79 protein-coding genes are annotated in these 84,663 nt (G+C 60.7%); 34 read left to right on the forward strand and 45 right to left on the reverse strand.

The window, feature by feature from the left end; translation table 11 throughout:
* From EAY64_RS13755 to EAY64_RS13780, 6 genes are all read left to right on the forward strand, one after another.
* On the forward strand, window positions 1–372 hold a 372-nt coding region (locus EAY64_RS13755; RefSeq protein WP_147456231.1), incomplete at its 5' end, for a protein phosphatase CheZ.
* A 44-nt stretch (window positions 373–416) separates the two neighbouring features.
* Window positions 417–2,348, forward strand: coding sequence for a chemotaxis protein CheA (locus tag EAY64_RS13760; protein WP_103525324.1), 1,932 nt, complete (start codon window positions 417–419; stop codon window positions 2,346–2,348).
* Window positions 2,349–2,373: 25 nt separating this feature from the next.
* A complete protein-coding gene (locus tag EAY64_RS13765) occupies window positions 2,374–3,597 on the forward strand; it encodes an EAL and HDOD domain-containing protein (RefSeq protein WP_103525325.1) in 1,224 nt (407 codons plus the stop codon).
* A gap of 33 nt (window positions 3,598–3,630) precedes the next feature.
* Window positions 3,631–4,299 (forward strand): tRNA (adenosine(37)-N6)-threonylcarbamoyltransferase complex dimerization subunit type 1 TsaB, encoded by a 669-nt coding sequence (gene tsaB / locus EAY64_RS13770; protein WP_103525326.1) that lies wholly within the window; start codon window positions 3,631–3,633, stop codon window positions 4,297–4,299.
* Complete coding sequence (rimI, locus tag EAY64_RS13775) at window positions 4,296–4,733, forward strand: ribosomal protein S18-alanine N-acetyltransferase (protein ID WP_103525327.1); 438 nt, start codon at window positions 4,296–4,298, stop codon at window positions 4,731–4,733. The genes tsaB and rimI overlap by 4 nt, the downstream gene beginning before the upstream one ends.
* A complete protein-coding gene (locus EAY64_RS13780) occupies window positions 4,730–5,599 on the forward strand; it encodes a uracil-DNA glycosylase (RefSeq protein WP_226034251.1) in 870 nt (289 codons plus the stop codon). Before rimI ends, EAY64_RS13780 begins: the two co-directional genes overlap by 4 nt.
* Before the next feature lie 23 nt (window positions 5,600–5,622).
* On the opposite strand, the gene EAY64_RS13785 is transcribed toward EAY64_RS13780, so the two are convergent.
* The 3 genes from EAY64_RS13785 to rpmB all read right to left on the reverse strand — a co-directional run bounded on the left by EAY64_RS13785 (window position 5,623) and on the right by rpmB (window position 6,993).
* Complete coding sequence (locus EAY64_RS13785) at window positions 5,623–6,336, reverse strand: type 1 glutamine amidotransferase (RefSeq protein WP_103525328.1); 714 nt, start codon at window positions 6,334–6,336, stop codon at window positions 5,623–5,625.
* A 233-nt stretch (window positions 6,337–6,569) separates the two neighbouring features.
* Complete coding sequence (gene rpmG / locus EAY64_RS13790; RefSeq protein WP_028453358.1) at window positions 6,570–6,725, reverse strand: 50S ribosomal protein L33; 156 nt, start codon at window positions 6,723–6,725, stop codon at window positions 6,570–6,572.
* Window positions 6,726–6,759: 34 nt separating this feature from the next.
* Complete coding sequence (gene rpmB / locus EAY64_RS13795) at window positions 6,760–6,993, reverse strand: 50S ribosomal protein L28 (protein WP_011137003.1); 234 nt, start codon at window positions 6,991–6,993, stop codon at window positions 6,760–6,762.
* A 268-nt stretch (window positions 6,994–7,261) separates the two neighbouring features.
* Between rpmB and pyrG the strand changes: the two genes are divergently transcribed.
* The 5 genes from pyrG (at window position 7,262) to EAY64_RS13820 (ending at window position 13,308) form a co-directional block, all read left to right on the forward strand.
* On the forward strand, window positions 7,262–8,902 hold the full coding sequence (gene pyrG, locus EAY64_RS13800) for a CTP synthase (protein WP_103525329.1): 1,641 nt from the start codon (window positions 7,262–7,264) through the stop codon (window positions 8,900–8,902).
* 2 nt (window positions 8,903–8,904) lie between these two features.
* Window positions 8,905–9,756 carry a 3-deoxy-8-phosphooctulonate synthase gene (gene kdsA, locus EAY64_RS13805; RefSeq protein ID WP_103525330.1) on the forward strand — a complete coding sequence of 284 codons (852 nt, stop codon included), beginning with the start codon at window positions 8,905–8,907 and terminating at the stop codon, window positions 9,754–9,756.
* A gap of 108 nt (window positions 9,757–9,864) precedes the next feature.
* Complete coding sequence (eno, locus tag EAY64_RS13810; RefSeq protein WP_103525331.1) at window positions 9,865–11,148, forward strand: phosphopyruvate hydratase; 1,284 nt, start codon at window positions 9,865–9,867, stop codon at window positions 11,146–11,148.
* A gap of 8 nt (window positions 11,149–11,156) precedes the next feature.
* A complete protein-coding gene (gene ftsB / locus EAY64_RS13815) occupies window positions 11,157–11,447 on the forward strand; it encodes a cell division protein FtsB (RefSeq protein WP_059284867.1) in 291 nt (96 codons plus the stop codon).
* A gap of 76 nt (window positions 11,448–11,523) precedes the next feature.
* Window positions 11,524–13,308, forward strand: coding sequence for a GGDEF domain-containing protein (locus EAY64_RS13820; protein ID WP_103525332.1), 1,785 nt, complete (start codon window positions 11,524–11,526; stop codon window positions 13,306–13,308).
* 47 nt (window positions 13,309–13,355) lie between these two features.
* On the opposite strand, the gene EAY64_RS13825 is transcribed toward EAY64_RS13820, so the two are convergent.
* Complete coding sequence (locus EAY64_RS13825) at window positions 13,356–13,667, reverse strand: RnfH family protein (protein ID WP_103525333.1); 312 nt, start codon at window positions 13,665–13,667, stop codon at window positions 13,356–13,358.
* Window positions 13,660–14,097: a type II toxin-antitoxin system RatA family toxin gene (locus EAY64_RS13830; protein ID WP_103525393.1), complete on the reverse strand. Its 438-nt coding sequence runs from the start codon at window positions 14,095–14,097 to the stop codon at window positions 13,660–13,662. The genes EAY64_RS13825 and EAY64_RS13830 overlap by 8 nt, the downstream gene beginning before the upstream one ends.
* Before the next feature lie 178 nt (window positions 14,098–14,275).
* On the opposite strand from EAY64_RS13830, the gene smpB reads away from it, so the two are divergent.
* The 3 genes from smpB (at window position 14,276) to guaA (ending at window position 16,727) form a co-directional block, all read left to right on the forward strand.
* Window positions 14,276–14,731: an SsrA-binding protein SmpB gene (gene smpB, locus EAY64_RS13835; protein ID WP_103525334.1), complete on the forward strand. Its 456-nt coding sequence runs from the start codon at window positions 14,276–14,278 to the stop codon at window positions 14,729–14,731.
* Window positions 14,728–15,084, forward strand: a complete 357-nt coding sequence (locus EAY64_RS13840; protein WP_103525335.1) for a hypothetical protein — start codon at window positions 14,728–14,730, stop codon at window positions 15,082–15,084. The genes smpB and EAY64_RS13840 overlap by 4 nt, the downstream gene beginning before the upstream one ends.
* 65 nt (window positions 15,085–15,149) lie before the next feature.
* Entirely contained in the window at window positions 15,150–16,727 is a 1,578-nt protein-coding gene (gene guaA / locus EAY64_RS13845) for a glutamine-hydrolyzing GMP synthase (RefSeq protein WP_103525336.1), read from the forward strand.
* Window positions 16,728–16,842: 115 nt separating this feature from the next.
* Here guaA and EAY64_RS13850 read toward each other — a convergent pair whose 3' ends face one another.
* The 5 genes from EAY64_RS13850 to EAY64_RS13870 form a co-directional block, all read right to left on the reverse strand.
* Window positions 16,843–17,793 (reverse strand): aldo/keto reductase, encoded by a 951-nt coding sequence (locus tag EAY64_RS13850; protein WP_103525337.1) that lies wholly within the window; start codon window positions 17,791–17,793, stop codon window positions 16,843–16,845.
* Window positions 17,794–17,826: 33 nt separating this feature from the next.
* Complete coding sequence (locus tag EAY64_RS13855; RefSeq protein ID WP_103525338.1) at window positions 17,827–18,840, reverse strand: alpha/beta hydrolase; 1,014 nt, start codon at window positions 18,838–18,840, stop codon at window positions 17,827–17,829.
* A gap of 62 nt (window positions 18,841–18,902) precedes the next feature.
* On the reverse strand, window positions 18,903–19,598 hold the full coding sequence (locus EAY64_RS13860; RefSeq protein WP_103525339.1) for a type 1 glutamine amidotransferase domain-containing protein: 696 nt from the start codon (window positions 19,596–19,598) through the stop codon (window positions 18,903–18,905).
* A 70-nt stretch (window positions 19,599–19,668) separates the two neighbouring features.
* Entirely contained in the window at window positions 19,669–19,962 is a 294-nt protein-coding gene (locus EAY64_RS13865) for a superoxide dismutase (RefSeq protein WP_103525340.1), read from the reverse strand.
* 43 nt (window positions 19,963–20,005) lie between these two features.
* Window positions 20,006–20,560, reverse strand: a complete 555-nt coding sequence (locus tag EAY64_RS13870; protein ID WP_103525341.1) for an NAD(P)H-dependent oxidoreductase — start codon at window positions 20,558–20,560, stop codon at window positions 20,006–20,008.
* Window positions 20,561–20,733: 173 nt separating this feature from the next.
* On the opposite strand from EAY64_RS13870, the gene EAY64_RS13875 reads away from it, so the two are divergent.
* Window positions 20,734–21,687: a LysR family transcriptional regulator gene (locus tag EAY64_RS13875; protein ID WP_103525342.1), complete on the forward strand. Its 954-nt coding sequence runs from the start codon at window positions 20,734–20,736 to the stop codon at window positions 21,685–21,687.
* 410 nt (window positions 21,688–22,097) lie between these two features.
* Here EAY64_RS13875 and EAY64_RS13880 read toward each other — a convergent pair whose 3' ends face one another.
* Entirely contained in the window at window positions 22,098–22,874 is a 777-nt protein-coding gene (locus tag EAY64_RS13880; RefSeq protein WP_103525343.1) for a substrate-binding periplasmic protein, read from the reverse strand.
* A 357-nt stretch (window positions 22,875–23,231) separates the two neighbouring features.
* A complete protein-coding gene (locus EAY64_RS13885; RefSeq protein ID WP_103525344.1) occupies window positions 23,232–23,999 on the reverse strand; it encodes a glycosyltransferase family 2 protein in 768 nt (255 codons plus the stop codon).
* A 432-nt stretch (window positions 24,000–24,431) separates the two neighbouring features.
* On the opposite strand from EAY64_RS13885, the gene EAY64_RS13890 reads away from it, so the two are divergent.
* The 3 genes from EAY64_RS13890 to EAY64_RS13900 are packed head-to-tail and all read left to right on the forward strand — an operon-like array spanning window position 24,432 to window position 25,427.
* On the forward strand, window positions 24,432–24,746 hold the full coding sequence (locus EAY64_RS13890) for an ElaB/YgaM/YqjD family protein (protein ID WP_103525345.1): 315 nt from the start codon (window positions 24,432–24,434) through the stop codon (window positions 24,744–24,746).
* A 14-nt stretch (window positions 24,747–24,760) separates the two neighbouring features.
* Window positions 24,761–25,147 (forward strand): phage holin family protein, encoded by a 387-nt coding sequence (locus EAY64_RS13895; protein ID WP_103525346.1) that lies wholly within the window; start codon window positions 24,761–24,763, stop codon window positions 25,145–25,147.
* Between the two features lie 43 nt (window positions 25,148–25,190).
* Window positions 25,191–25,427 (forward strand): hypothetical protein, encoded by a 237-nt coding sequence (locus EAY64_RS13900; protein ID WP_147456232.1) that lies wholly within the window; start codon window positions 25,191–25,193, stop codon window positions 25,425–25,427.
* A 45-nt stretch (window positions 25,428–25,472) separates the two neighbouring features.
* On the opposite strand, the gene EAY64_RS13905 is transcribed toward EAY64_RS13900, so the two are convergent.
* Window positions 25,473–26,423 carry a hypothetical protein gene (locus EAY64_RS13905; protein ID WP_103525348.1) on the reverse strand — a complete coding sequence of 317 codons (951 nt, stop codon included), beginning with the start codon at window positions 26,421–26,423 and terminating at the stop codon, window positions 25,473–25,475.
* A 141-nt stretch (window positions 26,424–26,564) separates the two neighbouring features.
* On the opposite strand from EAY64_RS13905, the gene tadA reads away from it, so the two are divergent.
* Genes tadA through EAY64_RS13920 form a run of 3 tightly spaced genes read left to right on the forward strand, consistent with a single transcriptional unit; the run spans window position 26,565 to window position 28,361 of the window.
* On the forward strand, window positions 26,565–27,290 hold the full coding sequence (tadA, locus tag EAY64_RS13910; RefSeq protein WP_199734452.1) for a tRNA adenosine(34) deaminase TadA: 726 nt from the start codon (window positions 26,565–26,567) through the stop codon (window positions 27,288–27,290).
* Between the two features lies 1 nt (window position 27,291).
* Window positions 27,292–27,939: a L,D-transpeptidase gene (locus EAY64_RS13915; RefSeq protein ID WP_103525350.1), complete on the forward strand. Its 648-nt coding sequence runs from the start codon at window positions 27,292–27,294 to the stop codon at window positions 27,937–27,939.
* Window positions 27,940–27,944: 5 nt separating this feature from the next.
* A complete protein-coding gene (locus EAY64_RS13920; RefSeq protein ID WP_103525351.1) occupies window positions 27,945–28,361 on the forward strand; it encodes a DUF2721 domain-containing protein in 417 nt (138 codons plus the stop codon).
* A gap of 50 nt (window positions 28,362–28,411) precedes the next feature.
* On the opposite strand, the gene EAY64_RS13925 is transcribed toward EAY64_RS13920, so the two are convergent.
* Together EAY64_RS13925 and EAY64_RS13930 are read right to left on the reverse strand one after the other, a co-directional pair.
* A complete protein-coding gene (locus tag EAY64_RS13925; RefSeq protein WP_103525352.1) occupies window positions 28,412–29,164 on the reverse strand; it encodes a class I SAM-dependent methyltransferase in 753 nt (250 codons plus the stop codon).
* Window positions 29,165–29,528: 364 nt separating this feature from the next.
* Window positions 29,529–29,999 (reverse strand): YaiI/YqxD family protein, encoded by a 471-nt coding sequence (locus EAY64_RS13930; RefSeq protein ID WP_103525353.1) that lies wholly within the window; start codon window positions 29,997–29,999, stop codon window positions 29,529–29,531.
* Window positions 30,000–30,173: 174 nt separating this feature from the next.
* Between EAY64_RS13930 and EAY64_RS13935 the strand changes: the two genes are divergently transcribed.
* Window positions 30,174–31,322, forward strand: a complete 1,149-nt coding sequence (locus tag EAY64_RS13935; protein WP_103525354.1) for a PP2C family protein-serine/threonine phosphatase — start codon at window positions 30,174–30,176, stop codon at window positions 31,320–31,322.
* Window positions 31,323–31,391: 69 nt separating this feature from the next.
* On the opposite strand, the gene EAY64_RS13940 is transcribed toward EAY64_RS13935, so the two are convergent.
* From EAY64_RS13940 to EAY64_RS13950, 3 genes are all read right to left on the reverse strand, one after another.
* Entirely contained in the window at window positions 31,392–32,090 is a 699-nt protein-coding gene (locus tag EAY64_RS13940) for a DsbA family protein (RefSeq protein ID WP_103525355.1), read from the reverse strand.
* A complete protein-coding gene (locus EAY64_RS13945; RefSeq protein WP_103525356.1) occupies window positions 32,084–32,962 on the reverse strand; it encodes an MBL fold metallo-hydrolase in 879 nt (292 codons plus the stop codon). The genes EAY64_RS13940 and EAY64_RS13945 overlap by 7 nt, the downstream gene beginning before the upstream one ends.
* Window positions 32,963–33,197: 235 nt before the next feature.
* The gene (locus EAY64_RS13950; protein ID WP_158604704.1) at window positions 33,198–34,421 is read right to left on the reverse strand and encodes a GGDEF domain-containing protein; all 1,224 of its coding nucleotides are present in this window, start codon (window positions 34,419–34,421) and stop codon (window positions 33,198–33,200) included.
* A gap of 342 nt (window positions 34,422–34,763) precedes the next feature.
* On the opposite strand from EAY64_RS13950, the gene EAY64_RS13955 reads away from it, so the two are divergent.
* Window positions 34,764–35,687: a LysR family transcriptional regulator gene (locus tag EAY64_RS13955; protein WP_103525358.1), complete on the forward strand. Its 924-nt coding sequence runs from the start codon at window positions 34,764–34,766 to the stop codon at window positions 35,685–35,687.
* Here the strand turns inward: EAY64_RS13955 and EAY64_RS13960 are convergent.
* Complete coding sequence (locus EAY64_RS13960; RefSeq protein ID WP_103525359.1) at window positions 35,681–36,622, reverse strand: GlxA family transcriptional regulator; 942 nt, start codon at window positions 36,620–36,622, stop codon at window positions 35,681–35,683. The genes EAY64_RS13955 and EAY64_RS13960 overlap by 7 nt on opposite strands.
* A 123-nt stretch (window positions 36,623–36,745) precedes the next feature.
* Here EAY64_RS13960 and EAY64_RS13965 point away from each other — a divergent pair, with 123 nt between their 5' ends.
* The gene (locus EAY64_RS13965) at window positions 36,746–37,273 is read left to right on the forward strand and encodes a cysteine hydrolase family protein (protein ID WP_103525360.1); all 528 of its coding nucleotides are present in this window, start codon (window positions 36,746–36,748) and stop codon (window positions 37,271–37,273) included.
* A gap of 74 nt (window positions 37,274–37,347) precedes the next feature.
* Here EAY64_RS13965 and EAY64_RS13970 read toward each other — a convergent pair whose 3' ends face one another.
* The 5 genes from EAY64_RS13970 to EAY64_RS20420 form a co-directional block, all read right to left on the reverse strand.
* Complete coding sequence (locus EAY64_RS13970; RefSeq protein WP_103525361.1) at window positions 37,348–38,874, reverse strand: fumarate hydratase; 1,527 nt, start codon at window positions 38,872–38,874, stop codon at window positions 37,348–37,350.
* Between the two features lie 149 nt (window positions 38,875–39,023).
* Window positions 39,024–39,944, reverse strand: a complete 921-nt coding sequence (locus EAY64_RS13975; RefSeq protein ID WP_103525362.1) for an Hpt domain-containing protein — start codon at window positions 39,942–39,944, stop codon at window positions 39,024–39,026.
* A gap of 93 nt (window positions 39,945–40,037) precedes the next feature.
* Window positions 40,038–41,762 carry a diguanylate cyclase domain-containing protein gene (locus EAY64_RS13980; RefSeq protein WP_103525363.1) on the reverse strand — a complete coding sequence of 575 codons (1,725 nt, stop codon included), beginning with the start codon at window positions 41,760–41,762 and terminating at the stop codon, window positions 40,038–40,040.
* A 3-nt stretch (window positions 41,763–41,765) separates the two neighbouring features.
* Window positions 41,766–42,803, reverse strand: coding sequence for an extracellular solute-binding protein (locus EAY64_RS13985; RefSeq protein ID WP_226034250.1), 1,038 nt, complete (start codon window positions 42,801–42,803; stop codon window positions 41,766–41,768).
* A 101-nt stretch (window positions 42,804–42,904) separates the two neighbouring features.
* Entirely contained in the window at window positions 42,905–43,063 is a 159-nt protein-coding gene (locus EAY64_RS20420) for a hypothetical protein (protein WP_158604705.1), read from the reverse strand.
* Between the two features lie 152 nt (window positions 43,064–43,215).
* Here EAY64_RS20420 and EAY64_RS13990 point away from each other — a divergent pair, with 152 nt between their 5' ends.
* Both EAY64_RS13990 and EAY64_RS13995 read left to right on the forward strand, forming a co-directional pair.
* On the forward strand, window positions 43,216–44,418 hold the full coding sequence (locus EAY64_RS13990) for an ammonium transporter (RefSeq protein ID WP_103525365.1): 1,203 nt from the start codon (window positions 43,216–43,218) through the stop codon (window positions 44,416–44,418).
* Between the two features lie 162 nt (window positions 44,419–44,580).
* Entirely contained in the window at window positions 44,581–47,823 is a 3,243-nt protein-coding gene (locus EAY64_RS13995) for a bifunctional diguanylate cyclase/phosphodiesterase (RefSeq protein WP_103525366.1), read from the forward strand.
* Here EAY64_RS13995 and EAY64_RS14000 read toward each other — a convergent pair.
* On the reverse strand, window positions 47,818–50,964 hold the full coding sequence (locus tag EAY64_RS14000; protein WP_103525367.1) for a putative bifunctional diguanylate cyclase/phosphodiesterase: 3,147 nt from the start codon (window positions 50,962–50,964) through the stop codon (window positions 47,818–47,820). The two genes, EAY64_RS13995 and EAY64_RS14000, sit on opposite strands and share 6 nt — an antisense overlap.
* A 272-nt stretch (window positions 50,965–51,236) precedes the next feature.
* Between EAY64_RS14000 and EAY64_RS14005 the strand changes: the two genes are divergently transcribed.
* A complete protein-coding gene (locus EAY64_RS14005) occupies window positions 51,237–52,277 on the forward strand; it encodes an NAD(P)H-dependent flavin oxidoreductase (RefSeq protein WP_103525368.1) in 1,041 nt (346 codons plus the stop codon).
* Here the strand turns inward: EAY64_RS14005 and EAY64_RS14010 are convergent.
* Window positions 52,274–53,302 (reverse strand): adenosine deaminase, encoded by a 1,029-nt coding sequence (locus tag EAY64_RS14010; RefSeq protein WP_103525369.1) that lies wholly within the window; start codon window positions 53,300–53,302, stop codon window positions 52,274–52,276. The genes EAY64_RS14005 and EAY64_RS14010 overlap by 4 nt on opposite strands.
* Window positions 53,303–53,559: 257 nt before the next feature.
* Here EAY64_RS14010 and EAY64_RS14015 point away from each other — a divergent pair, with 257 nt between their 5' ends.
* On the forward strand, window positions 53,560–56,889 hold the full coding sequence (locus tag EAY64_RS14015) for an EAL domain-containing protein (protein ID WP_103525370.1): 3,330 nt from the start codon (window positions 53,560–53,562) through the stop codon (window positions 56,887–56,889).
* Between the two features lie 198 nt (window positions 56,890–57,087).
* Complete coding sequence (gene nfsB, locus EAY64_RS14020; protein ID WP_103525394.1) at window positions 57,088–57,741, forward strand: oxygen-insensitive NAD(P)H nitroreductase; 654 nt, start codon at window positions 57,088–57,090, stop codon at window positions 57,739–57,741.
* Here nfsB and EAY64_RS14025 read toward each other — a convergent pair.
* The 3 genes from EAY64_RS14025 to EAY64_RS14035 form a co-directional block, all read right to left on the reverse strand.
* Entirely contained in the window at window positions 57,703–58,629 is a 927-nt protein-coding gene (locus tag EAY64_RS14025; protein WP_103525371.1) for a class I SAM-dependent methyltransferase, read from the reverse strand. The genes nfsB and EAY64_RS14025 overlap by 39 nt on opposite strands.
* Before the next feature lie 122 nt (window positions 58,630–58,751).
* Entirely contained in the window at window positions 58,752–59,516 is a 765-nt protein-coding gene (locus tag EAY64_RS14030; RefSeq protein WP_103525372.1) for a glycosyltransferase family 2 protein, read from the reverse strand.
* Between the two features lie 106 nt (window positions 59,517–59,622).
* Entirely contained in the window at window positions 59,623–60,234 is a 612-nt protein-coding gene (locus tag EAY64_RS14035; protein WP_226034249.1) for a lysophospholipid acyltransferase family protein, read from the reverse strand.
* 393 nt (window positions 60,235–60,627) lie between these two features.
* On the opposite strand from EAY64_RS14035, the gene EAY64_RS14040 reads away from it, so the two are divergent.
* Genes EAY64_RS14040 through EAY64_RS14050 form a run of 3 tightly spaced genes read left to right on the forward strand, consistent with a single transcriptional unit; the run spans window position 60,628 to window position 62,651 of the window.
* Window positions 60,628–60,906 (forward strand): acyl carrier protein, encoded by a 279-nt coding sequence (locus EAY64_RS14040; protein ID WP_103525374.1) that lies wholly within the window; start codon window positions 60,628–60,630, stop codon window positions 60,904–60,906.
* Window positions 60,907–62,160 (forward strand): beta-ketoacyl-[acyl-carrier-protein] synthase family protein, encoded by a 1,254-nt coding sequence (locus tag EAY64_RS14045; RefSeq protein ID WP_103525375.1) that lies wholly within the window; start codon window positions 60,907–60,909, stop codon window positions 62,158–62,160. It begins immediately after the preceding gene.
* Complete coding sequence (locus tag EAY64_RS14050; protein ID WP_103525376.1) at window positions 62,157–62,651, forward strand: 3-hydroxyacyl-ACP dehydratase FabZ family protein; 495 nt, start codon at window positions 62,157–62,159, stop codon at window positions 62,649–62,651. Before EAY64_RS14045 ends, EAY64_RS14050 begins: the two co-directional genes overlap by 4 nt.
* Window positions 62,652–62,688: 37 nt before the next feature.
* On the opposite strand, the gene fabG is transcribed toward EAY64_RS14050, so the two are convergent.
* The 13 genes from fabG to EAY64_RS14115 are packed head-to-tail and all read right to left on the reverse strand — an operon-like array spanning window position 62,689 to window position 73,851.
* Complete coding sequence (gene fabG / locus EAY64_RS14055; protein ID WP_103525377.1) at window positions 62,689–63,408, reverse strand: 3-oxoacyl-ACP reductase FabG; 720 nt, start codon at window positions 63,406–63,408, stop codon at window positions 62,689–62,691.
* Window positions 63,409–63,416: 8 nt separating this feature from the next.
* Window positions 63,417–63,872 carry a hotdog family protein gene (locus EAY64_RS14060; RefSeq protein WP_103525378.1) on the reverse strand — a complete coding sequence of 152 codons (456 nt, stop codon included), beginning with the start codon at window positions 63,870–63,872 and terminating at the stop codon, window positions 63,417–63,419.
* Window positions 63,869–64,663 carry a beta-ketoacyl synthase chain length factor gene (locus tag EAY64_RS14065; protein ID WP_103525379.1) on the reverse strand — a complete coding sequence of 265 codons (795 nt, stop codon included), beginning with the start codon at window positions 64,661–64,663 and terminating at the stop codon, window positions 63,869–63,871. Before EAY64_RS14065 ends, EAY64_RS14060 begins: the two co-directional genes overlap by 4 nt.
* Window positions 64,660–65,853, reverse strand: coding sequence for a beta-ketoacyl-[acyl-carrier-protein] synthase family protein (locus EAY64_RS14070; RefSeq protein ID WP_103525380.1), 1,194 nt, complete (start codon window positions 65,851–65,853; stop codon window positions 64,660–64,662). The genes EAY64_RS14065 and EAY64_RS14070 overlap by 4 nt, the downstream gene beginning before the upstream one ends.
* Before the next feature lie 54 nt (window positions 65,854–65,907).
* A complete protein-coding gene (locus EAY64_RS14075) occupies window positions 65,908–66,708 on the reverse strand; it encodes a polysaccharide deacetylase family protein (RefSeq protein WP_226034248.1) in 801 nt (266 codons plus the stop codon).
* Window positions 66,708–67,388 (reverse strand): alpha/beta hydrolase, encoded by a 681-nt coding sequence (locus EAY64_RS14080; protein WP_103525382.1) that lies wholly within the window; start codon window positions 67,386–67,388, stop codon window positions 66,708–66,710. Before EAY64_RS14080 ends, EAY64_RS14075 begins: the two co-directional genes overlap by 1 nt.
* The gene (locus EAY64_RS14085; RefSeq protein ID WP_103525383.1) at window positions 67,372–69,711 is read right to left on the reverse strand and encodes an MMPL family transporter; all 2,340 of its coding nucleotides are present in this window, start codon (window positions 69,709–69,711) and stop codon (window positions 67,372–67,374) included. Before EAY64_RS14085 ends, EAY64_RS14080 begins: the two co-directional genes overlap by 17 nt.
* Window positions 69,711–70,298 (reverse strand): LolA-related protein, encoded by a 588-nt coding sequence (locus tag EAY64_RS14090; RefSeq protein WP_103525384.1) that lies wholly within the window; start codon window positions 70,296–70,298, stop codon window positions 69,711–69,713. The genes EAY64_RS14085 and EAY64_RS14090 overlap by 1 nt, the downstream gene beginning before the upstream one ends.
* 7 nt (window positions 70,299–70,305) lie before the next feature.
* Window positions 70,306–71,229, reverse strand: a complete 924-nt coding sequence (locus tag EAY64_RS14095; protein WP_103525385.1) for a lysophospholipid acyltransferase family protein — start codon at window positions 71,227–71,229, stop codon at window positions 70,306–70,308.
* On the reverse strand, window positions 71,226–71,525 hold the full coding sequence (locus tag EAY64_RS14100) for an ApeI family dehydratase (RefSeq protein WP_103525386.1): 300 nt from the start codon (window positions 71,523–71,525) through the stop codon (window positions 71,226–71,228). The genes EAY64_RS14095 and EAY64_RS14100 overlap by 4 nt, the downstream gene beginning before the upstream one ends.
* Before the next feature lie 2 nt (window positions 71,526–71,527).
* Window positions 71,528–72,874, reverse strand: coding sequence for an AMP-binding protein (locus EAY64_RS14105; protein WP_103525387.1), 1,347 nt, complete (start codon window positions 72,872–72,874; stop codon window positions 71,528–71,530).
* Window positions 72,875–72,907: 33 nt separating this feature from the next.
* Window positions 72,908–73,564 (reverse strand): COG4648 family protein, encoded by a 657-nt coding sequence (locus EAY64_RS14110; protein WP_103525388.1) that lies wholly within the window; start codon window positions 73,562–73,564, stop codon window positions 72,908–72,910.
* Window positions 73,561–73,851 carry a phosphopantetheine-binding protein gene (locus EAY64_RS14115; RefSeq protein ID WP_103525389.1) on the reverse strand — a complete coding sequence of 97 codons (291 nt, stop codon included), beginning with the start codon at window positions 73,849–73,851 and terminating at the stop codon, window positions 73,561–73,563. Before EAY64_RS14115 ends, EAY64_RS14110 begins: the two co-directional genes overlap by 4 nt.
* Before the next feature lie 240 nt (window positions 73,852–74,091).
* Between EAY64_RS14115 and EAY64_RS14120 the strand changes: the two genes are divergently transcribed.
* A complete protein-coding gene (locus EAY64_RS14120) occupies window positions 74,092–74,775 on the forward strand; it encodes a phosphatase PAP2 family protein (protein ID WP_226034247.1) in 684 nt (227 codons plus the stop codon).
* A 78-nt stretch (window positions 74,776–74,853) separates the two neighbouring features.
* Window positions 74,854–75,858 carry a chorismate transformation FkbO/Hyg5 family protein gene (locus EAY64_RS14125; protein ID WP_226034246.1) on the forward strand — a complete coding sequence of 335 codons (1,005 nt, stop codon included), beginning with the start codon at window positions 74,854–74,856 and terminating at the stop codon, window positions 75,856–75,858.
* 47 nt (window positions 75,859–75,905) lie between these two features.
* Here EAY64_RS14125 and EAY64_RS14130 read toward each other — a convergent pair whose 3' ends face one another.
* The 3 genes from EAY64_RS14130 to EAY64_RS14140 form a co-directional block, all read right to left on the reverse strand.
* On the reverse strand, window positions 75,906–76,556 hold the full coding sequence (locus tag EAY64_RS14130; protein WP_103525390.1) for an LbetaH domain-containing protein: 651 nt from the start codon (window positions 76,554–76,556) through the stop codon (window positions 75,906–75,908).
* Window positions 76,553–78,301: a tetratricopeptide repeat protein gene (locus EAY64_RS14135; protein ID WP_103525391.1), complete on the reverse strand. Its 1,749-nt coding sequence runs from the start codon at window positions 78,299–78,301 to the stop codon at window positions 76,553–76,555. Before EAY64_RS14135 ends, EAY64_RS14130 begins: the two co-directional genes overlap by 4 nt.
* 38 nt (window positions 78,302–78,339) lie before the next feature.
* Window positions 78,340–84,663: hemagglutinin repeat-containing protein (locus EAY64_RS14140; protein ID WP_147456233.1), on the reverse strand; the 6,324-nt coding region annotated here is incomplete at its 5' end.

The raw sequence follows: 84,663 nt of genomic DNA on the forward strand, positions 1-84,663 counted from the left end.
TCGGAACGCTGGAACCTGCTCTATGCCAACCAGCTGTCGACTGCCGAATTCAAGAACCTGGCAGAGGATACCCGTCAGTACCTCGGCCACGTTCCGAAACAGACCCAGGCCACCAATACCCAGTTGCTGGAAATCGTGATGGCACAAGACTTCCAGGACCTTACCGGCCAAGTCATCAAGAAAATGATGGATATGGTGCATATACTGGAAACGGAACTGGTGGCCTTCCTGATCGAATTCTCTCCGGATTCGAAGAAGGCCGAGCTGGACAATAATCTGTTGAATGGACCGGTGGTCAATCCGGAAGGCAGAACGGACGTGGTGTCCAGCCAGCAGCAGGTCGATGACCTGCTGGAAAGCCTGGGCTTCTAAACAAAAAGCGGTGAACGTGTTAGCGGCATAAGCGGGGTGAGAAAATGAGCGATTTTGGCGGCATGGAAGAACTGCTACAAGACTTCCTGATGGAATCCACCGATCTGCTGTCCGATGTGGACAACAAGCTGGTGGAACTGGAAAAGCGTCCTGAAGACAAGGCATTGCTGAATGACATTTTCCGGGGCTTTCACACCATCAAGGGCGGAGCTGGCTTTCTGAACGTGGGTCCGATGGTAAATCTGTGCCATCGCACCGAAAACCTGTTCGACAAGCTGCGCAACGGCGAGCTGCACATCACGCCGGAAGTGATGGACGTGATTCTGGATGCAACCGGCATTGTGCGCGATATGTTCGGCACCCTTGGTCAAGGCCTGATGGTGGCCGATGCCGATGCCGACGTACTCAATGCACTGGATGCCGTACTGGCCGGTGAAATGCCCGGCAAGGCAGAAGCCCCTGCCCCGGCTCCTGCCGCAGTAGCGCCGGCCCCGGTAGCGCAAGCTGTGGCCAGCCCGGCTCCGGTAACTGCAGCAGCCACAGACGGCCCGGACTGGAACGCCCTGCATCAGGCCATCGTGCCGCAAGCTGCCGCCGCGCCGACAGCACCGGCAGCTGCACCTGCACCGGCCGCACCTGTTGCTGCCGTGGCCACGACTCCGGTACAGGAATTGCTGCCCGCCGCAGAACACATTCCCGCAGCCAAGCCTGCCAGCAAAGCTGTTGCCAACAAGCAGCCCAGCAGCGCGGGCAACAGCAGTGGCCCGCAGGAAAACACCATCCGTATCGATACGGTACGCCTGGACATGGTGCTCAACCTGTCCGGCGAAATCGGCCTCACCAAAAACCGCCTGACCACCCTGCGCACGGAAATCCTGCAGGGCAATCGCGACGGCAACACCCTGCGCTCGCTGGACGAAGCCATCAGCCAGCTCGACCTGCTGGTGGGTGACCTGCAGAACGCGGTGATGAAGACCCGCATGCAGCCTATCGGCCGCCTGTTCCAGAAGTACCCGCGTCTGGCACGTGACCTGGCCCGTCAATTGGGCAAGGAAGTGGAACTGGTGCTGTCCGGCGAAGAAACCGAGCTGGACAAGACCATGATCGAAGATCTGAACGATCCTTTGGTCCACTTGGTACGCAACGCCGTCGATCATGGTGTGGAATCGCCGGAAGAACGCATTGCCGCCGGCAAGAAGCCGCAATCGCTGATCCAGCTGACTGCCGAGCAGGTGGGTGATCACATCCAGATCGAAATCACCGACGATGGCAAGGGCATGAATCCGGATGCCCTGCGTCGCAAAGCTATCGAAAAGGGTTTGATCGACCAGGAAACCGCCAACGGCCTGGACGAGAAGCAGTGCCTGCAGCTCATCTTCATGCCGGGCTTCTCCACCAAGGACCAGATTTCCAGCGTTTCCGGTCGTGGCGTGGGCATGGACGTGGTGCGAACCAATATCCAGAAGCTGAACGGCCGCATTGATATCAATTCGCTGCCGGGCGAAGGCACCCGCATCAGCATCTCGCTGCCGCTAACCCTGGCCATTCTGCCGGTATTGGTGGTACGTGCCTGCAACCAGCCCTTTGCCGTACCGCTGGCCATGGTGCGCGAGATCATCACCATCGATCCGAACGCCATCCAGGAAGTCTCTGGCAAGCCCACCATCGTGGTGCGCGACGAAATCCTGCCACTGCGCACCCTGGCGGGTCTGCTGGGCTGGGAACCGACGCAGAAGCCCTACTTTGGCGTGCTGATGCAGTCCGCCGAGAAGTCCTTCATTCTGGCCATCGACTCCTTTGTCGGCCGTGACGATGTTGTCATCAAACCGCTGCAGAATATTCGTCCGAAGGGTGTGGCCGGTGCCACGCTGTCTGGCGACGGCTCGGTGGTACTGGTGCTGGACATGGAAGACCTGCTCAGCTCCAGCGATGGCACCAACGGCCAAGTCCGGACCTCGGAGTTGATCTCCGTATAAGAAAAACCAGAACTGGCAAGTTTTAATGACCTCACAAAGCGCCTTCATTGGCCGACAACCGGTATTGAACCGTAACCAGCAGCTCATCGGGTATGAGCTGCTTTTTCGTGCAAGCGAGGAAGCCAACTCGGCAGGTCCGCACAGCGAGCTGCAGGCGGATACCCAGGTATTGGTCAACACCCTGAACAATATGGGAACCAGCTGGCTGATCGGCAACAAGCTGGCCTTCATCAACGTTGGTGAAGCCATGCTGACCAGCGATTTTCTGGAGCTGCTGCCACCGCGCCGCGTGATTCTGGATATCGCCCCCGACATCAGCGCCTCCAGCGAACTGCTGTCGCGGGCGCGCCATCTGCGTTCGCTGGGTTTTGGCATTGCCCTGGATGACTTCTCCTTCGAGGCCCAGTCAGCCGCTTTTCTGGAGTTCGCCAACTACGTCAAGCTGGATATCCAGAATCGCAATACCAACCACTTCCAGGTGTTGGCTGCCCGCTTGCGCAGCTATCCGGTGATCCGCATTGCCGAGCGGGTGGAAACCCATGAGCAATACCATCTGTGCAAGGAACTGGGCATGGATGGCTTTCAGGGCTACTACTTTGCCAAACCGGAAACCCTGTCAGCACGGGTGATTCACCCCACTTTCAGCAATGCGCTGGAACTGCTCAACCTATTGCGCATGGATGCTGACCTGCGCCAGGTGGAGCAGATCCTCAAGCGCGATGTGGCGCTGTCCTTCAAGCTGCTGCGCTATGTCAACTCTGCCGCAGCCGGGCTGAACACCACCATCAGCTCCTTCTCGCATGCGGTCACCGTGCTGGGCTACAAAAAGCTCTACCGCTGGCTGACCTTGCTGCTGGTCACCGCCTCCGATGATGGCCGTGCGCCGCCAGCCCTGCAAAAAACCGCCGTGACCCGTGGCCGCTTCATGGAGTTACTGGGGGAGCAATTGGGACTGAATCATGACGACTGCGACAATTTGTTCATTGTCGGCATGTTCAGCCTGCTGGATGTGCTGTTCGACATGCCCATGCCCAATATTCTGGAACACTTGCAATTGCCGGTGCCCCTGATCGAAGCCCTGTCGGAACGCAAGGGCCAGATGGGTGCGCTGCTGCAACTGACCTGCAGCTGTGAAGATGGCCAACTGGCCGGAGTGGTCGAGCTGTCGGCACAGCTGAAGCTGAGCGCCGAGCAGCTCAATCAGGCCCACGTCGCCGCACTCGCATGGGTAGAGGATCTGGGCTTATAATTGCCAGCCCTTCAGCCGGTTCCGAACTCCTCGATGAAACTGTTAGCCATTGATACCTCCAGCAGTTATTTGTCCCTGGCCCTCAGCCTGGATGGCGAGATGTACGCCTTTCATGAGGAAATGGGACAAAAACACGCGGAACGGACACTGCCGGAAATCGACAGCCTGCTACAACAGGCAGGCATCAAACTCGCAGCGCTCGACGCCATCGTCTTCGGGCAGGGGCCAGGCTCTTTTACCGGTCTGCGTATTGCCTGTGGCCTGGCACAAGGACTGGCTTTTTCAGCAGGTCTGCCGGTCATCGGCATTCCCACACTGGATGCCGTCGCCCAGCAAAGCGAAGCCGACCAGTTGCTGGTCTGCCTGGATGCGCGCATGCAGCAAGTGTATTGTGCGGTCTACCAGACCGGCGCGCACTGGCAACGCCAGGGACCGATCACCCTGCAAGACCCCCAGGCCGTGGTCTTACCAGAAGGCATCAGCCAAGTAGCAGGCGATGGTTTTGAAAACTACCCTGCCCTGCTCGCTGGGCAACGTGAGCAAATTCGCCATAGCGGCGTGCTGCGTGCCGATGCCCGCGCCCACATCGCGCTGGCACAGAGCGGTCGCTACCCCATGCAACACCCGCGCGAAGCCGAGCTGCTGTATGTCCGCAACAAAGTCGCGCTGACCTCGATCGAACAGCAGGCACTGAAGGGATGAGCAGCGTCCGTCGCTATCATCCGTCCTCTGCCGGCGACCTGGCCACAATGGAGGCCGCCGCAACACAGCATGGCTGGAGCGCAGGCAATTATCAGGACTCCATCAGCGCCGGCCACGCATTTTACTGCCTTGGTCAGCAAGAAACCGGTTTTGCCGTGGTGATGCCGATACTGGATGAGGCCGAATTGCTGAACATTGTCATCGCCGCGCCGCAGCAGGGCCGCGGCCTGGGCCGACGACTTCTGACAGGACTGATGCAAGACCTCAAACAACAGGGCTGTCAGCGCCTGTTTCTGGAAGTACGTGCCAGCAATACCCCGGCGCGGGCACTCTATCAGCGCTGTGGCTTTCGTGAATCCGGCCTGCGCAAAAATTACTACCCCGGCCAGGATGGTCAACGCGAACACGCCATCCTGATGGAGGCAAGCCTGTGAAGCGCAGCAGCTTTATCCAGCAGGCCATCGGCCTTGGCCCGCAATGGCAGGCTCGCAGCGGCTGGTTTGAACAGCATCCAGCCGAACTGGACAGGCAAGCCATGCAATCGGCACAGCAGCAAGCCAGCCTGCCGCCGGTTGCAGATACGCTGCCTTCCCCCCTGACCTTGGCCGAAGATCACCTACCCGCCCCGGCCATGGAGACAGGCGCAGCGGTAGTGGCTAGTACCGCGGCCCCTGCCTCAGCGGTCCCCCAGGTAACTGACTGCCCGGAGCAGCCACTGGCATCGCTCCAGCCACTGGTCGAGCTGGGCTGGGAACAGCTGGAACAAGCTGTGGCAAACTGCCAAAACTGCCAGCTCTGCCACACTCGCACCCAGACTGTATTTGGCCGCGGTAATCCGCAGGCCCGCTGGATGCTGATCGGCGAGGCGCCAGGTGAGCAAGAGGACAGGCAAGGCCAGCCCTTTGTCGGCAAGGCCGGCCAGCTGCTGGACAATATGCTGGCCGCCGCCGGGCTGGACCGTGAAAACGATGTCTATATCGCCAATGTGCTGAAATGCCGGCCACCAGGCAATCGCAACCCCAATCCGGGAGAAATCCTGGCGTGCAGCAGCTATCTGCAACAGCAGATCCGCCATGTACAACCCACCCTGATCCTGGCGCTGGGCCGCTTTGCCGTGCAAACCCTGCTGCAGACCGAGCAAAGCATAGGCAAGCTGCGTGGTCAGCTACACCAGTATCAGGGCATTCCGCTGATTGCCACCTATCACCCGGCCTATCTGCTGCGCAATCTGCCGGACAAGGCCAAAGCCTGGCAAGACATGGTGCTGGCCAAACAGCACTTTAGCCGCCTCAGCAGTTAGTTGCGCCTTCAGGCCATGTAGCATCAGCCATAGACCCCCTTTAACCAGCGCCTATAGATCGCATCGGCCTGGTTGTGGCTCTGTGGCATTCCCTCTTCCAGCGAAGCGGCAATCTGCGCCACCGACATGACACTGGGCAGGTCATGCGCATTGATCTCCTGATAACCCACCTGCAACCACTGCCGGATCATTTCAACCTTCACCTCGCAATGAAACTGCATGCCCAGGTGCCGACCGTCGTACAGATAGGCCTGATTGCGACAATAAGCACTGCTGGCGAGCAAACTTGCCCCCTGCGGCAAGTCGAAACTGTCGCTATGCCACTGAAAAACACGCAAGGACGAGCACTCGCCAAACCACTCCGCCGCCGCGACTCCCGACTCGGCTTGCAGATCGATCCAGCCGATTTCCGGAATCTCCGCCTTGCGGACGAGCGCACCTAGCGCCCGTGCCAGCAACTGGCCACCCAGACAATGCCCAATTACCGGCACATTGGCAGCCACCGCTCGCCGTAAAAAATCGATCTCTGGCAGAATCCAGCCATGCTCTGACTCGTCGTTGACGCTCATTGGGCCACCAAACGTGGCAATACCAGCATAGGCCGTCACATCCTCGGGTAGCGCATCCCCGGCATAGACCTTGAAAATGCACGAAGGTATAGCCTGGCGGTTCAGATAATCGAGAAAATATTCCGGTCCATCCAGCGATACATGCTGAATAATGGCGATGGGCTTCACATCGTCTCCTCATGCTCACCTTGCACACAACCGGCAGAAAGTGATCACAAAAAAATGAAAAAAGCCAATATAGATGAATTTACAGCGACGATGAATTGATAATTGATCAAATCACCAAGAGACCAGCAGAAGTGAGCCGTGGAAACAACATCATGAACCAGTGCACGACAGGCAATAAAAAACCCTTCTCCGTGCACCAGAGAAGGGCTCTTGAACGTTACCGAAAAACAAGCTTACTTCAGCTTGGTTTCCTTGTAGATAACGTGTTTACGGGCAACGGGATCAAATTTTTTGATCTCCATTTTTTCCGGCATCGTGCGCTTGTTCTTCGTAGTGGTATAGAAGTGGCCAGTGCCGGCGGTGGATTCAAGCTTGATTTTATCGCGCATTGTATAACCTATCTGTCGCTATCTAGTTGACCGCTTAGATCTCGCCACGAGCGCGCAGATCTGCCAGCACTACATCGATACCAACTTTATCGATAGTACGCAGTGCAGCGTTGGATACGCGCAGGCGCACCCAGCGGTTTTCGCTTTCTACCCAGAACTTGCGGTACTGCAAGTTCGGCAGGAAACGACGTTTCGTCTTGTTGTTGGCGTGGGAAACATTGTTCCCGGTCATCGGACGTTTGCCGGTGACTTTGCAAACACGCGCCATGTTAACACTCCCAAAACCGGTAAAAGCTGGCTTTATACCATGAAAAAAGCCAGCGATTCAAGCATGATGCGCACTTTCCGCAGAAAGCACGATCTCGTATATGAAACAGTCGGGGCGGATTGTAACGGAATTACCACAAACACGCGAGTGCAACATGCAATTGCCCGAGGCAAGTGTTGCATTCATTGTTGCAACAAGCGCTGCCATGGCGGTTCAAATCCAAGCGATTTCAGGTTAAAATCCCGGATTCCCATAGAGCCGTAATTCCATGACCAAGTATATCTTCGTAACCGGCGGTGTGGTGTCTTCCCTCGGGAAGGGCATTGCCGCTGCGTCCATTGCTGCCATTCTTGAGTCGCGCGGGCTGAAAGTCACCATGCTGAAGCTCGACCCGTACATCAACGTCGATCCGGGTACCATGAGCCCCTTCCAGCACGGTGAAGTATTCGTGACGGAAGACGGCGCAGAGACCGACCTTGACCTTGGCCACTATGAGCGCTTCATCCAGTCCAAGATGAAGAAGAGCAACAACTTTACCACCGGTCAGGTTTACGAGTCGGTCATCACCAAGGAACGCCGTGGCGATTACCTGGGTGGCACCGTTCAGGTCATTCCGCACATTACCGACGAAATCAAGCACAAGGTGCATGAGGGCGCCGGCGATGCCGACGTGGCCATCGTCGAAATCGGCGGCACCGTGGGTGATATCGAATCCCTGCCCTTCCTGGAAGCCATCCGCCAGCTGCGCTCCAACCTGGGCCGCAAGAACACCATGTATGTGCATCTGTCCTACGTGCCGTTCATCGCAACTGCTGGTGAGATCAAGACCAAGCCGACCCAGCACTCGGTGAAGGAACTGCGCGAAATCGGTATCCAGCCGGACATCCTGCTGTGCCGCATGGACCGCGAACTGCCGGCCGATGAAAAGCGCAAGATCGCCCTGTTCTGCAATGTGGAAGAAAACGCCGTCATCGGCTGTTATGACTCCGACTCCATTTACAAGGTACCGGCGATGCTGCACGAGCAAGGCATCGACGACATCATTACCGAACACATGCAGCTGGACATTCCGCCGGCCGATCTGTCGGTATGGGCGCGCATCATCGACGCCATCGAGCATCCGGAACAATCGGTCAATATCGCCATGGTCGGCAAATACGTCGATCTGACCGAATCCTACAAATCGCTGTCCGAAGCGCTGAAACACGCCGGCATCCACACTCGCTCGGCGGTCAACATCATTTATGTCGACTCCGAAGACATCGAACGTGATGGTGCCGAATCGCTGAAAGACATGGATGCCATCCTGGTACCGGGCGGTTTTGGCAAGCGCGGCGTGGAAGGCAAGATCAAGGCGGTAAAGTTTGCCCGCGAGAACAATATCCCCTACATGGGTATCTGTCTGGGCATGCAGATCGCGCTGATCGAATACGCGCGTGACGTGGCTGGTCTGGCCGGTGCCAACTCCACCGAGTTCGACCTCGACACCGATTACCCGGTGGTCGCCCTGATCGACGAATGGGTCAATCACGACGGCAAGATCGAAAAACGTGATGAAAACTCCAATCTGGGCGGCACCATGCGCCTGGGTGGTCAGCACTGTGATCTGGTGGATGGTTCCTTGGCGGCGCGCGTTTACGGTGCCACTGATATTGTCGAGCGTCACCGCCACCGTTACGAAGTCAACAACTACTACGTACAGCGCCTGGAAGCTGCCGGACTGACCATTTCCGGCCGTTCCGCCGGTCATGAAAAACTGGTGGAAACCATCGAGCTGAAAGACCACCGCTGGTTCTTTGCCTGCCAGTTCCACCCGGAATTCACCTCTACCCCGCGCGATGGCCACCCGCTGTTCAAGGCCTATGTGCAGGCAGCCATCGACTACAAGGCTGAAAAGCAAGGGAAATAAGCATGAAACTGTGCGGATTCGAAGTCGGCCTCAACCAGCCCCTGTTCCTGATCGCCGGCCCCTGCGTGATCGAAAGCGAACAGATGGCGCTGGACACTGCCGGTCAGCTGAAGGAAATCACCAGCGAACTGGGCATCAACTTCATCTACAAGTCGAGCTATGACAAGGCCAACCGTTCTTCCGGCACCTCGTTTCGCGGCTTTGGCATCGATGAAGGCCTGCGTATCCTGGACGAAGTAAAACGCCAGATCGGCGTTCCTGTCTTGACCGATGTGCACGCAGAGAGTGAAATCGCCCAGGTTGCCAGCGTGGTGGATGTGCTGCAAACCCCGGCTTTCCTGTGTCGCCAGACCGACTTCATCCGTGCAGTTGCGCAATGCGGCAAACCGGTAAACATCAAGAAGGGCCAGTTTCTGGCACCGGGCGACATGAAGAATGTCATCGATAAAGCCCGCGCCGCTGCCCTGGAAGCCGGCCTGCCGGAAGACAGCTTCATGAGCTGCGAACGTGGCGTGTCTTTTGGTTATAACAACCTGGTATCTGACATGCGTTCGCTGATGATCATGCGCGAAACCGGCTGCCCGGTCGTTTACGACGCCACCCACTCGGTACAACTGCCAGGCGGACAAGGCAGTTCTTCCGGTGGACAGCGTGAATTCGTGCCGGTACTGGCGCGCGCCGCCGTCGCTGCGGGCATTGCCGGCATCTTCATGGAAACCCACCCCAACCCGGCATGTGCCATGTCCGACGGCCCCAATGCCTGGCCGCTGGGCCGCATGAAGGAACTGCTGGCCACGCTGCAGCAACTGGACAGCCTGGTCAAGCAAAGTGCCTGGCCGGAACACTCGCTGTAATACGTTTTCGTTCCATTTGTGGTAACAAGTTTTCTGCGGCCAGCCGTCTCAAGAGGGCTGGCCGGTGGTGATACGGTTAACCTAGCAAAGCAACTGAAGGGGACAAGTATGAGTTCGATCATTGACGTAGTGGCCCGCGAGATTCTCGATTCTCGCGGCAATCCCACCGTTGAAGCCGATGTACTGCTGGAATCTGGTGTCATGGGCCGCGCAGCTGTTCCCAGCGGCGCCTCCACCGGCGAAAAAGAAGCACTGGAACTGCGTGACGGCGACAAGAGCCGCTACCTGGGCAAGGGCGTGCTGAAAGCCGTAGAAAACATCAATACTGAAATCTGTGAAGCCATTATTGGTCTGGATGCTGCCGACCAGGCCTTCATCGACAAGACCCTGATCGAACTGGACGGCACCGAAACCAAATCCCGCCTGGGCGCCAATGCCATGCTGGCCGTTTCCATGGCCGTGGCCCGCGCTGCAGCCGAAGACGCCGGCCTGCCGCTGTACCGCTATCTGGGTGGTGCCGGCCCGATGGCCCTGCCGCTGCCGATGATGAACGTGATCAACGGTGGCGCTCACGCCAACAACACCCTGGACATCCAGGAATTCATGATCATGCCGGTTGGCGCGCAAACCTTCCGTGAAGCACTGCGCTGCGGCGCCGAGATCTTCCACAGCCTGAAAAAACTGTGCGACAACAAGGGCTACGCCACCACCGTGGGTGACGAAGGCGGTTTCGCTCCCAATCTGGCCAGCCATGAAGATGCCATCAAGCTGATTCTGGAAGCCATCGATGCTGCCGGTTACGTAGCAGGCCAGGACGTAATGCTGGCGCTGGACTGCGCCTCCTCCGAGTTCTACAAGGATGGCAAGTACCACCTGACCGCCGAAGGCCTGCAACTGTCCTCCGAGCAGTTTGCCGACTACCTGGAAACCCTGGTCAACAACTACCCGATCATCTCCATCGAAGATGGCATGAGCGAACACGACTGGGACGGCTGGAAGATCCTGACCGACCGTCTGGGCAAGCGCATCCAGCTGGTGGGCGACGATGTCTTCGTCACCAACCCGAAAATTCTGGCCAAGGGCATCGAAGTCGGCATCTGCAACTCGCTGCTGGTGAAGGTGAATCAGATCGGCACCCTGTCCGAAACCCTGAAAGCAGTTGATCTGGCCAAGCGCTCCGGCTATACCAGCGTGATGAGCCACCGCTCCGGCGAAACCGAGGACAGCACCATTGCCGACCTCGCCGTAGCCACCAACTGCATGCAGATCAAGACCGGCTCGCTGTCGCGTTCGGATCGTATGGCCAAGTACAACCAGCTGCTGCGTATCGAAGAAGAGCTGGGTGATGCTGCCTACTATCCGGGCCGTGCCGCCTTTTACCATCTGAAATAAGCTGAACTATGCGCTGGCTGACCCTGACTCTGGTAACCCTGCTGATCGCCTTGCAATGGCCCTTGTGGTTTGGCAAGGGGAGCTGGCTCAGGGTCTGGCAGCTGGACAAGCAACTGCAGGAACAGCGGGCCGTCACGCAAAAGCTGATAGCCCGCAATGCAGCACTGGATGCCGAAGTACGTGATCTGAAACAAGGAACGGATGCGATTGAGGAGAGAGCGCGCAACGAACTTGGTATGATCCGCAATGGTGAGGTATTTTTTCAATTACTGGATCCGGCTGCCTCTGCTAAACATTGACTAAGCCCATCCAAACCTTCACCCTCCTAGACTAAAAATAATTATGGCTGGCTTCAAAACTTCCAGGGTTTGGTCAATGACAACACAGAATCCGATTGAGGTTGCACGCGAAACGCTCAAGCAGCTGAGCATGCGCAAATTGCTGCCAACACCGGAAAATTTCGAGCGCGTCTACCACGAGCTCACACAAACCCCTATCGAGCGCGACAACAAGCTGGGCACCCAGTTGCTGCGGGCATTGGAAACCATTCCAGCCGAAACCCCGCAAAGCAAAACGTCGCTGCTGCGCATCAAACAAGCCACCGACGAGTCGCGCTGGGAACAACTACCGCAGCTGGCCATTGATTTTCTGCGACTGGCGCTGACCGAAAGCAATCTGACCCAGACCTGGGGCAGCCTGATACAAAGCCTGATCCGCAGCTGGGACCTGCGCCTGCCCGACCTGCCGCAGCACCACAAGCAGGCCGCACTGGAGCGGGTGCTGATCAACTACGGCAATCAGCCGGAAGAGCTCAATACCAAACTGTCGGCCCTGGTCAGAAACTGGAGCGCCCCGGCCAGCCAGCGCGAAGCGCTAACCATGCCGGATGATCCTGCCAGCACCAGCAGTGATATTCCCGCCGTTGCCGGCCAGGACAATAACAGCTGGCCGCTATGGCAACGCACGCTGGCCTTTGCCCTCAAGCACGGCCTGGAGCCACGCCTGATCAGCATGCCGGACATGGTGGAGTCGCTGGAAGCGCTGATCCGCGAGCTGGATCAGGTCTGCGACGATGACAGCCTCAACGTCTACATGCCCAAGCTGCGCGGCTTCATGATCAAGCTGGAACTGCAGACCCAGCAGGAAGGCCGCCTGGTTTCCGGGCTGACCAATCTGCTGCGCCTGTTGCTGGACAATGTGGCCGAGATCAACCGCTCGGATGATTATCTGGTCGGCCAGGTTCATTCGCTGCAGGAAGTGCTTTCGCACCAGCCGCTGTCGATGCAGCAGGTGTACCAGCTGGAAACCAGCCTGAAGGAAGTCATCCGCAAGCAGGGCATGCTGAAAAGCACTCTGGACGAAGCCACCAGCTCCTTGCGCACCCTGCTGGACCGCTTCATCTCGCGCCTGGCGCTGATGACCGACACCACCGACGACTTCCACAGCAAGATCAGCAAACATAGCGAAAAGCTCAAGCAAACCAGCAATGTCGAAGAGCTGAGCGGCATCATCGGTTCGCTGATGGAAGACACCTCGCTGATGCAGCTGGACCTGACCCGTTCGCGCGACGAACTCTTGTCCGCCCGCGAACAGGTAGAAGCCGCCGAACAACGTATCAACGAGCTGGAAAACGCGCTGGAAGCCGCCAGCGCCAAGGTAAAGGAAGACCAGCTGACCGGTGCCTACAACCGCCGCGGCCTGGCCGAACATTTCCAGCGCGAGATCAGCCGTGCCGAGCGCACCAGCAGCGACCTGAGCGTCGCCTTGATCGACGTCGACAATTTCAAGCAGCTTAACGACCGCTATGGCCACCTGACTGGCGATGACGCGCTGAAGTATCTGGTGGATGTGATCAAGCACAATCTGCGTCCGGCCGACATCGTCGCCCGCTTTGGCGGTGAAGAATTTGTCCTGCTGATGCCGGACACCCCGGTAGATGAAGCCATCGACACCGTGCAGCGACTGCAACGCGAGCTGACCCGTACCTTCTTCATGGCCAATAACGACCGGCTGGTCATCACCTTCAGTGCCGGCGTGGCCAAATGGCATCTGGGCGAGCAGGACATCGAAGTGATCGAACGTGCGGACCAAGCCATGTATCAGGCCAAGATCAGCGGCAAGAACCGCGTCATTTCAGCCGAGCCAGACCGCATCATCTGAGTCACGCAGTCAACACACAAAAAAACCGGGGGGCTACCCCGGTTTTTTCATTCTGCGCTGCTGCCCTTGCTCATGCCCTTGCCGGCCTCGGCCCGCTGCCGCCGTACCGCCTTGGGGTCAGCCTGCAAGGGGCGGTAGATCTCCACCCGGTCCCCCTCGCGCAGCACCGTATCCGGCTTGATGGCCTTGCTGAAAATACCCAGTTTGAGCGCCGCCGCATCGATGATGGGAAACTGCGCCAGAATGCCAGATTCCCGCACCGCCTGCTCCGCCGTCGTCCCCAACGCCACCTGCATCGCCATGATGCGCTGCCGTTGCGGCAAGGCACAGGCGACCTCTACCCGAATCTGCTCAGTCATCGCCATAGACCTTGTCGGCATGCTTGATAAAGGCATCCACCAGCGTGCCGGAAATATGGCCGAACACCGGTCCGATTACCTTTTCCAGCAGCTTGCTGGAAAACTCGTAGCGCAAGGTGAACTCCACCTTGCAGCCGAAATCACCCAGCGGGGTAAATTGCCACAGGCCCTGCAAGTGCTGAAAGGGCCCCTCTACCAGCTCCATCAGGATGCTCTCGCCATCACGCAAGGTATTGCGGGTGGTGAAATGCTGGCGAATCTTCAGGTAATCAATATGCAGGCTGGCCACCTGCTGATCACCCTCGCGCGCATGCTCTTCCGCCTTGGCGCACCAGGGCAGGAAACGCGGGTAATTTTCCACCTTGTCGACCAGGGCAAACATCTGCGCCGGGGTATGCGCAACCAGGACTTTCTTTTCTACAACCTGCATGGGGAAGCCGCACATTGTGCAAAATGATTCAAGCTGGCAAGTTTACCAAAAGCTGCCCCGGCTGTCCGTGCCTGTCCCGCAGCTGATTTCAAGCTGCTGATTTTCAGGAATTTTGGCCTGGACGCAGCTTCTGGTAGAATGGCGGATTCCCTTTTAAAGCCACGGAAATCTCAGGCTCATGAGCATCATCCAGAACCGCAAAGCCTTCCATGATTATTTCATCGAGGAAGAACTCGAGGCCGGGCTTGTGCTGGAAGGGTGGGAAGTCAAGGCCATACGCGCCGGACGCGTCCAGCTCAAGGAAAGCTATATCGACTGGAAAAACGGCGCTTTCTGGCTGATTGGCTGCCACATCACCGCTCTGCAGTCGGCCTCCACCCATGTCAAGCCAGACCCGGTACGCCCACGCAAGCTCTTGATGTCCCAATCAGAAATGAACCGCTTCATCGGCAAGGTCGAGCGCGCTGGCTACACCATGATGGCGCTGGACCTGCACTACAGCAAAGGCAATATCAAGGCCCAGGTTGGCCTGGCCAAGGGCAAGAAGCTGCACGACAAGCGCGACACGGAAAAAGACCGTGAATGGCAGCGTGAAAAGCAGCGTTTCATGAAGAACCAGCGAGGTGGCGAATGAAAAAGAGCGCCGCCCTGCCCATTGCACTGATCTGCCTGGGTTCGGTGTGGTTTCTCAAGAGCACCGCCCTGCTGCCGAATACCTCCACCCTGCTTTCCCTGCTACTGGCAGCGGCAGGGTGTCTATTATTGATCATCGACGGCTTCAACAAATCCACCCTGGTCAGCAGCCCGCTGCTGGTCTACGCCGGTGCGGCCATCTACCTGCGCGACAATATGGGCCTGCAATTCAGCCACCTGTTGTCGCTGGGCATGGTGGTGATGGGCTTGTTGATGCTGCTGGCACGTAGTGACCGCATTCCGGAGCGCAGCCTGCGCTGGCGCTCCATGCTGGAAGACCAGGACAAATCCTGATCCGGCGCACCATTTACCCATTGAACGACAGGCCCTCGGGCCAACGGAACCTTTCAAGGACAGGCATGGACAAGATCCTCATTCTCGACTTCGGCTCTCAAGTTACCCAGTTGATTGCCCGCCGCGTACGCGAAGCTCACGTCTACTGTGAGCTTCATTCGTTTGACATGCCGATTGAAGAAATCCGTGCATTCGGCCCCAAGGCCATCATTCTGTCAGGCGGCCCCAACTCGGTGTACGAATCCGACTACCAAGCCGATCCGGCCCTGTTCGAACTGGGCGTTCCGGTACTGGGCATCTGCTACGGCATGCAGTTCATGGCGCAAAGCCTGGGCGGCAAGGTGGAAGCCGGTGACAAGCGCGAATTCGGCTACGCCCAGATCCAGGCCCGCCATCACTCCAAGCTGCTGGAGGGCCTGCAAGACCACATCGACGATGCTGGCAACGGCTTTCTGGATGTATGGATGAGCCACGGCGACAAGGTCACCGCCCTGCCCGCAGGCTTCCATGTCATCGCCGAAACCCCGTCCTGCCCCATCGCCGCCATGGCCGATGAAGACCGCGGCTACTACGGCGTACAGTTCCACCCGGAAGTGACCCACACCAAGCGCGGCACCGAAATGATCCATCGTTTCGTACTGCACGTGGCGGGTGCCATTCCCAGCTGGACCATGCCCAACTACATCGACGAAGCGATCAAGAAAATCCGTGACCAGGTAGGCGATGAAGAAGTCATCCTCGGCTTGTCCGGCGGCGTGGACAGCTCGGTTGCTGCCGCCCTGATCCATCGCGCCATCGGCCCGCAACTGACCTGCGTCTTTGTTGACCACGGTCTGCTGCGCCTGAACGAAGGCAAGATGGTGATGGAGATGTTTGCGCAGAACCTGGGCGTGAAAGTCATCCACGTGGATGCCACCGAACAGTTCATGGGCAAGCTGGCCGGCGAAACCGACCCGGAAAAGAAACGCAAGATCATTGGCGGCGAATTCGTCGAAGTGTTCCAGGCTCAATCCAACAAGCTGACCAATGCCAAGTGGCTGGCCCAGGGCACCATCTACCCGGACGTGATCGAATCGGCCGGAGCCAAAACCAAGAAGGCCCACACCATCAAGAGCCACCACAATGTGGGCGGCCTGCCGGAAGACATGAACCTCAAGCTGCTGGAACCGCTGCGCGAGCTGTTCAAGGATGAAGTGCGCCAGTTGGGCGTGGCACTCGGCCTGCCGCACGACATGGTTTACCGCCACCCCTTCCCGGGCCCGGGCCTGGGCGTGCGTATCCTGGGTGAAGTGAAAATGGAATATGCCGACCTGCTGCGCCAGGCCGACGCCATCTTCATCGAAGAACTGCGCAATACCGTGGACGAGAAAACCGGCAAGAACTGGTACGACCTCACCAGTCAGGCTTTTGCCGTATTCCTGCCGGTGAAATCCGTTGGCGTGATGGGCGATGGCCGCACTTACGACTACGTAGTCGCCCTGCGTGCCGTGGTCACCAGCGACTTCATGACCGCCCACTGGGCCGAACTGCCCTACGCACTGCTGGGCCGCGCTTCCAACCGCATCATCAACGAAGTGCGCGGCATCAACCGCGTGGTTTACGATGTGTCGGGTAAACCGCCGGCAACGATTGAGTGGGAATGATCCTGCCAGCCATCTGATTTAGTGGAACAAGCAATGCCCTTGATGATTTGAAAAACAATCATCAAGGGCATTTTTCATGACCGCACGCCTTCGACTGGCTGTACCCGGATCGGGCTCAAGAATGCATGGGCTTTTCCCAGGCTCCCCGGGTGTCCACTCCTGCTTGTACAGCCAAGCTTTCCAAGGTTTTGATTTCCTCGGGCGAAAGCTGCAGCGTAGTGGCAGCGGCGGCATCTTCCACATGCTTCAGCTTGGTGACGCCGATGATGGGCAGCGTGCCTTTGGCAATGGCCCAGGCAATAGCGACCTGAGCCACCGAAGCACTCTTGCCTGAGCCGATATCTCGCATCGCATCAGTCAGTGCCTCCAGTTGCGGTAACACGCTGTTGTAGCTGGCAGCCCGGCTACTACCTTCCGGCAGCGGATGGCTAGCGTTGTATTTGCCAGAGAGCGCACCTTGCTCCAACACCAGGTAGGAGAAAAATGTGATGTCATTTTCGCGGCAATAGTCGAGGATGCCGGCGTCTTCAGAGGAGCGGTACAACAGGCTGTAGTGGTTCTGTACTGCCGAGAGCGCAAAGCCGGCCTGCTTCAGGGTACTGTCCACCAATTTGATTTCCGCCAGATTGTGATTGGACACGCCAACACGCCGGATCCGTCCGCTTTGCAACAAGGGGATCAGGTGCCGCGTCCATTCATTGAGCAGGGTCGGGTTGTGAATCCAGTACAGGTCGATGATCTCGCTACCCAGACGTTGGCAGCTCTGTTCAAACATGGCGGCCACCGGATTGTCGGCCTCCGGGCTGGCGAGTTGTGGCGTGAATTTGGTAGAGAGCTGCAGGGTCTTGCCCGACACGGTTTTCGCCAATGTGCCCAGGATGGTTTCCGATGAGCCCATGCCATAGACGGCGGCGGTATCCCACAGGGTCAGGCCCTTTTGCATGGCGAGGTCGAATACCGGGCGCAGGCTGTCGGCATCGAGATGGTTACCGAATACCTGGTCGCCACCGGCAAAGCCGCTGCCCCACGACCAGGTTCCAAGAGCAATGGGAGGGAGTGTTTTCATAGTGTCACCTTGCGTAAAGAGAAGCTTGCTTGCTCAAGCCAGATGGGTCTTGAAGAAGGCCGCGATCTGGTCGAAGGGGATTTTGTCCCTGCGGTCGTAAAGATCCACATGGCCGGCATCAGGCACGATCAGCAGTTGCTTGGGCTGTTCGGCCTGCTGGTAGAGGTCTTCCGAGTAGTAGCGCGAGTGGGCGTTGGCCCCGGCGATCAGCAGCACCGGCCGCGGCGAGATCATCGCCACCTGGGCCGCCATCGGGAAGGCGAAGAAGGCCAGCGGGGTGGTGGCGGTCCAGGCGGTGGTGGAGTTGATCGAGCGCGGATGAAAGCCGCGTGGCGTGCGGTAGTAGTCGAAGAAGGCAGCCAGCACCGGGTGGACGTCGGCGGGCAGGGTTTCGGGCAGCAGGCGCTCGCTCTGGATCATCTGGCCCTGGGCATCGAACGGAATCTCATGCAGGCCGAGGGCGGGGCTGCCGTGGGCGGCGTCGATCCAGCGCTGTCGGCTCAGTACATCCACGATGGCATGGCGCTGCGCCGGGGTGTAGCTGTCGCGATAGCCACGGCTGATGCTGCGCGACATGTCGTACATCGAGGCAGTGGCCACCGCCTTGATGCGCGCATCACTGCTGGCGGCGGTAAGCGCCATGCCGCTGAGACCACAGATGGCCATGGCGCCGATGCGCTCGCGGTCCACTTGCGGCAGCAAGCCCAGGCAATCGACGGCGGCACTGAAGTCTTCGCTGTGGATGTCGGGCGAGGCCACGTTGCGCACCTCGCCACCACTTTCGCCGGTAAAGGAAGAGTCAAAAGCCAGGGTGACAAAGCCGCGTGCCGCCAGGGTTTGCGCGTACAGGCCGGAGGACTGTTCCTTGACCGCGCCAAACGGCCCGGCAAGCACCAGGCCGGGGAGCGTCTGGCCCGCGGCCAGCGCCTTGGGCTGGTACAGGTCGCCCACCACGCGGATGCCGTAGCGGTTGTGAAACTGCAGCTTGCGGTGGCTGACCTGTTCATCCGGCGGGAACACCTTGTCCCATGGTGCACTGTCTTGCATGTGGTTCACTTTGCAAAATGGAGAGGAGGCGGCACTGCCGACCGGAGTCGGCACACAGCCATTCAGGCCAACAGCGCATCACGCAAGACGCAGCCTAGATGTGCGGCGGATTGCGGGTTTTGGCCGGTAATGAGGCGGCCGTCGACCACCACGTTGTCACTCCAGTTGGGCATGGCCTGATGCAAGGCACCGCGCTCAACCAGGGTGCTGGCCAACAGGAAGGGAACCACATGGGTCGATTGCACCTCTTCTTCTTCCGCGTCGGTGAAGGCGGCCAGGCGTTTGCCCTCGACCAGCAGACGGCCATCGGCCCGCCGGGCGTTGACCAGGGCCGCAGGGCCATGGCACACCGCCGACACGATGCCGCCGGCAGCATCAATCTCCCGGATCAGGTGCTGTGCCGCCAGGCTGTCCGGAAAATCCCACATGGTGCCGTGGCCACCGGCAAAGAAGATGGCGCTGTAGCGGGCGGGGTCCAGCGCGTCCAGGCGCTGGGTATTTTGGATCGCGTGGCGAAAGGCGGCATCGGCCTCATAACGGGCGATAACGGGGTCGCTCATGTCTTCCATGCCATCGGTCGGGGCGGCGCCGCCTTGCGGTGAGGCAAACTCGACTGCGATGCCCGCATCCTGGAGTTTCTCCAGCGGATGGGTTACTTCTGCCAGGTTGAACCCGGTGGGAATGCCGGTGTCCCCCTTGACGTTGACGCTGGTAACGACAAACAGCACGGGCTTGATGTCAGTGGCGGTCTGGATCATGTGGGTTTCTCTTGCAATGTTAAATGGCACAAGCGGGCTGAGCATTTGTGGCGCGGCCCGGACGGGGTCATCAGGCCTTGGCGAACAGCAGTTCCCAGTTGACCATCGGCCCCAGCGGGATGATGTCCCAGCCGATCAGATCAGCCTGGGCCAGCGGAAAGGTCATCAGCGTGGCCCGTGCAGCCTCGACCGAATCCGCTTCGGCCAGGATGGCGACGCCAGGACGGTCCTGACGGAAATAGATGTCGCGAATGAAGCCGGACTTGTACAGATCCCAGCCGTGGCGCACTTCATCAAGCATGTGCGGGCCGTATTGCTCCAGGGTGGCAGTGGGGCTTGGGATATCGAGGCAAAGCAGTTTCATGGGGAGACTCCGGTCGGTTTCACAAAATGGGAGAGCCAGGGGCTCAGGCAGTGGCCACTGTGGCGGCGGTCTGCGGTGCGCTCAGGCAGGCCAGCAGCGCCTGCTGGAAGTGGGCCAGCTTGTCGCCGCTGGCTCCCATGGCTTCGTAGAAAGCCAGCGGTTCGGCATAGGACATGCCCACGTACAGGGCGCTGGCCTTCATCGGCGTCAATACCTCCTGCACGGTGCTCTGGATCAGGCCGGCCGCCGAGTAGGTGTGGGCCGTGGCACCGGCTGACACCACCACCTGCATCTGCTTGCCGCGCAGTGCATGGCCCTCGGGGCCAAAGGCCCAGCCATAGCTCCAGACCTGGTTGAGATAGGCCTTGAGCATCGGTGTCAGGTTGAACCAGTGGATGGGAAACAAGTACACCACACGCTCTACCCCCTCATGCGCCTGCTGTTCGGCGGCGACATCAAAGGCCGTGGTGTCATGGCCATACAGGGTTTCCAGATTGCGTACCGTCACATTCGGCAGGCTGGCGGCTGTTTGTTGCAGGGCCTGGATGACCTGCGATTGTTCGGGATAGGGATGAGAGACGATCAACAATGTTTTCATGGCATGTCCGCTGAGCTAGAGGATTCTGGTTGGCAGCAGCAGCAAAGGGTGCGCTGGTCTGGGGTGAATTCTGAACAGCTTCACTCTTGAACAGAATGGGCTATTGGGTTTAGGATTTGGCAACTTGAAGTTGTCAATCCGGACAATGGTCCGGAGAAAGAGCACCGCTAGTTATGGATTCCTCACAACGCGTCCGCGCCATCCTCTCCTTTGTCCAGGCAGCCGATGCTGGCAGCTTTGCCGCAGGTGCGCGGGCGCTGGGGATCTCCTCGGCGGCAGTCAGCAAAAACATCGCGGGATTGGAAAAAGCGCTGGGGGTGCGGCTAATGAACCGCACCACCCGCAGCCTCAAGCTGACTGAAGAAGGCGATGCTTTCCTGCGACAAGCCCGGGTGGCGCTGGAGGCACTGGATCTGGCGGCCGATGCGGTGGTGTCACAGCGCGCGACCCCTTCTGGGCGAGTGCGCATCTCGACCAGCTCCGGATTCGGCCACGCGCAGCTGGCACCGATATTGCCCGGCTTGTTGCAGACCTATCCCGGCTTGGCGGTTGAGCTTGATTTTGATGATCGGGTGGTTGATCTGATCCAGGATGGCTACGACCTCGCCTTGCGCGGGGGGCGCATCGTTGACTCGTCGCTGGTATCACGACCCGTGTGCCAGTTCAGTCTGGTGCTGGTCGCATCGCCAGCCTACCTTGAGGCCTTTGGTGTTCCGGCCACACCTGATGATCTGGCTCGGCACCGGCTATTGACCCGGCGTTTTCTGGGCGGACGGGTTTCACCATGGAATTTCATCGCCGCAGATGGCAGCATCACCACGCTGAATACAGCAGGCGCAGCCATGACCATGTCATCACCAGAAGCCCTGACCCAGATGGCACGCTCAGGAGCAGGTATTGCAGAAATTGGTGTGCATCATGCCTGGCAATACCTGCAAAGTGGCGAGTTGCAGCTGCTGCTGCTGGACTGGCACCACCCGGGCAATTTTGAAATGACGCTGCAGTATCCACACCGAGCCCTGATGGCCCCGCGGGTACGGGTCACTGTGGAGTATTTGCTGGAAGCCTTTGCCAATATGGAGGAGCTGCATATCCCACGGTCGGCACTCCTGGATTACGCAGTCTGAACATGCAAACTGGCGCGACCGCCCATGGGGAGGCCAGACGCAGACTAAAGAAAATCACAGCCCACCCAACTCAGCGACCGGAGCGGGACGGGCTTGCCTAGCCGACCCGATCGGTGGTCTTTCGTGCCGCCCGGAGTTGAGCGCTCATGCACAGGGCGGCGCTACAAAGCAGCCCGCTGGCACAGCCTTGGCGTAATAGTGATACATCGATGAATGAAGTCTCCGTGCATGCCAGATGTGCCCCAACAGTACCGCCGGATGAAAAGCACCGGTAGTGCAATACGGGGAGTGTATGGACGGTGCTCGGCTAGCCGCTAGCTAAGTTTTTCAGGATTCTTGGCGGATACTGCAGCGTGCCCGCAGGAGCAAACAAGTGGAGTGGAAACGACCAGACCGAGGTGGAATGTGCGTCAGTGGCAGCCCGCAGCCAGCAGGCTATAGCGGCCGGCCAGTCGGGACATGCTGCCATCGCGACACATCGACAGCAGTACCTGGTTGAATGCATCCAGCGTACCTGGCTGCAGACGGCTGCGGGTAAAGCCAAACATATAGGAGATGGACTTGATCGTAGCCAGCTGGTGCACGGAGGACAGTCCATCCTGCAGTATCCAGTAACGGGCGATGTCGGCATTGGAGAAAGCCACGGCAGCGGCACCATAGCGCCCGGCAGCCAGCTTGCGCAGCACGGTCTGCGGATCAGGTTCCACCTGCTCGGTCACCCCTGCCACGCCCTGCAGCAACTGTTCGCTATTGGCTTGCGAAAGCGACGGCCCGTACACCGCCAGCACATGGCCGGACAGGTCCGCCGGCTGCCGGTAGCGCAGCGGATTGCCATTCAACACATACAGGCCATAGCTGCTAAGCAGTACCGGCAGCGAAAGCTCCATCACGGCACGCCGGTCCGCTACATCCTGCACCAGCAGCAAGCCGTCGGCTTCGCCCAGGCTGATGGTACGCAAGGCGCGCTTCCACACCATCGCCCGCACTTCGCAGCGCCAGTCCAGCCGCCTGCACGCCTCCTGCAGGATTTCCACCTGTGCACCACCAAGCTTGTCGCCCCCGGCATTTTCAATAATGGGGGGAAAGATTTGCGTGACAAACAACAGGCTACGCGGCGCAGCCTCCACTGCCGTACTGATGCACAGCAGCGCAGCCAGCAACAGTGTTCTGACCCGACTCGCTACCATCGCTGTCTCCCGACTTTTTCGTCAGTATAGCCACTGGCATGCGCGGCAGAATTACCTCTTGGTCGGCCACTACACATGCTGGATAGCACGGTACAAGACAATGAACCAGGAGAGCTTCTTATCTGTCACGTCCAAGAACAGTCACTCGCTGCCGGCAAGCAATGAGCAGTGATCGGGTCGGCAAAATGCGGGCACCACTCTGGTTTCCATCAGCATCCGGCGCTGGCAGACAATTGCGGAGCCAGCCGGCCTGTACAAGCGCAACAAGCTGCGGTCACTGTTAATCAGACCATGACAAATCGCCAGACCTGTTGGATGAGCGACACAGGAGCTATCCGACCAGGACGGGGAACACCATCACTGCGGCTCGACACGGCGCAAGGCCAGCGCTTTCCGGTATTTCAGATGGGCAAATCGGGCGGCGTAAATGCCCAACACCAGTCCTACCCATCCATCCTTCCAGTTTCCGCTGCGCAAATACCATTTGAAAAAGGCGCCAACCGGGCTGGTCCACTGGCGCAGGGAAAAGTGCTTGCGGCTTCGCATCTGAGCCAGATCCTGTGCATCAAGGCTGGTATACATCGCCAGCTTGCGCGCTATCTCGGCATGCGAATGAAAGGTTTGATGCTTGAGCGGCAGCTCTAGCCTGCCGCAGCTGCGGTAGCCGATAAAATCTTCATGGACAGCCTGTGCAGACAGACCCACCCGCTGCTTGTTGATGATGCGAATCGGATAATCAGGACAGCCTACCGGGTACAAGGCATGCACCTGCTTCCCCATGACAATCCAGTCACGCTGAATCGCGTAGGCCTCATGCTGGAAACCTTCATGCTGCAACTGCCGGATATGCCTGATCAGATCATCAGAAGGTATTTCATCGCTATCCAGAAAGAATACATAGTCATGTCGGCATTCGCGCTGGGCAAACTCACGTTGCTGACGAAAATCATCAAACCGGCGGTATAGCACTCTGGCACCACACTCCTGTGCTATCGACAGTGTCTGGTCGCTACTCCCGCTATCAACGACCAGCAAATCATCAGTCAGTCCAGCCACGGCACTCAAAATTGCTTTCAGGTAGCGTTCACTATTGAAAGTGAGCACATAAATTGACAATGGCGTCATTATTTTCTCTGCCCCGTAGTTTTATTTTTAACTATTTATGATTTTTGTATTGCAATACAATTTTAATAAAATCGGTCTGTAGGCCTTACCTGCAAAGGAAAACATCTTAACTGGCTACTACCCATTACAAATGGAACCTGACACTATTCCAATAGTGGGAAGTATTATCCTGATTTGAAGCAAACCAAACAAATTATATCCATGTCGTTTAAACACCCTTCGTAAGCCTGTGCACTTCCGCCATCCACCCAGGGCAGATTCCATCGGGCCGCGCTATTTTGTTGCACTACAGCAAATGTTTGACCGTGAACATTTGACGTGCTGCATCGCGACTGTTACGGTCAACAGGCATATGCGGAAGCTGGGAACCATTGTTTTAGCATCGTGGTCCGACACCGTTTACCCGCCTCAACTTTAGCCAAGGAGATCGCCATGTCCGATGCCGCACTCAATCAGGAAAAAGAACAACTGCTGGAAGATGTCCGCCAGGTTTTGTCCAGTACCGAAGATTTGCTTGGTGCTGCCGGCGATGAAGGTGGGGAAAAGGGTCGCGAGCTGCGCAAGCGCCTGGGCGAGAACATCAAGCTGGCCAAGGCCCGCCTGCTAGAAGCCGAGAAGCTTGTGGTCGGCAAGGCCAAGGTAGCCGCCAAGGCAACCGACGACTACGTGCATGAAAATCCGTGGAAGTCGATCGGCATCGCCGCCGGCGTAGGCTTTCTGCTGGGCATGCTGGTTTCGCGCCGCTGATGCGGATTGACTGAATGAGCGATTCCCCACGCCAGACACCTCGCCCGGGCAGCATCCGCTCGCTGCTGGGCGGGGTGTTTTCCTTGTTGCTGACCCGCTTCGAACTATTCTTGCTGGAGGCGGAAGAGCACAAGGACAATCTGCTGTTCAGCCTGCTGCTAGGCGGGCTGGCGCTGATTTTGCTGCTGATCGGCCTGTTGAGTGCGCTATTGCTGGTGCTGGTACTGACCCCGGCAGCCTACCGCCCGGCCGTCCTGTCCTGCCTGACCTTGGCCAGTGTGCTGGGCGCAGTCGGTTTGCTGTGGCAGCTGAAGCGACGTGCATATCGCAGCCGCGCACCATTTGCCGATACGGTTGCCGAAGTCCGCAAGGACTGGGACAGCCTGAGCGGGAGGCGCTGAGATGTCACCACAGGATCGTGCCCTGAAAAAGCAATTGCTGCTGATGAAAGGCGAAGTGTTGCGCGTCAAGCTGAAGCTGGAAATTGACAGTCTGCGGCAACGCCCGCTTGGCTTGGCCGGCGAGGGCTTCAAGGCTTTTTCCAGCGGTAACGCGCTGGGAAAACTGGTCAATACCCTGGCCGCCATCTTGCCTTCAGAATCCCTGCGCCACTGGTTGCGCCGGGCATCCCGGCTCTTCCTGCTCTGGAAGGTGGTCAGCAAGTTCTGGCCCGCTCGCTGAGCGCCACAACAAAGCGGCCCATGCCGCTTTTTTGTTTAATCACATTCAGGCCTGCAGATTGGGCGTGCCGCTGTCGATACTGGCAGCCGCGCCCCCCGCATCAGCCAGCTGAATAGTCAGCTGGCTCTCACCCTCGGCACTATCGCTGCCACCATGCAGCATATTATCAATGGCTGCCATATCCTTGTCGCCCGCATCCAGCAGCTTTTTCAAACCATCATCCTGCGCTTGCAGATTGCGCTGTTTCAGCCATTGCTGAATGGACTTGATGCTGTTGATCAGTGACTGCAATTCCACATTGCCATTCAGCCCGGAAGCACCGCCAGCCAGGACTACACTACTGCCGGCCAGACTACTGCCAACACTCGCGGCATCGCTTGCCGGTGCGCTGTCAGTGGCGCTGGCAGCCTGCGGGCTGTCTGCCGTTGTCGCGGTGTCGGATGTCGCGGCTGACGTAGCGGCCGGTTGCCCGGCATCACTGTCACTACTGGCAGTCGCAGTGTCCGTCGCCGCCGGTGCCGGTGCCGGATTACCCGACAGGGTAGTCACCAGGCTTTGCTGCTGATCGTTACCAGTGGCGCTGGCCACCATTTGGCGCAGTTCGGCACTGATCTGTTTCAGCTGCATGGCTATCGAGCGCAATCCACCCTTGTCCTTGCCCACCAGCACCATCATCTGCCGCAGGTTCTTGATGCGCTCCTTCAGCATTTCCATGCGGCTGCCATCCAGTTGCTGGCTCTGGCTACGCTGGCTGCGAGCGGCGGCTTGTTTGAGCTGGCTGGCCTGTTGCTGTTGCCACTGGCTCAGCGCAAGTTGCAGCGACTGATTGACTGCCTGCCTGGCCAGGTTGGGCTGAGCAAGGGGCAAAGAAGTGGCGACGGCCGATTGCGCCGCCACTGCATTGGCCGTGGGGGGCTGGCTGGGCAAGCTGGTACGCGGATCGGGCAGGCTGGGCAGGGTGGTGTATAGCTGGATGGAGCTCATGTCATCGGCCATTGCGAGGCTATCTTCATATGAATCTATCGGCACTCCCCAGCAATTCTTTAAAGCAATGGTACAAGTGCAGCCGGCAATGCCGTTAAAATGTCAGCTTGATCCACCGTCAGCATGATGCCAATGCCCTCCTCCCCTTCCGACCTGCTGGGCAGCCCGCCCCTGCCCCCCGCCGCAGTGCAATGGCTACGCGACATGGGCATTGCCAACCGGCAACAACTACGACAACAGGGCAGCGTCACCACCTTTCTGCGGCTGAAAGCCAGCGGTCGTACCGTGACCACGCGCCTGCTGTTCGCTCTGGAGGCCGCAGCACGCGGTGTGCACTGGTCGCAGCTGAGCGATGCCGACAAACAGCACTTGCGCCAGCAACTGGCAGCACACCCGCCGGTGGCGCTGCCACCGGCGCCGGCCGACATCGAGCATTTCATGCTGCAGGCCATGCAGCAGGCCGAGCTGGCCGCAGCCCAGGGCGAAGTGCCGGTTGGCGCGGTGGTGGTGAAAGACGGCCAGATCATCGGTCGCGGTTTCAACCAGCCAGTTGGCCGCTGCGATCCGTCTGCCCATGCCGAAATGCAGGCGCTGCGGGCGGCCGCACTGCATGAGGGTAATTACCGACTGGACGGTTGCGACCTGTATGTCACACTGGAACCTTGTGCCATGTGCAGCGGTGCCATTTTGCATGCCCGGCTGACACGGGTGATTTTCGGTGCGCGCGAAGCGAAAACCGGAGCGGCAGGCAGCGTGACTGATTTGTTTGCCTTGCGCCAGCTGAATCATCACACCGCGGTGTGGGGGGGGATAATGGCCGAACCATGCGCAGCGCAGCTGGCGAGCTTTTTCCGCCAACGTCGCTCACAGGAGTCCTAGCATGAGCCGACTGTCGTGGATCGTGATCCTGCTATGCGGCCTGCTGGCCTGGCCACGCGTTGCGGCTGCGGCAGCTGTGGAAGATGCCGCCGGCTTTGTCCTGCAATCGGAACAGGATGCGCCCTTGCAAGCCACGCGGGCCAATCTGCGCCATTACGGTCAGCCCTGGATACTGGTCGGCATACGCAGCCAGTCGCTCAGCCTGTTTGACGAATGGGGCCGACAGCAGCAGCACTATGTGGTCTCCACGGCCAGACGCGGTGCCGGTGAGCAGGTCAACAGCTACCAGACGCCACGCGGCTGGCACCATGTGTGCGACAAGCTGGGCGCTGGAGCGGAGGAAAACACCATCATTTTTCGCCGGCGGGTTACGCCGTGGAAGTACACCGCCGAATTGCACCAGCAATATCCTGACAAGGACTGGATCCTCACCCGCATCCTGTGGCTGTGCGGTGATGAGCCCGGCAAAAACCAGGGCAGCAATGTCGACAGCTATGACCGCGCCATCTACATTCATGGGGCTGGCGACCATGTCGCCTGGGGCAGCCCCACTTCGCTGGGTTGCGTACGAATGAAAAACCCGGACATTATCCAGCTGTTTGAGCAGACGCCAAACGGCATAGACGTTTTGATAGACGAGAATTCCTGACCACCATGCACGCAGCTCTCAACCTGACCACACCAGCACTGCTGTTTCCCGCCATTTCCCTGCTGTTGCTGGCTTATACCAATCGTTTTCTTGGTCTGGCCAGCATCATCCGTAATCTGTATACCGACTACAAGGAAGAACAGAATCCCAATATCCTGCTGCAAATCGGCAATCTGCGTACCCGCATCCAGCTGATCAAATGGATGCAGTTTCTGGGCATCGGCAGCCTGTTTCTGTGCACCATGGCCATGTTCCAGATTTACACCGGCTGGCAGCAACTGGGCGAGCTGTCTTTTGGCATCAGCCTGCTGATGATGATTGCCTCGCTGGCCACTTCGCTGTGGGAGCTGGTGCGCTCATCTGATGCACTGAACATCCTGCTGTCGGATCTGGAAGCCGAATCGCACCGCCAGCAGCGCTGAGCGCCAGTCTGGACTGAGCATAAAAAAACCGGCCGCGCCGGTTTTTTTATTCAAGCCGGTTTGCGACCGGCAATGATGTGCAAGGGCATGCTGACCCGTCGCACAATGGTCGGATCGCCCCAGCCGCGGGCCAGGCGCTGGCGGGCATCATTCAGCACATGGTTGCCCAGGCTCTGCACACACAGCTTGGTGGCCGACCAGGTATGCAGATAGCCCAGCAGTTGCTCGAAATTCCAGTCCATCAGTATCTGGCATTGTGGCGTTTCCAGCGGTGGCAGCGGCAGGCCGACATCACGGTAGCCATCCCACAACAGCTGACTGCAACTGGACCAGAACGGTTCGATGACAGCGCGGAAAAAGCGCATGGCGTCATCCACCTGCGGCGTGACATGAAACCAGTCATAGCCCCAGGCTGCAAAGACACCGCTGGGCTTGAGCACCCGTTCGAGCTGCGGCCAGAAACGGGGATGGTCGAACCAGTGCAGGGACTGCGCCACCGTCACCAGATCAAACACCTCGTCGCCAAAAGGCGGATGCTCCGCCGCGCACTCCAGGTAGAAGATATTGCCAGCGGACTCGGCCGCCTGCAGCTGGCTGTGATTGATATCGCTGGCATCAACGCGGGCAAAGCTGCGCGACAACTGTACCGCCGCCTGGCCCGTGCCGGTGGCGCAATCCCAGACACGATCGTGTCCGGCGACCACTGCATTCAGCCAGCGGAACAGGCTGTCCGGATAGCACGGTCGATAACGTGCGTACTGGTCGGACTGCAGATCAAATGTGGCGATGGCACGCATATCCATGATGTGGCTCAAATGAACGCTCTCTCAGGTAAAGAGTGCGCCGGAGCATTCCGCCTCACCCTTTCATTTTGTACAAAAATGATAATAGCATCACCAATTGGTACAAATTAAAGTTTATTTATTTTACAAATATTTATTTAAAAAAGCCGACTTTACCACTGGAAAATAATAATCAGACAGTTAAATGGCCCATGGGATGGGCTGCCATTATTCTTTATCGGTGGCACTGGCCAATACTTGTGCCGGATCAGCATTTGGTGGCGTGTATTGAGGATGCAGTGAAAAGACAGCATCAGGCGGGGCTAAACCAGCCGGCGCAGTGAAAGACCGCAGCGTGTGAGGCGTGCCCGCACCGACTAATCGATTAGCGGGCTGGCGGGCTGGTACGGCGCAGGCGGGTGGCCAGCCATTGGTCCAGCTTGCCGGCGAACTGCTGACGGTCGGCCTGGCTGAATGGCGGTGGACCTCCGCTCTGGATGCCGCTGGCCCGCAGATTGTCCATGAAATCGCGCAGTGTCAGCTGGCCTTCGATGGTATCGCTGGAATAGGCTTCACCGCGAAAATTGATGGCAGCTGCACCTTTGGCCAGTACCTGTGCCGCCAACGGAATATCGCCACTCACCAGCAGATCGCCTTCCTGGCATTGCCGGGCGATCTCGGCATCGGCCACGTCAAAGCCCTGCCCCACCACAATGCTGCGGATATGGGGGCTGGCGGGCAAGGCTGGCCGTCGGTTGGCCACAAACACGGCCGGCGTGGCCGTGCGCTGGGCGGCGCGACAGATAATGTCGCGGATCACGGCGGGACAGGCATCGGCATCTACCCAGATGGTCATGATTACGCTTCTTGTATGGCTGGAGTGCGGCAAGCCTACAACAGTCGCCATGTTTCTGCCCATGGCAATTTGTTAAAGTCGGTGCATTCATTGCCAAGCTAATGGCATAAACCGGTCAAGCCCTCTATAGTAGTGGGGCATGATTTCCCACCCTCCCCGCACAAGGCTTGTTGAATGACCCGCGCGCTGACCATCCTGGTGGCCGAGGACAGTCCGACCTCCCGTCAGATCCTGCTCGACTACATCCGTCTGCTTGGCCATGAAGCCGTGCCGGTGAGCAATGGGCAGGAAGCGCTTGCATACTGCCTGCAGCAGCGTCCCGACGTCATCTTCATGGATGTCACCATGCCGGTGATGGATGGCTTTGCCGCCACCGCCGCCATCCGCCAGCTGCTGGGCGAACACTGGATTCCCATCATCTTCCTGACCTCGCTATCGGATCGCAGCCAGTTGCTGCGTGGCCTGGCCATGGGGGGAGATGACTACCTGACCAAGCCGATCGATCTGGACATTCTCACCGCCAAGCTGCATGTGCTGATCCGCATTTCGGAAATGCAGCAGCGCATCGCCTCGGACAGCGAGCGACTGGAAAACTATTACCGCACCAACGAACAGGAGCAGATGTTTGCCCAGATGGTGCTGGATCGCTTTACCCGCCGCGCCGAGCAGACACCGCCCAATATCCAGCAATGGCAGCGCCCGGCGATGAATTTCAGCGGCGACACCATCTGCATTCGCCGTTGCCAGCCGGGACTGGACCGCATCATGCTGGCCGACAGCACGGGGCATGGGCTGGCGGCAGCCATCTGCGGCCTGCCCGCCGTGGATACCTTCTTTGCCATGTGCGACCGCAACCTGCCGGTGCAGGAGATCGCCCGCACCATCAACCGCAAGCTGCACACCATCCTGCCCATCGGCCGCTTTGTCGCTGCCGCCATCATCGAGGTGGATTACCAGCTGCAGCGCATTGCGGTATGGAATGGCGGCATACCCTGTGCCATGTATGTCGACCGCCGGGGTGAGGTGCTCAAGTCCTTTGGCTCGCGCTCGCCACCACTGGGCATTCTGCCGGACAGTGCCTTCGAATCCTCGCTCGACTATTTCAGCTGGCAAGATGGCGGCTCGCTCATCGTCTGCTCGGACGGCGTGACCGAGGCCTATGACGACAGCCGCCAGCCCTTCGGGGTGGACGGCATTCTGCGCGCGGTAAGCCAGGCGCGCACGCTGGACATCCAGGGTTCCATCACCCATGCCGTCAACAAGCACCTGGCCGGGCGGGAAAACCACGATGACATCTCGCTGGTGGTGGTTCGCTGCCAGTAATACCCCGCCAGCAAACAACAAAGCCGGTCACCGCCAAACGGTGACCAGCTTTGTTCATGGTGAAACGGCTCAGGTGCGCGGTGGTGCGCAGCTTTCCGGGGTGCAGAACACGGCAGCATTCTCATCGGTAGCCACCAGCTCCCCCAGCAAGGCAGCGACAAACGCTTGCGGCTGTCCCAGCCAGGGCGAGACATCCACCCGCTGCCACTGGCCGTTCTGCTCCAGTAGCAGGCTGGGAAAACCTCGCAAACCAGCCTGTTGCATCAGCTGCCGGCTGTCTGCGGTATGTGCAGCCACCTTTTCCATCTGTTGTTCCAGCTCGGCGGCAAATGCTGCAGCCGGCAGGCCCAGCTCTCCTGCCAGCTGCTGCAGCACCTCGGTTCTGGCGATTTGCCAACCGCGCTGGTAGTGCGCCTGCTGCAAGGCAGACAACATTTTCAGCGGCGGCAGACCCAGCTGCGCGGCGGCCAGCATGGCGGCGGTTGGCGGGGTGGAATCAAACACCGCGTTGCTGTCGCGCAGCAAACCCTCAAAGTAGGCCTCACCAAACGGCAGGCCGGTCATCTTGGCAATGCGCTGATCATGCGGCATCACATAGTCGCGCAGCGCAGGCGTGACCGGCTGGCGGTTGGCTCCGCTCATCATGCCGCCACCGTGCAAGTGCAAGGCCAATTGCGGCTGGGCAGCGGCGGCTTGCAATAGTGGCGAGGCGGCATAGCACCAGCCGCACAGCGGATCATAAAAATAATGCAGAGTGGCTGTTACCATTTCATCTCGCCCTTGTTGACCTTGGCACCAATCTCCAGCGACATGGCTTCACCGGCCTGCGGGAAGGCTTGCTGCATGCGCTGGATCAGCTCGGCACTATTGGCCGAGGCAGCCAGATTCTTTTCAAACTGCTGCAGATAGTCGCGGGTAAAGCGCAGGCTGGCCACCCCGGTGGGGGCATTGGCTGCCATGTGGCCAGGGATGACCTGTGCGGGCTGCAGCGCTTCCATTTCATTCAGCTGGGCCACCCAGGCCTGGCGCTCCTGCTTGGTCTGGGTATCTGCCGTCCACACGTGCAGACCGGAAACCACGCCGACATTCCCCACGATGGCGCGAATCGACGGAATCCACACATAACCACGATGGGCCAGCGGGCCGGTGGTGCCGCGCACTTCCAGTGCCTGGCCTTCCAGCATCAGCTGTTTGCCGGGCAAGGCATGCGGCAGCGCCAGCGGCGCCTGGGGCGCATTGGCACCCATTTTCGGGCCCCAGAAAGCCTGCTTGCCTGCCACATTGGCCTTGATCCTGGCCAGTGTCGGTGCAGCGGCGACCAGCTCTGCCTGCGGGAAAATCTGCTTGAGCACGGTGGCACCGAAGTAGTAATCCGGATCGGCCTGGCTCACGTAAATGGTTTTCAGCTGCTTGCCGCTATCCAGTACGCGAGCGGCAATGCGGTAGGCGTCGGCACGGGTGAAGCCGGTATCGATCAATACGGCGTCATTTTCACCGCTGACCAGCACCGAGGTGACATTGAAGCTATTGTCGTCGGCCTGGTAGACCGACAGCTTGAGCGGTTCACCAGCATGGGCCAGCGTGGAGCCCAAGGCCAGGGCAAGTGTCAGCGGCAGGAATTTCAAAGTGGCAAGCTGCATGTGTATCTCCTGAATGGTGGCGGGCATCTGCCCGGCGAGTCATTGATGGAGTGCACTTTAGCGCTAAAAACAATGCAGATAAATCCGCTATTCTGGGCAGTATTGTTTCAAAAAATGAGCAAATCGCAATTGTTAGCCGTCTTGAAAGGACGCGGAGTGTGCATGGCGTAAATGCGCCTCCCGCAGGCCTTGTTAACGCGGCATCACCGCCACGCAGCAGAGCAGGAACAGCGGCTTAACCGGCAAGCGGCTGACAGGAGTGCATGGCCACCACACGATTACGCCCCTGGCGCTTGGCCTGGTAGACTGCGGCATCCGCGGTGTTCACCAGCCAGTCGGGCTGCTGGTTGATGCTGGCGTGCGCCACGGCAATACCGATGCTGATGGTTACCACCTTGCTGCAGCCGGATGAGGGATGCGGCAGGGCCAGCGCCTCGACCTCGCTGCGGATCTGCTCGGCCAACGCCGTGGTCTGCGGCAGATTGCAGCCTCGCAGCAACAGGACGAACTCCTCACCACCATAGCGTGCCGCACAACCTTGCCTGGATGCCGCATGGCGGCTGATCACCTGGGCCACCTTGATCAGGGTCTCGTCTCCCATCTGGTGGCCCTGGCTGTCGTTGTAAAACTTGAAGTAATCCACATCGACAAACAACAGGGCGATGTCCTCCTGCTGTTGCAGCCGCCTTTCCCAGAAAGCGTGTAATTGCTGGTCGAAATAACGCCGGTTGAACAGGCCGGTGAGGCCATCGGCGGTGGATATTTGCTGCAGATACTTGAAGCCCTGCTGTAGCTGGCGGTGATCGCGCTGTAACTCCAGCGCCAGCAGATAGCTGCGCCGCTCCTCCTTTTCCAGCTGGAACAGGCCGAGCAGCCCCAGCAATACGCTGGAAACCAGCAGGATGAAGATCAGCGAGCGCGCCGCCTCGTCAAGGAAATGCAAACCACACAAGACCCAGCCCAGGTAGGCCAGCGCGACGGTGCAGCTATAGCAGGCCAGGCGGAAGGGAATGCGCAATCCGAACATCATGAACACCAGGCACAGCATGACCCCGCCATAGTAATGCTGCGCAGTCGGCATGTGGCTGATGGAGAAAAACCAGGTCAGTCCCAGCACGAAGGCGGTGCTGGCCACCACCACCGAATATTCGTAGTAAGGCTGGAAAGGCCGCCAGAAACTGCAGGCGATGGTCAGTGCGGCAAAACCCGGCAGCAACAGCCAGCGCCAGATCCATACCCGCTGGTAGACATCCAGCAGGTAGACGCGATCGACCAGGCCGTACAGCATGAACACCACGATGCCGATGGCACCAAACAAGCGGTAACGGCGGAAGCGATGCGCCGCCGTATCCTGCTGGTAGATTTTTTCCAGCAAGGGCGGGAACAATAGCTGGTACCAGGGCTGCTTGTCGGCAGTGGCCAGCGCCTGATGCAGGCGGGGGGGCATTTTCGCTACCATGGCACCTCCCGCGATAACAAGGGGGGGCCTGGCATCCATTCGAGATTAGACATGGTGCGATCCAGTGAGTACCGTAGGGGTCTGAATAGCGACACGATGCTGAAAACAGCAGCACTGCCACGACAGCAACAGCCTGCATGCCGGCAGTATAACGGAAATGCCCGCAGGCAAGCCGCCAGCGCAGTCGCAGCACCCATATTTGATGACAAATGAGCAAATTGCCGCCCTGCTTGGCAGGCATGGCTCAAAACTGGCTGCTTGCCGCTTTTTTATCTTCCGGTTTGGCGCTGCGACAAAGCGGCGAACCGGTATCACTGGCAGCGCAAACAAACAAGGAAAGCGATGGACCGGCTGATTGCCATGCAGGTTTTTGTCGAAGTAGCCCGCCGTGGCAGCTTTACCGCCGCCAGCGAAGAGCTGCAGCTGAGTCGCGCCATGGTGACACGCTATATCGCCGAGCTGGAAGACTGGCTGGGCGCACGCCTGCTGCAGCGCTCCACCCGCAAGGTGACACTGACCGATGCCGGCGCCAGCTGCCTGGCCCGCTGTCAGCAAATGCTGGAACTGGCGGCGGAAACGCGCGAAGAAGTGGGCCTGCGCGATGGCCAGTTGCGCGGCCAGCTGCGCATCACCACCAGCATGTCCTTCGGCATGGCCCAGCTGGCTCCGGCCATCAGCGATTTTCTGGCCGAACACCAGCAGATCCGCATCGACCTGCAATTGGGAGACCGCGCAATCAACCTGATCGAAGAAGGCATAGACCTGGCCATCCGCATCACCAATGACCCGGAACCCGGCCTGATCGCGCGCCGGCTGGCCGATTGCGCTTCGGTCATCGTGGCCACGCCAGCTTATCTGGCCCGCCACGGCCAGCCACGGCAACCCGCCGATCTGGGCCAGCACCACTGCCTGAGCTACAGCCAGTTTGGCCGCAGTGAATGGCGCTTGCGCCGTGGCGAAGAAGAAGCCGTGGTCAAGGTACATGGCCGGCTGAGCGCCAATGAAGCCGTCGCACTGCTGCAGGCCTGCCGCCATGATGCCGGCCTGGCCATGCAGCCCTATTACCTGGTCAAGCCGCTGCTGGACAGCGGCGAGCTGGTGGTGCTGCTACCAGACTGGCAACCCACCAGCCTGGGCATTTATGCGCTCTACCCTTCGCGCCGCCAGTTGCCACTCGCCATGCGCACCCTGCTGGACTTCCTGCAGCAGCGCTTTGCCCCCATCCCGCCGTGGGAACAGCCTGTGTCAGCATCGACCCCTTACTGAAAATTCTGCCGCCACTGGCTGGGCGACACCGCATAGCGCTGGCGAAAGTGGTGGCGCAGGGACTCGGGCGAGCCAAAGCCTGCCAGTTGGGCAATCTGTTCAATATTGTGGTCGGCACTTTCCAGCAGGCGTTGGCTCAGCGCCAGACGCTCATCCAACAACCACTGGCTCACCGTACGCCCGGTCAGTTGCCGGAAATGCCGGGTAAAACTGCGCCGGCTCATCGCCGCCTTGTCAGCCAGGCTATCCAGGCTGTGCGGCTCGGCCAGATTGGCCCTGAGCCAGTCCAGCAGCACCGCCAGCCGTGAATCACCGGCGCTAGCCGGCAGTGGCTGCTCGATGAACTGCGCCTGCCCGCCCTGACGGTGTGGCGGTACCACCAGCCGCCGCGCCACGCCATTGGCCAGCTCCGCTCCGTAACGCTGGCGCAGCAGGTGCAGGCAGCAATCCAGCCCGGCGGCCGTTCCGGCTGAGGTCAGCATCTGGCCATCCTCCACATACAGCACCGCCGGGTCCAGCCGCACCTGTGGATAACGTTGGGCGAAATCATCGGCATAGGCCCAGTGCGTGGTGGCGGCACGGCCATCCAGCAAGCCGGCCTCGGCCAGCACATACGCCCCCAGACACAGGCCGACAATCTGCACGCCGCGCGCCGCGGCCTGCTTGAGCGCCAGTAACAAGGCCGGTGGCACCGGACGGCCGGCCAGCCAGCTGGGCAGGATGATGATGTCGGCAGCAAGCAGTGCTTCCAGACCATGCTCACAGTGGATGCTGAAACCGGCGCTGGTGCGCAGTTCGCCGGCTTCCGCGCTGCAAACCCGCAAGTCAAAGGCCGGCAGGCCGGGATGGGCATCGCCAAACACCACGCAAGGCACCGACAGGTGAAAGGGGCTGATCTGGGCAAAGGCGACAACGGCGACGACGGGAGCGGACATGGCGGCATACCAGAGCGAACAGGATTGGCCTGATCTTAACGTATTCTGGCAATCGGGCCACTATGGCAGCCAGCCTGCCGTGTTGATAATGAACACCTGACCAGACAAAACCGGAGCATGCACATGACCGCACAAGACAGCGCACTGATCGTGATCGATCTGCAAAACGACTATTTTCCCGGCGGCAAATATCCGCTGTGGAATACCGAAACCGTACTGGATAACTGTGTGGCGGCCATCGAACGGGCCAAGGCACTGGGCATGCCGGTGATCCTGGTCCAGCACGTGGCCGACAGCAGCAAGGGCATTGCCCCCTTCTTCAATGCCGGCAGCGAGGGCGTGGCGATTCACCCGCGCATTCTGGCCGCAGCCCCGCAAGCACCCGTGGTGATCAAGCAGGCCGCCGACAGCTTTCATCAGACCACATTGCAGGCCACACTGGACGGGCTGGGCAGCCGCCAGCTGCTGCTGTGCGGCATGATGACGCAAAACTGCGTGACCCATACCGCCCTGTCACGCGCCGCCGATCAGTACAAAGTTGCCGTACTGGCCGACTGCTGCAGCACGGTAGACCAGATGCTGCATGCCATTGCGCTGAATGCCCTGTCCATCCGCGTGCCGCTGCCCACCGCAGCAGAAGCCCTGGCCTGAAATGCCTCATTCTCAGGCCAAATAAAAAACCCGCCGGATGGCGGGTTTCTGCTTGTAACAAGATCGGGTCAGACTCAGGCCTTGTTGACCGGAATCTTGCCGATCTTGACGCGCCATTCCGCCGGGCCGGTGTTGTGCACCGAGATACCGTTGGAATCGACCGCTACCGTTACCGGCATGTCTTTTACTTCGAACTCGTAGATGGCTTCCATGCCCAGGTCGGCAAAGCCCACCACCTTGGAGGCCTTGATGGCCTTGGACACCAGGTAGGCCGAGCCGCCCACCGCCATCAGGTAGACCGCCTTGTTGTCCTTGATGGCTTCGATGGCTGCCGGGCCACGCTCGGCCTTGCCGATCATGCCCAAGAGGCCGGTCTGTTCCAGCATCTGACGGGTGAACTTGTCCATGCGGGTGGCGGTGGTGGGGCCGGCCGGGCCAACCACTTCGTCACGCACCGGATCCACCGGGCCCACGTAGTAGATGAAGCGGTTGGTGAAGTCCACCGGCAGCGCTTCGCCCTTGTTCAGCATGTCCACCATGCGCTTGTGCGCGGCGTCGCGGCCGGTGAGGATCTTGCCGTTCAGCAGCAGCACATCGCCCGGCTGCCAGCTGGCCACTTCTTCCTTGGTGATCTGGTCCAGATCAACGCGCTTGCCGTTGCTGGTGTCGTAGGTAATTTCCGGCCAGTCTTCCAGGCTGGGCGTGGCCAGATGAGCCGGGCCGCTGCCATCCAGATGGAAATGGATGTGACGGGTGGCGGCGCAGTTGGGGATCATCGCTACCGGCAGGCTGGCGGCGTGGGTGGGGTAGTCCAGGATTTTCACGTCCAGCACGGTGGTGAGGCCGCCCAGGCCTTGGGCACCAATACCCAGCGCATTCACTTTTTCAAAGATTTCCAGGCGCAGCTCTTCCACGCGGGAAAGTTCGGCACCGCTGGCGGCCTTGGCTTTCAGTTCGTGGATGTCCACGTGCGACATCAGGCTTTCCTTGGCCAGCAGCATGGCTTTTTCCGGGGTACCACCGATGCCGATGCCCAGGATGCCCGGCGGACACCAGCCGGCGCCCATGGTGGGCACGGTGTTGATCACCCAGTCGACGATGCTGTCGGACGGGTTCAGCGCGTAGAACTTGGACTTGTTCTCCGAGCCGCCGCCCTTGGCCGCACAGGTCACTTCCACGCCGTCGCCTTCGACGATTTCGAAGTGCACCACGGCCGGGGTGTTGTCCTTGCTGTTCTGGCGCTTGCCAGCCGGATCCAGCAGCACGGAAGCGCGCAGCTTGTTGTCCGGATTGTTATAGGCGCGGCGTACGCCTTCGTTGACCATTTCCTGTACCGACAGGGTGGCATCCCACTGTACGTTCATGCCCACTTTCAGGAACACCACGGCGATGCCGGTATCCTGGCAAATCGGGCGACGGCCTTCCGCGCACATGCGGCTGTTGATCAGGATCTGCGCCATGGCGTCCTTGGCCGCCGGGCTTTCTTCGTGCAGATAAGCCTGGTACAGCGCGTCGATGTAGTCCTTGGGGTGGTAGCAGCTGATGTATTGGAAAGCATCGGCGATGCTTTGAATGAAATCATCCTGACGGATAACGGCCATGAGAGGTTTCTCCAGCGTAGTGGGCTGTTAGAAGCTGTATACGATCTGCCGCATGGATGTGGCGGCATGGCGCGATCGCGGACACGCTCTTAGGAATTGTCAGATTATTTTAGGGCCTTACGCTGCATTGCGCCATGCCTGCGCCGGGATTAGGCGTCAATCAGAGGTCCATCCGGGGCCTGTTGCAGTGCGCTGGCGAAGGATTGCAACGCCTGTTCCAGCGCCTGCAGCAAGTCCGGCAGGCCGGCATGGTGCTGGCCGCGCGCGGCCTGCTCCACCTGTGCGGCAGCTTGTGCCAGCGCCGTCGCCCCCACATTGCGGCTGGCACCCTTGATACGGTGGGCCAGCAGGCCCAGAGCCTGCAGGTCGCCACGCAGCCAGGCGTGCAGCAGCGCGTGCAGGTCGGCCTGCTTGTCTTGCAGAAAAGCCTGCAGCAGTGCTTTTTGTTGCGGCCAGTCATCCTGATACAGCACGCGCAGCACACGGTAATCCAGCACCGGCAGCGATTCAGCCTGCGGATGTTCTGGCAGGCCAGTTTCGACCATCTCGGCACGTAGCTGCACGATCAGCTGGCTGCCCGGCCCGCTGCCATGTTCCAGCTGCAACGAGGCTCCACTCTGCCGGGCCAGGCTGCGGATACTATGCCAGCCGGGTTCCGGCTGTGCCGCCTTGCGGGCACGGTCGGGCTGCTGCAACAGCGCGGCCAGCGCCGGCCCGGGCCCATCATCCGGGCTGCCCTCATGCATGATTTCGATGGTGATGATCTGGAACATCTGCTGCTGTGCCAGCAGCTGTGTCCTGAGAACAATACCTCCGCTGCGGGTGTAGCGGAGGCTGGCAGCGAGCAGCTGCTGCAATAGCTGCGGCAAGACCAGCGCGGGCAGCAGCAAGGCCGGTGCGAGCGCGGCATCGGTATCCAGCCGCCAGGCCAGACCATGCTGCTCTGCCGACGGGCGACAGGCGGCATGCAATGTCGCCAGCAGTTGCGGCAGGCATGTGACGAGCAGGGGCGGCCGCTGCAGGCCGGCCTGCTTGCGCTGGCGCTGCGCGGCAGAAGTGGCACTTCTCATCGGCACTTTCCCGGAGTGTAAGGCTCAGCCGCCGGCGGCGGTGAGTGCCGGCCGCACAGCGTGCATGCGTTAACCAGCTTGATGCAGCATAGCTTAGCCGCAAGGCAAGGACTTGGTTTTACCGCCGCGCCGGCCGGACTTGACATGGTACATGGCGTGATCGGCCTCGTTGACCAGCTGCTCGGCCGTGCTGCCATCACGCGGATACAGGCTGTAGCCGATGCTGGCCCCCACCTCCAGCCGCTGCCCGGCCACCGTCATGGCTTCGCTGATGCTCAGCCGCAGCTTGAGTATCAGATCGCCAAGCGCCGCCTCAGTGAAGTTGCCCTGCAACAGGATCAGATATTCATCGCCCCCCATGCGCGCCACCATATCGCTGCCACGTACGGTATGCAGCAAACGACGGGCGACAATCTGCAAGACCTGGTCGCCGATGGCATGACCATGCAGATCGTTCACTTCCTTGAAATGGTCCAGATCGACAAACAGCACGGCAAATGGTGCGCCATTGCGCTGCGACAGCTGCAACAGCTGCTCCAGCCGCTGGAAGAACAGCGAGCGGTTGGCCAGCCCGGTCAGACTGTCGTGATGCGCCAGGTAGCTCAGCTCGCGCTGATTGTCATACAAGCTGGCCATATGGCTGTTGATCTGCCGTTGCATGCGTTCGAAATTGCGCGCCAGCACGCCGATTTCATCATTGCGCTCCACCGGCAGCACCTGCTGCAGCTGGGTTTCGGAAAAACTGCTGGCAGCCTGTGCCAGGGTGTTGATGGGCCGCAGCATGGCGCGGGCGAACACCACGGCCAGCAAAATGGCGATGGCACTGAACGCCAGCACCATGTGGATGATGCGCTGCCCCAGCGGCACGGCGCTTTCCAGCACCGCATCCAGCGGCTGTACCAGGCCGGTCACCACGAAATCATCCCGATTGCCCTGCCCCACCGGCTGACGCACAAAAGCCATGACCCGACCGGCGGCCTGCTGTGGCTGCTCCAGGCCGCTCAGCGCCAGATTGTTGAGCTTGCGCTCGAACAAGGGCTGGGTGGCGGCAAAGCTGTCCTGCATCAGGATGCGGCGTCCCTGCTCGAAGCCGAAGGTTTGCGCCGGGTCGGGATGGACCAGGAAATCGCCCCAGCGATTGGCGATATACAGCTGATAGCCCTTGGGCAGGTCGGCACGCAGCTGCCCCAGCAGCCGCTCCAGATCGAGATTGATCACCAGCAGGCCGCCCGGCTGGCCATCGCTGCGCGGCAGGGGGGTGGCCACCATCAGCCCGGGGCGTCCTTCGGCATCGTGCGCACCACGCTCGTGATTGACAGCAATGGCGGACTGGTAGATCTGCCCGGCCGGCAAGGCCAGGGTTTCAAACACATAGGGGAAATGGCCTTTTTCCTGCAAATCCTCACCATCCACCCGCAGGGTAAGCCCGCCAGCGCTATCCACCCGGACCAGCTCCAGCCCGTTGTCCGCGGCACTGATCAACCTGACCTGCAAGTATTCGGGATGCAAGGCCAGCATGCCGGCAAAAGCCTGTGCCAACTCGTCACGCGCCTGCCGGGCGCGGCTGTCGCCGTGGCCATTGATCACCTGTGCCACCTGCACCAGCCGCGCCAGCAGCATGGCGTCGTCGGCAGCTTCTTCCTCAGCTTGCTGCAGCCGACGGTTCACCCCGCGCGCCGCCGTCAGCAAATCGCCCTGGGCTGCCGACACCAGCATGGTGCGGTTGGCCGTAAAGGCGTAATAGCCGGTCAGGCCGGACGACAGAATGCCAAACACGGCCAGCAGCAGCGCCAGTTTTACCAGCAGACCGGAGCGCATGATTCAAAAGCTCCCCGGCCGATCGCCGGAATAGATTTTTTGCCACAGGGCTTCGCGCTGCGCGGCGTTTTCCACCGGCTGCAACCACAGCACTTTGGCGCCGGGTTTCAGTTCGTCGCTGGCGCTGAGGGTATTGGCCAGGCCCTGGCGTGTCGGCAGCAAGGCGCTGACTGCCGGCTCCAGCATGTAGTTGATCCATTGTTGCGCCAAGCGTGGTTTGCTGCTGGCGGCCGTCATCGCCCAGCAGTCCAGCCAGGCCAGCACGCCTTCCCGTGGAATGGCATAGCCGACATCGGCCCCGGCCTGGCGCAGCGAATTCAACTGCTGGGTACCGTAGTTGCCAAACATCAGCGCGATCTTGTGGCGGATGAACAATTCGGTCCCCTCTTCTGGCAGGCTGTAAAAAGTCAGTACATTGCGCCGCAGTGCAATCAGCCGCTGCACCAGTCGCTCCCGCTGCGCCGCGCTCAGTGCAAACGGCTGTCCGATGCCACTGGCCAGTGCGGTAAACGAAAAATTGTGCTGTCCACTATTGAAGTCGAGCACCTTGTGACGATAACGCGGGTCCCACAGCACATTCATGCTGTCTGGCGGCACGGGAAACTGCCGCCGGTCGTAGATGATGCCCATGGTGGAATAGGTAAAGGGAACGGCATACAGCCGGCCTTGCTGCTGCAGGCCGGGAATGGCCGCCAGATTGCGAAAGCGCGGCAGCTGACGCCGGGTATTGGGCAGCTGGGCCGGGTCCAGCGGCTTGAGCAGACCGGCAGCAAAGTAGCGCTGCATTTCGGCAGTATTGGCGGCCAGCACATCAAAACGCGGGCCAGAGGCTGCATGCATCTTCGCCCACAGCGCCTCGTCCGAGTCGACAAAAGTCACCTCCACGCTCACCTGATAGCGCTGCTCGAAGACATGCACCACATCCGGGTCGGCATAGCCAGGCCAGGCCAGCACCCGTAGCACGTCCTTGGCCACGGCCAGCTGGCAGCAGAGCAGGCAGCCGATTACCCCCGTAAACAGGCTGTTTTTATTGAATGCCACGATTGTATTTCTTCTTTTTCAATTCACCGTTTGAATGTAGCTGCTTGTCATCATTTATACCTAAGTATTTTTACGAAAATTCGGTCAAATATTGGCCACCATCACAGGCTGCTCTGGCTGGAGCACGCTTGCGGCAGCAGTGCCGGCTTGGCCAGCAGCACGCCACCGCGCACTGCAGCGGTGCCATTTATCCTGAATGCACCAATTAACAGCATAAATTCATCATAAAACACCGTTCTGGTGCAAAAACGCACCAGCATCGCCGTGGCCAGCGCAGGCCAAAATCACCGTAAGCGGGCGCAGCATCCCCATTTTCGGGCAGTGCCGATTCAAATTGGTGCCAACAGCGTCAAGCTGGCACTCCCCTTGCTTTAAGGAAGCCCCATAAAAGCCGACAACAACGGGACTCGCCATGCCAAATTCGAATTCACCTTCCGACGTACTGTTCCTGCTGCTGGGGGCCATCATGATCCTGGCCATGCATGCAGGCTTCGCCTTTCTGGAGCTGGGCACCGTACGCAAGAAAAACCAGGTGAATGCCCTGGTCAAGATCCTGACCGACTTCGCCGTCTCGGCCATTGCCTACTTCTTTGTCGGCTACAGCGTGGCTTATGGTGTCAACTTCCTGGGCGATGCCAGCCATATTGCCCAGCACAATGGCTATGAGCTGGTGAAGTTTTTCTTTCTGCTGACTTTTGCCGCCGCCATTCCGGCCATTGTGTCCGGCGGTATCGCCGAGCGGGCGAAATTTCACCCGCAATCGGCGGCTACCTTTTTGCTGGTGGGTCTGGTCTACCCTTTCTTCGAAGGCATGGCCTGGAACAACCACTACGGCGTGCAAGACTGGCTCAGCCACAGCTTTGGCCAGCCTTTCCATGATTTTGCCGGCTCGGTGGTAGTGCATGCGGTAGGTGGCTGGATAGGCCTGGCCGCCGTGCTGAACCTGGGCGCGCGGCGCGGCCGCTATAGCAAGGAAGGTCGCATCTCGGCCCATCCGCCTTCGTCGATTCCCTTTCTGGCGCTGGGCGCGTGGATCCTGATCGTCGGCTGGTTCGGCTTCAACGTGATGAGCGCACAGCGGCTGAACGGCATTTCCGGCCTGGTGGCCATCAATTCGCTGATGGCCATGGTGGGCGGCACCCTCAGCGCCATGTGGGCCGGCAAGAACGACCCCGGCTTCATCCATAACGGCCCGCTGGCCGGCCTGGTGGCGGTGTGTGCCGGCTCGGACATCATGCACCCGTTGGGCGCGCTGCTGGTGGGCCTGGTGGCAGGCGGCATGTTTGTCTGGCTGTTTACCCAGACCCAGAACCGCTGGAAGATTGACGACGTGCTGGGGGTATGGCCGCTGCACGGCATCTGCGGTGCCTGGGGCGGCATTGCGGCAGGCATCTTCGGCCAGAGCGCACTGGGTGGCCTGGGTGGCGTCAGCCTGCTGTCCCAGTTGCTGGGTACGCTAGGTGGCATCGCCATCGGTTTTGGCGGCGGTTATCTGGTGTATGCCTTGCTGCGCAAGACAGTAGGCATCCGGCTGGATGAAGAAGAAGAGTTCAACGGGGCCGACCTGACCATCCACCAGATCACGGCCACCCCCGACCGTGAAACCAACTGGTAAACCCGCCAAACGCCTGCCAGACCTGGCTCTGACCGTATATGGCCGTGCAGGAATCTTGATCCGGCGCAGAGATTGTCCTGTTTGCGCCGGACACTGCCTTACAGCCCGCTCGGGCTCCGCTATGCTGGCTGGAAGCGCTTTTCGCTGACTGCGACAGGAATCATGAGCAAGCACTTTCAGCTAAGCGGCAGGACATCCCTGCGCACCCGCATCACCCTCGGCATGCTGCTGGCACTGGTCATCACCCTGTGGCTGGCCACCCTGCTCATCAGCCACAGCCTGCGCCGGCAAATGGAAGACACCATCTCGGCGCAGCAGTTTTCCGCGGTGTCTCTGGCCGCGCGGGAAGTGGACCGCTCGGTCAAGGAACGGATGCAGATCCTGCAATCGCTGGCCGAGCAGCTGAAAAACCTCCCGGTGACCGAGGCCGAGCTCCAGCCACAACTGGAGCGACGGCCGCTGCTGCAACAGATGTTCAACTGGGGCATCGTGGTGCTGGACACGCAAGGCATGGCGCGTGCCAGTATTCCAGCCAGCCAGGGCCGCACCGGCCAGTCTTATCAGCAGCGCGACTTCGTCCGCCAGGCCTTGCGCCAGGGTGTCAGCCAGGTTGCCGAACCGGTATGGGGAATGCACAGCAAGCAGCCACTGATTGCCATGCTGCAGCCGCTACGGGACCGCGATGGTCGCATCCGTGGCCTGCTGATGGGTGTGAGCAATCTGGCCCTGCCCAATTTTCTGGATGATATCGGCTCGGCCAAATACGGCAGCAGCGGCGACTTTTTCATCACGGCACCACTCAGTCGGCGCTATATCGTCTCATCCGACAAGCGTCGCCTGCTGCAGCCAGGCCCGGCGCCGGGGGTCAACCCGCTGTATGACCGCTACCTGTCCGGTTACCAGGGCTCGGGCATCGCCGTCAGTTCACGCGGAATCGCCGAGCTATCCTCCAGCGTGCGCATCCAGTCCACCGGCTGGCTGATGCAGGCGGTCTTGCCGACAACCGAAGCCTTCGCCCCCATCCGCAGCCTGCAACAGCAACTGTTTGGCCTGGCACTGTGCCTGACCATACTGGCCGGCAGCTTCAGTTGGTGGTGGCTGCGCCGTCAGCTGCTGCCGCTGACCGAGGCCACCGCCCTGCTGGCCGGCATGCGTGATGGCACGCTGCCCAAGCAGGCGCTGCCGGTGCGGCAGCAAGATGAGCTTGGCCTGCTGGCCAGCTCGTTCAACGGCTTGCTGGAGCGCATCCTGCGCGAAGAAGAGCAAGCCGGCGAACATGCCGCCAACCGGCTGCTGCGCAAGATCGTGTCGCATATTCCCGGCGTGGTGTTCCAGTACCGCCTGTTCGAAGATGGCCACGGCTGCCTGCCCTTTGCCAGCGAGGCTTTACTGGATCTGTACGGTCTGAGCCCGCAGGCAGTCAGCGATAACACCGACCCCATGCGCGCCATGCTGTATCCGGACGACGCCGAGGTCTTCTTCAGTGCCATGCATGCCTCGGCCGCCAACCTGACGCTATGGAACATCGAGTACCGCATCGTACTGCCCGATGGCCAGCTCAAATGGCTGCGGGTGGATGCCCTGCCGGAAAAGGAAGGTCCGTTCGTCACCTGGTACGGCTATATCGCTGACATCAGCCAGGCCAAGGCCATGGAGGCCGAGCTGCGCATAGCCGCCACCACCTTTCTGACCCAGGAAGGCATCATGGTGACCGATCGCGACGGAGTGATCCTGCGGGTGAATCCGTCCTTCTGCCAGATTACCGGCTACAGCAGTGCCGAAGTGGTGGGCAAGACCCCGGCCATTCTCAGTTCGCACCGCCATCCGCCGGCGTTCTACCAGCAGCTGTGGCAGTCGCTGCTGCAAGATGGCCGCTGGCAGGGTGAAATCTGGAACAGCCGCCAGAGCGGCGAAGTCTTCCCGGAATGGCTCACCATCACCGCCGTACACGATAGCGACGGCCAGACCAGCCACTACGTGGCCATCTTCCAGGATATTACCGAGCGCAAGGCCGCCGCCGATGCCATCCAGACCCTGGCGTTTTACGATGCCCTCACCCACCTGCCCAACCGCCGGCTGCTGCTGGAACGGCTGCAACATGCGCTGGATGCGGCACACCGTCAGCAGCAATACGGCGCGCTGCTGTTTCTCGATCTGGACAACTTCAAGTCGCTGAACGACACCATGGGCCATGACATCGGCGACCTGCTGCTGCAGGAAGTGGCCGCCCGCCTGCACCACTGCATGCGTGCTGGCGATACGGTGGCGCGGCTGGGGGGCGACGAATTCATCGTCATGCTGGAGAATCTTGGCCCGCAGCGCGAAACGGCATTGCGCGAGGCCGAAAGCGTTGGCCGCAAGATACTGGCACAGCTCAAGCAGCCCCATCAGCTGCGCGGCCACGACTACCGTGGCAGTTGCAGCCTGGGCATCGCCCTGTTTGCCGCTGAGCACGACAGCACCGAAGACATCCTCAAGCAGGCTGATCTGGCGATGTATCAGGCCAAAGCGGCCGGCCGCAATACCCTGCGCTTTTTCGATCCGCAGATGCAGGCGGAAATCAATGCCCGCACCCGGCTGGAAGCCGAGCTGCACCACGCACTGGAGCATGGCGAACTGAGCTTGTACTACCAGCCGCAGATCCGCCATGGCCAGCCCTGCCAGAGCGTGGAAGCGCTACTGCGCTGGCATAGCCCGCAACAGGGGCTGCGCCTGCCCGGCTCCTTCATTCCGCTGGCCGAACAGAGCAATCTGATCCTGGCCATCGACCACTGGGTGCTGCAACAAGCCTGCACCCAGCTGGCCGCCTGGGCTGGTCATGCCGACACCGCCAGCCTGAGCATTGCCGTCAATGTCAGCGCCCGCCAGTTTCACCAGAGCGATTTTGTCAGCCGCCTGCATCGCCTGCTGGAGGAGAGCGGCGCCAACCCGGCCCTGCTGAAACTGGAAATCACCGAAAGCCTGCTGCTGATGAAACTGGGCGACGCCGGCCGCAAGATGAACAGCCTGCGGCAACTGGGCATCACTTTTGCCCTGGATGATTTCGGTACGGGTTATTCCTCGCTGTCCTACCTGAAGCAACTGCCGCTGGACCAGGTCAAGATCGACCGCAGCTTTGTGCGCGACGTGCTGGACAAACCCAACGATGCCGCCATCTGCAAGGCCGTCATCGCCCTGGGTCACAGCCTGGGCCTGACCGTGATCGCCGAAGGGGTGGAAAGCGCAGCGCAGTACGACTTCATGGTGGAACAAGGCTGCGAGGTGATACAGGGCTATCTGTTCAGCCAGGCGCTGCCGCCCGAACAGCTGCAAAACTGGCTGGCGCATGCCCAGCCCGCGCGCCATGGCGGAAATAAAGCGCAGGACAGGCCAGCGCAAACGCCCGCAGTGGCGGCCGGCTCATGAGCGGGCTGGCGCAGCAGCCGGCTGGTGCTGCTGCGCATAGGCAGCAAAGGCCGCGGCAGGCAAAGGCCGGCTGAACAGATAACCCTGCAGCTCATCGCAACCCTGGGCGCGCAGCCAGCTGAGTTGCTCCTCGGTCTCCACTCCCTCGGCAATGGTCAGCAAACCCAGGTTTTCCGCCATGTCGATGATGGCGGCAACAATGGCGCGATCTTCCGGATCGGTCACGATATCGCGCACAAAGCTCTGGTCGATTTTCAGCTTGTAGACGCGGAACTGCTTGAGCAGGTTCAGCGAGGAATAGCCGGTGCCAAAATCGTCGATCGACATGCGCACACCCTGCTCGTGCAAGACATTCATCACGGCAATGGCCTGTTGCGGGTCGTACATGGCCACGCCTTCGGTCAGCTCCAGCTCCAGCGCACTGGCGGGCAAGCCTTCTTCCTGCAGAATGCGCGCCACCAGCGCCGGCAGATCCGGCTGACGGAATTGCACGGCGGACAGATTGACCCCCATCACCAGCGCCAGTCCCTGCTCGCGCCACTGCCTTGCCTGACGGACGGCATGACGCAGCACCCATTCGCCCAGTTGCAGGATCAGGCCGCAATCCTCGGCGACCGGAATGAATTCTGCCGGCGAAATATTGCCCAGCTCCGGATGCTCCCAGCGCAACAGTGCCTCCGCGCCCACCAACTGGCCACCCGCCATGCTCAGCTGTGGCTGGTAATGGATGTGGAACTGCTGCTGTTCCAGTGCCACCCGCAGTGCATTCACCAGCTGCAGATGGCGCGCGGCTTTTTCCTGAATCGCCGTGGTATAGAAACGGAAACAGCTGCGTCCGGCCTTCTTGGCCAGGTACATGGCCGCATCGGCGCGGCGCGACAGGGTTTCCAGATCCACACCATCCTGGGGATAAAGTGCAATGCCGATGGAGGCAGAAACATTCAGATCATAAGGTGCCACCTGATAGGGGTGGGCAATGTCATCCAGTAGTTGACGGGCCAGTGCTTCCGCCCGGGCAGCATCGATACCCGGTAGCAGCAGGATGAACTCGTCGCCCCCCAGGCGCGACACCAGCGCACCATCCGGCAAGGCTTGGCGCAATCTGGTGGCCAATTGCACCAGCAAGGCATCGCCAATGCTGTGACCCAGCGAGTCATTGATGTCCTTGAAGTGGTCCAGATCGAGAAACATCAAGGCCAGCGCCTGCTGCTGACGTGCGACCTGCTGCAGTGTCAGTTCGGCCTGCTCTTCCAGCATCACCCGGTTGGGCAGGCCGGTCAGCACATCGTAATGGGCCAGATAGCGGATGTGCTGCTCGTTCTGTTTGCGCAGGGTGATATCACGGGTAATCGCCAGCAGCATGCTGATGGAGCCGCCTTCATCGCGCATGGGCGCGGCATGGGTTTCCAGCCAGCGCCGCTGTCCCTGCAGCCCGCATATTTCAAACTCCAGCGTACCACTGTGCCCGCTCATCACCTGCTGGTGCAGCTGCATGAAGGCTGCATGATGCTCCGGCAACACAAAATGCATCAGGCCAAGCTGCTGGATCTGCTGCAGGCTGTCGGCTTGCAGCATGGCCATGCCGGCCCGGTTCATTTCCAGCAGCTGGCCATCGGCCCCCACCACCTTGATGCATTCCGGTTCGGTTTCGATGATGGTGCGCAAGCGCTGCTCGCTCAGCTGCAGGGCGGTATTGGCGGCCTGGCGCGCTTGCTCGCGCTGGAAGCTGTCCAGCGCGTAGTCCAGGTCCATCACCATTTCTTCGATCAACATGCGCGCCGCCTCGTCAAACGCGTGCGGCTCGCCACTGTACAGGGTGAGTGCGCCGATGATCTTGCCATCGCACTGCAAGGGCAGCGCGGCCGAGGCACCCCAACCATAAAGCACGGCACGCTCATGCCACGGCGCGGTGGCAGGGTCATGCTGGAAATCCTGACACCATTGTGCCTGACCAGTCCGCACGGCCCGGCCAGTCGGGCCGTGACTGAGCGGATCGGCCTCATCGGTCGCCAGTGGCAGGTCGGCCAGATACTCGGTACCACTGCCATGGGCACACAGTGGCCGGATGTGGCGGGCATCTTCATCCAGCAGCCCTACCCACACCATTTTCATGCCGCCATGCTCCACGGCGGCCTGGCACATCCGCTCGAACAACTCGCGCTCGGAGCGGCTGCGCACAATGGCCTGATTGCACTGGCTCAGCGCGTTGTACAGCCCGGTCAGGCGCAGATTGTGCGCATCGGCCTGGCGGCGGGCAGCCTCCAGACGCTGCAGCTTGTCGCGGGTTTCCGCCAGCCAGCCCATCACGCTGTGCCGGCTTGACCTGCCCAGCGGCACCGGCCGCGAGAAATCACCACTGCCCAGGCGGGCGATGCTGCTATGCAGTTCGTCCACGCTGCCACCCAGTACATTGCGCAGATTACGCCGCTGGCCCCACAGCAGGGGCAGCAACAGCAAGCCGAAGGCCACGGAGATCCAGCGCAGCTGCAAGGCATAGCGCTCGGCATCTTCTACCGCCAGCAAGGTGCGCTGGGCAGAGAGGCGGTTGAAATCGGCAATTGGCTGCATGATGGCGGCCTTGGCACGGTGATAGGCGGCATCATGCAACATGCGGATGGCTTGCTGCCGTTGCGGCGAGTCCAGCGCCGGGGCAGATGCAACCAGCGCCATGGCCGCCAATTCGGTACGGGTCAGGGCATCGGATTTGGCCTTGGCCTCGGCCAGCCTGGCCATTTCATCCGGGGTAAAGCCGGCTTCACGCATGCGCTGCAGCAAGGAGGGGGCGACACTGGCGGCCTGCGGTCGGTGATCATCTTCCAGTACCAGATCCCAGTAGATGTTCTGGTAGTCCAGCGGGCGGGCAGCCTTGCCTTCGCGGATGGCCAGGATTTCCCGGTAATGCTGCTGATAGACGGGATCACCGGTCACCACATAGGTACGCACCATGCGGGTCAGGTCATCGGAAGACTGGCGCAATTCGCCGGCCAGCAAAATGGATGCGTGGCGTGCGTCATTGGCACGGTCGATGGCTTTCTCTGCCCGCACATACAGCACAAAGCTGACGGTAAAGGCGATAAATACCAGCAGGATCAACCAGAAGTAACGGGAGAGCAGCAGCAGCTTGCTCCTGACGGTCAGCATGGCTTCATAGCCTTTTTATCGTAATGGCCCCGATTGCGATCGAAAACAGGTATGGCTGCCTGATTATGGCGCAAAACCACCGCAATCGCAGTCAAAATGGCCGCTGGCAAGGGGCAAAAACCAGCCTGCCAACGCCGGCGCTACAGTTTCCCTGCTGCCATGCCCCAAGCTTGGGCAGGCCCAGCCAGCTTCGCTGTGCCCGGCGAACCGCATGTTCAAGCCGGGCCGACTGCCCTATGCTGCTGTTTCAACCCGACCGACAAGGACCGAACATGACGCTGGCGCAATGGCTGGACATCCCCTTTTCCATCATCCAGGCCCCGATGGCTGGCGTGCAGGGCAGCCGGCTGGCCATCGCGGTCAGCCAGGCCGGCGGCGTAGGTTCGCTGCCCGCCGCCATGCTCTCCGCCAGCCAGTTGCGACAAGAACTGGAGGCACTGCAACAGCTGGGCCGGCAGCCGTACAACCTCAACTTTTTCTGCCATCAGCCTCCGGCAGACGACCCGGCCGCACTGGCCGGCTGGCAGGCGCTGCTGGTGCCCTTCTACCAGGAGCTGGGCATCGCCCCGGCTGCGGCCGGTGGCGCCGGACGCCTGCCCTTCAATCAGCAGATGGCGGATCTGGTCAGCCACTATCGCCCGGCGCTGGTGAGTTTTCACTTTGGCCTGCCAGCCCCGGCCTTGCTGCAACAGGTCAAGGCCACAGGCGCAAAGGTGCTGTCCAGCGCCACCACGGTGGCCGAGGCCCGCTGGCTGCAGGCCAATGGTGCCGATGCGGTGATCGCGCAAGGGCTGGAAGCCGGCGGACATCGCGGCATGTTCCTGCATGATGATCTGGATGAGCAGCTGGGCAGCTTTGCCCTGCTGCCACAGATCGTGCAGGCGCTGGACATTCCGGTGATTGCTGCAGGCGGGATTGCCGATGCTGCCGGGGTGGCAGCCGCCATGCGGCTGGGTGCGGCTGGCGTGCAAGTGGGCACGGCCTATCTGCTGTGTCCGGAAGCCGACACCAGCGCCCTGCACCGGGCGGCACTGTGCAGCCCGGCAGCGGCACACACCGCGCTGACCACGCTCTATAGTGGCCGGCCGGCACGCGGCATCGTCAACCGGCTGATGCGGGAACTGGGCCCGCGTCACCCGGCCGCGCCGGCCTTTCCCCTGGCCTCCGGCGCACTGGCCCCCTTGCGCGCCGCAGCCGAAGCACTGGGCCGCGACGACTTCAGCCCGCTGTGGTGCGGCCAGAATGCCAGCGGCTGCCAGGCGATTCCGGCGGGCGAGCTGACCCGTCAGCTGGCCGCCGGCCTGAGCGCTTAGGCCGGGTCGGCAAAGCCGGCGGCAATGCGCGCGCACTCTGCCAGCCAGTGCGCCTTGTCCGCCGGCGCCAGCCAGCTGGCCTCGAAACCGTTCTGGCACAGCTGCAGGATCTCGGCCTGGCTCAGTCCCAGCTCGCGCGCGCAGCCCAGATAATTTTCCTGCACATAGCCGCCAAAATAGGCCGGGTCGTCCGAGTTCACCGTGGCGCACAGCCCGGCCTGCAATAGCTGGCGCAGATTGTGGTCCTTGAGCTGGTCGAATACCCGCAGCTTGATATTGGAATACGGGCACACCGTCAGCGGCATGCGCTCGGCCACCAGCCGCGCCACCAGTGCCGCGTCTTCCAGCGCCCGCACGCCGTGGTCGATACGGCATACCTTGAGCAGATCCAGCGCCTCCCACACATAGGCCGGCGGGCCTTCTTCGCCGGCATGCGCCACGCAGGGCAGGCCCAGCGCATGGCAGGCGGCAAACAGCCGGGCAAACTTGGACGGCGGGTGACCCACTTCACTGGAGTCCAGGCCGAAACCGTCGATGCCGGCGAGGAAGGGCCGTGCTTCATCCAGCACGGAAAAGCCGTCTTCTTCGCTCAAATGGCGCAAGAATGACATGATCAGCCGCGAACTGATGCCCAGCTGCGCCCGGCCATCATCCAGTGCGTGCCGGATGCCCTGATAGACCGTGGCAAAGGCAATGCCACGTGCGGTATGGGTTTGCGGATCGAAGAAGATTTCAGTGTGGACGACATGGTCGTCGCGGCAGCGCAGGAGATAGGCCCAGGTCAGCTCGTAGAAATCCTGCTCGGTCTGCAATACCCCGGCACCGGCGTAGTAGAGATCGAGAAAGGATTGCAGATTGTCAAAATCATAGGCCGCCCGCAGTGCCTCTACCGTGGGATAGGGCAGTGCGATGCCGTTGCGCGCAGCCAGGCGGAACATCAGTTCCGGCTCCAGGCTGCCTTCGATATGCAGGTGCAGTTCGGCCTTGGGCAGGGCTTGGATCAGTGCTTGGTGTGCAGTACTCATGGGGTGTCCTGGCAGTGGCTCGCCGCCCAACCGGCCTGGCCGGTCGTTTCAGGTCGAGCAAAAGCAGCATGATAGCGATTGCCGCGCCGACACAGAAGCCCGCTTTTCCCGTCTTTGCCGCACTTTGCCATGGCATGGCCGGCGGCAATGCCAATGGTTTGGGGTAAAATCAGCCACAGTGCCGCGCAACAAGCCGGCACACGACACCTTATTAGCTGTCAGCCGGGCTGCCATCGCACCGACTGCAGGACCAAACCATGACCCTGCCCAATTTCCAGCAAGCCCTGCAACAGAGCTCGCAAGCCTTTGCCATCCTCGACCCCCTGGGCCGCATAGATTATGCCAATCCGGCATTCTGCCAGCTGTTTGGTCATGACAGTGCCGCCCTGGCAGGGCAATCCATCGACATCATCATTCCCGCAGAGGCGGCGGATAGACTGCACGATGGCGGCTTTGGCTGCAGGTCTGATGTGGTGTTGCCGTTTCAGGGCGAAGTGCGCCGCATCGCCAGCGATGGCCGCAGCATCATTGTCATGCTGCACGGCAATGCCCTGTACGACGCAGCCGGCACCGTGCAGGGCTTTGTGGTGTCCTACACCGACATTGCCGATCGCAAGGCCATGGAGCTGGCCTTGCAGCAGGCTAACGAACAGCTGTCGCTGGCACTGGACGCCTCGCGCCTGTCGCTGTGGGATATGGACATCCTGCAGGATCAGGTCAGTACCGATGCCCGCTGGGCGCGCATGCTGGGCTATCCGGAACAGGCGGCACGCTACCAGGCCAGCGCCATGTTCTCCGACGTGCATCCGGATGATTACCAAAAGGTGTACCAGGCCTGCATGGCCGTACTGCGCGGTAGCGACAGCCGCTTCCAGCAGGAATTCCGCTATCGCAACGCCAGTGGCGGCTGGACCTGGATACGCTGTACCGGCAAGGTGGTGGCACGCAATGCCCAGGGCCAGGCCCTGCGCGCCATCGGCACCACGCAGGACATTACCGAGCGCAAGCATAATGAAGAACTGATCATCAACGCCGCCCATCACGACTGGCTGACCGCCCTGCCCAACCGCTTTGCCCTCACCCGCCACCTGTCAGCCGCGCTGGCGCGCGCCCAGCGCAGCGATAAGCTGGTGGCGGTATGCATGATCGATCTGGACGACTTCAAGCCGGTCAACGACACCTGGGGCCATGAGGCGGGCGACCGCCTGCTCAAGGAGCTGGCGCATCGCCTGCAGACCTTGCTGCGCCAGACCGACTTTGTCGCCCGCCTGGGCGGCGATGAATTCGTGGTGATCATGGAAGACCTGCAGGAAGAAGCCGCCCTGCAGCAACTGGAATGCGCCTTGCAGCGGCTGCACCAGGCGGTGGAAGCGCCCTTTGTACTGGATGCCGACATCGAGGCCGAAGTGGGCATGACGGTGGGCATCGCGCTCTATCCGCATGACGGCATCGAGCCGGATGCCCTGATGCGCCAGGCCGATGCCGCCATGTACCAGGCCAAGCAGCACAAACCCACCCGCCAGCGCTGGTGGCGCATGGTGGCGGACGAGGCTGGCTATCACGCCGAGGAAAGCAGCCATTTCGAACTCTACGGAGCAGAAGCCAGCCAGCTGCTGCACAAATCCACCGGCCTGATCAGCCGCGCCACCGAGCTGTACATCAGCCGCTTTTACCAGCAGAACCGGCCGGCACACGAAGCACTGGCCATCCTCGCCAGCTTGCAGCCCGCCGAGCTGGAACAGCTGCAGCGCGCCCATCGCGACTTTCTGCTGCAGATATTGTCACCGGCGCAGCAGGCCGAACAGATCCGGCGCGACAGCCGGCATTTGGGCCGCATCCACAGCCTGGTCGGCGTCACCCCGGCCCTGCTGGTACAAAGCGTGGAGCTGTTCCGCAGCCATTTCAGCGAGCAGCTGAACACCACCCTGCTGCCGATACGCCAGCGTTACCGGCTGCTGGAAATCATCGACAGCCGGCTGCAGGAACAACTGCACGCCCAGCTGGAAGCGGCGGCAGAAGTACAAAGCGAGTATCTGGAAAGCCTGTCGCTGCCGATGCCACACCAGGGCACGCTGTGGACCGATGCCGTTGGCAGCGAACTGGAACAACTGGGCAGATTGCCCGGCGTGCAGGCGGTATTGCTGATGCGTCTGATGTCCGATGGCGTTTTCGTGCCGGAAAACAGCCGTGGCCCCTTGGGTCAGTTTGTGGCCGATCTATTACAGCAGCCGGGCTCGGAAGCCGTGGTCGATCCCAATTCGCCACGCGGCCAGGGGCTGAGCGCGGTCGCCTGGCGCAGTGGCCGCATCTGCAGCTCGGCCTCCTACGGTAATGACCCGCGCTACGCCAGCTGGCACCAGCAAGCCGGAGCAATGCGGATACGCTCCAGCATGAGCATTCCGGTGCGCAACCAGGACGGGCTGACCGTGGCCGTCGTCAGCCTGTTCGGTGCCTATCCCAACCAGTTTGAATCCGCCACCATGCAGCAGTTCGCCCTGGGCCTGCAGCACCGCTGGGAGCTGATTCTGGCGGCCTGCACCAAACCGGCGGCCGCCATCCAGCAAAACCTGGCCATCGCCCTGCGCGAACGGCTGTTCGCTGGTGGCCTCACCCTGTACCTGCAACCGTTGGTCGACCTCAAGCTGGGCAAGGTGGTGAAAGTCGAAGCGCTGGCCAGGCTGATCAGGGAAGACGGGCAGATTGTCAGCCCCGGCGTCTTCCTGCCGCTGCTGGGCGATGCCGACCTCGACCACCTGTTCCGGCTGGGGCTGGACAAGGCGCTGACCCAGCTGGCCGAACTGGATAGCCACGGCCTGGACATCGACGTCTCGCTGAACATCGCCCCCTGCACCCTGCAGGACGAAGACTGCCCGCGCTGGGTGGCCGAGGCCCTGGCGCGCCATGGCGTGGCCCCCGAACGGCTGAGCCTGGAGCTGCTGGAAACCGCCGACATCGCCCCGCACGAGCAGGACCGTGCCATCGAACGGCTGCGTCAGACCGGCGTCAAGCTGGTGATGGATGATCTGGGCTCCGGTTACAGCAGCCTGCAGCGGCTGAGCGCCCTGCCCTTTGACACGGTCAAGATCGACCAGAGCCTGACGCTGAACCTGCGCAAGACGCCGCTGACCAGCCTGGCGCTGATGCGCGCCATCCTGCAGCTGGGACAGGACCTGGAGCGGCAGGTGGTGGTGGAAGGGCTGGAAGATATCGGCATGCTGGAAGCCGCCTGCATCCTGGGTGCCACGCAGGGTCAGGGCTACAGCCTGGCCCGGCCGATGGCGCAAGCCAGCTTCATTCACTGGCAGTCGTCATTCCAGCTGCCCACGGCAAGCGGCCACATCAGCAGCTATCTGGGCGCACTGGCCCAGCACTGGCTATATGCCCAGCCCTCGCAGGCCGCCGCCCGGCCAGCCCTGGCCGACTGTCCGCTGCATCATTTCCTGCAACGCCAGCGTGATGCACCCGAGCAGGTAAGGCAGTGGCATGCCGCCTGCCATGATGCCAAGCATGCCGGGCTGGCCAGCCAGCAGCTCAGCCAGTGGCTGATCGCGCAAATGCAAGCCGAACAACTGCCTGCAGCCGGTTAAGTGCCATGTCGCCGCCCCGGCCGGGGCGACGGCAGCGGCCGGTTATTTGCCTGGCCGGCATGACAATCGCAAATAAAAAACCGGTATTTTCAAAAATAAAATGAAACTGCTTGCCACGCCGGCTGCTTATTCACGTCCGGCTCTTGCTTGATAATGGCCGGCATCAACACAGCCACACATGCCAAGCAAGGAGTCATCATGAATATTGCCGACCTGGCGCAGACCCGCTACACCACCAAGGCCTTCGATCCCAACCGCCAGCTCACCACGGAACAGGTCGCACAGATCGAAACCCTGCTGCGCTTCAGCCCCTCCTCCACCAATTCCCAGCCCTGGCACTTTTTCATCGCCGGCACCCCGGAAGGCAAGGCCCGCGTGGCCAAGGCCACCAGTGGCGCCTACGCCTTCAATGAAGCCAAGGTACTGAACGCCTCGCACGTGGTGGTACTGTGCAGCCGCGCCAGCATCGATGACGCCTATCTGGAGACACTGCTGCAACAGGAAGAGGCCGACGGCCGCTTTGCCAATGCTGAAGCCCGCGCCGGCCAGCACCGTGGCCGTTCGCACTTCGTCAACATGCACCGCTTCGAATTGCGCGATGCCCACCACTGGATGGAAAAGCAGGTTTACCTGGCAGCAGGCACCCTGCTGCTGGGCGCAGCCGCCCTGCAAATCGACGCCTGCCCGATCGAAGGCTTCGACCAGAAAGTACTGGATGAAGAACTGGGCCTGCGTGCCATGGGCTATACCAGCGCCGTCATCGTCGCCCTGGGCTATCGCAGCGACAGCGATTTCAATGCGCAGCTGCCCAAGTCACGCCTGCCGGCCGAACGCGTGATCAGCCGGATCTGAGCGGCCAGCTGCTGGCAGCGCACACGGCAGGGACAAGCCACCCAGCCGGAACCAGCGGGCCAGATTGTTGAAGTCGCGCTGTTCCAGCGGGCTCAGGTCGCGGTAGGCGGCTTGAGCCCGTTCTGCCAGCAGGCCATCGACACGGTGGCGGACGGGCGAACGCAGCAACACCATGAACGGTGCGACGGCGGTTTGATGGCAGTCCAGTTCCGCCCCGAGCAGCGCCGCGCCCTGGCGCAACTCGTCCACACTGAAGGCGGCGCGCATGGAGTTGAGAAAATCCTCGGTGAACTGCGCTGATTGCTGTGCAACCCGGTCGTAAGCAAAGAAATGCTGGGTGGCCGCCCGTTTGAGACGGCCAAAATCAGCCAGGTAGATCCCGCCATCCGGGCGCAGGATGCGCCGCACCTGCTGCATGGTCTGCGCCAATTGTCCGGTATCCGCCAGATGGTGCAGCGACATGGTGCACAGCACGCAATCCGCCACAGCACGGTCCACCCCAGCCAGCTGGCTGATATCGGCCTGCTGCAAACGGATATTGCGCAGGCCGGCGGCCGCGATATTCGCCTCGGCTTGCTGCAGCATGGGTAGCGAAGCATCGATGCCGACAAAGCTGGCCTCGGGATGCAGCGCCGCCATTTTCAGCAGCTGATTAGCCGGTCCGCAGGCCAGATCAAACACCACATCACCTGGCCGGATCAGCGGCAGCGCCATCACCGCATGAAACAGATACAGATAGTTCAGCATGCCGTCGGCCCGGCCGCTGTTCATGAATGAAGCCACCTGGCCGGACTCCACCATCAAGGCCTGTGGTTCCGGCTGGCGCGGCAGCTCTGCCGACGTCAGCCGCTCCAGCAGCAGGTGGGTAAGCATCAAGGGAAAGGACATGGCTCAGGATGATTTATCTGTCGGAAAAGCCACCGGCCACGAGCCGGGGCATGCCCTGCCATGGACGACAGCAGCCGGGCCAATGGCCTCAGCCCTGTCAGCCGAAGAACAGCCCCGCCGCATCAAGATGCCCGGCGCAGGCGTTGTAGCAGCAAAACCGGCAAACGCAGGGCAAAGCCGAACATCAGCCGGATATGCATCCAGGTCAGCAAGCGGTTGTCACGCCAGTAATTGAAGTGCGACACGCCGCCCTCCCCTGCCTGGAAATATTTCACCGGCGCAGGCAGATTCACTGGCTGCACACCGGCCCAGCACAGCCGCACCACGGCTTCGGGATCGAAATCGAAACGCCGCATCCAGTGCTGGCGCTGCATGATGCGGCGCAGCGGCTCCACCGGATAGACCCGGAAACCGAACAGTGAATCGCCAATCCCCATCCACAATGTTTCCAGATTGACCCACCAGTTGGATATCTTGCGCCCCTTTACCCGCAAACTGGGCGCACTGGCATCGAATACCGGCAGCCCCAGCACCATGGCCGCAGGCTGCTGCTGCGATGCCGCCATGAAGGCAGGAATCTGCTCCGCCGGGTGCTGGCCATCCGAGTCCATGCACAGCACATGGCTAAACCCCAGCCGGCTGGCCTCGTCCAGCCCGTGCAACACTGCCGCCCCCTTGCCGCTGTTATGCGGCAGGACCAAGACCTGCAGACCGTCATCCTGCGCGGCCATCTGCTGCAGGCCCGCGGTCGATCCATCATCACTGCCATCCACGATCACCCATACCGGAGACCATTGCTGGCGCGCCGCGCGCACGGTGGCGAATACCTTGGGGCCGGGGTTATAACTGGGGATCAGCACCACATGGGTGGTCGAAGAAATATGCATGGCGGACTATTCGGGCTGCTCATCGCCCGGACAACAGGGATGATGTTTGAATTGGGCAGGACCATAGCCGATTGCTACCGGCCAGGTCAACAATGCGCGGATGCTGTTACAAACGCAGCGCAGGATCAATCGAGCCATTTCGCAGACAGGATTCAAAATACTGCTGCAGCCGCCGCGCCGTTTCATCACGGCGACCATAAGCCTCGAATTGCTCACCGGGAACCGCGCGGTATATCAGTGGAAAGGCCGGTGGCTTCCATATTTTCCAGCCCTTGCTCAAATAGGCTGAATTGGTGCTAATCAGGACGGTCTGCAAAGGGGCGGCCGCTTTCTTGGCAATCACGGCCACGGCACCCCCGATATCATTAACCGGCTGGCGGGTTGTGCGTGTTCCTTCCGGGAATATCATCAACACGCCGCCTTGTTGAACGGTTTGAATTGCCTGACGAAACATCTGCTCCGGATAACGATTCGAAACATATCCCGCCAGATAAGCCCCACACCCCAGAAACAGATTGGAACTGATGCTGGCCTTCATCAGGCACACCGCATGCGGCACGCGCGACAGTACCAGGAAGGCATCAATCATGCTCGGATGATTCGGCACCAGCAGCATGCGTCCCTGTTGATTAAGCTGGTCCAGCGCCTGCAAATCCAGCTGCATCAGGCGGCAGGCTTGTGCCCCGGCCAGAAAACAGCGGCAAATGCGGCTGATCACCCATTGCACCAGCGGCTGGCGCCATTGTCCGGGTAGCAGCAACAATGGCAGGGCGCCAATATTACCCAATAGCAGCATGGAACCAAGCCAGGACAACATGAGATAAAAAAGTATTACCTGGCCCAGGCGTAAACAGCGGGACGACATGATTAAACTTTACTTTCGATTTGCAGTAACACACCGCCCGGATTGGTCATGGTGATAATACGGATTCATACTCTTGCCAGAATAATCAAGGCAATGGTATTAACATCGCCAGCGCCACCATGGATCAAGGGGGATTTGCCGCGAATAAGGCCGCAGCAAAGCCGCTGGCGCATGCAACCCGGATGCCATGATTTTACTATATAATCAGCCCCCTTTGGTGCACGCAACGCTCTGGACTGGATGCTTATGCTAGAAGAAATCATCAAGAACTATCTGATCAATACCAAGGCGAAAGATCCGGCTCTGTTTAATGATCCCGCCTTGCAAGTGTCGGCATTGGAGCTGGATTCGCTGGACATGGTGGAGATGTTGTTCGAAATCGAAGACCGCTGCGGCTTCCAGCTCCCCGATCCCAGCCGTTATCCGAAAATGGCTTTCCGGGAAATGCTGGACGATATCGAAAAGGCCATCCGTGAACACAATAATGGCGAGCTGCCAGCGTTCAGCCTAGAGGCGGGCAAGTAATTGGCCAAGGTCCTGATTACCGGCATGGGCGCCATCAGCCCGCTGGGTGCCGACCTGCCTGGCAGCTTCGCCCGGGCACTGGCTGGCGATTGCGCAATCGGCCCGGCGTCTGCCGGCATCGCCAAATGGCTGCCAGATGTACTGCTGGCAAGCGCCGCTGCCGAGCCGCACACCATGCTGGATGCCAAACATGCCTCGCTCGACCGCGCCAGCCAGTTTGCCCTGGTGGCAGCGGGCGAGGCGATGAACGCGGCTGGTATCACGCCACGACCAGCCGACGCCCGCCGCTTTGGCGTGTTTGTCGGTATCGGTTTTGGCGGAGCCCACACCGTGGATGGCTTGTACGAGCGCTTTCAGTCTGCGGTCCAAAGCGAGGGTAAGCGCAATCCGACCGTGGTCCATCCGCTATCGGTGCCACGCATGATGGCCAACGCCGCCGCAGCTGCCATTTCGATGACTTACGGCCTGAACGGGCCGAGCAATACCTATTCTGTCGCCTGTGCCTCGTCCGCCATCGCCATTGGTGAGGCTTTCCACGCCATCCGGGATGGCTATCTGGATGCCGCCATCGTGGTGGGGTGCGAAGCCATGCTGACGCCTGGCTCACTGCTGGCCTGGAATGCCTTGCGCGTGATGGCCAAGCCTGATGCGAACAACCCGGCGCGCAGCTGCCGCCCCTTCTCGCAGGATCGCAGTGGTTTCGTACTGGGCGAAGGTGGCGCTGCCATCGTGCTGGAAAGTGCCGAACGCGCCCATGCCCGGCAACAGCCGGCACTGGCCGAGCTGTGCGGTTATGGCCGTAGCAGCGACGCCGCCCACCTGACTGCGCCCTCCAGTGCGGAACAGGTCTTTGCCATGCAACAGGCACTGGCAGATGCCGGCTTGCAGCCGCAGCACATCCAGTACCTGAATGCCCACGGCACCGCCACCGAAGCCGGTGACGTGGTGGAAACAGAATCCATCCGCAGTGTGTTTGGCGATGCGCTGCAGCAACTGGCCATCAGCTCGACCAAGTCCATGCATGGTCACCTGATCGGAGCCAGCGGCATTCTGGAATTCGCTCTGGCGGTGATGGCGATGAACAGCGGTTCGCTGCCGCCCACCGCTACGCTGGAAACACCAGACCCGCGCTGCGACCTTGACTTCATCCCGCTACAGGCGCGGCATGGCTGTCAGGTCGATGCCATCATGTCCAACTCCTTTGCCTTCGGCGGCAGCAATGCCTCGCTGGTGGCTCGACGTCACCCGGCATGACCCAGGATTACCACTACCCGATGTTGCTGCAGCGCGACGATATCCAGCAGATATTGCCGCACCGCGGGGCCATTTTCGTGTGTGAGCAACTGTGTATCGAAGGGCCGCACCAGTTTCATGGCACAGCCTGCTGGCCAAGCGACAATGCGGTGATCCAGGGTCATTTTCCCGGGCTGCCCATCGTGCCGGGCGTGATGCTGATCGAATCGATGGCGCAGTTTGCCGGAGCCGGCCTGCTGGCCGGTGATCCTTACGTCAAGACTCTGCCGCAGGATTCAGTCGGGGTACTGGCGGCGGTGCGCAACTGCTGGTTTAAACAGCCCGTGCTGCCGGACTGCGCCGTGGAATTTTTCATCCAGTGCCGCCAGGTAGCCCCCTTGCTGGTGCAGGTGAATGCCCAGGTCAAGGTGGCGGATAGCGAAGTTGCCAAGCTGGAGATTGCGCTGGCTTATGCACCGCGCACGCAATTGCAGGATAACAGTCCGGCCTAGGCTCGCATGGCAGGCGCAAGGCGCTTGCCTGCCGCTGCTACAGCATGCCGCCGTTGATGGAAATGACCTGGCCGCTGATATAAGCCGCCTGTTCCGATGCCAGAAAGGCCACCAGGCTGGCCACTTCTTCCGGTTTACCTGTCCGCTTCATCGGCACCATCCGTGCCACCATGTCCTTGTCGAACACATCCTTGCTCATGGCCGACTCGATAATGCCCGGCGCCACCGCATTGACGGTAATGCCACGGCTGGCCAGCTCCAGCGCCAGCGACTTGGTCGCGCCGTGCAGCGCGCTCTTGGCCGCCGCATAGTTGGTCTGGCCGCGATTGCCGGCCAGCGCCGCCACCGAGGTGATATTGATGATGCGCCCCCAGCGGGTGCGGATCATCGGCATGGTCAAGGGCTGGGTGACATTGAAGAAACCATGCAGCGAGACATCGATCACCCTATGCCATTGCGCCGCCTGCATGCCGGGAAACACCGCGTCGTCGTGTATGCCGGCATTGTTGACCAGCACTTGCACCGGCCCTTGCGCAAGCAGCCCTTCCAGCGCGGCCAGACTGGCGGCAGCATCGGCCACATCGAACTGCACTGCCTCGGCGCTATGGCCCTCGGCCACTAGCGACTGGCACAGGCTTTGCGCCGCAGCCAGATTGCTGTTGGCGTGAATGATGACATGGAAGCCATCGCTGGCCAGACGCTGGCAGATGGCAGCACCAATGGCACCGCTACCGCCGGTAATAAGGGCTCGTTTCATGACAGGACTCAAGAAGAAGTAAGGCGGGGAGCCAGCGCGGCTGCATCCAGCACCACGCTGAGGCGACCGCTTGCCAGCACACTGCCGGCAGCTGCCAGTTCGAACTGATACATGGCGGTGATTGCATTGCCCGACAGGCGCTGCACGTGGATGGACAAGGCAGCATCCAGCGTGTCCAGCTGCTGGCAGTGCCAGCGCAGCTCGCGCACGCTGGCCAGATAGCCGGCACGGGCAGCTGCGGCATCGCCAGCCAGCAGCGCGCCATGCAAGGCCATGGCCTGGGCGGCATATTCGATGGCATTGGCAATGCCAAGCCGGCCAGCCGCCCGCAGGGGATTGCCTGCCAGCAGATGACTGCGGCTGAAGCAGACGATTTGCTCATTATCCCAGCGCTCCACCCCATCCAGCAGACACATGCTGCCCTGGTGCGGAATACGGGCCGCAATCGCCGCGCGGTCCATCATGCCGCCACCTCGATCGCCAGGCGGCAGTCATCCAGATAATCGATCACCACCCGTCCCGGCTGCCCACTGGCCAGCAGCTGCAACAGCGGCAGGCTGCGGGCGGATGGAATGCTCAGGCGCAATTGCTCCAGGCCGGCATCCTGCATGGTGGTCGCCGGCTCCTGGCTCAAGGCAAGCTGCAGCCTGGCCTTGCTGGCGGCACTGGCTTGCGGGCTGAGCACCATGCCCACACCCATCGGATAGGGAATCGGCCGTTGCGCATACAGCGGCTCGGGATAAGCGGTGTCAAAAGACACCAGCAAACAGGACTGGGCGCCGCTCAGTGCCTGGGTGGCGCACTCCAGCAAACCGGCGGCAAAAGTAGCGTCATAGGCGCACAGGCTGGTGGACGCTGCAGTACAGCCGGTGGCAATGCCCCAGTAACCAGCCGGCGCATTGTGTACCGAGTTGTGAAAACGGGTGGGCGAAATCAGCCGCTCATCCGAAGCCAGCACATCCAGCAGGCTGTGGCAGTTTTCACAATCCCCACCGGTAGAGCTGAAGATATTGGGCAGCTGAGCGGCATCGGCAGCCGCATCCGCCACCGCCGCCAGGCCTACCGCCATCGACAATTTGACCGCCGCCCCTACCCTGCGGCGTTCGGTCGCCGGCAAGGCCTGTGCCGGCGGCAACACCACCGCGGCCGCCATATGGGCTTGCTGCCCCAGCAGACAGGGCTGCGCCGCACTCCAGTCAGGCATGCCCGGACCAAGAACGCTCAGTCCCTGCAGATAAACCGTTACCGTACTCATGCATTCACCCGCGAAAATACCAGGCTGCAGTTACTGCCGCCAAAACCGAAAGAATTACTCAAGACATGCTGCAGAGGCTGTTCCCGCGTTTGCAGCAGGTAGTTGCACGGCAGCTGCGCATCCACTTGCCGGGTGCCGACACCGCCGGGCAGCAAGCCCTCGCGTAGCGCCAGCACGCTGAACACCGCCTCGATGCCACCGGCAGCACCCAGGGTATGGCCGGTATGGCCCTTGGTGGAGCTACAAGGCGTCTGCTGGCCGAACAGCGACAGCACCGCCGCTCCTTCCGCTGCGTCATTACTGGGCGTGGCCGTGCCGTGCAGATTGATATAACCGATATCGGCCGCTTGCAGTCCCGCCATGCGCAGGGCCTGCTCCATCGCGGCGCGGGCACCCAAGCCTTGCGGATGAGGCGAGGACATATGATAGGCATCACTGCTTTCGCCGATGCCGGTGCAGAGGATGTCGCCGGGCTGCGCCAGGTCGCCGCGTTCCAGCAAGGCATAGGCGGCGCCCTCGCCCACGGAGATGCCGTCACGCTCGCTGTCAAAAGGACGGCAAGGATTGGGCGACACCAGTTGCAACGAGGAAAATCCATAAATGGTGGTCAGGCACAGGGTATCCACACCACCGACGATGGCTGCATCGATCAGCCCGGCAGCCAGCATGCGCTGGGCGGTACCAAACACCTTGGCGCTGGAGGAACAGGCGGTGGATACCACACAGGCCGGGCCGCTCAGTGCGAAAAATTGCCGGACGAAGTCCGCCACGGAATAAGCATTATGCGTTTCGCGATAGCGATGCCCGGGCGGCAAGGCCCCCGTTTGCGCATCGCGCTGGCGGTAAGCCTGCTCCGAACTGAGAATGCCCGAGGTGCTGGAGCCCAGAAACACGCCAACACGACCGGCACCATGGCGCGCCACGGCCGCCTGCACGCTGGCAACAAAGCCATCCTGCTCCAGTGCCAGCTGCGCCAGGCGGTTGTTGCGGCAGTCGTAGCGTTGCAGCGCCGGCCGCAGCAGTACATCGTCCAGACCGGCCACTTCGCCGATGCAGACATCGAAATCCACCGTTTCCCAGCGTTTTTTCACGATGCCGCCGCGTTGCTGACGCAGGGCGGCAAGATGGGCATCCAACCCGCTGCCCAGGGCAGAGGTCAGGGTATAGGCACTAAGTCTGATTGCTTGCATAAACGACGGGACGAGTCAGCTTGGGTTAGCGAAAAGGCAGGCAGCAGCAACCGGTCAGTCCGGTTGGCATGCCTGAGGCAGTGTGACCGCCTGCAGCTTGCGTCTGGCCAGTTCCTCCAGCAAACGCGGCAGAACGGCCAGAATCAGCGGCGTGCCGTCCGCAGTGCGGGCGGCGTTGCCATCGTGCAGCAGCAGTATATCGCCTGCCGCCAGATTGCGAAGGAGCCTGGTGTAGACCAGCTCGGGATCGTGGACGCGCGTATCATAGCCACGCCGGGTCCAGCTCGCAAGAAACAAACCCTCACGCTGCAACACCGGCTCGAGCAAGGGATTGCGCAAGCCGGCAATCGGGCGGAAAAACCGCGTGGACTGGCCAGTAATGGCCTGCAAGGTGGCCCGGCCCTCTCCCACCTCGCGCCGCCATCCGGCCACACCAAACAGCGATGTCTGCTTGCGATGGCGCTGGCCGTGGTTCTCCACCGCATGGCCATCCAGCGCGGCCTGACGGCACAGCGCGGGATACTGCGCTGCCCGTTCGCCAATACAAAAGAAAGTGGCCTTCACCCCGTACTGGCGCAGGATGTCCAGCACCGCCGGCGTCACCGCCGGGTCCGGACCATCATCGATGGTAATGGCTACCTCGCCACGGCGGATGGAGGACGTCGGCAGCCGGCTCAGATTGGGCCCCAGCAAGCTGCAGCGCGGCAACAAGCCGGCCAGGGCAATAAGCCCGTGCAGCAACACCAGCAGCAGCAATAACACCAACCAGTGCTGCGGCATGACACACAGCGCCAGCAAGGCCACACCATGCAAGGCCAGGCAAAATTTCAGAAACGGGGAAAGCCGTGTCAGCATCATCTGTCCTCCATGGTGGCGGCTGGCTTGCCGGACAAAGGCCCGTGCAGCAGCCAGTGCTGCCACTGCGCGCGCCACACCGGCCAGCTATGGTCTCCTGCCGTGCGGCGGACCTGTGCCGGCAGCAGCAGGGTGGCCAGCATGTCCTGTCCGGCGGCAAAGCGATCCTCTGCGGCCAGGCTGAGCCATAGCGGGCAGCCAGCCCGCTCTCCCCGCTTAGCCAGCCAGTGCCACCAGCGGCGCTCATCCTGCAAGGAACAATCCGGATCAGCCGCCCAGCCCTCCGGGCCACCTGCCGCGCGGATTTCCTGCAGGATATCCGCCGTGCCGGGATAGGGTGCCAGCAGCTTGATGCCTGCCAGCTGCTCGCCATGCACCGCAGCGTAATGCAGGGCATTGAAGGCGCCCAGCGAAATCCCGGCCAGCCAGATGGCAGCATAGCCCTGCTGGCGCGCTGGCAGGATGACTTCCTGCTGCAGCGTGCTGGCTACCGTACCTGCCATCACCTGTTGATAACCTACATCGGCCAGCAAGATGTCCAGCGGCAGTCCCAGTTCGCGCACTGCGGCCACCATGCCCTGCGCCAGCATGTCTTCCAGGCTGGCTTTGGCTGGTGGCAACAGCACCAGCAGCGTGTCGGCGCGGTGGTCCGCGTGGTAGGCGTCAGCGAGGCAGCGCACGCGGACCTATCCTGGCCATCATGGCGGCGAACACCAGCGCCAACAGTGCGCCAATCGCCACCGTGCTGCCAATAAAGGACAACACCGGCACGCTGGAGCTGCCCAGCAAGCCAAAGCTGGTCACCGTAGCCAGATTGGCCACCACCAGTGATATCTCAACCTGCCGCTGCTCGGCATCACTGCCCAGTTGCTGCTTGTTGGCAAAGAACAATGCGTAGTTGGAGCCGATGGCCACCACCAGCAACAGGCCTACCAGATGCAGTATGGTCAGCTGGATGCCGCAAGCGTCCAGAATGGCCACCGTGCACAGCACGGCACAGCCCAGCGGAATGGTGACGCGCACCGCCTGCCGCCAGCCACAACTCACGCACAGCAGCAACAGGATGGCCAGGCTGCCCAGCGAAGAGAACAACAGCGCTTCGTGGGTGTAGCTATCGAAAATGGCGGTAGTTTCTTCCAGGAGATCAATCACCGTCACCTGGCCCAGCTGCTGTGCCGCCAGCGCTGCCCGGACCTTGTCCAGGGCAATGGTTTCACCGCTGGCTGGCTTCAGCGGCAGCAGCACCAGATAACTATCCGCCCGGCGGATCAGCATGGAGTCCAGCAATACGCTGGCCGCACTGCCCTGCAGGCTTTGCCGCTGCAATAGCGGCTGGCTGCGGGCACGCTCGAGATCGGCCAGGAAACCCGATAACTGATCAGCCTCAAGCGGCATGCCCTGCAAGGCCAGGCGCAGGCGTCGCTCGGCCTCGGCCGGCGCCGGCAGGCTGGCCTGCCGTGCCCGCTGCGTGGCGATGCTGGGCAACAGTTCGTCCGGGCTATGGAAGCCGCCGATGATGTTTTGCCGGCTTAGCTGCTGCAATACCGCACGGGTGCGTTCGGCCAGCTGCAGCGCAGTCTGCTGATCCGGTGCGCTGAAGCTGGCGACATAGCGCATGTCGTTGCCACCCAGATCACCACGCAGTTCGGCATCCAGCTTGTTTTGTGCGGCCGAGGTGGAGCTAAGCGCATTGAGCTGGCGGCTCCAGATATCCTGCTGATGCAAGACCAGCACCGCCACCGCGGCCAGCAAGGCCACGGCCATCAGCCAGCGCAGCCGGGTCAGGCCATCCAGAATCTTTTGCAACAGCAGGCCCGGACGCTGCAAGTCGCGCAGATTGAGCTGCTGCGGCATCAAACCGGGCAGGATGTAACGGGTAACCAGTGCCGCCGTCAGCAGGCCGCTGATGGAGTACAGGCCCAGCTGTGACAGGCCGGGGAAACTGGAGCACATCAAGGCGGCAAATCCGGTGGCCGAGGTCAGCACGCCCAGCCGCATGGTGCGCCAGAAGTGGGAAGGGTTCTTGCCACCGGCACGCTGGATGAACAGGTAGATCGAGTAGTCCACCGCCTCGCCGATCAGCGTGGTGCCAAAGCCCAGGGTGAGGCCATGCACATGACCAAAGCCCAGGCTGACGCTGGCAATCCCCACCAGCGCCCCGGACACCACCGGAATCAGCCCCAGCAGCAATAGCGGCAGCGAGCGATACACCAGCAGCAACAGCGCCACCACCAGCAGGCTGCCCATGATGGCCAGCCGCTCCACTTCGCTCTGGATGATGTTGCGCGAGGCCACCGAAATGACACTGGTGCCGCTCATCACCAGCCGGCTATCGGCATGGCGGCCGGGCAGGCTGGCAAAAGTCTGCTTCACTTCCTCCAGCGCAGCCGCCTGGGCGTCGGTATTCAGGCCGGATTCGCTCAGCTGCAGCAGCAACACCGCCCGCTTGCCATCACGCGACACCCAGATGTCGTCGCTGCTGGCCGGCTGGCTTTCGCCAATGAACTGATCGAGGATGTGCAGGGTTTCGCCCGTGGGATCGCGGGGCAGGATTTTCTTGACGATCAGCCCGGCATCGCCAGACATCGCATCCAGCGTGCCCTGAATGGCCTCGTGCAAACCGGGCGCGGTAAAGCGCTGCGGGGTGACGGCGGGGCTGAGCAGGTAGCGGTTGTCAAAGAAATAGCGTTGATCGCGCTGCTGGGTCTGGGCATCGCCGTTCTGTACCGAGGTAAAGCGCGGGTTATGTGCCAGCTTGCTTACCAGCAAACGGGACAGCCGGCCGCGTTCGGCCTCGTCCGCGCCTTCGATACCCACCAGCACGATGCGGGCGATGGCGCCATCGCGCAGCTGGTCGATCAGCATTTGCTGGCGCGCGCTGGGCAGCTTGGGCATGAAGGCGGACAGGTCGGCCACGAAACGGGTCTGGCTGATCACCAGCACCGAGCCCAGCATCAGCGCCAGCCACAAGCCCAGCGCCAGTTTATGGAGGCGAATCTTCATTATTTGGTGCTGGTACTGGTAATGGTCATTTCCGAGCGGTCACCATCAGCCTGCAGGAATTCGATGGTCCGCACCTGGGCGTGGCCACCGGCAATGCGGATCTGGCTGATCACCTTCTGCATGCGCGGCTGCAGCGGGGTCAGGTTGAGCTGCCACTGCTCGCTGCCGCCAGACAGCGCGGCGCTGTAATAGCGCTCCAGCGCACTGCGGTCGCCAGAGAGCGTGGCGCGCACGCTTTCGACAAAGGCCGACACTTCCGGGCGATCCGCCAGGTTAACGCTCATCTTGCGACCATCGCTGCGCTCCAGCGTCAGCTTGTTGCCTTCCAGCACCACCGCTTCCGGCTTGGGCTTGAGCGTGCGCTTTTCCAGGCGGTCGGGCGCGGTAAAGGCCAGCTCGCCCGAAGACTCCAGCGGCTGCTTCAGCATGGCGATGTACTTCTTTTCCACAAAGGTGGCCGTGCCGGCTTTTTTCTGGCCCAGTTGCTGCATCAGATCTGCCAGCGACCAATCCGCCGCCAGGCTGCAACTGGCAGCCAACAGCAACAGCAGTCCGCCCAGGGTCTTGCTCATGATGGTTACACGCATGGTCTGTCTAGCTTTCATCCCAAAAATCGTAAAAATTGAACCAGTTGAACGGGTAGGCGCGGCAATGCCGCTCCAGCGCCGCAACATACTTGTCCAGCAATGCCTCGCCCGCAGCTGCACGCTGTTGCCGCGTCACGCCGGAAAAATCCTCCAGCAGCTCGAAATGCACACGGTAGCGGTTGCCACCCAGATAGATGCCGGCCATGAAATACACCGGATGGCGCAACATCGCCGCCATGCGGAAAGGACCACTGGGGAAACGGGCCGGCGCACCCAGTAGCTGGCGGCTGAGATAGTGGTCGGGGCCGGCGGCGCGGTCAGCCAGAATGCCCACCAGCGCGCCGTCCTCCAGCCGCTGATGCACCTTGAGCATGGCGTCCATGGTGCCCAGCGCAATGATGTCTGGTGCGGCAGCCGGGTTGATGGCCTGCAGCGCCTGATTGATCTGCCGGGCGTTTTCCGGATACATCGCCATGCTCATCTGCAGCTCGGGCCGGCTGCGCGCCATGGCACGCAACACCTCGAAACTGCCCAGATGCGCGCCGAACAACAGCACGCCCTGCCCGCTATCGCAGTGATGATGCAGTGCATCCACCCCGGACAGATCGATCTGGAAGTCATCAAAACGGTCGCGCAGCAGATACACCCGGTCGTGGATGGTGCTGGCGAAACTCAGCACATGGTAGTAAATCTCGCGCCAGCGCGGTGGCCGCCCCAGGCTGCGCCGCAGGTAGCTGCGCGAAGCCTGCCGTGCCTTGCTGGCAAACAGCATGAAATAAAACGCAATGCCATACAACACCAGCCGCGAACTGCGCCGCCCCAAGAGGCAGGACAAAGTGGACATGATGCGCAGCCAGAAGCGGTTGCCACGCTCGCGCTGCCGCATCCACTGCGGACTGTCCGGCGATGGGGTGGCGGCGGAATCGCTCACGCCAGCGGCTCCGGCGTGATGATGAACTTGCCATCGGCCACTTTGCGTTCGCCATGCAAGATGGTGAACACCACCATGGCAGCGTCTTGCCGGTATGCGATGTGCAGCGCTTCACCCGGCGTCACCGGGCTATGGAACTTGGCCAGCGCCAGGCCGCAGAGCAGCACGCCGCAGGCTTGTTCGATCACCATTTGGGCCTGATCCAGCAACACCACCCCAGGCAGGATGGGGCGACCGGGAAAATGCCCGGCATAAGCCGGATGATCAGCGGGAATACTGAGCATGGCGTAGTCCATGACTAGCTCCGTCCGGGAAGATGTTGTGCCAGCAGCGCCTGCAGCGTGCGGGCCAGTATCTTGCCATTGCCATCACGCGGCAGCGCATCGACAAACACGATGTGGCGCGGCAGGAAGACCGAATCCACATGCAGCCGCAAACCGGCCAGGATGGTGGCGCGATCCAGTGCCGGGGCCACCACAAAGGCCACCAGCCGTTCGACCTCTTCCCCGTCCTGGCGTTCGGGCAGGCAGAACACACCATCGACCACGCCGGGCAGACCGGTCAGCGCGGCATTGAGAAAGGACAGCGAGCTGCGCTTGCCAGCCACATTGATCATATTGGCCTTGCGGTCCAGCAAGCGGAAGGTGCGGGCGTCATGCAGCTCGACCGTATCGTTAAGCATCTGCGGTGTTTCATAGACCTCCCCCACCGCCCATACCTCATCATCACGCTGCTCCAGCGTAATGCCTTGCAAGGTCTGCCAGTCGCTCTCCAGATCGGGCTGGCGGGTCGCCACCTGGCCGGTCTCGGTCGAGCCATAGATTTCCAGTATCGGGCAAGCCAGCTGGCGGCGGGCTTGGGCCGCCAGTTCGGTCGATAGCGGCGCGGTGGCCGACAGCACCACGGCGATGTCGGGCAGCACAATGCCGGCCTCCAGCAATTTGCGCAGATGAAACGGAGTAATCACCAACAGGCGCGGTGCAGGCAGCTCGGCCAGTGCGCTGGCGATATCGGCAGGGAAAAACGGAATACGCGTCGACATCCGTCCGCCAGCCAGAATGGGCAGCAATACACTGGATTCCAAGCCATACATATGCCGGATCGGCACCGTCCCCACCACCGAGCAGGCCGCGCCAGCCACGCCCCAGACTCGCTCGGCACCCGCCAGGATCGCCAGCTGCAAGCGGCCAAAGGTCTTGAAGTGCGGCATCGGCGCACCGGTGGAACCAGAGGTGTACATGCAGGCCACGCGCTGCTCAAAGGGGATGTGCGGCATGGCGGTGGCATCCATGGCGGGGTCAGCCGGCAAGGTGTCCACCCGGAAATACGGCAAGGTTTCCAGCGGGCTCTGCGCTTGATCACCCAGCACCAACAAGCCTGGCTGCACCGCCGCCACCGCAGCGATATGCTCTGGCGCGGCAGAGTTGGGCAGCACGGTCAGCATGCCACGGGCGATGGCGGCGAACAGTGTCACCGCAAACCAGTAGCGGTCGGTACACATATTCAGCACCCGCTCGCGCTCGGGCAGCGCGGCGGCCAGTGTCAGCACCTGACGGTAAAAGGCAGCCCGATCGATGCTGACGCCATTGTGGAAGGCAAACGGGGCGCTGCTATCGCTAGCGGGAAGAAGTGGTATCAGGGTCATGGGCAGATCAGTATGGACTGCGGCAACGTGGCTTTAGTCAGCGGCATTGCGGCACTGCGTGTATTTTCGGTAGGACTGGATGGTCTGGGCAATGCTGAAGGGCGGACCATCCGGCAATACCAGCTGACGCACCAGATACTCGCCACCAAACATCAGCCCCAGCGACACCGGCGTCAGCACGGCGGCAAACAGCGCCCAGTAGGCCTGTGGAGCCAGTGCGAACAAGGACAGCGACAACAGCGTCGATACCGCGAAATAGATGGTCCAGGCCAGGGTTACCTTCCAGGTGTAATGGAAGTAGCCCGCATCCAGCGGCACGGCAATGGCGATTTTGGCAATGCGCGAGCACAGGGCGGACTCATGCGAACCCAGCGTGCGGCCAAACATGATGCCCAGCGCAGTCATGATTCCCGCATGCTGCAACAGGTAGAACCAGGCGGCATGGGCCAGCAACTGCTGCAGATTCAGTGCAATTGCCAGCAGGCCGCCCAGACACAGCAGCATGGCAGGCAAACGAAAGGAGGAATTCCAGCTGGCGCCCAGCAAGGCCATGGTCAGCGGGGCCGCGCCCAACACCACGGCATAGGCTGGCGGATGGGGCGAAGAAGAAGCCAGATAATCCAGTACCACATACACCAGTGCGACGACAGCCAGCAAAACCAGGCGCAGTTTGCGCCACAGCCCGGTCATTTGCTGCGATGCTCGCGAATATAAGCCGCCAATTTGCGCAGCGAGGCAAAAATGGTGGAATTATCTTCGTTATCCGCCTTCATCTGTACGCCATATTGCTTCGACATGACCAGCGCTATTTCCAGGATGTCGATCGAATCAATACCCAATTCATCGCCATACAAAGGCGCGTCCGGAACAATATCGGCCGGGGCAATGTCAAGATTCAGCGCGGAAACAATCAAGCCGGCGATTTCGCTTTCCAGCGCCAGATCCGGCTCGTTATGTGCGGAGGGTTGTTGTTCCATGATTTGCAATAATAGTGTCAGGTTTGAGGAAATTGCCGGTAATCGCCAATGTCACACAGTTTCGGTATCATCGCCGCTCAAATTAAGCAGCACACGCGAGATGTTGATTGGCGCCGCACTTTCACAGGGGCGCAACAGGCATTACCAGCGGCAAAAATAATGAAGCGCGAGTATAACAATATGCCTGCCTGCTTGCCACACGACAAAAGCAGCTAATCCCAGCGATATCAAGGAGGTGTTTTGAACGAGGCCGCGACAAACAGCCGCAGCAAAGCCGGCATTCTGAATACGGTGCTGACCCGTTTCTGGTTCAAGATGTTCGGCACCATGGGTTTTACCCTGGTTTTTTTTGTCGCCTACGTTTATCTGCTGAGGCATCCGGCCTCGTCGGTGACCATTGTTCCGGCAACCAGACTCGATGCACTGCTCGGTTTTCAGCCCTGGGCCTTGCCGATCTATCTATCACTGTGGTGCTATGTTTCGCTGCCGCCGGTATTGATGAATTCGCGGCGGGAAATCGTGGCCTATGGCTGGCGTGTGGCACTGCCCTGCCTGCTGGGCTTGGCGGTTTTTTACTGCTGGCCCAATGCCATCGCCCCACCGGCCATCGACTGGACGCGCTACCCGGCCGTGGCTTTCCTGAAAAACGTCGACACCGCCGGCAATGCCTTTCCCTCGCTGCATGTTGCCACCGCCGTGTTCTCTGCCGTGTGGCTGCACTGGCGACTGCGTCTGCTGCAATGGCATTCCGCCTGGCGATGGTTCAACCTTGGCTGGTGCCTGGCCATTGCCTACTCCACCATGGCGGTCAAGCAGCATGTGGCACTCGACGTACTGGGCGGCACCCTGCTGGGCCTGGCTTCGGCCTGGGCCTGCGGGCTGCAAGCACATGCCAGCCGCCACTGGCAGACCGATCAGCCGTAGCCGTGGTGTGGTCGCACCGGCTAGGCAGCCCTCTTAAACACTTCCATCATTCCGCAGTTAGCACGATAAGCTTGCACCATGAGCCCAGACACCCATCTGCAGTTTTACTCTTCCGACTCGTCCTCCCCGCCGCCAGCTGCCGACCATGTGCTGGGTGGCAGCCTGCTTGGCCAGGGTGGCAGCAGCACCCAGCCCTGGCCGGTGCTGCAGGTATTGACGCCTCTGCTGGCCGACCCTGCCCAAGCGCTGCAGGAATACTGGCATAGCAATCAGCCCGTGCGCCACGGGCAGTTTCACGATGTCTGCTTTGGCAGCGATGGCCACTTGCTATACGGGGTGATCAGCCTGGATGAAGCGCTATTCGCGGACAATAGCGGCAGCGCCCTGCAGCATGCGGCGGAACAGGCTTACCGGCAGTTATTCTCCTTGCTGGAGGCCGAGGGCTGTCGCCACCTGTGGCGGGTGTGGAACTATATTCCACGCATCAATGCCGTGGAACAGGGCATGGAACGCTACCGGCAATTCAATATCGGCCGCCACCAGGCCTTTGCCGACTTTGACCGCCCGGTGGACAGCAGCCCGGCCGCCTGCGCCCTTGGCGTGGCCGAAGGCCCCTTGGTCATTGCCTTTCTGGCGGCACGGCAAGCAACACAAGCCATCGAAAACCCGCGCCAGGTCAGCGCCTTTGCCTACCCGCAGCAATATGGCCCCCGCAGCCCCACCTTCAGCCGCGCGGCACTGGCTAATAATGGCGACCGCAGCATCCTGTTCATTTCCGGCACGGCCAGCATTGTCGGCCATCGCACGGTGCACCCGGATGATGTCCTGGCCCAGACCCGCGAGACCATTGCCAATATCGCGCTGCTGCTGGAACAGGCCAATCACCAGCAGCAGGGTCAGCCCTATACGCTGGCAGCACTGGATTATCGCGTTTACATCCGTCACGCCGCAGACTACCCGGCCGTGCAACAGACACTGGCGCAACTGATCGGCCCCGCCATGCGCGTGGTATTCGTGCTGGCCGACATCTGCCGCGCCGACTTGCTGGTAGAGATAGAAGCCCAGGCTTTCGCCGCCCGCTAGCCAAGCACCGGATCAGCGCAGGCACGGCCAGCAGGAACAGTAAGAGACTAGCTGATCTCCCAGATGGGAGCCTGTGAGGCAGGGGGAATGATCCGGGCCGGATTGCCAATAGCCTGCATACCCGCAGGAACAGAACGAAAACAGGAGGCCCCCTGGGCAATCAGGGCAGCCTCGCCGATGGTGATCCCCTTGGCCAGCGCCGCATTGGCTTGCACTGTGACGGCATTTTCCAGAGTGACGTAGCCAGACACGAAAACCCCGGGGCAGAGCACGACATGGTCTCCGGTACACGAATCATGGCCCATCACTGTATGGTGCATGACAAAGTTGTGCTGGCCCACACGACAACGTGAACCTATCTGCACACCATGGCCAATGACACTGCCCGCCCCGATAGTGGCGGATGGTGACAATACCGCGCTAGGCAAAATCAGGGCTGGCGCCGGCTGCATGCCGGCGGACTGCAGTGCCTGCTCCAGCCGGGTTCGGTCTGCTGCATCGGCCAAAGCCAGTACATAGTGGGTAGCCACCTGGGCCAATGCTGACAAACTGGTATGAAGCGGCAGATCAATACGCGCCGCCGCAACAAATTGCGGATCGCAATACGCGGCGACAAAGCGCTCTCGACCAAACATTTCCAGCAATTCCAGCGCCAGTGCGCCGCTACCGATCAGCGCGATTTTCACTGAGCTGTTCACACCGACTCCCCGGCATGCTGCTGCCAGAAGGCCCACAGGGCATCACTCGCCGAAACATCACCCTGCAAACTCCGTGCATCAGGCTGCTGCGCCTGTTGCAACTGCTGGCGAACCTCGCTAGCAAATTTGCCGTCTTGCAATAATTTCATCGCCAGCTCGATGTACTCCTCGCGCGACCATGTACACAGGCCGGATACTCCACGGTCATGCAGCAACAGCCAGTCGGTCTGACCAGACAACCACGGGCTGCCCAATGCCACCACGGGTATGTGCAAGTCAAGCGCATCCGTCGTGGTATTGGCCCCGCCGTACGGGAAGCTTTGCAAGACCAGGTCACACTGCGCCAGTTCGTTCATGTATTGCTGGTGCCCCATGGAGGGCAGCACCTCGGCTCCGGGGAACCGGGATAACAGCCTCCGCATCAGCGACTGCAGCTCCACCCCATCCACATTCGGCATGAAACGCAGCCGGCAAGGCTGCTGATAACGCTGCAAGATTGTTTCCACCGTACTGAGGAAATCATCATTCAGCTTGATGGCCATGGCGTTGATCCCGATGCAGGGACAGGCTTGTCCTGCACGTGATGCCTGGACTTGCTCGGCGCCCGCTCCTGGCCGCGCTGGCCGCAAGCGATGGCGGTCATAACGGATGGCCAGGGGTAGTCCCGCCGGAGCCTGCAAGCCCTCGAACAGCAAGGTAGCATCAATCACCGGACTGCAACTGGAGGACGGACAACCGATGGAAGCGACTTGCAGGGGGGCCAGTCGCTGTTGCGACAGGGTAAAAGTGGCAAAAGACATGCCGATACCGGGATAGAAAATAATGTCGGGTGCCAAATCGCCAATTTGCCTGCACCAAGCCTGCACCGGGTCGTCACTACTGGCGAAGTAGATGATTTCGTCCGCCAGTTCCGACGCGGTTCCGGCATTGACCGAATGGTCGCTCAGCAAGACCACATGAAAATGTTTACGCAGATCTCGTATCGGTTCAGCAAAAAAGCGGAACAAGGCATGCCCATCACGCAAACCCTCGCCCACGACCAGCAACAAAGGACGTGGGCGCGGCGGTGGCACTGGGCACTGCGTCCACAAGCGATCATGCAGCGCAAGCACATGCCGGCTCTGTTCCACCAGTTTTTGCTTGGCCAGGTAGCGTTGCGGGCTGTCCAGATAGCTCAGGCGGAAGCAGGCTTGCTGCAGCGGATTCAGCACACTGAGTGGCAAGTCAGCCAAGGGCAAGTCCGGCAGGGCCTCGATCAGCCGGTTCACGGCCGCCCATGCCGACCGCTCTATGGTCTGCACATCCAGCGCCTGGATGACAAACAGCATGGCCAGTACCGGCTCCTGCCGGCCCCACTCCAGTAACGCTGCGGGTGAGAGCAGCGCTGCATCCGCCAGCAAAGCCAGCTTGTAACGACTGTTTTGTGTCAGGGATGCCAGGTCGCAGCCAGGCATAGGCAGTAATGCCTGCGATAGCAGGCTGGCCAAATCCAGTCCGCTTGCCTCGGCCAGACGTCGCAAACCACTGCGCGCCTGTAACAGCGCAACAGCCTGCTCCTCGCTATCCACTGTGGCCTGGGCGACCCAGCGGACCAGCAGACCAGCCAGCATGGCCTGCTGGTCTGCCGGTAATAACAAGGGTTGCCGCCCCCAAGCACACTGCAACAGGCCATGCAATACGGCCTGATGCAGGTGAACAGCATCATGCTGCACGTGGAGCAGATGCTGCAGGTCTTCGCCATTCATCGGCATTCTCCAAACTGACTCATAGTGCCGATTGAATATCAGGGTGCCGAGAAGGTCAACGGAACCTGCTTACTACTGCCATCCGGCTGCGGCACGCTGATATTCACCTGCAGCGTGCCACTGAAATCAGCGGGCGGCGTTCCGCTGATCTTGCCGCTCGCCGGGTCAACACTGAGCCAGGATGGTAGCGGCTTGCCATCTGCGGTACTGGCCTGCACCTTGCTACCTGCCGGCAAATTGGCGGGTACCGTCACGCTGGCACTGAAGCTGCCGTTGGCGCCCGTCTGTACCAGCGTCCTGCCCGCACCTTGCAGCTGAACATTTTGCACCTGGACGGAAGCACCGACATTGGTCAAGCCTGCATTGGCGCTACCGGACACCACTGTCTGTGATTTCACACCAGCCGCCCCCTGCACCACCACCGAGCCATCAGACTGGGCCTGGGTTCCCTGCAGGCTGACCGCCCCACCGGCATTGACCGTCAGATTGCCGGCATTCTGGATATTGACCGTCTGCTTGCTTTCCCCACCACTGATCTGAGCCTGATTGATCATGGCCGAGCCATTGCCTGCTGCGCCGCCGATACCACCGCTGATGGAGCTGCTATTGGCCGTTCCCAGGGTGACATTACCACCGGCCTGGATGCCGACATCACCACCGCTTTGCAGCTGAGTCCCTGCCAAAGAAGCATTTCCACCGGCGCTGATACTCAGACCGCGTCCACCTTGCAGGCTGGCCACCTGGGCAGAGCTGCTGGTGCCACCATTCAGGCTGAAACCGTTATCCGCGGCATTGGCCTTCGTCTCGGTCTTGTTTTCTTCGCCCTTGGCCGCTTCCGGTGCGGCAGTATCACCTGGCTTGGCGCCTGACTTGGCGTCTGACTTGGCGGTCGATGCGGCAGCATCAGGCTTGCTCGCTGCCGTACTGCCGCTGCCAGCTGCCGGCTTGCTGGTTTCCTTGCTGACACTACCGCCAATCGATGCATCAAATCCGACACTGCTGGCTGTGCTGACGGCGGCCTTGACATCCACATTGCCACCAGCAACGACGCTGGCCTGTCCGGTAGCGGCGACCGAAGTCCCCTCCAGCGTGGTGTTGCCACCCGATGACAACTTCAGGTTGCCGCCAGAGCTGATGCTGCCGGCCTGGGCGGTATCACTGCTGGACTGGGAATAATTGCCACTGACCGCGAATTCACCACTCTTGCTGGTTTTGTTGTTACCGCCTTCGGATGATTTTTCCTTACTGGCTCCGACAGAGGCATCCACACCGAAGGACTGGCTGTTATCCGTGCTATGGGCTGCTTGAAGATTGAGGTTGCCACCCGCGCTGATGCTGGCGTCACCGCCACTGCTCAGATTGCTTCCTACCAGGGTAGTGTTCTTACCGGAAGTGATATTCAGCCCCGTGCCTGCATTGATACTGCCCACGACTGCCGTGCTGCTGCTATCGGTCGACTGGCTATATCCGCCACCAGCCTCGAATCCCTTGCTGCCCTTGTCTGCAGTAATCGATAGCGATGCATTGGCATCACTGCTGCTGGAACTGCTGGTGTTCTTGGCAGCATCAACAGTGACATTGCCACCCGCCTTGATTGTGGTGCTGTCAGCCGAGCTCAGCGTTGTGCCTTCCAGGCGAGTATCTCCGCTGGTGCTGATGTTGAGTTTGCCTCCGGAACTGATATTCCCCACCACCGCGGTGCTGGAGCTGGCACTGGACTTGGAGCCATCATACGAACCATTGGCTCCGGTACCGGTACCTTCCAGTGCAACCTGTACCTGTGCCTTGCCACTGGTGCTGGTGGAACTGTCGCTGGTGGTATTGGCGGCCGCTTTGTAATTGAGCGAGCCGGCCGCAAGATTCACGTCACCACCGGCATTGATATTACTTCCCTCCAGCGTAGTGGCACCCTTGGAGCTGCTGTTGACCTTGCCCCCCACCGTGATATTGGATACCACGGCATTGCTGCTGCTGGAGGTGCTGCCATCCTGCTGATACTGATAGCTGGCCCGAATACCAACCCCCGCGCCGGCCGATGCATCGCTGTCGCTGCTGGTTGCCCCGGTCAAGCCCTTCGTACCAAGCCCGCCATTGGCATTACCCGATGCCGAGGCGCTGGCCGAAGCACTGGCAAACAAGCCAACCGTCGCGGTATTGCTAGTCGTGCTGGAGCTGGAATAGGTGGTATTCCGTGCGGCCTGACTGGTAATGGTGTTGGCCGACTGGTTCAAGTCGCCACCGGCAGTGATCTGGGTACCTACATCGTTAATGCTGTTGCTGGCATTACGATTGATATTGCCACCTGCCGACAGCGATGAGGTCACTGCGGTCGTGGAGCGATCAATCGAGCTTTGCTGGGTGTTGTTGACCTTCACCCCCACGCCAGCATCAGCCGAGGCCTGGGCCGAGCCACTGGCGCTGCCCGACATATTGGCGCCATTGGCATTGGCATCCGCATTGGCGCTGGCACTGGCATTGGCATTGGCGTACAAGCCCACCGAGGTGGTATTGCTGCTGCTGCTGACCTGGTGCACATCATTCACGGCCTCAAACGACATGTCTTTGGCCTTGAGATTCAGATCATTACCAGCCCCCAGCGAAGAGCCCTGGGTCGTCAGCTTGTTGCTGGCATTGATATTGAGATTGCCGCCACTGCTGATACCTGAGCCCTGATGGGTGATATCCAGCGTATTGGTATTGCTGGTGGTCGTGCTCATCAGCGTCAGGTCATTATTGGAAGAAGCGCTGGCCTGAGCATTGGCCGACGCCTGGGCATTCAGCTTGCTGGCATCCGCCCCCACGCTGCCCCCCAGCTGCCCCTTGCCGGCCTGGCCGGAAGCACCGGCTCCACCGGAATTGGCAGAGGCATTGGCCCCGGCACTAGCACTAGCCTGGTTGTCGCTGCTGGCCATGAAACCAACAGAAGTGGTAGAGGTGTGGGTATTGGTGGTGGAGACATCCGCCACTGCCAGTACGTTGACGTTCTGGGCATTGATGGTGGCATCACCGCCAGCGGAAACCTGCGATCCCTTGAGCGTGACGTCCTTGCTGGCATTGACCGTCAGATTCCCCCCCACATCCAGGGTGGAAGCGACATGGCGGGTATTCAAGGTGTCCGTGGTTGTCGTCGAAGTCGATGACAATACCAGGCCAGCCGAGCCCTGCGCCTGCGCCCCAGCCTGGGCGCTGGCATCGGCACTGGCCTGACCGCCACCGGAAGACGCAGACGAACCAGAACTAGCAGAAGCACCGGATGAACCGGCAGAGCTGGTGCTCAGGAAGGTCGTGGTTTTGGTGGTGGTATGGCTGGTATCAGAGTCCAGCCCGGCCAGCACATTCACATTGGTGGCGTTAAGCGTGGCGTCGCCATTCACCTTCATGGCAGAGCCCTGCAGGGTCACATCTTTCCCTGCACTGACCGTGGCATTGCCGCCCACATTCAAGGTACTGCCGACATTGCGATTGGACTGGGCGTCCGTCACGGTAGAGGTACTGCCATACAGACCGCCACCTACACCGATACCCGAGCCGGAGCTTTCGCTATGCGTAGTGGTCGAGTTGGCCCGTGCCAGCAGATTCACATTGCCGGCAGCATCCAGATTGGCGTCTCCGCCCACATTCGTGTTGGTGCCTGCCAGTGTAATATCCTTACCAGCGCTGACACTCAGGTTACCGCCGCTGCTCAGACCCGACGTGATCTGCTGGGTGGTGGTGGTGGTCGTCGTTGTGCGGCTGGAGCTCAGGAAACCGCTTTCCGAGCTGTGGGTGGTGTTGGTATTGGTGTTTTGTACCGTGTCGAAAGTGACACTACCTCCAGCGCTCAGGCTAGCATTGCCACCGGCAGCCACATTGGCGCCCAGGTTGCTGATGTCCTTGGCTGCAGTCAGGCTCAGGTCGCCGGTCGAGCTGATACCGGCCTGCTTGCCAATACTGGTCGCGTATAGCTGGCTACCACCGCTGCCCTGGGTCAGGGTCTGGTTGACAATGTTGCCGCCGGTGGAGTTCAGGCTTACATCACCACCGCTGATCGAACCCGAAGTATTGGTGATGTCACCCTTGCTGGTGATATTCAAGCTTTGACTGCCACTGATGCTGCCACCGGTATTGCTCAGGCTGCTCACCTTCAGATTGACATCGTTGCCGGCGATGACTGCCCCGCTCTGGATACCCGCGATGGTGGCCGGTGCCAGGAATACCTGCGGCACCAGCACGCTCTGGCCATTCACCGTGGTGCTAACCATCCACACCATGTCCTGCGTCAGACCAGCCAGCTGTTGTGCAGTCGGTGCCTGCCCCAGCGTCAACCCCAGCGACTTGCTGGAGGCCACACCGTTTTGCATCAGGGTTTGCAACTCTGCAGTCTGATTCTGATAGCCCTTGAGCAAGTTGCTGCCGGTCTGGGCAATCAGTTGCTGCTGAATCAGATAGGCCTCGTAATTGGCATCGCCCAGTCGGGTCTGGGTCGTGTCGGGATTGAAGCCCAACTGAGTCAACATGTAGTTGGAGCCGTCGAAACCGGCATTCAGATTGCCCATCAAGGGATTGGTTTCAATCAGGTAATGCGCACCTGGCTGGGTATTGGGAACAAAGTAGCCATTGGGATTGGTCGGCAGGGTAATGTGAATGCCACCAAAGCTGATGCTGCTTGCACCGCTAGCCGCACTGCTGGTGCTGGCGTTAGTGGCAGAACTGCCGCTGGTAGCGCTGGTCGTGCTGGCATTGGTGGCGGTACTACCGCTGGCACCACCGGCCGTGCCTGCCTGAGTGGCATTGCTGCCGCTTTGCCCCGGGTTTGCTCCCGTCGCCGCAGACCATGGCGAACCCAGGTTGACCAGGTTGAAATTATTGCCGTTCAACTGGCTGGCACGGATACCTGCACCCGGGCTGTATGTCGACGTGGTGCTGTGTACGACAGGCCCGGAATCGTTATGATCCGAATCGTCGGTATAGGTCGCCGGCCCCTGCGCGATATAGTCAATGTAATGCTCCCAGGTCTGCTGATAATTTTTCTGCTGCAGTGAATAATCATCATTGGTAAAAGTGGAGCCGTTATTACCTTGCAGATTGACCGTCGAGCCCGAAATGACACCGGCCAGATTGTAGGCGGTATTGAAGTTCTGCAGTGTCAGCGTTCCACCGGCGATGATCTGTGGCTTGGGTGGCGTGGCCTGACCGCCGATCACCGGATAGGCGGCATCATAGTATTGCGTCTGCGTCCAGGTACGCTGGTAATACCAGGTTTGGGTACGGTTTGCCCCATCGCAATCAGAGCAATCATCATGTCCGGTCTCTACCGTGCCGGAATCATTGGAAGCCGCACCCCAGACACGCTTGTCACCACCTGGCACGACATTATTGATGGTCGCCGCCGTCAGGGTGATGTCACCACTGGCATTGATGGTGCTGTTATTGGTAATGGTGCTGGCAGTCAGCGCAAGATTGCCTCCTGCATTCATGGTGCCCACTGCCCCGCTGCTTTCGCTGCCAACGTTGGTAATGGTATAGCCGCTGGCAGTGGCTGCCAGATTGTTACCGGCAAACAGTGCACCACTGTTGCTGATGTCACCAGCGCTATTCAGTGTCAGATTACCCAGCGCAGAAATGCCACCCGTGCTGCTCACCGTTACCCCGGGGGCATTCAGTACCAGATTGTCCAGCGAGTAAATACCGGCATTGTCAGTCAGTGCCGAATGCAGGGTCAGGGTACCGGTGCCACTACCACCACGCGCAGCAATGATGTGCGCCGAGCTACTGGCAAAACTCAGCGAGTTCAGGTCTAGCGTCATATCCCCTTGCGACTGGACTGACTTGCCACTGCCTATGCTCAGGCTATCGGCGGTCACATTCAGGGTATTTCCCTGAATGGTGCCATTATTGGTGATCGCGCGGCGGCTACCGCCCTGGCCACTGATCGCCAGGGTCTGATCAGCCACAATGGTATTGCTATTGTTCAGCCCACCACTGCCCAGGGACAGGCTTAAATTACCTGCCGATTGCAAGGCGCCGCTATTGCTGATGGTGCCCGCACTCACCGTGCCACCCCCACCAGTCTGGCTAGCCATATTGATCAGCGCACCGCTGTTGTTGCTCAGGGTATTGCTAACAGTCAGGCTGCTGGTTGCCGACGTGCCGGCCTGAATATTGCCGCTGTTATTCAGTGTCCCCGCGCTCACATTCAGCTTGTCACCAGCCAGCAAGGCTCCGCTGCTATTGGTCAGCGTGGTAATACCGCTGGCCGTCAAAGTGCCGCCAGACTGAATGCTGGCATTGCTGTCATTGGATAGCGTGCCGCCCAGTGTCAGGCCCAGATCACCCGTAGCCAGCAGTTTGCCGCTGATATCCGCACTGCCCGCAGTCAGATT

It is taken from the genome of Aquitalea palustris (assembly GCF_003693445.1).
Lineage (GTDB): Bacteria > Pseudomonadota > Gammaproteobacteria > Burkholderiales > Chromobacteriaceae > Aquitalea > Aquitalea palustris.

Excerpts from the sequence above, each read along its gene's own strand:
- rpmG (WP_028453358.1), bottom strand. The coding sequence starts at position 6,725 with ATGCGCGATAAAATCAAGCTTGAATCCACCGCCGGCACTGGCCACTTC.
- EAY64_RS13760 (WP_103525324.1), top strand. The coding sequence starts at position 417 with ATGAGCGATTTTGGCGGCATGGAAGAACTGCTACAAGACTTCCTGATG.
- EAY64_RS13935 (WP_103525354.1), top strand. The coding sequence starts at position 30,174 with ATGACCCGCGCGCTGACCATCCTGGTGGCCGAGGACAGTCCGACCTCC.
- kdsA (WP_103525330.1), top strand. The coding sequence starts at position 8,905 with ATGAAACTGTGCGGATTCGAAGTCGGCCTCAACCAGCCCCTGTTCCTG.
- EAY64_RS20420 (WP_158604705.1), bottom strand. The coding sequence starts at position 43,063 with ATGCTGGTGCGTTTTTGCACCAGAACGGTGTTTTATGATGAATTTATG.
- EAY64_RS13820 (WP_103525332.1), top strand. The coding sequence starts at position 11,524 with ATGACAACACAGAATCCGATTGAGGTTGCACGCGAAACGCTCAAGCAG.
- EAY64_RS13925 (WP_103525352.1), bottom strand. The coding sequence starts at position 29,164 with ATGGATATGCGTGCCATCGCCACATTTGATCTGCAGTCCGACCAGTAC.
- pyrG (WP_103525329.1), top strand. The coding sequence starts at position 7,262 with ATGACCAAGTATATCTTCGTAACCGGCGGTGTGGTGTCTTCCCTCGGG.
- EAY64_RS14070 (WP_103525380.1), bottom strand. The coding sequence starts at position 65,853 with ATGCAAGCAATCAGACTTAGTGCCTATACCCTGACCTCTGCCCTGGGC.
- eno (WP_103525331.1), top strand. The coding sequence starts at position 9,865 with ATGAGTTCGATCATTGACGTAGTGGCCCGCGAGATTCTCGATTCTCGC.
- rpmB (WP_011137003.1), bottom strand. The coding sequence starts at position 6,993 with ATGGCGCGTGTTTGCAAAGTCACCGGCAAACGTCCGATGACCGGGAAC.
- EAY64_RS13765 (WP_103525325.1), top strand. The coding sequence starts at position 2,374 with ATGACCTCACAAAGCGCCTTCATTGGCCGACAACCGGTATTGAACCGT.
- tsaB (WP_103525326.1), top strand. The coding sequence starts at position 3,631 with ATGAAACTGTTAGCCATTGATACCTCCAGCAGTTATTTGTCCCTGGCC.
- EAY64_RS14085 (WP_103525383.1), bottom strand. The coding sequence starts at position 69,711 with ATGAAGATTCGCCTCCATAAACTGGCGCTGGGCTTGTGGCTGGCGCTG.
- EAY64_RS14115 (WP_103525389.1), bottom strand. The coding sequence starts at position 73,851 with ATGGAACAACAACCCTCCGCACATAACGAGCCGGATCTGGCGCTGGAA.
- EAY64_RS13930 (WP_103525353.1), bottom strand. The coding sequence starts at position 29,999 with ATGACCATCTGGGTAGATGCCGATGCCTGTCCCGCCGTGATCCGCGAC.
- EAY64_RS13905 (WP_103525348.1), bottom strand. The coding sequence starts at position 26,423 with ATGGCCGATGACATGAGCTCCATCCAGCTATACACCACCCTGCCCAGC.
- EAY64_RS13920 (WP_103525351.1), top strand. The coding sequence starts at position 27,945 with ATGCACGCAGCTCTCAACCTGACCACACCAGCACTGCTGTTTCCCGCC.
- EAY64_RS13895 (WP_103525346.1), top strand. The coding sequence starts at position 24,761 with ATGAGCGATTCCCCACGCCAGACACCTCGCCCGGGCAGCATCCGCTCG.
- EAY64_RS14025 (WP_103525371.1), bottom strand. The coding sequence starts at position 58,629 with ATGTCCTTTCCCTTGATGCTTACCCACCTGCTGCTGGAGCGGCTGACG.
- EAY64_RS14030 (WP_103525372.1), bottom strand. The coding sequence starts at position 59,516 with ATGCATATTTCTTCGACCACCCATGTGGTGCTGATCCCCAGTTATAAC.
- EAY64_RS13960 (WP_103525359.1), bottom strand. The coding sequence starts at position 36,622 with ATGTCCGCTCCCGTCGTCGCCGTTGTCGCCTTTGCCCAGATCAGCCCC.
- EAY64_RS13975 (WP_103525362.1), bottom strand. The coding sequence starts at position 39,944 with ATGAGAAGTGCCACTTCTGCCGCGCAGCGCCAGCGCAAGCAGGCCGGC.
- EAY64_RS14110 (WP_103525388.1), bottom strand. The coding sequence starts at position 73,564 with ATGACCGGGCTGTGGCGCAAACTGCGCCTGGTTTTGCTGGCTGTCGTC.
- EAY64_RS13955 (WP_103525358.1), top strand. The coding sequence starts at position 34,764 with ATGGACCGGCTGATTGCCATGCAGGTTTTTGTCGAAGTAGCCCGCCGT.
- smpB (WP_103525334.1), top strand. The coding sequence starts at position 14,276 with ATGAGCATCATCCAGAACCGCAAAGCCTTCCATGATTATTTCATCGAG.
- rimI (WP_103525327.1), top strand. The coding sequence starts at position 4,296 with ATGAGCAGCGTCCGTCGCTATCATCCGTCCTCTGCCGGCGACCTGGCC.
- EAY64_RS13830 (WP_103525393.1), bottom strand. The coding sequence starts at position 14,097 with ATGCAGGTTGTAGAAAAGAAAGTCCTGGTTGCGCATACCCCGGCGCAG.
- EAY64_RS13880 (WP_103525343.1), bottom strand. The coding sequence starts at position 22,874 with ATGGTAGCGAGTCGGGTCAGAACACTGTTGCTGGCTGCGCTGCTGTGC.
- EAY64_RS14135 (WP_103525391.1), bottom strand. The coding sequence starts at position 78,301 with ATGAATGGCGAAGACCTGCAGCATCTGCTCCACGTGCAGCATGATGCT.
- EAY64_RS13850 (WP_103525337.1), bottom strand. The coding sequence starts at position 17,793 with ATGAAAACACTCCCTCCCATTGCTCTTGGAACCTGGTCGTGGGGCAGC.
- EAY64_RS14005 (WP_103525368.1), top strand. The coding sequence starts at position 51,237 with ATGACGCTGGCGCAATGGCTGGACATCCCCTTTTCCATCATCCAGGCC.
- EAY64_RS13940 (WP_103525355.1), bottom strand. The coding sequence starts at position 32,090 with ATGGTAACAGCCACTCTGCATTATTTTTATGATCCGCTGTGCGGCTGG.
- EAY64_RS13855 (WP_103525338.1), bottom strand. The coding sequence starts at position 18,840 with ATGCAAGACAGTGCACCATGGGACAAGGTGTTCCCGCCGGATGAACAG.
- EAY64_RS14060 (WP_103525378.1), bottom strand. The coding sequence starts at position 63,872 with ATGATGGACCGCGCGGCGATTGCGGCCCGTATTCCGCACCAGGGCAGC.
- nfsB (WP_103525394.1), top strand. The coding sequence starts at position 57,088 with ATGAATATTGCCGACCTGGCGCAGACCCGCTACACCACCAAGGCCTTC.
- EAY64_RS14090 (WP_103525384.1), bottom strand. The coding sequence starts at position 70,298 with ATGCGTGTAACCATCATGAGCAAGACCCTGGGCGGACTGCTGTTGCTG.
- EAY64_RS14100 (WP_103525386.1), bottom strand. The coding sequence starts at position 71,525 with ATGGACTACGCCATGCTCAGTATTCCCGCTGATCATCCGGCTTATGCC.
- EAY64_RS14075 (WP_226034248.1), bottom strand. The coding sequence starts at position 66,708 with ATGCTGACACGGCTTTCCCCGTTTCTGAAATTTTGCCTGGCCTTGCAT.
- EAY64_RS14040 (WP_103525374.1), top strand. The coding sequence starts at position 60,628 with ATGCTAGAAGAAATCATCAAGAACTATCTGATCAATACCAAGGCGAAA.
- EAY64_RS13970 (WP_103525361.1), bottom strand. The coding sequence starts at position 38,874 with ATGGCCGTTATCCGTCAGGATGATTTCATTCAAAGCATCGCCGATGCT.
- EAY64_RS13980 (WP_103525363.1), bottom strand. The coding sequence starts at position 41,762 with ATGCGCTCCGGTCTGCTGGTAAAACTGGCGCTGCTGCTGGCCGTGTTT.
- EAY64_RS14000 (WP_103525367.1), bottom strand. The coding sequence starts at position 50,964 with ATGCTGACCGTCAGGAGCAAGCTGCTGCTGCTCTCCCGTTACTTCTGG.
- EAY64_RS13995 (WP_103525366.1), top strand. The coding sequence starts at position 44,581 with ATGAGCAAGCACTTTCAGCTAAGCGGCAGGACATCCCTGCGCACCCGC.
- guaA (WP_103525336.1), top strand. The coding sequence starts at position 15,150 with ATGGACAAGATCCTCATTCTCGACTTCGGCTCTCAAGTTACCCAGTTG.
- EAY64_RS14125 (WP_226034246.1), top strand. The coding sequence starts at position 74,854 with ATGAGCCCAGACACCCATCTGCAGTTTTACTCTTCCGACTCGTCCTCC.
- EAY64_RS14015 (WP_103525370.1), top strand. The coding sequence starts at position 53,560 with ATGACCCTGCCCAATTTCCAGCAAGCCCTGCAACAGAGCTCGCAAGCC.
- EAY64_RS14065 (WP_103525379.1), bottom strand. The coding sequence starts at position 64,663 with ATGAGTACGGTAACGGTTTATCTGCAGGGACTGAGCGTTCTTGGTCCG.
- EAY64_RS13890 (WP_103525345.1), top strand. The coding sequence starts at position 24,432 with ATGTCCGATGCCGCACTCAATCAGGAAAAAGAACAACTGCTGGAAGAT.
- EAY64_RS13915 (WP_103525350.1), top strand. The coding sequence starts at position 27,292 with ATGAGCCGACTGTCGTGGATCGTGATCCTGCTATGCGGCCTGCTGGCC.
- EAY64_RS13865 (WP_103525340.1), bottom strand. The coding sequence starts at position 19,962 with ATGAAACTGCTTTGCCTCGATATCCCAAGCCCCACTGCCACCCTGGAG.
- EAY64_RS13990 (WP_103525365.1), top strand. The coding sequence starts at position 43,216 with ATGCCAAATTCGAATTCACCTTCCGACGTACTGTTCCTGCTGCTGGGG.
- fabG (WP_103525377.1), bottom strand. The coding sequence starts at position 63,408 with ATGAAACGAGCCCTTATTACCGGCGGTAGCGGTGCCATTGGTGCTGCC.
- EAY64_RS13945 (WP_103525356.1), bottom strand. The coding sequence starts at position 32,962 with ATGCAGCTTGCCACTTTGAAATTCCTGCCGCTGACACTTGCCCTGGCC.
- EAY64_RS13825 (WP_103525333.1), bottom strand. The coding sequence starts at position 13,667 with ATGACTGAGCAGATTCGGGTAGAGGTCGCCTGTGCCTTGCCGCAACGG.
- EAY64_RS13870 (WP_103525341.1), bottom strand. The coding sequence starts at position 20,560 with ATGAAAACATTGTTGATCGTCTCTCATCCCTATCCCGAACAATCGCAG.
- EAY64_RS14050 (WP_103525376.1), top strand. The coding sequence starts at position 62,157 with ATGACCCAGGATTACCACTACCCGATGTTGCTGCAGCGCGACGATATC.
- EAY64_RS13950 (WP_158604704.1), bottom strand. The coding sequence starts at position 34,421 with ATGGTAGCGAAAATGCCCCCCCGCCTGCATCAGGCGCTGGCCACTGCC.
- EAY64_RS14105 (WP_103525387.1), bottom strand. The coding sequence starts at position 72,874 with ATGACCCTGATACCACTTCTTCCCGCTAGCGATAGCAGCGCCCCGTTT.
- EAY64_RS13840 (WP_103525335.1), top strand. The coding sequence starts at position 14,728 with ATGAAAAAGAGCGCCGCCCTGCCCATTGCACTGATCTGCCTGGGTTCG.
- EAY64_RS13860 (WP_103525339.1), bottom strand. The coding sequence starts at position 19,598 with ATGATCCAGACCGCCACTGACATCAAGCCCGTGCTGTTTGTCGTTACC.
- EAY64_RS14010 (WP_103525369.1), bottom strand. The coding sequence starts at position 53,302 with ATGAGTACTGCACACCAAGCACTGATCCAAGCCCTGCCCAAGGCCGAA.
- ftsB (WP_059284867.1), top strand. The coding sequence starts at position 11,157 with ATGCGCTGGCTGACCCTGACTCTGGTAACCCTGCTGATCGCCTTGCAA.
- EAY64_RS13900 (WP_147456232.1), top strand. The coding sequence starts at position 25,191 with ATGAAAGGCGAAGTGTTGCGCGTCAAGCTGAAGCTGGAAATTGACAGT.
- EAY64_RS13885 (WP_103525344.1), bottom strand. The coding sequence starts at position 23,999 with ATGACGCCATTGTCAATTTATGTGCTCACTTTCAATAGTGAACGCTAC.
- EAY64_RS13875 (WP_103525342.1), top strand. The coding sequence starts at position 20,734 with ATGGATTCCTCACAACGCGTCCGCGCCATCCTCTCCTTTGTCCAGGCA.
- EAY64_RS13965 (WP_103525360.1), top strand. The coding sequence starts at position 36,746 with ATGACCGCACAAGACAGCGCACTGATCGTGATCGATCTGCAAAACGAC.